General features: G+C 72.8%; 98 protein-coding genes and 2 pseudogenes (1 of these 100 cut by a window edge). 38 read left to right on the top strand and 62 right to left on the bottom strand.

Going from position 1 to position 112508, the window contains the following annotated elements; all coding sequences use genetic code 11:
- The 4 genes from ACIPW5_RS23565 to ACIPW5_RS23550 form a co-directional block, all read right to left on the bottom strand.
- Positions 1-1207 carry the 5' portion of an MAB_1171c family putative transporter gene (locus tag ACIPW5_RS23565; protein ID WP_401248153.1) on the bottom strand. It extends 11 nt beyond the left edge of the window, so 1207 of the gene's 1218 nt are visible here — the first part of the coding sequence; the start codon lies at positions 1205-1207; its stop codon lies off the left edge, out of view.
- Positions 1204-1836, bottom strand: coding sequence for a hypothetical protein (locus tag ACIPW5_RS23560; protein WP_401248150.1), 633 nt, complete (start codon positions 1834-1836; stop codon positions 1204-1206). Before ACIPW5_RS23560 ends, ACIPW5_RS23565 begins: the two co-directional genes overlap by 4 nt.
- A gap of 425 nt (positions 1837-2261) precedes the next feature.
- Positions 2262-3449 carry an aromatic amino acid transaminase gene (locus ACIPW5_RS23555; RefSeq protein ID WP_401248148.1) on the bottom strand — a complete coding sequence of 396 codons (1188 nt, stop codon included), beginning with the start codon at positions 3447-3449 and terminating at the stop codon, positions 2262-2264.
- A complete protein-coding gene (locus ACIPW5_RS23550; protein ID WP_401248145.1) occupies positions 3442-4353 on the bottom strand; it encodes a DMT family transporter in 912 nt (303 codons plus the stop codon). Before ACIPW5_RS23550 ends, ACIPW5_RS23555 begins: the two co-directional genes overlap by 8 nt.
- Before the next feature lie 280 nt (positions 4354-4633).
- Here ACIPW5_RS23550 and ACIPW5_RS23545 point away from each other — a divergent pair, with 280 nt between their 5' ends.
- Positions 4634-5119, top strand: a complete 486-nt coding sequence (locus ACIPW5_RS23545) for an Lrp/AsnC family transcriptional regulator (RefSeq protein ID WP_401248142.1) — start codon at positions 4634-4636, stop codon at positions 5117-5119.
- Between the two features lie 15 nt (positions 5120-5134).
- Here the strand turns inward: ACIPW5_RS23545 and ACIPW5_RS23540 are convergent, their stop codons facing one another.
- Positions 5135-5884: an anti-sigma factor domain-containing protein gene (locus tag ACIPW5_RS23540; protein WP_401248139.1), complete on the bottom strand. Its 750-nt coding sequence runs from the start codon at positions 5882-5884 to the stop codon at positions 5135-5137.
- Positions 5881-6468: an ECF RNA polymerase sigma factor SigK gene (sigK, locus tag ACIPW5_RS23535; protein WP_401248218.1), complete on the bottom strand. Its 588-nt coding sequence runs from the start codon at positions 6466-6468 to the stop codon at positions 5881-5883. Before sigK ends, ACIPW5_RS23540 begins: the two co-directional genes overlap by 4 nt.
- Before the next feature lie 297 nt (positions 6469-6765).
- Here sigK and ACIPW5_RS23530 point away from each other — a divergent pair, with 297 nt between their 5' ends.
- Entirely contained in the window at positions 6766-8382 is a 1617-nt protein-coding gene (locus ACIPW5_RS23530; protein WP_401248136.1) for a molybdopterin-dependent oxidoreductase, read from the top strand.
- A 74-nt stretch (positions 8383-8456) separates the two neighbouring features.
- Positions 8457-9110 (top strand): fasciclin domain-containing protein, encoded by a 654-nt coding sequence (locus ACIPW5_RS23525; RefSeq protein ID WP_401248133.1) that lies wholly within the window; start codon positions 8457-8459, stop codon positions 9108-9110.
- Positions 9111-9186: 76 nt separating this feature from the next.
- On the opposite strand, the pseudogene ACIPW5_RS23520 reads toward ACIPW5_RS23525, so the two are convergent.
- Positions 9187-9452: pseudogene (locus ACIPW5_RS23520) on the bottom strand (macro domain-containing protein); the annotation flags it as partial.
- A 56-nt stretch (positions 9453-9508) separates the two neighbouring features.
- Here ACIPW5_RS23520 and ACIPW5_RS23515 point away from each other — a divergent pair.
- The 3 genes and pseudogenes from ACIPW5_RS23515 to ACIPW5_RS23505 all read left to right on the top strand — a co-directional run.
- Positions 9509-9622 (top strand): annotated as a pseudogene (locus tag ACIPW5_RS23515) (TIGR03842 family LLM class F420-dependent oxidoreductase); the annotation flags it as partial.
- On the top strand, positions 9620-9814 hold the full coding sequence (locus tag ACIPW5_RS23510) for a helix-turn-helix domain-containing protein (protein ID WP_401248215.1): 195 nt from the start codon (positions 9620-9622) through the stop codon (positions 9812-9814). The pseudogene ACIPW5_RS23515 and the gene ACIPW5_RS23510, both read left to right, overlap by 3 nt.
- Positions 9814-11112: a tyrosine-type recombinase/integrase gene (locus ACIPW5_RS23505; protein ID WP_401248131.1), complete on the top strand. Its 1299-nt coding sequence runs from the start codon at positions 9814-9816 to the stop codon at positions 11110-11112. The genes ACIPW5_RS23510 and ACIPW5_RS23505 overlap by 1 nt, the downstream gene beginning before the upstream one ends.
- A gap of 92 nt (positions 11113-11204) precedes the next feature.
- On the opposite strand, the gene ACIPW5_RS23500 is transcribed toward ACIPW5_RS23505, so the two are convergent.
- Together ACIPW5_RS23500 and ACIPW5_RS23495 are read right to left on the bottom strand one after the other, a co-directional pair.
- The gene (locus ACIPW5_RS23500) at positions 11205-11786 is read right to left on the bottom strand and encodes a hypothetical protein (protein ID WP_401248128.1); all 582 of its coding nucleotides are present in this window, start codon (positions 11784-11786) and stop codon (positions 11205-11207) included.
- Entirely contained in the window at positions 11783-19828 is an 8046-nt protein-coding gene (locus tag ACIPW5_RS23495) for a ricin-type beta-trefoil lectin domain protein (protein ID WP_401248125.1), read from the bottom strand. The genes ACIPW5_RS23500 and ACIPW5_RS23495 overlap by 4 nt, the downstream gene beginning before the upstream one ends.
- Positions 19829-20431: 603 nt before the next feature.
- On the opposite strand from ACIPW5_RS23495, the gene ACIPW5_RS23490 reads away from it, so the two are divergent.
- Positions 20432-23422, top strand: coding sequence for an FG-GAP repeat domain-containing protein (locus tag ACIPW5_RS23490; RefSeq protein ID WP_401248123.1), 2991 nt, complete (start codon positions 20432-20434; stop codon positions 23420-23422).
- Between the two features lie 64 nt (positions 23423-23486).
- Complete coding sequence (locus ACIPW5_RS23485) at positions 23487-24410, top strand: D-alanyl-D-alanine carboxypeptidase family protein (RefSeq protein ID WP_401248212.1); 924 nt, start codon at positions 23487-23489, stop codon at positions 24408-24410.
- A 111-nt stretch (positions 24411-24521) separates the two neighbouring features.
- Here ACIPW5_RS23485 and ACIPW5_RS23480 read toward each other — a convergent pair whose 3' ends face one another.
- From ACIPW5_RS23480 to ACIPW5_RS23455, 6 genes are all read right to left on the bottom strand, one after another.
- Positions 24522-25034 (bottom strand): O-acetyl-ADP-ribose deacetylase, encoded by a 513-nt coding sequence (locus tag ACIPW5_RS23480; RefSeq protein WP_401248120.1) that lies wholly within the window; start codon positions 25032-25034, stop codon positions 24522-24524.
- 4 nt (positions 25035-25038) lie between these two features.
- The gene (locus ACIPW5_RS23475) at positions 25039-26457 is read right to left on the bottom strand and encodes a phytoene desaturase family protein (protein WP_401248117.1); all 1419 of its coding nucleotides are present in this window, start codon (positions 26455-26457) and stop codon (positions 25039-25041) included.
- A gap of 102 nt (positions 26458-26559) precedes the next feature.
- Entirely contained in the window at positions 26560-27384 is an 825-nt protein-coding gene (locus tag ACIPW5_RS23470; protein WP_401248114.1) for an inositol monophosphatase family protein, read from the bottom strand.
- Positions 27385-27482: 98 nt separating this feature from the next.
- A complete protein-coding gene (locus tag ACIPW5_RS23465; RefSeq protein WP_401248111.1) occupies positions 27483-28064 on the bottom strand; it encodes a TetR/AcrR family transcriptional regulator in 582 nt (193 codons plus the stop codon).
- The gene (locus ACIPW5_RS23460; RefSeq protein ID WP_401248109.1) at positions 28061-29188 is read right to left on the bottom strand and encodes a saccharopine dehydrogenase; all 1128 of its coding nucleotides are present in this window, start codon (positions 29186-29188) and stop codon (positions 28061-28063) included. The genes ACIPW5_RS23465 and ACIPW5_RS23460 overlap by 4 nt, the downstream gene beginning before the upstream one ends.
- Positions 29189-29212: 24 nt before the next feature.
- Complete coding sequence (locus ACIPW5_RS23455) at positions 29213-30676, bottom strand: glycosyltransferase (RefSeq protein WP_401248106.1); 1464 nt, start codon at positions 30674-30676, stop codon at positions 29213-29215.
- A gap of 258 nt (positions 30677-30934) precedes the next feature.
- On the opposite strand from ACIPW5_RS23455, the gene ACIPW5_RS23450 reads away from it, so the two are divergent.
- Positions 30935-31318 carry an SAV_915 family protein gene (locus ACIPW5_RS23450; protein ID WP_401248104.1) on the top strand — a complete coding sequence of 128 codons (384 nt, stop codon included), beginning with the start codon at positions 30935-30937 and terminating at the stop codon, positions 31316-31318.
- A gap of 16 nt (positions 31319-31334) precedes the next feature.
- The gene (gene lysA, locus ACIPW5_RS23445; protein ID WP_401248101.1) at positions 31335-32672 is read left to right on the top strand and encodes a diaminopimelate decarboxylase; all 1338 of its coding nucleotides are present in this window, start codon (positions 31335-31337) and stop codon (positions 32670-32672) included.
- A 125-nt stretch (positions 32673-32797) separates the two neighbouring features.
- Here the strand turns inward: lysA and ACIPW5_RS23440 are convergent, their stop codons facing one another.
- From ACIPW5_RS23440 to pabB, 7 genes are all read right to left on the bottom strand, one after another.
- Positions 32798-34732, bottom strand: a complete 1935-nt coding sequence (locus tag ACIPW5_RS23440; RefSeq protein ID WP_401248098.1) for an amino acid transporter — start codon at positions 34730-34732, stop codon at positions 32798-32800.
- A gap of 143 nt (positions 34733-34875) precedes the next feature.
- Complete coding sequence (locus ACIPW5_RS23435) at positions 34876-35880, bottom strand: alpha/beta hydrolase (protein ID WP_401248095.1); 1005 nt, start codon at positions 35878-35880, stop codon at positions 34876-34878.
- Positions 35881-36038: 158 nt separating this feature from the next.
- Positions 36039-38999, bottom strand: coding sequence for an AAA family ATPase (locus tag ACIPW5_RS23430; RefSeq protein ID WP_401248092.1), 2961 nt, complete (start codon positions 38997-38999; stop codon positions 36039-36041).
- An 86-nt stretch (positions 39000-39085) separates the two neighbouring features.
- The gene (locus ACIPW5_RS23425; protein ID WP_401248089.1) at positions 39086-39535 is read right to left on the bottom strand and encodes a MaoC/PaaZ C-terminal domain-containing protein; all 450 of its coding nucleotides are present in this window, start codon (positions 39533-39535) and stop codon (positions 39086-39088) included.
- Positions 39532-39987, bottom strand: a complete 456-nt coding sequence (locus ACIPW5_RS23420; RefSeq protein ID WP_401248087.1) for a MaoC family dehydratase N-terminal domain-containing protein — start codon at positions 39985-39987, stop codon at positions 39532-39534. Before ACIPW5_RS23420 ends, ACIPW5_RS23425 begins: the two co-directional genes overlap by 4 nt.
- On the bottom strand, positions 39987-40820 hold the full coding sequence (locus ACIPW5_RS23415) for an aminotransferase class IV (protein ID WP_401248084.1): 834 nt from the start codon (positions 40818-40820) through the stop codon (positions 39987-39989). Before ACIPW5_RS23415 ends, ACIPW5_RS23420 begins: the two co-directional genes overlap by 1 nt.
- Positions 40817-42922 carry an aminodeoxychorismate synthase component I gene (gene pabB, locus ACIPW5_RS23410; RefSeq protein ID WP_401248081.1) on the bottom strand — a complete coding sequence of 702 codons (2106 nt, stop codon included), beginning with the start codon at positions 42920-42922 and terminating at the stop codon, positions 40817-40819. Before pabB ends, ACIPW5_RS23415 begins: the two co-directional genes overlap by 4 nt.
- 325 nt (positions 42923-43247) lie before the next feature.
- On the opposite strand from pabB, the gene ACIPW5_RS23405 reads away from it, so the two are divergent.
- Complete coding sequence (locus tag ACIPW5_RS23405) at positions 43248-44651, top strand: class I adenylate-forming enzyme family protein (protein WP_401248079.1); 1404 nt, start codon at positions 43248-43250, stop codon at positions 44649-44651.
- On the opposite strand, the gene ACIPW5_RS23400 is transcribed toward ACIPW5_RS23405, so the two are convergent.
- On the bottom strand, positions 44536-45240 hold the full coding sequence (locus ACIPW5_RS23400; RefSeq protein WP_401248076.1) for a 4'-phosphopantetheinyl transferase family protein: 705 nt from the start codon (positions 45238-45240) through the stop codon (positions 44536-44538). The two genes, ACIPW5_RS23405 and ACIPW5_RS23400, sit on opposite strands and share 116 nt — an antisense overlap.
- 88 nt (positions 45241-45328) lie before the next feature.
- Here ACIPW5_RS23400 and ACIPW5_RS23395 point away from each other — a divergent pair, with 88 nt between their 5' ends.
- The 10 genes from ACIPW5_RS23395 to ACIPW5_RS23350 all read left to right on the top strand — a co-directional run bounded on the left by ACIPW5_RS23395 (position 45329) and on the right by ACIPW5_RS23350 (position 53279).
- A complete protein-coding gene (locus ACIPW5_RS23395; RefSeq protein WP_401248073.1) occupies positions 45329-45601 on the top strand; it encodes an acyl carrier protein in 273 nt (90 codons plus the stop codon).
- Positions 45598-45876 carry an acyl carrier protein gene (locus ACIPW5_RS23390; protein WP_401248070.1) on the top strand — a complete coding sequence of 93 codons (279 nt, stop codon included), beginning with the start codon at positions 45598-45600 and terminating at the stop codon, positions 45874-45876. The genes ACIPW5_RS23395 and ACIPW5_RS23390 overlap by 4 nt, the downstream gene beginning before the upstream one ends.
- Positions 45851-47002 (top strand): beta-ketoacyl synthase N-terminal-like domain-containing protein, encoded by a 1152-nt coding sequence (locus ACIPW5_RS23385; RefSeq protein WP_401248067.1) that lies wholly within the window; start codon positions 45851-45853, stop codon positions 47000-47002. Before ACIPW5_RS23390 ends, ACIPW5_RS23385 begins: the two co-directional genes overlap by 26 nt.
- On the top strand, positions 46999-47598 hold the full coding sequence (locus ACIPW5_RS23380) for a beta-ketoacyl synthase chain length factor (protein WP_401248064.1): 600 nt from the start codon (positions 46999-47001) through the stop codon (positions 47596-47598). Before ACIPW5_RS23385 ends, ACIPW5_RS23380 begins: the two co-directional genes overlap by 4 nt.
- Positions 47595-48134 (top strand): hypothetical protein, encoded by a 540-nt coding sequence (locus ACIPW5_RS23375; protein ID WP_401248061.1) that lies wholly within the window; start codon positions 47595-47597, stop codon positions 48132-48134. Before ACIPW5_RS23380 ends, ACIPW5_RS23375 begins: the two co-directional genes overlap by 4 nt.
- A gap of 15 nt (positions 48135-48149) precedes the next feature.
- Positions 48150-49619: a DHA2 family efflux MFS transporter permease subunit gene (locus ACIPW5_RS23370; protein ID WP_401248209.1), complete on the top strand. Its 1470-nt coding sequence runs from the start codon at positions 48150-48152 to the stop codon at positions 49617-49619.
- Positions 49616-50650, top strand: coding sequence for a diiron oxygenase (locus ACIPW5_RS23365; RefSeq protein ID WP_401248059.1), 1035 nt, complete (start codon positions 49616-49618; stop codon positions 50648-50650). The genes ACIPW5_RS23370 and ACIPW5_RS23365 overlap by 4 nt, the downstream gene beginning before the upstream one ends.
- Positions 50651-50671: 21 nt before the next feature.
- Complete coding sequence (locus tag ACIPW5_RS23360; protein ID WP_401248056.1) at positions 50672-51403, top strand: SDR family oxidoreductase; 732 nt, start codon at positions 50672-50674, stop codon at positions 51401-51403.
- Between the two features lie 65 nt (positions 51404-51468).
- Entirely contained in the window at positions 51469-52404 is a 936-nt protein-coding gene (locus tag ACIPW5_RS23355; RefSeq protein WP_401248053.1) for an alpha/beta hydrolase, read from the top strand.
- A 170-nt stretch (positions 52405-52574) separates the two neighbouring features.
- Positions 52575-53279, top strand: a complete 705-nt coding sequence (locus ACIPW5_RS23350; RefSeq protein ID WP_401248050.1) for a LuxR C-terminal-related transcriptional regulator — start codon at positions 52575-52577, stop codon at positions 53277-53279.
- A 54-nt stretch (positions 53280-53333) separates the two neighbouring features.
- Here the strand turns inward: ACIPW5_RS23350 and ACIPW5_RS23345 are convergent, their stop codons facing one another.
- The 7 genes from ACIPW5_RS23345 to ACIPW5_RS23315 all read right to left on the bottom strand — a co-directional run bounded on the left by ACIPW5_RS23345 (position 53334) and on the right by ACIPW5_RS23315 (position 60295).
- A complete protein-coding gene (locus tag ACIPW5_RS23345) occupies positions 53334-54350 on the bottom strand; it encodes a TIGR03842 family LLM class F420-dependent oxidoreductase (protein WP_401248047.1) in 1017 nt (338 codons plus the stop codon).
- Positions 54351-54363: 13 nt separating this feature from the next.
- Entirely contained in the window at positions 54364-55755 is a 1392-nt protein-coding gene (gene hydA / locus ACIPW5_RS23340; protein ID WP_401248044.1) for a dihydropyrimidinase, read from the bottom strand.
- A gap of 10 nt (positions 55756-55765) precedes the next feature.
- Positions 55766-57061, bottom strand: coding sequence for an aspartate aminotransferase family protein (locus ACIPW5_RS23335; RefSeq protein ID WP_401248041.1), 1296 nt, complete (start codon positions 57059-57061; stop codon positions 55766-55768).
- Positions 57058-57900 carry a nitrilase-related carbon-nitrogen hydrolase gene (locus ACIPW5_RS23330; RefSeq protein WP_401248039.1) on the bottom strand — a complete coding sequence of 281 codons (843 nt, stop codon included), beginning with the start codon at positions 57898-57900 and terminating at the stop codon, positions 57058-57060. The genes ACIPW5_RS23335 and ACIPW5_RS23330 overlap by 4 nt, the downstream gene beginning before the upstream one ends.
- Positions 57901-58067: 167 nt before the next feature.
- Positions 58068-59750 carry a hypothetical protein gene (locus tag ACIPW5_RS23325; protein WP_401248036.1) on the bottom strand — a complete coding sequence of 561 codons (1683 nt, stop codon included), beginning with the start codon at positions 59748-59750 and terminating at the stop codon, positions 58068-58070.
- A gap of 23 nt (positions 59751-59773) precedes the next feature.
- Complete coding sequence (locus ACIPW5_RS23320) at positions 59774-59956, bottom strand: hypothetical protein (RefSeq protein ID WP_401248033.1); 183 nt, start codon at positions 59954-59956, stop codon at positions 59774-59776.
- Positions 59957-60043: 87 nt separating this feature from the next.
- Positions 60044-60295 carry a helix-turn-helix domain-containing protein gene (locus tag ACIPW5_RS23315; RefSeq protein WP_401248030.1) on the bottom strand — a complete coding sequence of 84 codons (252 nt, stop codon included), beginning with the start codon at positions 60293-60295 and terminating at the stop codon, positions 60044-60046.
- Positions 60296-60359: 64 nt separating this feature from the next.
- Between ACIPW5_RS23315 and map the strand changes: the two genes are divergently transcribed.
- Positions 60360-61127 carry a type I methionyl aminopeptidase gene (gene map, locus ACIPW5_RS23310; RefSeq protein WP_401248027.1) on the top strand — a complete coding sequence of 256 codons (768 nt, stop codon included), beginning with the start codon at positions 60360-60362 and terminating at the stop codon, positions 61125-61127.
- A 7-nt stretch (positions 61128-61134) separates the two neighbouring features.
- Here map and ACIPW5_RS23305 read toward each other — a convergent pair whose 3' ends face one another.
- The 5 genes from ACIPW5_RS23305 to ACIPW5_RS23285 form a co-directional block, all read right to left on the bottom strand.
- Positions 61135-61653 (bottom strand): hypothetical protein, encoded by a 519-nt coding sequence (locus tag ACIPW5_RS23305; protein ID WP_401248025.1) that lies wholly within the window; start codon positions 61651-61653, stop codon positions 61135-61137.
- The gene (locus ACIPW5_RS23300; RefSeq protein WP_401248022.1) at positions 61650-62960 is read right to left on the bottom strand and encodes a hypothetical protein; all 1311 of its coding nucleotides are present in this window, start codon (positions 62958-62960) and stop codon (positions 61650-61652) included. Before ACIPW5_RS23300 ends, ACIPW5_RS23305 begins: the two co-directional genes overlap by 4 nt.
- Before the next feature lie 132 nt (positions 62961-63092).
- Positions 63093-63245, bottom strand: a complete 153-nt coding sequence (locus ACIPW5_RS23295; RefSeq protein ID WP_401248019.1) for a hypothetical protein — start codon at positions 63243-63245, stop codon at positions 63093-63095.
- 229 nt (positions 63246-63474) lie between these two features.
- A complete protein-coding gene (locus ACIPW5_RS23290; protein WP_401248016.1) occupies positions 63475-64932 on the bottom strand; it encodes a SulP family inorganic anion transporter in 1458 nt (485 codons plus the stop codon).
- A 73-nt stretch (positions 64933-65005) separates the two neighbouring features.
- Entirely contained in the window at positions 65006-65599 is a 594-nt protein-coding gene (locus ACIPW5_RS23285) for a carbonic anhydrase (protein WP_401248014.1), read from the bottom strand.
- A 570-nt stretch (positions 65600-66169) separates the two neighbouring features.
- On the opposite strand from ACIPW5_RS23285, the gene ACIPW5_RS23280 reads away from it, so the two are divergent.
- On the top strand, positions 66170-67792 hold the full coding sequence (locus ACIPW5_RS23280; RefSeq protein WP_401248011.1) for a flavin-containing monooxygenase: 1623 nt from the start codon (positions 66170-66172) through the stop codon (positions 67790-67792).
- A 76-nt stretch (positions 67793-67868) separates the two neighbouring features.
- Here the strand turns inward: ACIPW5_RS23280 and ggt are convergent, their stop codons facing one another.
- Complete coding sequence (ggt, locus tag ACIPW5_RS23275; RefSeq protein ID WP_401248008.1) at positions 67869-69668, bottom strand: gamma-glutamyltransferase; 1800 nt, start codon at positions 69666-69668, stop codon at positions 67869-67871.
- Between the two features lie 101 nt (positions 69669-69769).
- On the opposite strand from ggt, the gene ACIPW5_RS23270 reads away from it, so the two are divergent.
- Positions 69770-70492 carry a hypothetical protein gene (locus tag ACIPW5_RS23270; RefSeq protein ID WP_401248005.1) on the top strand — a complete coding sequence of 241 codons (723 nt, stop codon included), beginning with the start codon at positions 69770-69772 and terminating at the stop codon, positions 70490-70492.
- Here the strand turns inward: ACIPW5_RS23270 and ACIPW5_RS23265 are convergent.
- Genes ACIPW5_RS23265 through murJ form a run of 5 tightly spaced genes read right to left on the bottom strand, consistent with a single transcriptional unit; the run spans position 70452 to position 76144 of the window.
- Positions 70452-71720: a cytochrome P450 gene (locus ACIPW5_RS23265; RefSeq protein WP_401248003.1), complete on the bottom strand. Its 1269-nt coding sequence runs from the start codon at positions 71718-71720 to the stop codon at positions 70452-70454. The genes ACIPW5_RS23270 and ACIPW5_RS23265 overlap by 41 nt on opposite strands.
- A gap of 50 nt (positions 71721-71770) precedes the next feature.
- Positions 71771-72295 carry a hypothetical protein gene (locus ACIPW5_RS23260; protein ID WP_401248000.1) on the bottom strand — a complete coding sequence of 175 codons (525 nt, stop codon included), beginning with the start codon at positions 72293-72295 and terminating at the stop codon, positions 71771-71773.
- The gene (locus ACIPW5_RS23255) at positions 72292-73737 is read right to left on the bottom strand and encodes an ATP-binding protein (protein WP_401247997.1); all 1446 of its coding nucleotides are present in this window, start codon (positions 73735-73737) and stop codon (positions 72292-72294) included. The genes ACIPW5_RS23260 and ACIPW5_RS23255 overlap by 4 nt, the downstream gene beginning before the upstream one ends.
- Before the next feature lie 3 nt (positions 73738-73740).
- On the bottom strand, positions 73741-74421 hold the full coding sequence (locus ACIPW5_RS23250; RefSeq protein WP_401247994.1) for a response regulator: 681 nt from the start codon (positions 74419-74421) through the stop codon (positions 73741-73743).
- Between the two features lie 40 nt (positions 74422-74461).
- The gene (gene murJ / locus ACIPW5_RS23245) at positions 74462-76144 is read right to left on the bottom strand and encodes a murein biosynthesis integral membrane protein MurJ (RefSeq protein ID WP_401247992.1); all 1683 of its coding nucleotides are present in this window, start codon (positions 76142-76144) and stop codon (positions 74462-74464) included.
- A gap of 363 nt (positions 76145-76507) precedes the next feature.
- Between murJ and ACIPW5_RS23240 the strand changes: the two genes are divergently transcribed.
- Positions 76508-77689, top strand: a complete 1182-nt coding sequence (locus ACIPW5_RS23240; protein ID WP_401248206.1) for an Ig-like domain-containing protein — start codon at positions 76508-76510, stop codon at positions 77687-77689.
- A gap of 129 nt (positions 77690-77818) precedes the next feature.
- Positions 77819-79408: a CocE/NonD family hydrolase gene (locus ACIPW5_RS23235; protein WP_401247990.1), complete on the top strand. Its 1590-nt coding sequence runs from the start codon at positions 77819-77821 to the stop codon at positions 79406-79408.
- Between the two features lie 25 nt (positions 79409-79433).
- On the opposite strand, the gene ACIPW5_RS23230 is transcribed toward ACIPW5_RS23235, so the two are convergent.
- From ACIPW5_RS23230 to ACIPW5_RS23175, 12 genes are all read right to left on the bottom strand, one after another.
- Complete coding sequence (locus ACIPW5_RS23230; protein ID WP_401247987.1) at positions 79434-80312, bottom strand: amino acid ABC transporter permease; 879 nt, start codon at positions 80310-80312, stop codon at positions 79434-79436.
- Positions 80309-80953: an amino acid ABC transporter permease gene (locus tag ACIPW5_RS23225; RefSeq protein ID WP_401247985.1), complete on the bottom strand. Its 645-nt coding sequence runs from the start codon at positions 80951-80953 to the stop codon at positions 80309-80311. Before ACIPW5_RS23225 ends, ACIPW5_RS23230 begins: the two co-directional genes overlap by 4 nt.
- 17 nt (positions 80954-80970) lie before the next feature.
- Positions 80971-81876: a glutamate ABC transporter substrate-binding protein gene (locus ACIPW5_RS23220; RefSeq protein ID WP_401247982.1), complete on the bottom strand. Its 906-nt coding sequence runs from the start codon at positions 81874-81876 to the stop codon at positions 80971-80973.
- Positions 81877-81887: 11 nt separating this feature from the next.
- Positions 81888-82631: an amino acid ABC transporter ATP-binding protein gene (locus tag ACIPW5_RS23215; RefSeq protein ID WP_401247980.1), complete on the bottom strand. Its 744-nt coding sequence runs from the start codon at positions 82629-82631 to the stop codon at positions 81888-81890.
- A 122-nt stretch (positions 82632-82753) separates the two neighbouring features.
- Positions 82754-83194, bottom strand: a complete 441-nt coding sequence (locus ACIPW5_RS23210; protein ID WP_401247977.1) for a DUF6278 family protein — start codon at positions 83192-83194, stop codon at positions 82754-82756.
- Positions 83195-83269: 75 nt separating this feature from the next.
- On the bottom strand, positions 83270-84049 hold the full coding sequence (locus ACIPW5_RS23205; RefSeq protein ID WP_401247974.1) for an exodeoxyribonuclease III: 780 nt from the start codon (positions 84047-84049) through the stop codon (positions 83270-83272).
- Between the two features lie 30 nt (positions 84050-84079).
- Positions 84080-84712, bottom strand: a complete 633-nt coding sequence (locus ACIPW5_RS23200) for an MBL fold metallo-hydrolase (protein ID WP_401247971.1) — start codon at positions 84710-84712, stop codon at positions 84080-84082.
- Positions 84713-84749: 37 nt separating this feature from the next.
- The gene (locus ACIPW5_RS23195) at positions 84750-85349 is read right to left on the bottom strand and encodes a hypothetical protein (protein WP_401247969.1); all 600 of its coding nucleotides are present in this window, start codon (positions 85347-85349) and stop codon (positions 84750-84752) included.
- Positions 85346-86515, bottom strand: coding sequence for an ROK family glucokinase (locus tag ACIPW5_RS23190; RefSeq protein ID WP_401247966.1), 1170 nt, complete (start codon positions 86513-86515; stop codon positions 85346-85348). Before ACIPW5_RS23190 ends, ACIPW5_RS23195 begins: the two co-directional genes overlap by 4 nt.
- Complete coding sequence (locus ACIPW5_RS23185) at positions 86512-87348, bottom strand: ATP-binding cassette domain-containing protein (RefSeq protein ID WP_401247963.1); 837 nt, start codon at positions 87346-87348, stop codon at positions 86512-86514. The genes ACIPW5_RS23190 and ACIPW5_RS23185 overlap by 4 nt, the downstream gene beginning before the upstream one ends.
- Positions 87345-88385 carry an ABC transporter permease gene (locus tag ACIPW5_RS23180; protein WP_401247961.1) on the bottom strand — a complete coding sequence of 347 codons (1041 nt, stop codon included), beginning with the start codon at positions 88383-88385 and terminating at the stop codon, positions 87345-87347. Before ACIPW5_RS23180 ends, ACIPW5_RS23185 begins: the two co-directional genes overlap by 4 nt.
- A complete protein-coding gene (locus ACIPW5_RS23175; RefSeq protein WP_401247959.1) occupies positions 88382-89392 on the bottom strand; it encodes a sugar ABC transporter substrate-binding protein in 1011 nt (336 codons plus the stop codon). The genes ACIPW5_RS23180 and ACIPW5_RS23175 overlap by 4 nt, the downstream gene beginning before the upstream one ends.
- 142 nt (positions 89393-89534) lie before the next feature.
- Here ACIPW5_RS23175 and ACIPW5_RS23170 point away from each other — a divergent pair, with 142 nt between their 5' ends.
- Complete coding sequence (locus tag ACIPW5_RS23170) at positions 89535-90539, top strand: Gfo/Idh/MocA family oxidoreductase (protein ID WP_401247956.1); 1005 nt, start codon at positions 89535-89537, stop codon at positions 90537-90539.
- Between the two features lie 99 nt (positions 90540-90638).
- Here the strand turns inward: ACIPW5_RS23170 and ACIPW5_RS23165 are convergent, their stop codons facing one another.
- Together ACIPW5_RS23165 and ACIPW5_RS23160 are read right to left on the bottom strand one after the other, a co-directional pair.
- The gene (locus ACIPW5_RS23165) at positions 90639-91553 is read right to left on the bottom strand and encodes a DMT family transporter (RefSeq protein ID WP_401247949.1); all 915 of its coding nucleotides are present in this window, start codon (positions 91551-91553) and stop codon (positions 90639-90641) included.
- A gap of 125 nt (positions 91554-91678) precedes the next feature.
- Complete coding sequence (locus ACIPW5_RS23160; RefSeq protein ID WP_401247946.1) at positions 91679-92296, bottom strand: dihydrofolate reductase family protein; 618 nt, start codon at positions 92294-92296, stop codon at positions 91679-91681.
- Between the two features lie 173 nt (positions 92297-92469).
- Between ACIPW5_RS23160 and ACIPW5_RS23155 the strand changes: the two genes are divergently transcribed.
- Positions 92470-93204, top strand: coding sequence for an SDR family oxidoreductase (locus ACIPW5_RS23155; RefSeq protein WP_401247944.1), 735 nt, complete (start codon positions 92470-92472; stop codon positions 93202-93204).
- Positions 93205-93306: 102 nt separating this feature from the next.
- Here the strand turns inward: ACIPW5_RS23155 and alc are convergent, their stop codons facing one another.
- Together alc and allB are read right to left on the bottom strand one after the other, a co-directional pair.
- Complete coding sequence (gene alc, locus ACIPW5_RS23150) at positions 93307-94419, bottom strand: allantoicase (RefSeq protein ID WP_401247942.1); 1113 nt, start codon at positions 94417-94419, stop codon at positions 93307-93309.
- Positions 94420-94421: 2 nt separating this feature from the next.
- Positions 94422-95756, bottom strand: a complete 1335-nt coding sequence (gene allB, locus ACIPW5_RS23145; protein ID WP_401248203.1) for an allantoinase AllB — start codon at positions 95754-95756, stop codon at positions 94422-94424.
- Positions 95757-96092: 336 nt separating this feature from the next.
- Between allB and ACIPW5_RS23140 the strand changes: the two genes are divergently transcribed.
- Complete coding sequence (locus ACIPW5_RS23140; protein ID WP_007267406.1) at positions 96093-96896, top strand: IclR family transcriptional regulator; 804 nt, start codon at positions 96093-96095, stop codon at positions 96894-96896.
- 90 nt (positions 96897-96986) lie between these two features.
- Here ACIPW5_RS23140 and ACIPW5_RS23135 read toward each other — a convergent pair whose 3' ends face one another.
- Together ACIPW5_RS23135 and ACIPW5_RS23130 are read right to left on the bottom strand one after the other, a co-directional pair.
- Positions 96987-97697: an ABC transporter ATP-binding protein gene (locus ACIPW5_RS23135; protein WP_401247939.1), complete on the bottom strand. Its 711-nt coding sequence runs from the start codon at positions 97695-97697 to the stop codon at positions 96987-96989.
- Positions 97694-98782 (bottom strand): ABC transporter permease, encoded by a 1089-nt coding sequence (locus ACIPW5_RS23130; RefSeq protein WP_401247936.1) that lies wholly within the window; start codon positions 98780-98782, stop codon positions 97694-97696. Before ACIPW5_RS23130 ends, ACIPW5_RS23135 begins: the two co-directional genes overlap by 4 nt.
- A 146-nt stretch (positions 98783-98928) precedes the next feature.
- On the opposite strand from ACIPW5_RS23130, the gene ACIPW5_RS23125 reads away from it, so the two are divergent.
- The 3 genes from ACIPW5_RS23125 (at position 98929) to ACIPW5_RS23115 (ending at position 101446) form a co-directional block, all read left to right on the top strand.
- Positions 98929-100206: a sensor histidine kinase gene (locus ACIPW5_RS23125; RefSeq protein ID WP_401248200.1), complete on the top strand. Its 1278-nt coding sequence runs from the start codon at positions 98929-98931 to the stop codon at positions 100204-100206.
- Between the two features lies 1 nt (position 100207).
- The gene (locus ACIPW5_RS23120) at positions 100208-100837 is read left to right on the top strand and encodes a response regulator (protein ID WP_401247933.1); all 630 of its coding nucleotides are present in this window, start codon (positions 100208-100210) and stop codon (positions 100835-100837) included.
- A 120-nt stretch (positions 100838-100957) separates the two neighbouring features.
- Positions 100958-101446, top strand: a complete 489-nt coding sequence (locus ACIPW5_RS23115; protein ID WP_401247930.1) for a hypothetical protein — start codon at positions 100958-100960, stop codon at positions 101444-101446.
- A gap of 15 nt (positions 101447-101461) precedes the next feature.
- Here ACIPW5_RS23115 and ACIPW5_RS23110 read toward each other — a convergent pair whose 3' ends face one another.
- Positions 101462-102949, bottom strand: coding sequence for a PLP-dependent aminotransferase family protein (locus tag ACIPW5_RS23110; RefSeq protein ID WP_401247927.1), 1488 nt, complete (start codon positions 102947-102949; stop codon positions 101462-101464).
- An 89-nt stretch (positions 102950-103038) separates the two neighbouring features.
- Between ACIPW5_RS23110 and ACIPW5_RS23105 the strand changes: the two genes are divergently transcribed.
- From ACIPW5_RS23105 to ACIPW5_RS23085, 5 genes are all read left to right on the top strand, one after another.
- On the top strand, positions 103039-103269 hold the full coding sequence (locus ACIPW5_RS23105) for a hypothetical protein (protein ID WP_401247924.1): 231 nt from the start codon (positions 103039-103041) through the stop codon (positions 103267-103269).
- Entirely contained in the window at positions 103266-103895 is a 630-nt protein-coding gene (locus tag ACIPW5_RS23100) for an NTP transferase domain-containing protein (RefSeq protein WP_401247921.1), read from the top strand. The genes ACIPW5_RS23105 and ACIPW5_RS23100 overlap by 4 nt, the downstream gene beginning before the upstream one ends.
- Positions 103896-104146: 251 nt before the next feature.
- On the top strand, positions 104147-105766 hold the full coding sequence (gene aceB, locus ACIPW5_RS23095) for a malate synthase A (protein ID WP_401247919.1): 1620 nt from the start codon (positions 104147-104149) through the stop codon (positions 105764-105766).
- Positions 105767-106116: 350 nt separating this feature from the next.
- Positions 106117-107307 (top strand): GDSL-type esterase/lipase family protein, encoded by a 1191-nt coding sequence (locus tag ACIPW5_RS23090; RefSeq protein ID WP_401247916.1) that lies wholly within the window; start codon positions 106117-106119, stop codon positions 107305-107307.
- 40 nt (positions 107308-107347) lie between these two features.
- A complete protein-coding gene (locus tag ACIPW5_RS23085; RefSeq protein ID WP_401247913.1) occupies positions 107348-107950 on the top strand; it encodes a 3'-5' exoribonuclease domain-containing protein in 603 nt (200 codons plus the stop codon).
- Here the strand turns inward: ACIPW5_RS23085 and ACIPW5_RS23080 are convergent.
- Positions 107947-109014: a saccharopine dehydrogenase gene (locus ACIPW5_RS23080; RefSeq protein ID WP_401247911.1), complete on the bottom strand. Its 1068-nt coding sequence runs from the start codon at positions 109012-109014 to the stop codon at positions 107947-107949. The two genes, ACIPW5_RS23085 and ACIPW5_RS23080, sit on opposite strands and share 4 nt — an antisense overlap.
- Before the next feature lie 132 nt (positions 109015-109146).
- Positions 109147-111240: an ATP-binding protein gene (locus ACIPW5_RS23075; protein WP_401247908.1), complete on the bottom strand. Its 2094-nt coding sequence runs from the start codon at positions 111238-111240 to the stop codon at positions 109147-109149.
- Between the two features lie 128 nt (positions 111241-111368).
- On the opposite strand from ACIPW5_RS23075, the gene ACIPW5_RS23070 reads away from it, so the two are divergent.
- The gene (locus ACIPW5_RS23070) at positions 111369-112463 is read left to right on the top strand and encodes an Lrp/AsnC family transcriptional regulator (RefSeq protein ID WP_401247906.1); all 1095 of its coding nucleotides are present in this window, start codon (positions 111369-111371) and stop codon (positions 112461-112463) included.
- Positions 112464-112508: the final 45 nt, after the last annotated feature.

The following is a 112508-nucleotide window of genomic DNA, read 5'->3' as shown; positions in this document are numbered from 1 at the left end:
GGCCGGCGCCGGCCGCGCCGGCGCGGCGGTGGCCGAGGTCGTCGAAGGAGGAGGCCACCTTGCTGAGCCAGTCGACCTCGTCCCGGAAGTCCTGATAGGGGGGTCGCGCGGGGATGTCGGAGGCCTCGGCCCACTCGGCGCGCTCCGCCCGCTCCTCGGCCGGGCGGCTGAGCACGGCGCGCACCTGGAGGGCCTCGCCCAGGGGCGAGGTGGGGTCTTCGGGAAGGTCCAGGGAGCGGGCCACCCGGACGAAGTCCTCCAGGGAGAGGGAGGTGCGCAGGATCAGCTGGCCGTCACGTATCTCGATGACGCGCCGGTAGAGCCGGTAGTGCGGGTCCCGGGGCGGCACCCGGTCGCGCAGCCAGGAGCGCGGCGGGTCCAGTGCGATGTCCGGGGAGGCCTCGTACAGGGCCCACCACAGGGGCCGCAGCCGGAGGTAGGAGCGGTAGGAGCGGGTCCAGCCGCGGGCGCGGGTGATGCGGATGCCCCAGGAGGGAATGGTCCAGCCGGCGATCTGGAGGAGGGCGCCGACGCTGCCGCAGGTCCACTGGATGGGGTCGAGGGCGGCCGCGTCGTAGTCCAGGCGGGTGCCGGCGATCTGGATGCTCCGGGTGACGCAGTAGACGAGGATCATGCTGGCGCCGACGGTGACGGTGCGCATGCCGACCTTGAGCCACTGCCGGTTGGCCATCGTCGTGAAGCGCAGCGACAGCCGGACCGTCTCGAACTGGCCCACGGCGCAGATCAGCAGGTAGAAGGACATGTAGAGGGCGTAGCTGCCGTGCTGGATGCTGAGCAGGATGGTGGAGGTGGCCGTCTCCGAGTGCGCCACGGGGCCGACGGCGAACGAGGCGACGACCAGGACGGCGAGGGCCGCGCCGAAGAACACGACCCGGTGGCGGGCCATGCGCCGGGCCTCGGCGGGCGGCGAGGACCAGTACACGAGGACCACCTGCTGGGCTGCGGTCAGCACGACCACGGCGACCTGGGTGATCAGCGAGGTGATGTTCGGCAGCCCGAAGAAGGCGGAGATGTGCAGCCGGAGCTGGTCCAGGTCGACCAGGAAGCTGATCCCGGAGCACAGGAAGTAGGTGCACAGCGCCCACAGGGCGATGTCGTTCCTGCGGCGCAGCAGGTCCGGAAGGCGGTAGGCGAAGGCCGCGAGGCCCACGAAGGCGCAGACCCACGCGAGGACGGTGTAGATCACGCGGGCCCCTGGTCGGGCCGGCCGAGCCCGCTCTCGATGCGGGCCACGATCTCGGCGGCCTCGTCCGGTACGCCCCAGGCCCGCTCGGTCCAGCGCTTGGTGGCGCGGGCCAGGATCAGCGAGGCCATCGTCTCGGCCTCCTGCTCCTCGTCGTCGCTGTAGCGGGAGCGCATGAGGACGCCGCGGACCGCCTCGGGGTCGACGTCCGAGAACAGCCCGCCGGCTCCGCCGGGAGCGGTCGCCGCCTTCCCGGGCCGGTCCCCGCCCGGCGTGCCGCCGAGCTGGTCCAGCTGCACGGATCCGTTGTGGTCGAAGGCGATGTGGGCGAGCTCGTGGGCGATGATGTGTTCCTTGTGCGACGCCGAGGCGGCCTTCTCGAAGGCGATGATGTCGAAGTCATCGGTTTTCAGCCATATGCCGAAGAGGTGCCGTTCGGGGAAGGCCGTCGGAATCAAATGGATCGGCCGCCCGCGCTGCTCGCTGAGATATGCGTGGAGTTCGTCGATGCCGCAGCCGTGCTCCATGCCCCACTCCGCGAGCAGACCTTCGCAGGTGTGGCGGACCTTCTTGAGGCGGCGCCTGAGCCGCCTGTCCTCCGACGCCGGTAACGCGGAGCCCGGTAACTTCATCCCTCAGTCCTCCGGCGAACCCAGCGGTCGGACAATGCGGCCATGATGCCACACCCCAACTCGACGCTGCTCAAGGCCAGTTCTATTCGGCCATTCGCGCCGGGATATCCGCTGCCGCTTTCCCTTGACTATGGGATGAGGCGGAGGAAAATCGGTGATACACCGGAATACCGGAAAGAGCCGCACCCGCCTCGGGAGACGTCCCCCGGCCCGCGTGACCCTTGTTCCAGGCTCTGGCCAGGCCCCCGGCCGTTCTCGCGGACCACGGGAGCCATCGGCGACGGCGGATGGCTCATGGCACCGGCGGGACCGCCGGGGACTGTCACGTCCGGGGAGCCCGCGGAGCGGAGGGACGCGTTCCCTCACTTCCGCGCTCCCGCGCTCCGCGCGCCCCCGGCGCCACGACGACGCGGCCGGCCTGGGAATCAGCGCCCCGCGAGTACGCCCGCGATGCCCCGCGCGAGGCAGGGGATCCGTTCGGCGGAGATGCCCGCGATGTTGATCCGGCCGGCGGTGGTCCCGTAGATCGCGTACTCCCGGCGCAGCCGCAGCATCTCCTGCGCCGTCAGCGGGAGCATCGAGAACATCCCGCGCTGCCGGGCGAGCGAGCGGGCCTGCGCCTCCCACCCCATGGCGGTCAGGCGTGCGGCCAGGTCCGTCCGGTTGGCCTCGATCCGTCCCCGCATCGCATCCAGTTCCGTACGCCAGAGCTCCCGCAGCCCCGCGTCCTCCAGGACCGTGGTGACCACGGCCGCGCCGTGCTCGGGCGGCATCGAGTACAGGGTGCGGGCGGCGTTCTGCAGGGCCGTCTCGGCGTGCCGCACCGCCCGGTCCGATGCACCGAGCACGATGGCGCACCCGGTGCGGTCGCTGTAGAGGCCGAAGTTCTTGGAGCAGCTCACGGCGACGAACATCTCCGGGACCCGCTCGGCCAGCAGGCGGGTGGGGGCCAGGTCGGCCTCCAGCCCGTCGCCGAGCCCGTGGTAGGCGAGGTCGACGAAGGGGACCCAGCCGTTCCGGGCGGCCAGCTCCGCCAGCGCCGCCCAGTCCTGCGGGGCCGGGTCGGCCCCGGTCGGGTTGTGGCAGCACCCCTGGAGCAGGACCACGTCGTCGCGCCGGGCCCCGGCGAGGTCGCGCAGGACCCCGGCGGCGTCGAACCCGCCCTCGGCGTCGCACCAGCCGAAGGTGCGGACCGCCAGGCCCGCGGCCTCCAGGATGGGGCGGTGGTTGACGTAGGCCGGGTCGCTGATCCACACCGTGGTGCCCGGGCGGGTCCGGCAGATCAGGTCGGCGAGCAGCCGCAGCGCCCCGGAGCCGGCGACGGTCTGCACGGCCGCCGCGCGGTCGGACGGCCCCTGCGGGCCGAGGACCAGGTCCAGCAGGGCCCGGTTGAAGGCGGCGTTGCCGGACAGCCCGCGGTACTCCTTGGACTCGGAGCGCTCGGCGAGGCGCATCTCGGCCTCGCGGACGGCGGCCATCACCGGGGTGCGGCCGGTGTGGTCGCGGTAGACGCCGAGGACCAGGTTGAGCCGCTCGGCCCGCTCGTCGGAGCCGAACTCGTACGTCAGGTCCCACAGCGGGTCGGTGGGCGGCGGGGGGAGGAGCTCAAGCATCTGCGGGGACCTCGGGGCGGGGAGCGGTACGGACGGCGGCGGGACGGGCGGGGGTGCGGCGGCGGTTGGCGAGCACGACGCCGGCGGTGATCAGCGGTACGCCGACCAGCACGGCCGGGGTCGGGGACTCGCCGAGGACGGGGATGGCGAGGAGGACGACGGCGACGGGGCTGAGGCTGCCGACGACGGAGCTGCGCTCGGCGCCGAGGCTGCGGATGGCGTAGGCGTAGAGCAGGCCGGCGCACAGCCCGACCCCGAGCCCCTGCACCACGAGGAACGTGGCGATGTCGGCGCCCGTCGCGTGGGCGAGGCCGGTCGGGAGCGCACCGGTCAGCACCAGCAGTCCGATCACCGCGAAGGAGGGCAGGCACAGCAGCCCGATCGACCCGACGGGGTCGAGGTCCACGTCCCGCAGCCCGACCGTGTACAGGGCCCACAGGCCGCTGGCCACCAGCAGGGTGCCGGCGCCCTCCAGGACGTCGGTGTCGACGGGGACGACGTACCGCCAGACGAGGGCGGCCACCCCGGCCGCGATCAGGGCGAGCCCGGCCACCTGCGTGCCCCGGGGCAGTCCGTGGCCGCGGGCGGTCATCAGGGCGGCGACGAAGAGCGGGACCATGCCGGGGACGATCGAGCCGACGAAGGCCGCCGAGGTCAGGGATCCGCCGTGCATGGCGGCGAGGAAGAACGGCACCCCCGCCCCGCAGACGATCTTGATCGCGGCGCCCGGCTTCACGGCGGCGATGCGGCGCCGGCGCCGCCACAGGGCCGGCAGCAGGACGAGGAGCGGGACGCCGAAGCGCAGCAGGGCCGCGTCGGCGGGCATCAGGGTGGAGGCGCTGAGGCCGCGGGCACTGAGCGCGAAGGCCGCCCAGATCGCCACGGTGACCACCAGTGCGGCCATGCCGCGGGCCTGCGGTGACGGTCCGCGCCGGACGGGGTTTCCGGCCGGCGGGACCGCCGTTCCGTGAGGCGCGGCCGCGCCGGTGGTGTTGGTCGCGACCAAGGGATCTGCTCCAGCCTGTGAGAGCGGGCCGGTCCGGCCCGTTCGCGGGCAACGTTAGGGCTTTTGCCGGGGCAGCCGATTGCCAGTTCTGTCGCTCGGACATACGTTTGGGGCAGGATCTGCCAAGAAGCGGCGGAGAAGCCCCCCGGAACCCCCGGGAAAGCCCTCGGGAGCAGTCGTGGACGCGGTCGACCTCCAGATCATCCGGGAGCTGCAGGCCGACGGCCGGCTCTCCAACCAGGACCTGGCGGACCGCGTCCGCCTCTCCCCCTCCCCCTGCCTGCGCCGGGTCCGCCGACTGGAGGAGGCGGGGCTGATCCGCGGCTACACGGCGGTGGTGGACCAGGTGTCCTTCGGGCTCCCGATCACCGTCTTCGTCCGCATCCGCCTGGAGCGGCACACGGCGGAGGCGGTCGCCCTCTTCGAGGAGCACGTCGCGGTCATCGAGCACATCCAGGACTGCTACCTGATGGCGGGCAGCAGCGACTACCTGCTGCGGGTGGTCATCGAGGACCTGGAGGCGTACGAGTCCCTCGTGCGCCACCGCATCCACGCCATCCCCGGCATCGCGTCGATCGAGTCCAGCTTCGCGTACGGCAGCGTGAAACAGTCCCGCACCTACCCGCGCCCCACCCCGGGCGGCGGGGCGCGGAGTACCTCTTAGGCCCGGTCCCCCCGGTCAGGCCGGAAGGGCCATCAGGAGCAGGGGGGCGGTGGTGGGCCGGGGTGAGCCTCCCGCGGGTTCGAGGGTGAGGCCGACCGCGCCCGCGTCGGCCGGGCTGCCGCTGAGGACGACCGTGCCGTCCCGGTCGATGAACCCGGCCGGGCGCATGGTGCTCCCGTGGCCGAGCCAGAGCTGATAGGTCCTGCCCGCGCCGGGGGCCGGCAGCCCGGCGGCGGTGAAGACGGCCCGGTTCTGCCGCTCGGAGGCGACGACGGTGGCCAGGGCCCCGTTCGCGGCCCGGCCGTGGACGGTGCGGGCGTCGGGCGCGGCCAGGACGCCGCTGACCTCGTCCAGCTGCTGCTGTGCCTGGCGGGCCTGCTGCCTGAGCTCCGCTCCGTTCTGTGCCTGCCACAGCGCGACGCCCCCGAGGACGGCGGCGGCCACACTGGCCGCCAGTGCCAGCGGCAGGGCCCTGCGGCGCAGCACGGCGGTGACGGCGGGGGCGGAGGCTGCGGAGGGGACGTGCGGGGGCAGTTGGCGTACGCCGTCGACGGCGGCCATCACCTGCGGCTTGAGTGCCGCGGGCGGCGGCAGGGCGGCCGCCGCCGCCAGGCGTGCCGCGGTGGCCCCGAACTCCGCGGCTTCCTGCCGGCACGCCTCGCACGCCTCCATGTGGGCCTCGAAGTCCGCGCGTTCGCCGGGGTTGAGCGCGCCGAGGGCGTAGGGGGCCGCGAGGGTGTGGGCGTCGGACGTGTGGTGGTTCATGTGGTCACCCCCATGCAGTCGCGGAGCCGGATCAGCCCGTCGCGCATGCGTGTCTTGATGGTGGGAAGCGGTGTGCGCAGGGCTTCGGCGACTTCACGGTAGGTGAGCCCCCCGTAGTAGGCCAGGGTCACGGCCTGGCGCTGGAGTTCGGTCAGACCGCGCAGGCAGCGCCGGACCTGTTCGCCCTCCAGGCGGGTCTCGACCTGCTCGGCGACCTCGTCGAACGCGGTGGCGTGCTCCCGGGCGGCCTGGGCGTGTTCGCGGTCGGTGGCGGCCTGGGCGGACCGGACCCGGTCCACCGCCCGCCGGTGGGCGATGGTCGCGGCCCAGGTGGTGACGCTGCCCGCGTCGGGCCGGTAGCGCGCGGCCTGCCGCCACAGGTCGATCATGACCTCCTGGGCGACCTCCTCGGACTGGGCCCGGTCGCGCACGACCTTGACCACGATCCCGAACACGAGGGGTGCGAGGGCGTCGTAGAGGACGGAGAAGGCCTGCTTGTCGCCGTGGGCGACGTCCCGCATGACCTCGGCCAGATCACCGCGCCCCTCGGCGGGGCCCGCGCCGAAGGGGATCGGTTGGTTCACCGGCGCCGCTCCGGCCGCGCCGAGCAGGCGCAGGGGTGGGCGGGTACGGCCGTCGGGGGGCGGGGTGTCCATCGCATGCCGGTCCTTGACTCCTTGTGCCCGGACAGGGCCGGGCCGCCCCGAGGGCGTCCCGGCCACCGGAGCGGGTGGGCGTGTCAGCAGTACTTCGTAGCGGACGGGCGTGCAGATGGGAGGGAGTTTCGTCATGCGTGTCCCGGGCCGCCATCTCCCGGGCGCGCGGGGCGGCCGCCTCACCCGTTCGGGTGAGGAACCAATCCGTCCGGCGGGTGCCGCCGAATGCCGGGTGTGAGTCCCTTCCGCACCACCTTCTCCCGCGCCGCGGCCGGCGCACCGGTCGGCCTCCTCGCCGCGTTCACGGCGCTCGCGGTCTCCGAGCTGGCCGCCGGGCTGCTGCGGCCGGCCGCCGGTCCGGTGACCGTGGTGGGCGGGGCGGTGATCGACCGGACGCCGGCCGCGGTCAAGGACTTCGCGATCCGCACGTTCGGGGAGGACGACAAGACCGTCCTGCGGCTCGGGATCCTGGCCGTCCTCGCCGTCATCGCCGCCGCTCTGGGCGTGCTCGGCCTGCGCCGCCCCCGCGCTGCCGCCGCCGGTGTGCTGTCCTTCGGGATCCTCGGCGCCGCCGCGGCCCTGACCCGGCCCGACTCCGCCGGCATCGGTGACGCACTGCCCTCGCTCGCCGGAGGGGTCGCGGGCGCGCTCGTCCTCGACTTCCTGGCGTCCGCAGCCGCCCCCCTGGCGGGCGGCGGAGAGGGCGGCGGGGAGGGCGGCGGGGAGGGCGGCGGGGAGGGCGGCCGGGCGGGCTGGAGCAGGCGGGGCTTCCTGACCGCGGCGGCCGTCACCACCACCGCGGCCGCGTCCGCGGGTGCGGTCGGCCGGTTCCTGGCCGGCCGGCAGGGCCGGGGCGCGGTCGCCTCCCGCGCCTCCCTCGTCCTGCCGGCGCCCGCCTCCCCGGCCGCCGCGGTCCCTGCGGGGGCCCGGCTGCGGGTGCCCGGCATCAGCGCCTTCACCACACCGAACCGGGACTTCTACCGCGTCGACACCGCGCTCGACGTCCCGATGGTCGACGCGGCCGGCTGGCGGCTGAGGATCCACGGCACCGGCGTCACCCGGCCCCGTGCGTACACCCTGGACCAGCTCCTCGCCCGCCCGCTGATCGAACGCGACATCACCCTCACCTGCGTGTCCAACGAAGTGGGCGGCCCCTACGCCGGAAACGCCCGCTGGCTCGGCGTCCCGCTCGCCGGACTCCTGCGCGAGGCGGGCGTCCTGCCCCCGTCCCGGGGCGGCGGGGCGGACCAGCTGGTGGCCCGCTCCGTGGACGGCATGACCCTCGGCTCGCCCGTCGAGGAGGTCATGGACGGCCGCGACGCGATGCTCGCCGTCGGCATGAACGGCGAGCCGCTGCCCTTCCAGCACGGCTTCCCCGTCCGGATGCTCGTACCCGGCCTCTACGGATACGTGTCCGCCTGCAAGTGGATCACCGACATCGAGCTCACCACCTTCGACGCCTACGACCCGTACTGGGTCGAACGGAAGTGGGCCCGCCGGGCGCCGGTCAAGACCCAGGCCCGCATCGACACCCCCAAGCCCTTCGGCCGCCCCGCCGCCGGCACCGTCGTCGTCGCCGGTGTGGCCTGGGCCCAGCACCGCGGCGTCACCCGCGTCGAGATCCGCATCGACGACGGCCCCTGGCAGGACGCCGACCTCGCCGCTCAGGACACCGTCGACACCTGGCGGCAGTGGTCCTGGCCCTGGCGGGCCGCCCCCGGCGGACACACCATCACCGTCCGCGCCACCGACGGCACCGGAGCGGTGCAGACGGAAGAGCGCGCCCGCACCGTCCCCGACGGGGCGACCGGATGGCACAGCGTCTTCGTCACCGTCCCCTGACCACCGGACCCGCCCCCGGGCCGGTCCTTCCACCGCACCACCGCACCTGAAGAACCCCTCAAGGAGAAACCACGATGAACAGCATGAAGATCCGCCGTACCGCGATCGCCGTCGCGGCAGCCGCCCTGCTGCCCTTCTCGCTGGCGGCCTGCTCCGACTCCGGCAGCGACACCCAGGCCGCCGGCCCCAGCGCGGCCGCCGGGGACCAGGCCAGGTCCGGCGAGAGCGCCCCCGCCGACACCGCGATGACGATGGACCAGCCCTTCGGCCCGGCCTGTGCCGGCGTCCCCAAGGAGGGCGCGGGCTCCTTCGACGGCATGGCCAAGGACCCCGTCGCGACCGCCGCCTCCAACAACCCGGCCCTGTCCACCCTGGTCGCCGCGGTCAAGAAGGCCGGCCTCGTCGACACCCTCAACAACGCGAAGGACATCACCGTCTTCGCCCCGACCAACGACGCCTTCGCCAAGATCCCGAAGGCCGACCTCGACAAGGTCCTCGCCGACAAGGCCACCCTGACGAAGATCCTCACCTACCACGTCGTCGGCCAGCGGCTCACCCCCGAGCAGCTGGAGAACGGCTCCTTCGAAACCCTCCAGAAGGGCATGGTCACCACGAAGGGATCCGGCGAGTCCTACAAGGTCAACGCCACCTCGAACGTGGTCTGCGGCAACGTGAAGACCGCCAACGCCAACGTCTACATCGTCGACACCGTCCTCATGCCGAAGTAGCGGACGGCGGCTTCCGCCCGGACGACGACGGCCCGGCACCCGTGCGCAGCACGAGGTGCCGGGCCGCGCCCGCGGATCACCCCAGGGCGGCCTCGAAGACCGCGTAGGCGGCGGCGTCGAAGAGGACGAAGCGGACCTCCTCCACCGCGGTGCGGGCGGTCCGGACGGTGTCGACCGCGATGCGGGCGCCGTCGTCCATCGGCCAGCCGTAGATGCCGGTGGAGATGGCCGGGAACACGACCGTGCGGGCGCCCAGTTCGTCGGCCACCCGCAGGGATTCGCGGTAGCTGGACGCGAGCGGTCCTCCTCGCGCGACCAGACCGGGCCGACGGTGCGAAGGACTCCCCACCCCCATGCCGCTGGCGCTACGGCCTGAATCCTCCGGGTGGAGGGAATGACGTGTCCCGTCATCCCTCACCATTTGCGTGGCAGCCCCCGCTTACGTCACGGCGGGCGACTCACCGGCCGCCCTGGCCCACGCCCGCGACCAGTACCGCCGGTTCGGCGGCATGGCGCCTATCGACGACTTGGCAGGGCCGGGCGGGACGCAGGAACTGCTGACGGTTCCCCAGGTCATGGCTCGCCTCCAGCTCGGCCGCTCCGCGGCCTATGACCTGCTCCGCACCCGCCAGCTCGCCTCAATCACTCTCGGCCGCGCCCGCCGCATCCCCTCCCACGCCCTCATCGACTTCAAAGTCGCCTGATGACCGCGCCCCGCGAAGCCGTCCCCTCCCGCCGCGTCCGCGCCAACGCCGACGGGACCGTCTACCAGCGCAAGGACGACCGCTGGGAAGCTGCTGGCTACGTCCTTGCCCCAGGCAATGCCCGTAAGCGCGTCCGCGTCTACGGCACCACCCGCAAGGAGGCTCTGGACAAGCTCACCGAGAAGACTCCCTCCAGCAACCGCGGCGTTCCCATTCCGTCCGCGCAAGGCAGCGTCAGCGCGTACCTGACCTACTGGCTGGAGGCCGTCGCCATCCACCAGCTCCGTGAGAACACCCACGCCCGTTACACCACCTGCGTCCACCAGCACCTCATCCCTGGCCTGGGCAAGAAGAAGCTCGCCAAGCTCACCGCCAAAGACGTCCGCACCTGGCTCAACCAACTCCGCACCACCTGCCAGTGCTGCGCCCGCAGCATCGGCGCCGGCCGTGATCAGCCCCGTTGCTGCGCCGCCGGAATGTGCTGCTCTAAGCGGCTCTCCCCGCTGGCGCTGGCGTACATCCACTGTGTCCTCAAGTCCGCTCTGGAGCACGCCGTCCGCACGGACGAGATCACACGCAACGTGGCCCGCAACGTCCGCACCGGTACACCGCGTCCTCGCCGGTTCGAACTGCTCACGGCAGATGGAGCCCGCCAGTTCCTCGCTGCTGTCCGTAATGATCGCTTCTTCGCGCTGTACGAACTCGCCCTCCGCACCGGCCTCCGAAAGGGCGAACTCCTCGGCCTTCGGTGGGAAGACCTTGACCTCCAGACAGGCACGGCCAGCATTCGCCGTACCCTCCAGCGCACCCAGACTGACAGGCTCACCGCCCTGCCGACTAAGACCCGCGCATCCGAGCGACGCATCGCCCTACCCAGCGAGTGCATCCACTCATTCAAGGAACACCGCGGGGTACAGGAAGGAGAACGAGAGGCGGCTGCGGACGACTGGAGGGACAACGGCCTCGTCTTCAGCACGCCAGCGGGAGGGCCGATCGATCCGGCGAACCTCAATCACTGCTTCCGCGCCCTCCTCGATCGGGCAGGGCTCCGCCGGATTCGCTTCCACGACCTACGACACTCCACCGCAACCCTCCTCCTGGAGCAGGGCGTCGAACTCGTCGTGATCAAGGAACTCCTTGGGCACGCCCACATAGGGGTCACGGCCACCGTCTACGCCCACGTACGCATCCGCCTCCAGCGAGACGCCATCGACCCCCTCGGCCACGCTCTTGGCAAGCCATCCGGAGCCACCACCGACCCCGACGACACGCCGCTTCGCGCAGCACCCGTCCACTGACGTTGCCGTCAACTACTGCCGTCAAACCGCCAGAAGCCCCGCCAGAATCATAATCTGGCGGGGCTTCTGGCGTTAGATCGAGTCTAACCCGTTCAATCACTCAACGAATCAAGATGGCGTATGATTTCGATCCATTCCTTGACCGTGTCTGCTAGTTGTGGATTTTTGATCCGTGGTGCGGACCATTCCAGTTCCAGTTTGACCGACCTTATCGCCAACCAAGTGTCCCAATCTAGCCCGAGACCGATCTCTAGTCGCCGCCCTTCGATGCTTAGCTTCTCGGCAAGCTTGAACGCCTCAGATCGCTCTAGAGGAAGGCACATCAGGACACGTCGCCCAAAGCCGTCCGGACTGAGCGCCGGATGCTCAATGGACCAGCCATATCGATCAGCTGTCGTGACGTAGATGCCCAGCCAGCCAATCCCCACGAGCGCCGGAATTCGCTTGGAATCAATCGCAGCAACCAGAAAGTCGACGGCCCGGTTGAAATCCGCCTGCGGGTGGCTGTCGGGATCGGCCAGCGCGTACATTGCGTCCGTCTTCAGCAAATCGTGGACTGCGCCCCAGGTCTGAAGGTGTGTACCTTCAGGCATATGCACGGCCAACCATTCGCGATAGTCCGCCGGATCGTCGACACGAAGCCGCTTATACAGGTCTAGCTCCCCAGTCGTCACAACCTCGGCCTTCCTCCGAGATTCACCATTACACTTTCCGGAATATGCACGCCCGCAGCCCTGAACGCGTCCACACCATTCTGCAATGTCTTAGCTGCCTGATCTTCATACGGAAGATAGTGGCCAGTCCTATTATCGATGCGCGTGACCCGCCCCTCCGAGACATGGATGCTTCCCGCGCCAATAACATCTCCCCCTCCCGTGAGAACGGGATGGTTGAAGCCACCCTCAATAATTCTGAGTTGGCCGCCCGTGTCGACCGACCAGATGTGATGTCCACTCCCAGCCATGGCTGCACCAAACTCAGAAGTACCAGCTTCCAACGGGGAAGCGCCAACTAGGTTCATCAAACCCATCTCCCCCTCAAGCCGCTCCGGATAGCGGTTGGTCTGTACTGAACCACAATTGTGAACCAGGACCGGCACCGCACCCGCGAGCACATAGTACGTGTGCTTGTCGGAGATGGTGAGGTTGTGAACCGTCTCCGATGTGGAGGTCCAGTGGCGGACTGCGGTGATCTGGACGTGGGTGCCAGCGCTGGTGCGCAGCCACTGACCTGACTTCAGGTCCTTGGCATCGACCCATGCGTTGAGCTGTGGGATCCAGAACGGGTGGCCGTCCGTGGCAACGACTTCCGCCGTCTCGGAGCCAGATTCGCCGTCGACGTTCACGATGACTGTAACCAGGTTCTTGAGCCCCTGGCCCTTGATCTCGGCCGTGACCGTTTCGGCGCGGGTCTCGCCCGTCTCCTCGTCCGTTGCCAGGACCTGGTCTCCGACCTTGACGTCTTCGATCGCTTTGGTGGAGCCGTCCGCCATCAGCACCTTCGTACCCAGAACGAAACTGTTGTCCGTGCAGGATTCGGGTACCTTGCCCGAGCCGCCTGAGCCGCTGCTGCCGCCGTTGCTGCGGGAGGAGCCGCCGGACGAGCCTCCGTTCTTGTTCATGTTGACGGACTTGCCGCCGCTGCCACTGCCGCCCTTGCCGGCGCTTGCTGCAGAGGAGGCCTTGGGGTTGGACTTGGCCTGGGCCTGCTTGTGGTTTGAGTTGCCTGTCTTCTTTGAGGTGTTGACCGCCTTGTTGCTTGTTGTGTTGATCTTGTCGGCGGCCTTCTTCTTTGCCGCCTGTGCTGCCTTCTTTGCTGCCTCGATGGCCTTCTGCTTGGCCTCCAGGGCGGCCTTCTCGGCGGCGCGGGCGGCTGCAAGGACCAGTTCGGCGGCCTTCTTCGCCGTCTTCCAGGCCTGGATCGCGGAGATCGTGCGCTCGACGGCCTTCAGGACCGAGGGGATCTTGCCGAGCTTGGTCCACGGGATGGCGCCGATGATCATGCTTCCGCAGGACCACATGTCGCCGCCGAAGCAGGCCATGGCGTCGTTGATGCCGATGAAGTCCTTCAGCCCCGACCAGGCGGCTTCGAGGATCACCGACGTCAGGGACTTGCCCTGGGCCGCCTCCGCCTGGGCGATCTGGGCGAGGGAGAGGCCCGCGCCGGCCAAGGCGGCCGCTCGCTCCGAGGCCGTCAGGGATACCGACAGGCCTGAGGGGTCGGACAGGGTGACCGGGTTGTTGTGCGCGTAGCCGTAGCCGTTGAGGGCCAGCGGGTCCGTGATGTCCAGGACCGGGTCGGCGGAGAGGAAGCGGCCGACGACCTGGTCGTACATGCGGGCGCCCAGGATCTGGTACCCGGACGCGCTGTCCTTCGCCGAGCCCAGGAAGCCCTTGTCCGACTGGATGTTGGGGCCGCCCGTGGTCACGCCGCCGCGCTCGTTGCCGAACGGGTCCTGCTTTCGGACCTGGACCTGCATACCGCCGTTGAGGGTGACCTCCGCGTACGGGCTGCCCTGGTGGTCGCCCGCGAGGGCGGCCAGGGTTTCCGGGCCGTTGCCGTGGCTGTAGCGCGTGATCACGCCGCCCGGAACCGCGTACGTGCGCTGGGTGTTGACCAGGGCGCCGCCCTTCTGGACGGTCACCTGGGTTTCGCCGACGTAGAGCGTCGCCTGCTTGCCCTGGATGGTGAGCAGGCGGCCGTTCGGGCCGTAGATGTGACGGGTGTCGTTCTGCGGCTCCCACAGCTGCGCCGCGGAGGTGCCGGAGCAGGTGGCGAGGGCCAGGGGGGTGGAGTCGTCCGTGGCACCGCCCTTCGCCGAGATGCAGAGGCCCGAGGCGACGTGGGTGAACTGGCCCGCTGCGTTGCGCTTGAGCTGCTGGGCCGTGGAGCCGTCGCACTGGCGGATCTGGAACTCGGAGCCCGCCGTGTTGCCGGTGGGCTGGAGGCACCAGGTGTCGTAGATGGACAGGGTGCCGAGGTTGGCGTCCGGCTGGTTGGGCGTCTGGGTGAAGGCCCAGCGCTGGGCGCCCGTTCCGTTGCAGGTGTAGAGCTGGACGGGCTGGTTGGGCGCGGCGTTGCTGTGCCTCAGGTCGACGCACTTCTGTGCCGGTCCGACGTACGAGGTCTTGCCCGCGCCACCCGAGCCGGTGACGCGCTCGATCTGGCCGTCGTAGGTCCAGGTCAGCTGCTGCTTGTCACCGTTCTGGGTGGAGGTGACGGACTTGGTCTCGCCCGTCAGCTCGTACAGGCGCTCCGCCTCGGCCGTGACCTGCGCCCCGGCGGGGGTCGTGTACGACTTGGTGACCTTGGACAGGGTGTGCGGCTGGCTCTTGTCCGTGCCCTTGCCGTACGTGTACGTGGTGGTGGTGTCCTTGGCGGTGTCCCCCGCCAGGTTCCGCTCCACCAGCTTCTTGCGGTTGCCGAGCAGGTCGTACTCGTACTCCTGCCAGTATCCGGACTTGTCCTTGCCCGCGACCGCGTTGACCTTGCCGTCGGCGCCCTTGGGGCCGGCGGTGCAGGACTCCTGGTCACCCGAGGTCCAGGCGGTCCTCAGCTGTCCCAGCGGGTCGTAGTTGAAGCACTGGCGCTCCTCGATCCCGGTGGAGCGTTCGCGGATCGAGGAGACGTTGCCCGCGTCGTCGTAGGAGTAGGAACGGTGCGAGACCAGGTTGCCCTGGACGACCGCGCCGTCGCCGGTCTGCTCGCGGTAGACCTGCTGGTCGGTGAGGGCGCCGCTCGCCTCGTCGTACGAGGTCTGCGACCACACCCGGTAGGGCTGGGCGCCCAGCGTGGAACGGAGCACCTGGCCGTGCGGGGAGTAGACCGTCTCCGCGCCGTACCAGTCCTTGCCGGAGATGGAGAGGGGCAGGCCCTCGTCGTTGTAGCGGACGACCATCCGCTCGGAGGCCATCTTGCCGACGGCAGGGATGGTCGCCTCGTCAAGCAGGCCTGTGTCCGTGTACGTGTAGGAGTGCGTGTACGTGGACTGCAGGCCCCAGGTGTCGGCGAGGGACTGCGGCAGGGTGAGGGTGGTGGAGGTGGGCTTGTAGTCGTCCGTGTAGCCGTTGACCTTCTGGGTGTACGGAAGGCCGTCGGTGTAGCGGGTGGCCGTGGCCGGGAGGCCCTTGGCGCCCGCGACGCTGTCGTAGGTGTAGTCCGCCAGGACGGTGCCGGCGGCGCCGTCGAGGCGGAGCTGCTTGGGGCGGGACAGGTCGTCGTAGTCGGTCCACGTGGTGACGCCGCGCGCGTTGGTGACGGTCACCGGGCGGTCGTAGCGGTCGTACGTGGTCCGGGTGGTGCCGGTGTCCGGGTCGGCCGCCGTCTCCATCCGGCCGCGCTGGTCGAAGGTCCACGTCCAGGGGTGGGTCTGGTCCTCCGAGTGGCTGGCCTTCACCATGTGGCCGCGCTGGTCGTACTCGTACCGCATGGACGTGTACGAGGTCCGGCCGGCATCCGTGAAGGTGTCGACCCGGGTCGAGCGGCCCAGCGCGTCGGTGAAGACGCGGTACGAGGACGAGCCCGGCGGGTTGATGACGGTGGAGTGGTCGGCCCCGTACTCGTAGCGGGTGGCGCGGCCGGGCGTCTCGACGCCCTTCAGGACCGGCATCTCCTGCACCACGCGGCCGAGGCCGTCGTAGGTGTAGCGGGTGACGTTCGGGAGGGTGGTGTCGGCGAGCGGGGTGAAGAGCTCCCCGCTCGGCTTGCCGGCCGTGTAGTAGGCGTTGTTGGTCTGCCAGACCTCACCCGAGCTGTTGTACAGCGTGTCGGTGATCAGCCGGCCGCCGTTGGTGGCCGGCTCCTGGCTCTGGCGCTCCCGGCCGAGGCCGTCGTAGAGCGTGACGGAGGTCTCGATCCGGTTCTCGTGGCCCCGCGCGAAGGTGACCACGTACGGGGGCTTGCCCGCCGGGGTGACGTACTCGGCGCGGAAGTCCGGCACAGCCTTGGGTGCGGGGGCGCGGCCCGGCTTCCATGCCTCGACGAGGCGGCCCATGGGGTCGAAGGTGGACAGGCTCACCCGGCCGTTGGCGTCGGTGGTCCGGACGTTCTGGCCTCGGCCCGGTTCGACCTCCTCGACCTGGGTGTGGCCGAGGGTGTTGGTCTCGGTGACCTTGAAGGCCTGGCCGGTGGCGGGCTCGTAGGCAATCGTGCCGGACCGCTTGTCGGGGTCGGTCTTGCGCACGACGCGGCCCACGGTGTCGAACTCGGTGGTGCCGGCGGTGTCGAAGCCGGAGCCGTCGGCCTTCAGCGACCAGGTCTCGGTCGCCAGGCCGCGCCCGCCTGCCGCCGTTGCCCCGTAGGCCTGGCTGTCGTAGGCCGTCCTCGTGCCCGCGCTGAGCGTCTTCAGGTTGTTGAAGTCCGCTGCCGCGCAGGTCGTCGGGCTGGCGAGCGACTGCTTGGACAGGCCGATGATGTTCTTCTCGGGCAGGTGGAGGTACTCGAACCGGGTGCAGCTCTCGTCGCCCGTCTTGCCCGTGTCGCCGAGCAGTTCCACCTGTACCGGCAGGCCGTAGGTCGGCTCGTGGCTGGTGAGGGTCTCGACCGAGCGCTCGGTGCGCTTGTCGTCGCCGCTGCCGGAGGACTTGGTGTACGAGATCTGCCGCGGTTCCACGACCCGCCAGGCCCGCAGGTCGCTGAGGCCGTCGCCGCGCACGCGCTTGGCGAGCTCCGTGGCCTCCAGGACGTTGACCGTCCGGGTCAGCCACTGGCCGTCGGCGTTGTCGGGGCTCGTGTAGGTGAGCTCCTCCGCGACGCGTCCCGCGAACGGCTCGCGGTCCTTGCCGATCTCGGCGCCGGTGACGTCCTTGACGGGGACGGTGTCACCCAGGCCGCGGTAGTAGCGGGTGACGGCCTTGGTGCGCTTGCTGCCGATGCCGGGGTTCTCGACGCCGGTCAGGACCGTGGTCTGCTCGAAGCCCGCGAACTGCGAGTAGGTGCGGGTGGCCTGCTTGGAGAACTCCTGCTCGGCCAGCTTCCAGGCCGGGTTCTTGTACTCGTACGCGGTCTCGTTGGCGTAGGCCCCGTCGACGTTGGGGAGTTCCTCGATCTTGGCGACCACGTACTTGTGGAACCAGTCGATGTCCTCCTTCTCCGGGTCCGGATGCCAGTAGGACGGGTAGCACAGGCGGGCGTTGGTCTTGAGCGCGTCCTTGTCGTCCTTGCCCGGCAGGCCGGTGCCGGTGGCACACTCGCCTTCCGGCTTGCGGTAGGTGACGACGGTCTCGCCGCCGTACTCGCTGATGACGCGGCCGATGCGCAGGCGCGCGAAGCCGGGGCGCGGGTCGTTCGCGCCGCGCTGCACCCGGTTGGGCATCTCGTCGGCGTTGTGCTCGAACCGGACCGGGTTGAGGGTGACCTTGGCGTCGCTCGCGCCGTTGCGGCCGAAGCCGGTGCGGGTGATGGACTCCAGCCACAGGGCCGTGTTCGGGCCGGTCTTCAGGACCGGGAAGGCCTGCTGGAGCTTGTACTCGTCGACGGCCTGGCGGGCGGTGTTGCCGGGAAGGCGCTGCGTCGAGGTCGTGACCTTGTCGAGGCGCTTGCGGCTGAAGAAGGCGGGACCGGAGTTCCAGCACTTCTTGGCCGCTTCGCAGCGCAGGTCGGCCGGGGTGTCGTACCAGATGCGGTACTTGCCGGGGTCCTTGTCCGCGAAGTTGGCGTCGGAGCAGGTGAGGGTGCCCTCGTTGAAGCAGCGCTCGGCGACGGTGAAGTCGACGCGGGACGGCGCGGGGGCGCTGAAGATGCTGTCCTTGCGCTGGCCGTAGTCGATCCGGGTGAGGTAGCCGCCGCGGTGGTAGGCGACGGGCGCCTTGAAGTCGAAGTTCTTGGCGTAGTAGTTGGTCTCGCGGTCCCACCACAGGGACATGGCGTTGCCGTTCAGGTCCTCGACGTAGTCGAGGCCCCAGCGCCAGGCCTGGGTGCAGCCGGAGTTCTTCCAGTCGCCGGCCTTGTAGCAGGGCTCGCCGGGGTGGTTTCCGTAGACCGGGACCGTGAGCACCGAGTTGGTGGTGGGGTCGTCGTCCTTCGGGTCGGCGGTGCCCTTGTCGGACCAGCCGGGGAGCCGGTTGAGGCCGAAGTGGTAGCGGACGCCGTCCTTGGTGGTGACGACCCAGTACTCGCCGTCCTGGTCGCCGTTGTTGAGGTTGGTGTTCTTCAGGACCTCGACCTTGGAGCCGTCGCCGTTGGCGGTGGTCCAGGTCTGCTTGTCCTTGTCCCACACCAGCTCGGTGGTGGAGCCGCCCAGCGAGAGGGTGGCGTTGTCCGAGCCGTAGCACATGTCGCCGGTGCGGTGGGTGGCGTTGTTGGAGCCGGGCTTCTTGGAGTCCTCGCGGCAGCTGGCGTAGGTGCGCGTGATGGCGCCGGCGTTGTACTCCCAGCCGTCGCCGATCCAGGAGGCCTGGTTGTTGGTGGCGGAGGTGCGGCCGTCGGCGTTCTGCGAGGAGTAGCCGAAGGCGATCTTCGGAGTCAGCCCACCGGGGGCCTCGGGCACTTGGACCTTGTAGGAGTAGGTGAAGGCGCCGTTGGACGAGCCGCCCGCCCAGGAACCGGAGGAGAGCAGCGGAGTGGCGTTGAAGTCGCCCGTGGCGGAGGAGCCGGTGTCCAGCGCGCCGACTACGCGGCCGCCGGAGGGTTCGGCGGCCGCGGTGAAGGCGGCCGGTCGCCCGTCGCCCACCGGACCGGTGGTATTCCGGGGCTCATCACCCTCGGCGCCCTGCGCGGCCTCCTCGGCCTTCTTCCGGTCGGCGTCCGAACCGGGGGCCTGGGGGGCCTGCTGCCGGGGAGTGTCGCCCTGCTTCGGCGCCTCCTGGGCCGGGGGCGTCTGCTGGGTGGTGCCGGGCTTGGTGTCCTTCTTCTCCGGGGCCGGAGCGATCCGCTTTCCGGGGTGGTTGTTTCCGAAGAGGGAGGACACGGAGACGGACCCGGTCAGCACGCGCCGGGTCGGGGCGTTCTTCGCGGCCTGGGTGCGGGTCGGGGCGTCCTTGGCCTCGACCTTCTTGACCTCACCGGCGAGCCGCTCGAACTTCGGGGCCTTCTCGCCGGACATGGTCTGCGCGCCGCCGTCGGCAGGGGCGCAGTCACCGCTGTCGGGGGCGGTGAGCACGCACTCCGGGAGCAGGGCGAGGCCGAAGCGGTCGGCCGCCTGGGGACCGTAGAGGTCGGAGAAGGCCGTGGTGTCGACCGTCATGGCGACGTCCGCGGCCGGGTCTGCGGTCGCGGGCGGGGTGACCCGCATGATCAGGCCGGAGACACCGGCCGTCTGCGACTTCTCGGGGGCCGCGAGGTCGACGCGCCACTGACCGGCCAGAGCCGCCGGGTCGGCGCCCGCCGGGATGCCGAGGGCTACGGGGAGGTCGCCGACGGGGGCGGTCGCGCCGGGCTGGACGGTGGAGAGGTCCACGGTGCCGGTGCTCTGCTGCCAGGGCGTCACGGCCGTTGGCACGTAAGGGGTGACGGGGACCTTGTCGGCGGTGGTGAGGTTCTTCTCGGCGTTCTTGTTCGCCTTGACCGGGTCCTGCTCGGGCAGGTCCGGGAGTTTCAGTTCACGGTTGAGGCTGTCGCCGGGCACCGCGTAGGCCTGGGCGGTGAGCGTGGTCACCGTCAGCGCCGTGGATAACAGCAGGACGACGCCGGTTCGGCGCAGGCGCCGGCGTCGTCGTATCGGTTCTGTCCCGGCCAGGCGTCCACGGCCCAGCCATGACAGGGGACTTGAGGCACGCATGCGCGGCGGCTCCCACCAAGGCTTCGAAGTTGCAGGTTCGGAAAGCAGGCCTGCGGCACGGCCGCAGGGCGCGGGGCTCTTTGCACCCGCGCCTGCGAACTGTCGAATGCGTTCCTACTGCGAAGCAAGGATGCGGAGCGTGACGATCGCGAGCAGTGTGTTGCATGCGTCACGGTGAGTATGCGGACGTATCCGTGAAAACTTGGCCTTCGCAGGCAATTGCCACCCAACCTGGGGTTTACACGTGCCAACCATGCAGGGTTGCGTCTGAATCAGAACATTCATTGATTGGTTCAGGCCAAGTCCTCGAAATCCCCAAGAATTCCCTCCGTGTTCGTAACGACACGATAAAAATCAAACTCTTGGACGAGGCGTCACTCTCGTGTGATCGTGTGCCCTTCTGCCCCGCGGCCAGCCGTTTGGGGCTTTGCGCTGTCCCCATCCGATTGGTCCCCACGGGAGTAGACCGCAGTGACCATGCCCCGCCTTCTCAGCCCCTTGGTGCGTACGCGCGCGCGGCTGACGTGCACCATCGGCCTCGTGGTGGCCGCCTTAACGGCAGCACTGCTGTCCTGGTGGCAACCCGATGGCCCGCCGCCAACCGTGACCGCGACACCCGGTGACGCCAAGCCCGCTTCCACCGGCCCCCGCGACGCGCAGAGCGCCGCAGCCGAGTCCCGTCGAACCGGCAAGGACGTTGCCGTCGACACGGAGACCGACGCCACGTCCGTGACCTGGTCCCAGCCGGACGGCAAGTTACGCACCCAGATCTCCGCCCTCCCGCAACGGGCCAAGAACGCCGAGGGCCGCTGGGCCCCCATCGACACCAAGCTCGGCAACGACACGCGGACCAAGGACGGCAAGGGACTCACCGTCCGACCGGCCAACGCCCCGCTGCCGGTCCGCTTCTCCGGCGGTAGCCAGCCCGCCGGCCAGGGCTCGCCGGCCTCCGTCCTCGCCGAGGTCGACCTCGCCGGCCACACCGTCGCCTACACCTGGCCCGGCCCGCTGCCGAAGCCGGTCCTCGACGGCCCGCGCGCCCTCTATCCGGAGGTCCTGCCCGGCGTCGACCTGATGCTCGTCGCCCGCCAGGACGGCGGCTTCGCCCAGGTCCTGATCGTCAAGACGAAGGAAGCCGCCGGCCGCCCCGAACTCGCCACCGCCGAGTACGGACTGCGCTCCGCCACCGCCGTCTTCCGCCACGATGCCGAGGCCCAGCGGGTCGCGGTCGTGGACCCGAAGTCCGGCAAGGAAGTCGGATCCATGCCGACCCCCTTCGCCTGGGACTCCTCCGGCCGTGATCCGGAAGACCCCCAGGCCGTGACCCGCACCGCCGTCGGCTCCACGGCCGAGGTGCTGCGTCTGTCCGGCCTGGCCGGCATGGAGCCGGGCTCCAAGCAGGCCCCGCTGCCGATCGCGCTCGACGGCAACGGCACCTCCGAGGCGCGACTCCGTCTGAACGCCGAGGCCACCGGGCTCCTCAAGGACCCGGCGACCCGCTTCCCGGTCTTCATCGACCCGACCATGAACAGCGGTGAGCAAGCCTGGACCACGGCCTACAAGCCGCACCCCAACAGTTCGTTCTTCAACGGCACCAACTTCAACAACGGCACCCCCGAAGCGCGCGTGGGCTACGAGAAGGAGACCGGGGGCACGGCCCGTCCGTTCTGGCGCATGGGCTTCGACGAGCGCCTCAAGGGCGCCGCGCTCACCAGCGCGACCTTCCGCGTGCTCAACAACCACAGCTGGTCCTGTGACAAGCGCGCCTACCGCCTGTACTGGACCGGCGCGATCTCTTCCGGCACCACCTGGAACAAGCAGCCCGACTGGCTGAACCTCCAGGACGAGCAGAGCTTCGCGAAGGGACGCTCCGGCTGCCCCGACGACTACGTGGGCTTCAACGTGAAGGACGCGGCCCAGAACGCCGCCAACGCCGGCGCCCCCGACATCACCCTCGGCATGCGCGCGGTCTCCGAGAACGACACGTTCAGCTGGCGGACGTTCAGGGCCGACGCCGCCGAGCTCACCGTCACGTACAACCGCGCCCCGAGCGAGCCGGTGGACGGCACGACCAACCCCGGTGGCGTCTGCGTCCCGGGACCGGGCGCCGGCCAGCCCGTCGCCAAGGCGAACCTCGTCCTGTCTGCCAAGGCCACCGACGACGACGGCAACCTCAAGGGCGTCCGCTTCCGGTTCTGGAAGGACGGCGACCCGATCCCGGCCGGCACCGTGGTCACCCCGCAGGCCGACGGCCGGGCCTCGACCACCATCCCCTCCGCGACCCTGGCGGACAAGGTGACGTACTCCTGGGACGTGGTGGCGGAGGACTCTGAGGGTGCGAGCTCTTCCTCCTTCCCGGCCGGGGACCAGCCGTGCCGCGTCACGGTGGACGCGAGCGGGCCGCCCGCGCCCGAGGTGACCAGTGCGGTGTTCAAGCCGGCCACCCCGGACGGCGCGACCTGGGCGACGGTGCGCTTCGGGCAGACCGGAGCGGTGACCTTCAAGGCGGCCGACGCCGTCAAGTTCAGCTACTCCTTCGCGGGCCTGAACATCAAGGAGGTGCCCGCTGTCAACGGCGTGGCCACCATCCCCGACCTCAAGCCCACCAACTCGGGCCCGGTCGCCCTCCTGGTCCACGCCTACGACGCGGCGGGCAACAAGAGCCAGCGCACCGACTACGTCTTCTACCTGCCGCCGCGCCAGGAAGCGGACGGCCCCGGCGACGTGGGCGGCGACGGCCGTCCGGACCTGCTGGCCATCGACGCGCAGGGGAACCTGCGTACGTTCTCCGGTGACGAGGGCGGGGAAATGTACGGGTCGCTGGCGGCCTCGTACACCACCGACGGGCAGCTGAACCCGCCGGGCCACTGGTTCGACCCGGCCACCGGGAAGACCGCCCTCATCACGCACCGGACGGACGTCTACCCCGGCGACGGGAGCACGGACCTGTTCGCCCGCATCCCGGACGGCAGCTTCTGGATCTACCCCGGCGACGGCTACGGCAGCTTCAACGTCGACAAGCGCGTCCGGGTCAAGCTCCCGGCCGGCGTACCGGACCCCGTGGAGTGGACGCAGATCATGGCGGTCGGCGACCTCACCGGCGACAGGCTGCCGGACCTGTTCCTGCGCAGCGGCAAGGCGTTCTGGGCCCTGGAAGGGTACACGGGAGGCGCCTTCCAGAAGGCGACGCTCATGAACGACGGCTACTGGGGCGCGGACCGCGAGCTGCTCACCGTCGGCGACATCGACCTCGACGGCAAGGCCGACCTCGTGTGGCGCAGCCCGGAGAGCGGCAACCTGTGGCTGCGGTACGGCAAGCCGGGTGCGGCCGCGGGCAGCACCGACCTGCTGTCGCTCGCGACCGCCGGCGCCTCCCGCGACAAGACGGACGTGATCTACGGGGCGGGCTGGACCCCGGCCAACATCCCGCTCGCCATCAGCACCCCGGACGTCAACGGGGACCGGATACCGGACCTGTGGGCCAAGGGCTCCAACGGATTCATCTGGGTCTACCACCCGAAGGCCAAGGACTCGGGCGGCGCCGTGCAGGCCGTCCTGGGTACGGAGTGGTCGGGAATCAAGGCCTTCGGCTGATCGTCGCACCACCTGTCCCCTACAGACTCTCCACCACCCAAGGACCCAAGTGATTTCCCATCTGATGCGGCGCGCCAAGGGCGCACTCGCCGTGACCATCGCCACCGGTGCCCTGCTCACGGCCACGACTCCCGCCCAGGCGGCGCCGGCGCCGGCCATCACCGCGGCCGGCGCGATCGTGATCGACGGCACCAACGGGGCCACGCTCATGGCCAAGGACGCCGACACCAAGCGTCCGATGGCGAGCACCACGAAGATCATGACCGCCACGGTGGTCGCCACCCTGCCGAACCTCAACCTCGACCAGAAGGTCACGGTCAAGCAGGAGTACCTGGACTACGTCTACCTCAAGGGGGCGAGCTCGGCCCAGCTCAAGGCGGGCGCCACCCCGACGGTCCGCCAGCTGCTGTACGGGCTGATGCTGCCGTCGGGCTCCGACGCCGCGTACGCCCTCGCCGACACCTTCGGCACCGGCACCACCACGACGGCCCGCACCACGGACTTCATCGCCAAGATGAACGCCAAGGCCAACGAGCTGGGCCTGACCAACACCGTCTACGACTCCTTCGACGGCATCTCGCCGACCGGCCAGAACCTCACCAGCCCGCGCGACCTGGCGAACCTCACTCGTCACGCGATGGCCAACACCCTGTTCCAGACCCTGGTGAAGACCATCACCTACAGCACCGGCGGCACCGCCACCGTCGGCGCCTGGAGCAACACCAACCTGCTGATCCAGCCCCGCCCCACCGGTTACGCCTACCCGGGCGCGATGGGCATCAAGACCGGCTGGACCACCCCCGCCGGCAAGTGCCTCGTCTTCTCGGTCGTCCGCAACGGCAAGACCATCATCGGGGTCCTGCTGAACGACGAGGAGCGGTACATGGACTCCATGGCCCTCTCCGACTGGGCCCTCGGCCCGGCAGCCGGCTCCAAGACCGCCCTCCAGCGCAGCAACACCGACCCGATCCCCGACGTCCTCGACTGACGTCCCTCCCGATGCCGCTGGAAAAGGCCGCGCACCGCGACAACTTCGCACTGTCACGGTGCGCGGCCTCGCGTCCGGGGGACTCGGGCAAGGTGGGTCTCCACCACAGGGCTACGCGGAAAGCTGCTCGGCGAACGCCCGGTACGCCTTCTCGTCGAAGAGGACGAAGCGGACCTCCTCCACCGCGGTGCGGGCGGCCCGGACGGTGTCGACCGCGATGCGGGCGCCGTCGTCCATCGGCCAGCCGTAGATGCCGGTGGAGATGGCCGGGAACGCGACCGTGCGGGCGCCCAGTTCGTCGGCCACCCGCAGGGATTCGCGGTAGCAGGACGCGAGCAGGTGCGAGCGGTCCTCCTCGCGCGACCAGACCGGGCCGACGGTGTGGATGACGTGCTCCGCGGCCAGCCTGCCGGCCGTGGTGGCGACGGCGCGGCCGGTCGGGAGGCCCTTGCCGTAGTGGGAGCGGCGCAGGTCCTCGCAGGCGGCGAGGATTTCGGGGCCGCCGCGGCGGTGGATGGCGCCGTCGACTCCCCCGCCGCCGAGCAGGGAGGAGTTGGCGGCGTTGACGATCGCGTCGGCCTTCTCGGCCGTGATGTCGCCCTGGACGAGGGTGATGCGCACCATCGGTTCACTTCGCCTTTCGCAGGTGCCGCCAGACCGCCTTGGCGGCGTTGTGGCCCGACATGCCGTGGACGCCCGGACCCGGCGGGGTCGCCGAGGAGCAGAGGAAGACCGCCGGGTGGGCGGTGGTGTACGGGGACAGGGTGAGCTTGGGCCGGAGCAGGAGCTGGAGGCCGGAGGCGGCGCCGCAGGCGATGTCCCCGCCGACGTAGTTGGGGTTGCGGGCGGCGAGCTGCGGCGGGCCGGCGGTGGCGCGGGCCAGGACCAGGTCGCGGAAGCCGGGGGCGAAGCGCTCCAGCTGTCGTTCGACGGCTTCGGTGAGGTCGCCGTCCCAGCCCGCGGGGACGTGGCCGTACGCCCAGAAGACGTGCTTGCCCTCGGGGGCCCGGCCGGGGTCGGCCAGGGTGGGCTGGGCGGTGATGAGGAAGGGGTTGCGGGGGGCGCGGCCGCCGGACGCCAGCTGGAGGGCGGCGTCGATGTCGCGGCTGCCCGGGCCGATCTGGACCGTGCCGGCCCGGCGGGGGGCCTCGGCGGTCCAGGGCACCGGTCCGTCCAGGGCGTAGTCCAGCTTGAACACGGAGGCGCCGTACCGGTAGCCGTCGTACGCGCGGCCGAGGCGGGCGATGCGGGCCAGTGCGGTCGGCGAGGTGTCGAACACGTAGGCGCGGGCCGGGGGCAGGTCGTCGAGCCGCTTGACCTCGAAGCCGGTGTGGACGGTGCCGCCGAGGTCGGCCAGGTAGCCGGCGAGGGCGTCGGAGACGGACTGGGAGCCGCCGCGCGGCATCGGCCAGCCGCCGGCGTGCGCGGCGAGGGCGAAGACCAGGCCGACGGCGCCGGTGGCGATGCCGTTCAGCGGGGCGATGACGTGCGCGACGAGTCCGGCGAACAGCGCGCGGGCCCGGTCGTCGCGGAAGCGGCGCAACAGCCAGGTGGAGGGCGGCAGTCCGGCGAGGCCGAACCGGGCCAGGGTGACGGGGTCCCGGGGCAGGGCGGTGGCGGGCAGGGACATGAAGTCCCGGGCCAGGGTGTCCCACTTGCCGAGGAACGGGTCCACCAGGCGCCGGTACGCGCCCGCGTCCCGGGGCCCGAAGGAGGCCGCCGTCTCCGCAACGGAGCGGGAGAGGACGGCGGCCGTGCCGTCGTCGAAGGGGTGCGCCATGGGCAGCGGGGCGTGCAGCCACTCCAGCCCGTACCGCTTCAGCGGCATCGTGTTGAACACCGGTGAGCCGGCGCCGAGCGGGTGCACGGCGGAGCAGGGGTCGTGGCGGAAGCCGGGGAGGGTCAGCTCCTCGGTGCGGGCTCCGCCGCCGATCGTGTCGGCTGCCTCGAAGACGGCCACCGAGTGCCCCCGGCGGGCGAGTTCGACCGCGGCCGTCAGGCCGTTGGGCCCCGCCCCCACCACGACTGCGTCGAGAATCGACGGCACTGACAACAGCTCCTTCGTCCGGCGGCGGCCACTGCCTCCAGCCTAGGCCCTGCGGTCGCGGTCCTGCCCGGTGCGGGCGTCCGCGCCCGCCGGGCGCGGTGGTCAGGCGCCCCGGAGCAGGTCCCGGATGCGGATCGCGGTGGCCTCGTCGCGGCCGACGGCGAAGGGGAGGGCGTTGTCCCGGTCCACCCGGAAGGGGACGCCCTCGACGGTGCTGTGCGCGCCGCCCGCTTCGGTGACCAGCAGCAGTCCGGCGGCGTGGTCCCAGGCGGAGGGCCAGGTGAAGGCCAGGGCGTCCATCTCCCCGCGCGCCACCTTCAGGTACTCCAGGCCGGCCGAACCGCACGGCCGGGCGGCGACGCCGGGTACGTCGAGCCGGGCGAGGCCGCGGCGGTCCTCCTCGGAGGTGTACAGCGGGTGGGCCGTCGCCACGCGCAGTGCGGCGCCGGGCACGGGCGAACCGCTGTGGATCCGGCGGCCGTTGACGTACGCGCCCTGCCCCCGGACGGCGGTGGACATCTCCTCCAGGGCCGGGGCGAAGGTCCAGGAGGCGAGGATCTCGCCGCGCAGGGCGAGCGCGACCAGGGTGCAGAACTCGGGCTCGCCGCCCACGAACTGGCGGGTGCCGTCGACCGGGTCGACGATCCACACGGGCGCGTCGGCGCGCAGCGCCCCGTAGACGTCCGGGTCGGCGTGCACGGCCTCCTCCCCGACCACGACGGAGCCGGGCAGCAGCCGGGTCAGGGAGGCGGTGAGGTGCTCCTCGGCGAGGCGGTCGGCGACGGTCACGAGGTCGTGCGGACCGCTCTTCTGGTCCACCTCGTGCTCGGCGAGCTGCCGGAACCGGGGCATGATCTCGACGGCCGCGGCCTTGCGGACGGCTTCGTCGACAGCGGACGGGTCAAGGGCCGGAAATTCATCGATCATGCCCCCATCACATCACGCCCGGGGGCGGGCCCCGTCGCCGTTGCCGGTCCCCGGCCCGCACGGCGGGGGAACTTCCGGTGAACGGCGACGGGGGGCGCTCAGGTGAGGAGGTCCCGCAGGACGGTGCGCAGGCGGGCCTCGGCCGCCGGTCCGGGGGTGCCGGCGATGCCGGAGCGGAACAGGGAGGAGCCCTCCATGACCATCACGAAGACCTCGGCCCGGGAGCGCGCCCCGGGGGCGGTCAGGCCGGGGCGGAACCGGAGGATGAACTCGGCGACGTGGTCGGTGTAGCGGTCGTAGAAGGCGCGGACGGCCCGTGCGGCCGCCTCGTCGTGCGCGGCCATGGCCCAGACCTCGGTGAACAGCCGGACCAGGGAGAGGTCTTCGTGTTCGCCGAGGACGCTGTCCAGGGCCGCGTCCGGGCCGGCCGCGGTGACGTCGCCGCCGGCCAGGGCGGCGACGCGTTCCAGGGAGGCGGTGAGGATCCGGTCCAGCAGGGCCGCCACGAGGTCGGAGCGGGCCGGGAAGTAGTACTGGAGGTGGCCGAGGCGGACTCCGGCGGCGTCGGCGACCGCGCGCATCGTGAGTTCGGCGCCGCCGGCCGAGCCGAGGATCCGTTCGGCGGCGTCGAGCAGTGCGGTGCGGCGCAGTTCCCCCTTGGGGGTGGGTCCGGCGCTCACGCGGCGTCCGCCGCGGCTCCGGCTCCGGCTCCGGCTCCGGCTCCGGCTCCGGCTCCGGCTCCGGCTCCGAGGTCGACGCGTACGCCGTGGGCGGCGAGGAGCTCGGCGGCCGCGCCGGGGTCGGGGTGCTGTTCGGGGAAGACCACGCCCTCGGGGGCGGGGGCGCCGTCGGCGCCGAGCACCCGCTGGAGGCCGAGGACCGCGCCCACCGCCGTCAGGTGGCTCTGGCCGCGGGGGTCGGTGACGGTCGCGGACCGGCTCCGGCCGCCGTGCTCCACGTCGATGCGCAGGACGGCGGTGCCTCCCTCGCCCGGGGAGTGCAGCAGGGCCCGCCGGGCGGGGGCCCAGCGTTCCCCGCCGGCCCAGCGGAAGAAGCCCGTTCCGCGCAGGGCGAGGAGGGCGCGGGTGGCGGCCGCGGAGCTGAAGCCGATCCGGGTGGCGGCGGTGGCGGTGCCGAGGGTGAGGGGCAGCGTGTACTGCTCGGGGGTGTCGATGCGGGCGACCCTGAGGGGCGCCCCGGCGACGCTGACCGTGCGGGTGTCCGTGAGCGGGGTGGCGAGCCGGCGCCGGCCCGCGTCGACCACCTCGAAGCCGATGCCGAGCCGGTCCATGAACTCCACGGAGTCGGAGCCGGCCCGGTCGGCCATGTCCCAGCGCACGGCGATGTCGACGCGTCCGGCGCCGCCCAGGGCGTCGGCGAGCTGTGCGGCGACGAGGCTGCTCACCCCGCCCATCCAGGCGGAGGACAGCAGGACGGGGGCGGTGGGGCGCAGCAGTGCGGCCACGGTGACGGCCCGCTGGAGCCGGGCCGTCCAGCGGGTGATGTCCACGTAGGGGACGCCGCCCGCGACGGCGGCGCGCAGCACCCGGTCGTCGGGGTCGTTGACGGCGCCGATCACGGCCCGGACGGCGGCCCGGAAGGGTGCGGGGTCGCCGAGGTCCCAGGCGCGTGCCTCGCCGCCCAGTTCGGCGGCGAGTTCGCGGCCCCGCCCGGGGGTGCGGCCGGTCAGCAGGACCGGGTGTCCGGCGGCGGCCGCCATGCGGGCGGTCTCGGCGCCGACGGTGCCGTATCCGCCGGTGATCAGGACGGGTCCGGCCGGATCGTGCAGCAGTTCATCGCTCATGGAACAGATTATAGGTCGAACGACCTAAAACGTGGAACCGGTTCCGTGCGGTGTCTTCTCCCAGGTGAACCGGGAGAAGACCAGCTGGTGCACCGCCCGCCAGGCCGCCCACCACCAGAGCACCGAGGAGAGCGGTGCGAGCAGTGCGTGCCACGGGGCACCCAGGCCCGCGCGCCGCGCCGCGGTGAAGGTGATCGCGGTCCAGGCGAGGGCCGAGAGGGCCTGTGCGGCCACGCAGGGCAGCAGCAGGCCGGCTCCGGCGGGCGACCAGGAGAGGCCGCAGAGGCCGATCAGGGTCAGGACGGCCAGCAGCGGCTGGACGAAGGAGGTCACCGCGGCGCCCGCGACGATGCCGAGCAGCGTGAGCAGGCCCCGGACGCCGAACCGGCGCACGGTCCGGCGGGGGTGGCGGGTGTGAACGACCGTCGTCAGGAGGAACCCCTTGAACCACCGGGTGCGCTGGCGGACGTAGGGGCGGACGGCGCCGAGCGCCTCCTCCCAGGTGACGGATCCGATCGTCTCGGTGCGGTGGCCCAGGGCGGCGCAGCGCATGCCGAGGTCGGCGTCCTCGGTGACGTTCCAGGCGTCCCAGCCGCCGAGGGCGCGCAGGGTGGCGGTGCGGAAGTGGTTGCTGGTCCCGCCGAGCGGGACCGGCATCCCCAGCCGCACCATTCCGGGCAGCTCCAGGGTGAAGCGCAGGGCGTACTCCATGGCGAACTGCCGGGTCAGCCAGTTCCCGTCGGCGTTGTGGAAGAGCAGCTGGGCCTGTACGCAGGCCAGGCGTTCGCCACGGGCCGCGAACCGGGCCGCCACGCGGCGCAGTTGGCCGGGGTCGGGCCGGTCCTCGGCGTCGAAGACCACCAGCAGTTCGCCGCGGGCCAGCAGCAGGCCCAGGTTCACCGAGCGGGGCTTGGTCTGCGGCGCGCCGGGCGGGAGGCAGACCAGCCGGACGAACGGGGGCGGGTCCGCGGCCAGCACGGCCCGGGCGGTGCCGGGGTCGTGCCGCTCCACCAGGACCAGTACCTCCAGCCGGTCCGGCGGGTAGTCCAGGGCGGCCAGGTGCCGGACCAGGCCGCCGATCACCCCGGCCTCCTCGTACGCGGGCACCAGCACGGTGTAGAACGGGAGCTCCGCGTCCGGCACCGGTACGTCCTCCGCCCGCGCGGGGCGGCCGCCGCGCGGCAGGCCGGCCACTGTCACGACCACGTGCAGCAGGCTGTACGCCGTCACGATCGCGGTGAGCAGGGCGAGCACGGCCATGGGGGCGGCCGCCAGCCCCGCGAGGGCGGCGGCGCCGGCGGCGGCCAGGGCGGCGAGCTGCCAGCGGGCGAAACCGGACTTCGCCGCCAGCTCCGGGTACCGGCGGCCGAAGCCGTCGGCCATCAGGCCGGCCACAGCCGCCGCCCGTTCCCGCAGGATCCGGTCCTGCTCCCCCGCTCCGGCCCGTGCCAGCTCCCCGGCCACGTCCGTGCCGACGGTCTCCGCCATGCCGTCCCTCCCCTCGTCCGCCCTCGACTTCCGGTCCGATGATCGTCCGTGGCGGCCGGGGCGCGGCACCGAGGGTCCCCGGGAGCCCGGGGCCGGTCGTCAGCGACGCGTATGGACTGCGGCGGTCGCCGTCAAGGTCCCGTCAGGGGGGCCGCTTCCGGGCTCCGGTGCGGGGATGGTTCTGGAGTGCCGTCCCGGACCGCCTCCCCGCGCCCGGGACGCCGCCTTCCGTCCACGGCACCCTCCGAGGAGAGCCCCATGTGCCTGTTCCAGTACGACGACGACCCCGAGCCCGAGGAACCCGTCCCGGCCGGACTCCTCCACGTCCCCGTCCGGCCGGGAACAGCGGAGGTGGTGGTGCGCATGTTCCGGACCCCGCTGGGCGCCCGTACCGCGGTCGGGTTCACCGGCCCGGACCTGCTGGCCGCCACGCTCGGCGCCGAGCAGCCGTGGATCCGGCTCTCCGCCTCCGCGCTCCGGGCGCTGGCCGAGCCCCTCGGGGTGGGCCTGCTCACCGTCGACCCGGTGCTGACCGCTCCCGCCGTCACCGGCTCCGGCCCGGCCGGCGCCCCGGGCTCCCCCCGCCCCGGTACCCGTCCCGCCCCGGCCGCGCGGCGGACCTCCCCGGCCTCGGCCGCCTGAGCGGGGGGACGACACGATGACCACGTCGGTCGTGCCCGAGCCGGAGTCCGGAACGACGGACGACCTCCGCGTCTGGCCCGCGTCCACCGGCCGGCTCGCGCACGGCGGCCTGACGGTCGCCGGGGTGGAGCTCGCCGAGGTCGCGGAGCGGTTCGGGACCCCGGTGTACGTGCTGGACGAGGGGGAGGTGCGCGGGCGCTGCCGGACGTACCGGGACGCGTTCCCCGACGCCGACGTCCTCTACGCGGCCAAGGCCTTCCTGTCCCGCGCGATGGTGCGCTGGGTGCAGGAGGAGGGGCTGGGCCTGGACGTCTGCTCGGCGGGAGAGCTGGAGCTGGCCGTGACGGCCGGGTTCCCGCCCGAGCGGATCGTGCTCCACGGCAACGCCAAATCGCCCCGGGACCTCGGCTCGGCGCTGCGCCTGGGCGTCGGACGGATCGTGATCGACGGTCCGTCGGAGATCGCCCGCATCGCCGCCGCCGTCGGCCCGGACGACCGCCAGAAGGTGATGGTGCGGGTGGTCCCGGGCGTCTCCGCGGGGGGCCACGACAAGATCCGCACGGGCACGGACGGGCAGAAGTTCGGGCTGTCCCTGACGGACGGTTCCGCGCTGCGCGCCGTGGCCCGCGTACTGGCCCAGCCGCAGCTGGAACTCACCGGGCTGCACTGCCACATCGGCTCCCAGATCACCGAGGCGGAGCCCTACCTCACGGCGCTGCGCCGGATGGTCGCCCTGCTGGCCCGGATCCGCGACGAGCACGGCCGCGTGCTGCCCGAGCTCGACATGGGGGGCGGTCACGGCATCGCCTACCGTCCGGGCGAACCCGCCCTCGACGTGCCGGCGCTCGCCCGGCGGCTGCGGAGCGGGCTGGCCGAGGCCTGCGCCGCCGCCGGGCTGCCCGTCCCGCGCCTGGCCGTCGAACCGGGCCGGGCCGTCGTCGGCCCGGCCGCGGTGGCCGTGTACCGGGTCCTGGCCGTCAAGCACACCGGGGACACGCTGTTCGTCGCCGTCGACGGCGGGATGAGCGACAACCCCCGGCCCGCCCTGTACGGGGTCCGGTACGCGCCCCGGCTGATCGGCCGGGCCGGGGCGGCCGCTCCGCGTCCGGCGACGGTCGTCGGCCGGCACTGCGAGGCCGGGGACGTGCTCGCGGCCGGGGTGGAACTGCCCGGGGACGTCCGGCCCGGGGACCTGGTCGCCGTGCCGGTGGCGGGGGCGTACCAGCTGTCCATGGCGTCCGGCTACAACATGGTCGGCAGGCCCCCGGTGGTCGCCGTGCACGAGGGCACCACCAGGCTCCTCGTGCGCCGCGAAACCCTCGCGGACCTGCGCCGCCGGGACGTCGGCGCGTAGGGAGGGCCGGCCGGCGCCCCGCGGGGGGCGGGGTGCCGGCCTGGTCCCCGACGGACCGTCCGCTCCAGTGGCGTCCGCCGGGGGTGTCAGCCGGCGGTGTCAGCCGGCGGTGTCAGCCGGCGGTGTCAGCCGGCGTGCACGTGCGGGCGGCGGGCCCGGTCCGGTTCGGCCTCGCGGATCACCTCGCGCGTGACGGGGGCGATCTCGCCGACGCCGAAGAGGAAGAACCGCAGGAAGTTGGTCAGCGGGTTGCCCTCGGTCCACTCGAAGTAGATGTGGGGGCGCTGGCCGGTCTCGTCCCGTACGTGCAGCAGCAGGGCCGCCAGGGCGTTCGGAACGGACGAGGACTCCAGGGTCAGGACGCGGTACCGGTCGTGCATCACCTCGCCCCTGACCGTCACACCGGCCTCGAACTCCGACGGGTCGAGGACGGTGACCTCGACGAAGAGGAAGTCGTCGCCGGCCGGGACGTCGTTGTCGGCGCGTATCTGGTCGATCTTCTCCCGGTACTCGGCCTTGTCCCGCTGGTCCGGTTCGTTGGCGATGAAGCGGATGGTGCGGGTGGCGGTGTCCCTGATGAATCGTTCCGCCATGTCGTCGAACCCGACGTCGGTGACGCGCAGCTCGAAGACGCGGGCGAGCCGCGACAGCAGGGAGAGGGCCATGATCCCGGCGATGAAGCAGGCGCCGATCTTCACGCCGTCGGGACGCTCGACCACGTTGACGGCCGTGGTGTAGACGAACACGGCGGAAATGAGTCCGAAGCCGATGGTCCAGCCGCGTTCCCGGGCCCGGCGCGCGGCGATGGTGACGGCGATGGCCGCCGAGGTGATCAGGACGAGCACACCGGTGGCGTACGCGCCGCCCTGCGCGTCCACGTCGGCGTCGAAGATCCACGTGACCAGGAAGGCGATGAGGGTGAAGACGATCACCATGGGGCGCAGGGCGCGGGCCCAGTGCGGGGCCATGCCGTAGCGGGGCAGGTAGCGGGGCATCAGGTTGAGCAGGCCGGCCATGGCCGAGGAGCCCGCGAACCACAGGATGAGGATGGTCGACACGTCGTAGACCGTGCCGAAGACGGAGCCGAGGTGCTCGTGGGCGAGGTAGGCCAGGGCCCGGCCGTTGGCCTCGCCGCCCGGCTTGAACTCGTCCGCCGGGATGAGCAGGGTGGTGATGAAGCTGGAGCAGATCAGGAAGACGCTCATGATCACCGCGGCGGTGGTGAGCAGCTTCTTCGTGCCCTTGATCCGGCCGGCGGGCCGGTGCGGGTCGTCGCCCGGCTCGCCCTGTACGTGGGGCATGACCGCGACACCGGTCTCGAAGCCGGACAGGCCGAGGGCCAGCTTCGGGAAGACGACCAGGGCGATGGCGACCATCATGAAGGGGTTGCCGTGCTCGGTGGTGAGCGCGCTGCTCCAGTCCGTGACCACGTGCGGTTCGGTGGCCACCTGCCACAGGCCGACCGCCACCACGACCGCGTTGAGCAGCAGGTAGGAGACGACGAGGGCGACGGCCAGCCCGATGGCCTCGCTGAAGCCCTTGAGGAAGACCGCGCCGAGCAGGGCGATCAGGATCAGGGTGATCAGCACCTCGTGCCCGTGCAGGGTGCTGGTCAGGTGCGGGTTCTCCACCATGTGGGCCGTGGCGTCGGCGGCCGACAGCGTGATGGTGATCAGGAAGTCCGTGGCCGCGAACCCGAGGAGGGTCAGGACGAACAGCTTCCCCTTCCAGAACGACAGCAGCCGCTCCAGCATGGCGATGGAGCCCTCGCCGTGCGGGCTCTCCTGCGCCACGCGCCGGTAGACCGGCAGCGCCCCGAACAGCGTCAGCAGCACCAGCACGATCGTCGCGACCGGTGACAGCAGCCCGGCCGCGAGCGCCGCGATGCCGGGCTGGTACCCGAGGGTGGAGAAGTAGTCCAGACCGGTCAGGCACATCACCCGGTACCAGGGCTTGCCCTCGTGTGCGGTGTCGGGGTGCTGCTGCTGTTTGTGGCGACGGTCGGTCAAGCCTTCCAGCAGCCACGCGCGCAGGCGCGGCATGCGGGCAGGGGTGGCCATGGCGGGCGCTCCTGTCGTACGGCACGGATCGAGCCGTCGGCGTCGACGGCTGAGTCAGCGTACGCAGCGCGAACCCGGTCAATCGGCTTATATGCCTCCCTGCCGAAATCCTGACGCGGCCTTAACGCGGCAGCGCTCCCGGGTCAGTCGTGGGCCGGGCCCTCCAGGTTCTTCGTGAACCACTGGAGGGCGTCCGGGACCATCTTCCTGAAGTCCGAGGTGAGGTGCTTGCCGCCGGGCTGCTCGTAGTACTCGATGGCGACCGGCGGGACCGCCTTGGCCATCCAGCTCTTGACCACGCGCTGCTCGTACGGGTCCGCGCCGCCGGCCGTGACCAGCATCTTCACGTCGGCCTTGCCCTGGGTGACCAGCTGGTCGGGGTTGTTGGCCGCCTTCTCCGTGTCGTGCCCCTGCCACAGGCGCGAGTCCGGGATGAAGTAGCCGTCGATCGGCACCGCGGCCTTGTAGACGTCCGGGTACTGGAGGGCGAGCTTGGCGCTGCAGAACCCGCCCGTGGAGGCGCCCATGACGCCCCAGCTGTCGCGGCCCTTCAGGGTGCGGAAGTTGGCCCGGACCCAGGCAGGGACGTCCTGGGCCATCCACGTCGCCATCTTGGGCTGGCCGGGGATGTCCGAACAGTCCAGGGCCTTCTTCTCGTCGGCGCTGAAGTTCTGCACCGGCATGACCATGATGAACGGATGCGACTTGCCCTCCTTGGCCAGCCGCTCCGCCACTTCCGGGATCGGCAGCTCGCTGCCGGCCCAGGTGTTGTAGCCGTTGCTCTGGCCGCCCGCGAAGAGGGTCAGCACGGGGAAGCCGGTCTTGGCGTACTTGGGGTCGTGGTACTCGGGAGGAAGCCAGACCCACACCTGACCCGTCACACCGGACTTCGGGCCGGCCACCTTGGTCGTCGTGACCGGGCCGACGGCGGTCTCCCGGGCCTTGGTCATGGCGGCGGCCGGACCCGTCGGCATCAGCACCTTCCCGGCAGGAGGGGCGGAAGGGGACGCGGCGGCCGGTGCGTCCGTCGCCACCGGGGCCTTCGCCTTCCCGCTCTTGGTGTTCCCGCAGCCCGTGAGCCCCACGGCCAGGGCCAGGACGGCGGCTCCGGTGACGACGGCACGGGAACGGGAGGGCTGACTGAGCACGGCGGGGACTCTCCAAGCAATGACGCGCCCGGTCCGGCGGAACCGCGCCTCCGGCGGCCCTGTGACCTGGGCCGCGATGGGCAGGTTGCGTCTGCCGTGGCATCTTAGCCTGATCCGATCAAGTGATCGGACGGCGGCGCGGGCCCCCTGCCGGACCGCTACCGGGCGGTGTCCTCCGGGAGGAGGACGCGGAGATCGTCCAGCGTCGCCTCGCGGCCGCCCCGTTCGAGGGCGGCGATACGGCGGGCGTGGGCGCTCTTCACCTCGTCGAAGAGCTTCCTGATCTCGCGGGCGTTGCCCTGGGCGAACCGCTCGGGCTCGGCGGCGATCCGGGCGCGGACCGCCGCGAGGGTGGCGTCCGGGATCTCGAAGCCGGAGCGCCCCGCGTGGTGGGCCAGGATCGTGAGCAGCTCGTCGGGGCTGTAGGCGGGGAAGCCGATGGTGGCCGAGAACCGTGAGGCCAGGCCGGGGTTGACGTCGAGGAAGGCCGTCATCTCGTCGGTGTAGCCGGCGGCGATCACGACGACCTCGTCCCGGTGGTCCTCCATCAGCTTGACCAGGGTGTCGACCGCCTCCTGGCCGAAGTCGGCCCCCGATCCGCCCGGGCGGGACAGGGTGTACGCCTCGTCGATGAACAGGACGCCGCCGCGGGCGCGTTCGAACTGCTCGGCGGTCTGGAGGGCGGTGCTCCCGACGAACCGGCCGACCAGGGCGCTGCGGGACACCTCGACCACCTGGCCGCGGGCCAGGACGCCGAGGGCGGCGAGCAGGGAGCCGTACAGACGGGCGACGGTGGTCTTGCCGGTGCCGGGCGGGCCGGAGAAGATCAGGTGGCTCGGCATCGGGTCGGCGGGCAGGCCGGCCTCCCGGCGCCGCCGCGTGGTGACGATGAGGTCGGTCAGGCCGCGGATCTCCTTCTTGATGTCCTCCAGCCCGACCATGCCCGAGAGCTCGCCGAGGATCGTCTCCAACTGCCCGGTGTCCCTGGCCTCGTCGAACCGTGCGCCCAGGCCGCGGTCGACGACCCCGTCCAGGTCGTCGGGCAGGAGCAGGACGAGTTCGTCGGCCGTCGGGGTGTCCACGCGGTCGGCCAGTCTGAGCGCCTGCTGTTCCAGTGCGGCCTCGAAGATCCTCCGGGCCTCCCGCCCGTTGCCGAAGCTCTCGGTCCGCCGGGCCCGGCGGAAGTGGGCGGCCAGCGCGGCCCGGGCCGGTTCGGCGAGGACGAAGCCGTACTGGCCGGCCAGCCGTTCGAAGATGCCGACCAGCTCGTCCGGGCTGTAGTCCTCGAACTCGATGGTCCGGGAGATCCGCGACTGCAGCCCGGGGTTGGCGGACAGGAACTCGCGCATCTCGGCGGAGTAGCCCGCGAAGACGACGACGACCTCGTCCCGGTGGTCCTCCATCAGCTTGACCAGGGTGTCGATCGCCTCCTGGCCGAAGTCGGCCCCGGTGCCGAACCGGCGGGAGAGCGTGTACGCCTCGTCGACGAACAGCACGCCGCCGCGGGCCCGCTCGAAGACCGCGGTGGTCATCGCGGTCGTCTCGCCGAGGTGCGAGCCGACCAGGTCCGCGCGGGAGACCTCGGTGAAGCGGCCGCCGGCGGCCACGCCCAGCGCGGTCAGCAGTCGTCCGTAGACGCGCGCGACGGTGGTCTTGCCGGTGCCGGGGGACCCCGAGAAGACCATGTGCCGGCCGATCACCGGGCCTTCGGGCAGCCCCGCCGCCCGGCGCTGCTCGGCGATCCGCAGGAAGGTGACCAGTTTGCGGATCTCGTCCTTGACCTCCCGCAGCCCCACCATGGCGTCCAGTTCGGCGAGGAGGCCGTCCACCTCCCCGGCCGTCACGGGCGCCTCCGCCCGGGCGGGCTCGGCCCGTGCGGGCGCCGCGGCCGACGGCTCCGGGGAGGAGGCGGCCGGGGCCTGCGCCGGCCCGGCCTCCGCCTCGGGCACGACGCCGAGACGGTCCTCCGCCCCGTTGCCGTGCGCGATCAGCTGGCGGATCTCGACGTGGGAGCCGTGCGTGGTGAAGATCCCCGGGCCGGCGGTGTCGCTGACCTCGCAGCCCTGGAGCACCACCCGGGCTCCGGCGTCGACGGCGACGCCGGCCCGGCCGCTGCCCGCCACCACGGTCCCGTCCATGGTCAGGGATCCGTCGGCGGTGACGCCCACGCCGACGTCGGACTCCGAGATCCTCCCCCTGACCAGGGCCGTCCTGCCGCCGTCACCGGCCAGGACCCCGTGCGCCCCGGCCCGTACGACCTCGCAGTCGGTGAGGGTGGCGGTCGCCCGCTCGTCGGCCGAGGACCCGTGCCGCTCGGCGTCCCTGACGGTCATCCGGGCGGCGGTCAGCACGCCGCCGGTCGTGCACCAGACGCCGTCGACCCCCGCGTCCGCGACGAGCAGGCCGTGGACGTCGGCCCGCCCGCTGTCGCGGACCACCAGGCCGCACTGGGTGGAACGGTGGATCTCGCCGTCGCGGACGGCGGTCTGCGCGTGGTCCCGGACCAGGATCCCCGCATGCCCGGTCTCCTCGACCCGGCACTGCTCGATCAGCGCGTTCACGCCCGAGGCCACGAGGATGCCGTGCTCCGCGGCGCCCCGCACCAGGGTGCCGCGGACGCTGACCCGGCTGCCGTCCCGCAGTGCGATCCCGCAGAGCGGGGAACCGAGCACCTCGCTCCCGTCGACCAGGCCGGCGGCGTCGGAGTAGACGACGGCCCCCTCCCGCACGGTGCTGCCCTGGAGGAAGAGCTCGGACCCGCCCCAGGCACTGACGGCGTTGCCGGACTTGGCGAGGAACTCGCAGTCCTCCACCACCGCGGTGCCGCCCACCACGTTCAGCGCCCGCCCGGTCTCGTGCCAGTTCCGCAGGACCAGGCCGCGCAGCGTCATGTGGCCTTCCACCTGGAAGTTGTACGCGGCAGCGCCGTCGATGACGACCGATCCGCGGCCGCCGAGCGCGTTGACGGCGACCGTGCCCCAGCAGCGGAGCCCATCGGTCCGGTAGTGGCCCGGCGCGACGTCGATCAGGACCGGTCCCGGCGGCCTGGGGAACTCGAGCGCGTCGAGGATCGTGGGCAGGCCCCTCGGGTCCGTCTGCGACACCAGCAACCTGAACATCTGCCCCCCATCCACCGCGCCGGCGCGCGGCCCTGATCGTATGTCAGGAGCCGGGGCGGCCGCGCCGAGCGTCCCGTACGGGGCGATCAGAGGCGTACGACGACCCAGGCCGAGGTCAGCACCTTCTCGCCCCCGCACAGGACCTCCAGCGCCACCTTCACCCGGCGGTCCGGGAGTTTCGCCGCCACGGTGGCGCGCACGTCGAGCACCGCGCCCACGCCGTCGTCGGGGACCGGCACCGGCTTCGTGAAACGGGCGAAGGACTCGAGCGGGGCGCCCGGGTCCCCGGCCCAGTCGGCCGCCAGGGCGACCGCCTTCGCCAGGCTCAGCATCCCGTGGGCGACGGCCATGGGGAAGCCGGCCGCCCGGGCCGCACCGTCGTCGAGGTGGATCGGGTTGAGGTCCCCCGAGGCGGCCGCGTACCGGCGGAGGTCGTCCCGGGTGATCGTGCAGGTGCGCGGTGGCAGGGCGGTGCCCTCCGCGACCGCGGTGTGGTCCGGCCTCCCCGGGGGACGTGGTGCGGTGCTGCCGGTCACTCCGGCTCCTCCGGATCCTTGGCGACGACGGTCATGCGGGTCTCCGCGATCTGCTCGCCGGCCTCGTCGCGCACCTCCGCGCGCATCCGCAGGACGTCGCTGTCGCGCAGCCGGCCGACCGCGTCGAGATGGGCGGTGACGGCCAGCCGGTCGCCGGCCCGCACCGGGCGGAGCTGGACGATCCGCTGGTCGGCGTGGACCAGGTGGGCCGATGCCAGGCCGAGTTCGGGGCTCCGCAGCAGCCGGGTGCAGCTGTCGTGCGCGACCCGGAACACGAAGGTCGGCGGGGCGATGACGTCCGGGTACCCCAGCGCCCGTGCCGCCCCGGGGTCTCGGTGCACGGGGCTGTGCGCGCCGACCGCCTCGGCGAACGCCCGGATCGCGGCGCGGTCGACCTCGTGGAGGGCGTCCGGCCGGTACGAGGTGCCGGCGAGGGAGGCGTCGACCGGCATCAGCGGCTCCCGGGGGCGTCGGCGTACGAGGGCACGGGGATCGGGGTCGCGGCCCGCTCCCAGGCGTCGCGCCAGGCACCGGCGCGCTCGGACGGACCGCCGGACGCGGCCGCGTCCGCGGGGGTGACCGGGGCGTGCTCCCCGGCCCATCCGGTGACCGGCCGGATGCCGTGCAGGGCGTTGACGCACCACACCTCCAGGCCGGCCAGTTCCGCGGGGCGGACGCGGCGCCGGCGCACGGGTACGCCCAGCTCCGCCGCCCGGGCCAGCGCCCAGTCGCGGGTGACGCCCGGGAGGACGGGCAGGTCGGGGTCCACGATGCAGAGCGTGTCGTCCTCCCACCACAGCAGGCTGGAGGCGGCCCCTTCGAGCACCAGCCCGTCCGCCCCCGTGAGCAGCGCCTCGTCGGCGCCGGCGGCGGCCGCCTCGGTCCGCAGCCGGGCGAGTTCGCCCAGGTCGGGGCCCTTCCGGCGGGGCGTGCGCCGGGGGTCGGGCCGGCCCGGCACCCAGACGCGCACCTCCGTGGTCCGGGCGGGCGCGGGCCGGACCCGGATGCGCAGCCGCAGGTCCCCGGCCGAGTCGGCCAGTTCCACGCGGGGGAACCACTCCCCCGTGGCGGGGATCCGGGCCATCGCCTCCTCCCAGAAGACGCCCACGTCGGGGCCGCCCGCCTCGGCGACGGCCGCCGTGAACCGCTCCCGGTGCCGGTGCAGTGCGCGCGCCCTTCCGTCGCGCACCAGCCAGGAGTCGGCGGCGACCGGGACCGCCCCCCGGGCGGGCGGCAGCTCCAGCAGCGCGCCGCTGATTCCCATGCCGTAGAGCCGCTCGGTCATCGGGCCGACCCCGCCTGCGAGACGCGGTCGGGGAACGACGCCCCCAGCAGGCGCAGCAGCGGAGTAGCCTTCACGGCCGTCTCCTCGTACTCCTCGGCGGGGTCCGACAGGGCGGTGATGGCCCCGCCCACGCCGTACCGGACGCGGTCGGCGGTGACGACGGCGGTGCGGATGGCGATGCTGAGGTCGGTGGCGCCGGAGAGGGAGAAGTAGCCGATGGCTCCGGAGTAGACGCCGCGCGGCCCCTCCTCCAGCCGGTCCATGATCTGCATCGTGCGGACCTTGGGCGCGCCGGTCATCGAGCCGCCGGGGAAGGCGGCGCGCACGCAGTCGACGGCGCTCTTCTCCGGGCGGAGCCGGGCCCGTACGGTGCTCACCAGCTGGTGGACCGTGGCGTACGTCTCGACGTCGAAGATCTTGTGGACCTGGACGGAGCCCGCCTCCGCGCACCGCGCGAGGTCGTTGCGCACCAGGTCGACGATCATGAGGTTCTCGGCGCGGTCCTTCTCGCTGTTCAGCAGGTCTTCCACGAGCAGCCGGTCCTCGGCCGGTGTGGCGCCGCGCGGCCGGGTGCCCTTGATCGGCTTGGATTCGGCGAGGCCGGTCCGGTCGACGCGCAGGAAGCGCTCGGGCGAGGTGCTCAGGACGGAGAGCCCGTCGAAGCGGAGCAGCGCGCCGAAGGGGGCGGGGCTGATCCGGCGCAGGAACCGGTAGCTCGCCCAGGGGTCCACCGCGCCCCGGGCTTCCATCATGTTGGTGAGGCAGACCTCGTAGGTCTCGCCGACGTGGATGGCCTCGTGGCACTCCGCGATGAGCTCCAGGTAGCGGTCGTGGCCGTGGCGCAGCTCGACGGGCAGCTCGGTCCCGGGCGCGAGGGGGTCCCCGTCGGCGGCGGCCGGTTCCTCGTGGGCCAGTTCCGCGAGGCGGGCGGCCGTCGCGTCGAGCCAGGCGCGGGCGGCGCCGGGGTCGTCGGCGGGTGCCAGCGCCAGGAGGTGGGTGGTGTCGGTGGCGTGGTCGAAGACCACGGCGCGGTCGGCGAAGACCATCGCCGCGTCGGGGTCGGGGGAGGTGTGGGCCGCTTCCCCGCCGCATTCGGCCTTGAGCTCGTAGCCCAGGTAGCCGACCCATCCCAGGGCGAAGTCGAAGGGCAGGCCGGGGACGTCCGTCTCGGTGGCGCGCAGGTCCTGGTCGAGCCAGTCGAGGAACGGCGAGTTGTGCACCTCGGTCTCGCCGTGCGCGTGCTCCACGGTGACGGTGCACTGCTGGACGTCGGCGAGCGCGACGCGGGAGAGGGGACCTGAGGCGTCGCCGAGCACCGAGAACCGGCCGGCGTCGCCGTCGGCCCGGCTGCTGTCGAGCCAGAAGGCGTACGGGGTGCCGCGGAAGAGGGTGTCGAAGGTGTTCTCCGGGTCCCAGCGGGTGGGCAGCCGCTCGTGGTGGACGCGCAGCGACCGGACGGGGCCGGCTGCGGGCCGGGCGGCGGGGGCCGGGGCGGGGCGGCTGGCCGGGCGGCCGGGGGTGCCGTTGTGCGCCTCGGCGAGCCGGAAGAAGTTGGCCAGGAGTTCGTGCCCGTGCTCCGTGCAGATGGACTCGGGATGGAACTGCACGCCCCAGTAAGGGCGGTGACGGTGCTTCAGGCCCATCAGGACGCCGTCGGACGTCCACGCCGTCGCCTCGAAGTCCTCGGTGAGCGCCGAGACGGCCAGGGAGTGGTAGCGGACCACCTCGAACGGTGAGGGCAGCCCGGTGAACAGGCCCGTGTTCATGTGGTGGACGGGCGAGGGCCGGCCGTGGCGCTCCTCGGGGGCGAGTCCCACCCGGCCGCCGTGCAGATGGGCGAGGGCCTCGTGGCCGAGGCACACTCCGAGCAGCGGGACGGTGCCGTGGCGCATGATCTCGGCGCCGATTCCGAGGTCGGACTTCCGCTCCGGAGTGCCGGGTCCGGGCGAGACGATGACATTGTCGAAGTCACCGAGATGTTTCAGCCGCCACGCGGGGTCGTCATTGTAGATGACGGTCGGTTGGTCCCCCGTGACCTCCGTGACGTAATGCGCCAGGTTATAGGTGAAGGAGTCATAGTTGTCCACGATCAACGTGCGCATGGATGAGCCCGCTCTCCAATGAATGGGGGGTCGGCGCAGCACCTCGTTCCTGCACGTAGGGCGCTACGAAAGGCCGTTCAGGCATGGGTTCCGTCGATGTCCGGGGGCGTCCGGGCCGCGGCAGCGCCGGCCACGATGTCACGTTGGCCGGAAAAGGCTCATGACGGGATTTCAGACATCGCCGATCTCGGACAGCCCGACGCTAAGAGCCGGAAGAGAGCAATGGCCATGCCACCTTGGTGACATCCGAATCTGTTTTGCGCGCTCCTGGCCAGTGCGTAACGTTGATCTACGTCGAATGACTCGAACCATTCTTGGAGTGGTGATGTTCACGGGGAATGTACGGGCCGACCGCGGCCACTGGGTCGACGGGACACTGCTGGGCGGGGATCCGTCCGGTATCTGTCTCGTTCTCGACCGGGAGATCGACCGGGAGTCGCTGCGGAGGTCCGTGCTCGAACGGCAGGAGCGGCTCGCCAGTGCCGGACTGCGCCCCGGCGGCACCGCGGCCGTGCAGTTACCGCCCTCCTTCGAGTACGTGGCGCAGGCACTGGCCGTATGGCGGCTCGGCGCCCAGCTGATCGTCCTGGACCACCGGCTGACGGAGCCCGAGACGGCCCGCGCCGTCGGCCTCACCCACCCCCAGCTCCTCGTGTCCACCCGGACGCCGGCGTCCCCGATGCGCGGCTTCCACACCGTCGAACCCGAGCTCACGGTCCTCCCGGACGGCAGGCCGGCCCCGGGCGAACACGTCCTGGTCCAGCTGAGCTCCGGCTCCACCGGCCCCTCGAAGCTCATCGGCCGCACGGCCGCCGGCCTGGTGGCCGAACTGCGCAGCTACGCGCGGATCGAGGGCATGCCCCGGGCCGCCGAACAGGTGGTGGTCCTGGGCTCCCTCTCCCACACCTGGGGCCTGGTCGGCGGCCTGCTGCACGCCCTGCACGTCGGCGCCCGCGCGGTCCTGCCCGCGAAGACCTCGGTACGGGGGATCCTCGACACCGTCCGGTCGGCGCCCGTGCCCACCGCGCTGCTGGGAGTACCCGCACAGGTGGCGCTGCTGGCCGCGCTCCCCGAGCCGCCGCCGCTGCCCCGGCTGGTCCGCATGATGACCGCGGGCGGACGCACCCCGGAGGCGGTGGCGCGGTCCTTCACCGAGCGGTACGCGGTGCCGCTCAGCCAGATCTACGGGATGACCGAGACCGGCATCATCACGGCGGACATGACCGGCGAGCACCACCCCTCGGTGGGCACGCCCGCCCCGGGCGTGCGGGTCCGGGTGGCGGACGGCGAGCTCCAGGTCGCCCTGGAGCACTCCCCCTACCTCGCCGGGGACGTGCCGGACCGCTTCGCCGACGGCTGGCTGCGCACGCACGACGCCGGCGAGATCGACCCGGACAGCGGCCGGGTGACCGTACGGGGCCGGCTCGACTCCCAGATCTCCGTGCGCGGCCTGAAGGTGGACCTCACCGAGGTGGAGGAGTTCCTGGCCGGCCTGCCCTCCGTGGCCGAGGCCGTCGTGCTGTACGGCGACGGCATCGACGCCTACGTGACACCCGCGCCCGGCGCCGGGCTGGACGAGATCCGGGACCGGCTGACCGGTGAACTGGCGGCGTTCAAGCACCCGCGCCGCTGGTACCTGCTGCCCGAGTTCCCCCGGACCGCGACGGGCAAGCCCCGCCGTGACCCGGAGGTGCTGCGGGCCGCGGCACCGGCCCCTGCACCGGCGTGAGCACCTCGACCCGTACCCCGGCGGCGTCCGGGCCGGCCGCGACGGCCAGCACGAACCCCTCGGGCGGATCCGGCAGCGCGGTACGCATCCCCCGCCCGGCGGGGACCGGCAGCAGCTCGGTTCCCGGCACGGCGCCGAGCCGGACCGGACGGCGCGTACCTCCCCGGGACAACCCCGTTCCCAGCGCCTTGCCGACGGCCTCCTTCTGGGTCCACAGCCCGAGGAAGGCGGCCGGCTGCTCCTCCTGCGGGCGGGCCGCGACCCAGCGGCTCTCCGCCGTGGTGAACCAGCGCCGTGCCAGGGCCGCCGCGGGCAGCGGCCGCAGCCGCTCCACGTCCACGCCGACCGCGCCCACCCGGCTGACCGCGACGGCGGACAGACCCGGCACGTGACTCACGCTGGCGTGCAGTCCGGCGGCGGCGCCGCCGAGCCGGGGCCGCCCGGACGGTTCGCGCTCCACCAGGACCTCGTCCGGGGCGACCGCGAGCAGTTCGGCCGCCGCCGCCCGCAGCAGCGAGGCGCCGTCCGGATGCCGTTCGGCGGTCCGCACCAGCCGGACCACCAGGCCGCCCCCGTCCGCCGTCCCCACCCCACCGACCTCCCCGATTCCCCGGCCGCCCCGCGACGGCCGGTCCGACCGATGTCCCCGATGTCCCCGACGTATCCGGAGTGACCACATGAGCAGCACCACCACAGGAGAGTTCCTCCTGGCCACCCTGCGCGACCTGAACTACGAGGTCGACGGCGTCACCGACGCCACTCCGCTCGGCGACGGCGGTCTGGAGCTGGAGTCTCTCACGCTCGCCGAACTCGCCATGCAGGTCGAGCAGGAGTACGGCGTGGAGATCGGCGACGAGGAGCTGGAGGGGCTGCGCGGGCTGGACTTCGGCCGGTTCGCCGCCCTGGTCTCCGAGCGCGCCGACCGGGCCGTCGGCGGGCGGGCCCGGTGACCACGCATCCGCAGCCCGCGCTGACCCGGGCCGACCTGGTCGCGATCCTGGCCGCGTACGGGGAACGGCAGCCCGGCGACGTCGCCGACCGGGTCGACTCCCTGGAGCTGGCCTGGGTCATCCACTCCGTCGAGGAGCGCTTCGGGACGGAACTCGACCTGGACGAGGACGCCCTCGCCCGGATGGTGACGCTGGACGACGTCCTCGACGTGCTGGGCGGCGCCCTGGCCGCCGGGGGAGGTGAGCCCGGTGCCGGTACCCACGACGGCGGCTGACCGCGAGGAGGTCGTCGTCACCGGCATGTCCGTGACGACCGCCTTCGGGCGGGGCGCCGAGGTCCTGCGCGACGCCCTGGCGGCCGGGCGCCCGGCCTTCGCGGAGATCACCCGGTTCGACGCCGGCCGACGGCGCTCCCGGCACGCCGCGCACCTGCCCGGCTCCCCCGTCCTGGGCGACGAACTGGCCTCCGTGGTCGACGGCGCCGTCGCGCAGGCGGGGATGGCGGCGGACCTCGCCGCGGGCACGCCGCTGCTCTTCGCCCGCCACGCGGACGCGGAGTGGGCCCGCAGGCCCCTGTCCGAGCAGGGCGGGCACCACCACGCGGCGAGCGGCAGCGCCCTGGCCGCCGCGACCGGACTGCGGGGCTGCCCCCGTACGTACACCAACGCCTGCGTGGCGGCGAGCACGGCGATCGCCGACGCGGCCGCACTGATCGCGGCGGGCCGCGAGGAGCGCGTCGTGGTGGCGGGCGGCTACCTCGTCGACCCCGACGTCCACGCCCTGTTCGACGCGGGCCGCGCCCTGGCCACCGACGGCGCGCTGCGTTCCTTCAGCGCCGGCCGGAAGGGCCTGCTGATCGGCGACGGCGTCGCCGCCGTGGTCCTGGAGTCGGCCTCGGCGGCCGGCCGGCGCGGGGCGCGCCCGCTGACCCGGCTGCTCGGCTGGGGCCGCGCGGGCGACGCGTACCACGTGTGCCAGCCCCATCCGGAAGGGCTCGGCATGGCCCGCGCGATCACCGCCGCGCTGGGGCGCGCCGGGCGCGCGCCCGAGCAGGTCGACTACGTCAACGCCCACGGCACGGGCACCCCGTACAACGACTCGGCGGAGACCGCCGCCGTCCACCTGGCCTTCGGCGAGCACGCGCCGAAGGTGCCGGTCAGCTCCACCAAATCGCTGACCGGCCACACCCTGGAGGCCTCCGGGATCGTCGAGCTCGCCGTCTCGATGCTCGTCCTGCAGGACGGCCGGCTCCCGGTGAACGCGGGCTACCTCGGCGAGGACCCGGCGTGCCGTCTCGACCTCGTCCTCGGCGAGGCCCGGCCGCTGCGCCCGCGCACCGTGCTCTCGCTCAACGCCGCGTTCGGCGGCGCCAACACGGCCCTGGTCCTGGAGGCGATATGAGCGCGCGCACGAGGAGTACGACGGGCGCGGGGCGTACGACGACCGCGGAGCCCGGGATCGAGGTCCTGGCCCGGGGCACCTGGCCGGAGGCCGGGGACGAGGTCCCGGCCGGGCCGCCCAGGCTGGCCGGCTTCGTGGTGTCCTCCTTCAGCCCGCTGGCGGCCGAGGCGGCGAACCGCTGCCTGCGCGCCCACCACGGCGAGGCCCCGGTCCCGCCGGAACGCGGGGACCGCACGGCGGTCGTCGTGGTGAGCCGGCTCGGCGACTTCACCACCGACCGCGCGGTGGGCGCCGCCGTCGTGGCGGGCCGTCCGGTGCAGCCGCTCCTCTTCTTCCAGTCGGTGCCCAACGCCGTCGTCGGCCACGTCGCCACCGCCTGGGGGCTGCGCGGGCCGGTGGTCTGCTTCAGCCCCGAGGGCGACCAGGAGGAGGCCGCGCTGGACTACGCCCGGCTGCTCTTCGAGGACGGCGAGGCCGACGAGGCCCTGCTGGTCCTGGTGGAGTCGGCCGTGGAGGAGGGCGTCCACGGCTCGGCGACCGCGCTGCTGGCCGCGCCCCGTGACGGGGGCGTCGTCGTACGGGAGGGACGGCCGTGAACCCACGGAGCCCCGAGCCCGCGGAGCGGCCGCCGCTGAGCGAGCTGGAGAACGCGCTCACCGACGCGTTGCGCGAGTTCTGGTGGCTGCACGACGCCCGCTGGTACCAGGGCGTCAAGAAGCGCTTCGGCCAGGACGTCGCCAACGAGATCAACGCCGAAGCGATCTCCTTCGTCAGCCGCCGCGTCGGCTCCTGGTACCAGCAGCGTGAGGGCACGCCCGACGCGGCCTCGCCCCAGGAGCTGGCCGCCGCCGTCGACGGCCTGACCAAGGTGATGACCAACGACCGGATGATGCGCTCGCACACGGAGGTCGACCCCGGGGGCGAGCCCGCGCTGGACACCGTCATCACCCGGCACTTCGCGCTCAGGATGCTGAGGGCCGCCCGTTCCCTGGAGGGCTACGACTGCCCGTGCCTGCAGATGCGGGACGGCTGGTTCCAGGGCCTGGGCGTCGAGGTCACCGACGCCACCACCGAGTGCATGCGGACCGGAGGATCCGTGTGCCGCTTCCACACCGAAACCGCAAGGAGCTAGCAGCAGGTGACAGAGATGCCCGAACCGGGCCGGCCCCAGGGCCTGGCCACCGCGCCCGACGGCCCGTTACCGGGGACCGCCGGGCCCGGCTCCCCCTACACCCGCCCCGGGCTGACCCTGCTGGCCTCGTGCGGCGCCACGTTCATCGCGTTCCTCGGCGTCTCTGTCGTCTACATCGCGTTCCCCGAGCTCCCCGAAAGCTTCCCCGACACCTCGCTGTCGCTGCTGTCCTGGGTGGTCAGCGGCTACACCGTCGTCTTCGCCGCCACCCTCGCGGCGGCCGGCCGGCTGGCCGACGTCATCGGTCTGCGCAGGCTGTTCACCCTGTCCGTGGCCGGGTTCACGACGGCCTCGCTGCTGTGCGCCCTCGCGCCGACGGTGCCGCTGCTCGTCGCGGCCAGCGCCCTGCAGGGCCTGTTCGCGGCCGGCATGGTGCCGTCCTCGCTCGCACTGCTGCTCGCCTCCCGCCCGCCGCACGAGCGGGCCAAGGCGATCGGCCTGTGGGGGGCCTCGTCCTCGGCGGCCGCCGCGGCCGGCACTCCGCTCGGCGGGTTCCTGGTGCACAGCTTCGGCTGGCCGTCGGTGTTCCTGGTGAACGTGCCGCTCGGCGCCGCGCTGCTCGCCCTGTCCCTGTGGGTGCTGCCCCGGATCCGGGTGGGGGCCTCGGAGGTTCCCGACGTGCTCGGGACCGTGGCCCTGCTGCTGGGGGTCGGCGGACTGGTCGCCGCGCTCACCCAGGGCAGTGCGTGGGGCTGGGGCAGTGCTCCGTTCCTCGGGGTACTGGCGGGCGGCGCGGTGCTGCTGGCGGTGGCGCTGGTGCGCTCGGCCCGCCACCGGACCCCGGTACTGGAGCTGACGCTGCTGCGCACCCGCAAGTTCGCCGTCGCCAACGGCTCCTTCATGCTGTTCGGCGCGGCCATGTACTGCTGGCTGCTGGCCTCCCCGCTGTTCGCCGCCCAGATCTGGCACTACACCCCGCTCCAGGCCGGGCTCGCCCTGTCGCCCGGGGCGCTGGTCTCGGTGGTCGCCTCGGTGCTGGCGGGGCGGATGCCGCGCCGGCACCAGCGGACGGTGGTGGTCGTCGGGACCCTGCTGTTCGCCGTGCAGTGCGGCATCTGGGCGGTCGGCCTGCGCGCCGAGCCCGACTTCGCCCTGGTGTGGCTTCCCGCCAACGTGATCGGCGGCATCGGGGTCGGTGCCGTGATGACCACCCTGTCCGCCACGGCCGCCGGAGCGCTGCCGCCGCAGCGGTTCGCGGCCGGTGCCGGAATGGTCGTCACCTCCCGCCAGGTCGGCGCCGCACTGGGCACGGGAGCGTTCGCGGCGATGATCGCGGCCCTGGGCGGCCCCGGAGTGGGCGCCTTCCGCACGGTGTTCGCGGTGTGCACCGTGCTGGCGGTGCTCGCCGGGCTGACCGCCGTGTGGCTCACGGACCCCGCGCCGGCGACGGGGTCACTGGACGACCGACGAGGAGAACGAGGATGAGTACGGACCGGCAGAACGTCCCCGCCGCGGCGGCCCACCCCGGGGTGGTACCGCCCGGGCTGCCCGCGCACGACCCCGCCGACGCCACCGAGAACGCGGTCATCGCCCGGCTCGCCGGCAACTGGCACCGCAGGGCCGCCGTGAAGCGGGAGGAGCCCGACCTCGACACCCTGTACGACCTCGCCCGCGACGACTACCCGGAGCAGATCCTGCCGTTCCGGGACCACCCCACGTTCCTGGCGCTCTCGCCCGAGGACCGCACCCGGCTGCTGAGCTGGGCCTGGGTCTCGTACAACCGCACCACGGTGCTGCTGGAGGGACAGATCGTCAATCCGGCCTTCCAGCTGGGGCTGGACGGGTTCTTCCCGCAGCTGGGCGGCGAGCTGATGCAGCGCAGCCTGGCCCAGGCGATGGTCGACGAGCAGTACCACACCCTGATGCACCTCAACGCGAGCGCCGTCACCCGGCGCAGGCGCGGTGAGGCCCTGCCGGACGCGGCGCTGCCCAAGCCGCTGATCGTGCGCCGGCACGACGAGTTGCGGGCGGCCGGCTCCGAGGAGTGGGAGCGGTCGCTGACCACCCTCGCCTTCGCGACCGTCGCGGAGATCTCCATCAACGCCTATCTGAACCTGATAGCCGAGGACAAGGAGATCCAGCCGGTCAACAGCGCCGCGGTGCGCATCCACAACCGGGACGAGTACTGCCACGCCTCGATCGCGGCCGTGCTCGCCGAGCGGGTCCACGCCGATCTGGACGAGGACAAGCGGGCGTTCTTCCTCGGATCGCTCGTCTCCGGTCTGGAGGCCTTCGTCGGCAACGACTTCACCACCTGGCACCGGATCATGGACGAAACGGGGATTCCGGGCGGCCACGCCATGCTCGACGACGTCCGGTCCGCGGGCCGCAAGCGCCTGGTCCAGGACTTCACCGGGCTGCACGGCCTCGTGGAACGGCTGGGTGCCCTCGACCGGTTCGACTTCGACTGGTCCCGCAGCATCACCGACTCCGACGCCGCGTCCCCCGCGGCCTGACCGAACGGAACCCCGCAGACCATGGCCCAGGCAGCAGGACAGGCCCGCTCGCCCCGTACGGTGCTCGTCACCGGGGGCAATCGCGGCATCGGCGCGGCCGTCGCCGAGGCCTTCGTGGCGCTCGGCGACCGCGTGGCCGTCACCCACCGCGGCACGGAGGTGCCCGCGGGCACCCTCGGAGTGGAGTGCGACGTCACCGACGGCGCTTCCGTGGACGCCGCCTTCAAGACGGTGGAACAGGAGCTGGGTCCCGTCCGGATCCTGGTCTCCAACGCCGGCACGACCGCGGACGGCCTCCTCATGCGCATGCGCGAGGAGCAGTTCCTGCGCGTCCTGGACACCAACCTGGCCGGTGCCTGGCGCTGCGCGCGCCGCGCCGTCGCCCCCATGCTCCGGGCCCGGGGCGGCCGGATGGTCTTCGTCTCCTCCGTGGCGGGCCTCTACGGCAGTGCGGGCCAGACCAACTACGCGGCGAGCAAGTCCGGTCTGGTGGGTCTCGCCCGCTCGATCACCCGCGAGTACGGTGCGCGCGACGTGGTCGCCAACGTCGTCGCCCCCGGCCTGATTGACACGGACATGACCGCCGCCCTGACGGAGGAGGTCCGCGAGGAGAAGCTGCGCGGCATCCCGATGGCCCGCAGCGCCTCGGCGAAGGAGGTGGCGGACGTGGTGGCCTGGCTCGCCGGCGAGCAGGCCGCGTACGTGGCGGGCGCGGTCATACCCGTCGACGGAGGCCTGGGCATGGGCCACTGACCTCCCGGCGAACCGGGCCCGGGCCCGGTCCGCGCAGTCCGAACGACCCGAAGGGAACCCCCCACGTGTACGTCCATCCCCAGCTCCGGCCGGTCCTCGACGCCCTGCCCGCCCGTGACGTGTTCGCCGACATCCCCGCCTCCCGCGTCGGCATGAACCGGGCGATGTCGACCCGCGAGCCGTACTACGACCCCCGCCTGTCCATCGAGGACGCCACCGCCACCGACTCCGACGGGCGGACGGTCCCGGTGCGGCTGTACCGCCCGGCGGGGTCCCGCGCGCCGCTGCCGGCCGTCCTCTTCTTCCACGGCGGCGGCTTCCTCCTCGGCGACCTCGACTCCGGGGACCGCACCTGCGCCCGCATCTGCACGGACACCGGCGCCCTGGTGATCGCGGTCGGCTACCGGCTCGCCCCCGAGCACCCCTTCCCCGCCGCGGCCGACGACGCCTGGACGGCACTGCGCTGGGCGGCCGCCGAGCGCACCGGGCTCGGCATCGACCCGGCGCAAGTGGCGGTCAGCGGCCACTCCGCCGGCGCCTGCCTCGCCGCCGGGCTGGCCCTGCGGTCCGTCGCCGAGAACGGCCCGGCCATCCGCTTCCAGCACCTGCTGCTGCCCGTTCTGGACGACCGGGAGACGGGGACCTCGCGCAAGGAGATCGACGACCCCCGGGTGTTCAACGGGGCCGCGGTGGAGACGGTCTGGCGGCGCTACCTGGCCGGGTCGGACGCGGCACGGTTGCCCTCGTACGCGGTCCCGGGCCGTGCCGAGGACCTGTCGGGCCTGCCTCCCGCCTACGTCCAGGTGGCGGGGTCCGACCCGCTGCGCGACGAGGGCCTGGCGTACGCCCTGCGCCTGGCCGGGCACGGTGTGGGCCTCGAACTCCACTTCGTACCGGGGGCCTTCCACCTCTTCGAGGACTTCGGCGCGGCCACGCCCCTGGCCCGGGACTCGGTGGCGCACTGGATCCGCGCGCTGCGGGACGCCCTCCGGACGGTGTGACCCTACGACTGCACGAACAAGGCGCGTCGCGATAGTGGGGTGCATGACAAATGATCGTCGCATCATGACAAATGACCGTGAAACCGCTGAAGCGACGCTGGAGGAGTGATCTTGTGTTGCCCAGGAACAGCCGCGCGGTACGGCGGCCGCCCTGGACGAAGGGGGAAAACATGATCAGCCACCGCGAGCGCACGATCGGTATCGTCATCGCGGACGACCACGCCCTGGTACGGGAAGCGGTCTCCGTCCTGCTCTCCTGCGAACCGGACCTGGAGGTCGTCGCCCAGGCCTCCGACGGGCCCACGGCGGTCAGGGCCGCGGCGGCGCGGAGAGCCGACGTCGTCCTCCTCGCCGCGTCCCTGACCGGACCGGGCACCGGGCGCCTCCTCGGGGAACTGCGGATCCGGGCCCCGCAAGCGAAGGTCGTCCTCCTCTTAGAGCACGAGGAGGACGATCCCGCGCGCACACCGCCGGTCGAGGGAGCCTTCGCCCACGTCCGCAAGAGCGCCCCGAGCCAGGCCCTGCTGGACGCGATACGCGCGGCCGTACTGGAGCCCCCCGCCGACGCGTCGGCCGCCCTGCCCGACGAGCAGCCCGGCCAGGCCGTGCTGACCGACCGGGAGCGCGAGGTGCTCTGCTACGTCAGCCAGGCCCTGAGCAACCGCCAGATCGGCACGAAGCTCACCATCACCGAGGGCACGGTCAAACGGCACCTGCAGAACATCTTCGCCAAACTCAACGCCAGGTCCCGCATCGACGCGGTCAACAAGTCCCGGGGCGTCCTGGGCCCGCCCCAGCCGCGCGTACCCGCCCCACGGGAGGAGCCCCGCACCCAGGCCGGGGAGCGCACGCCACAGAACACGTGCGTGCGCTAGCCGGACGTCCGGCACGCCACCCGGGCCCCCTCGGCGTCGGCACGGCGCCGCGCGTCAGTCGCGCAGTGCCGGGATGACGTGCTGCCCGTAGGAGTCGATGGTCGCCTCCCGGGCGTCGTGCATGTCGTACACCGCGAACTGGTCGACGCCGAGGTCGCGCAGGGCGCGGAGCTTCTCGATGTGGGCCTCGGGCGGCCCCAGGAGGCAGAAGCGGTCGACGATCTCGTCCGGGACGAAGTCGGTGGACGGGTTCCCGGCACGGCCGTGGTGGCTGTAGTCGTAGCCCTGGCGGGCCTTGATGTAGTCGGTGAGGGCGTCGGGGACCATGCCCGAGTGTTCGCCGTAGCGGGAGACGAGGTCGGCGACGTGGTTGCCGACCATCCCGCCGAACCAGCGGCACTGGTCGCGGGCGTGCGCCAGGGCCCGGGGCGAGTCGTCGGCGGTGACGTAGGCGGGGGCGGCCACGCAGATGGTGATCGACGCCGGGTCGCGGCCGGCCTCGGCCGCGGCCTGCCGCACGGCCTTGACCATCCACTCCGTGAGGAACAGGTCGGCGAGCTGGAGGATGAACCCGTCCGCCTTCTGCCCGGTGAGGGCGAGGGCCTTCGGCCCGTACGCCGCCATCCACACCGGAAGCTTCCCGTCCTTGATCCAGGGGATCCGGAGGGCCTTGCCGTCGACCTCGGCCTCACGGCCCTCGGCCAGGTCGCGGATCACCTCGATGGCCTCGCCGAGCCGGGCCAGGGTGTTGGGGGCCCGGCCGGCGACCCGCATGGCCGAGTCGCCCCGGCCGATGCCGCACACCGTGCGGTTGCCGTACATGTCGTTGAGGGTGGCGAAGGTGGAGGCGGTCACCTCCCAGGTGCGGGTGCCCGGGTTGGTGACCATGGGACCGACGTGGAGCTTCTGGGTGTGGGCGAGGATCTGGCTGTAGATGACGAACGGTTCCTGCCAGAGCACGGCCGAGTCGAAGGTCCAGCCGTAGCGGAAGCCGTTGCGCTCCGCGCGTTTCATGAGGCTGACGACCTGGGAGGCGGGCGGGTCGGTTTGCAGGACGAGGCCGAAGTCCATGCGGGGACTCTCCTTACAGGTACTGGCAGGTGGAGCGGGGGACGAAGGCGCCGTGGCCGGCCCGTCCCACGTACTCGCGCCGGTCGATGACGAGTTCGCCGCGTGAGAGGACCGTGTCGACGCGTCCGGTGATCCGCCTGCCCTCGTACGCCGAGTAGTCCACGTTCATGTGGTGGGTCTCGGCGGAGATGACCTGCTCGGCGTGCGGATCGTAGAGGACGATGTCGGCGTCGGAGCCCGGCGCGATGGTGCCCTTCTGCGGGTAGATGCCGAACATCCGGGCCGGGGTCGCGCAGGCGATCTCGATCCAGCGGCGGCGGCCGATGTGCCCGTCCAGGACGGCCTGGTGGAGGAGGTCCATGCGGTTCTCCACGCCCGGGAGCCCGTTGGGGATCTTCGAGAAGTCCCCCCGGCCCAGCTCCTTCTGGCCGCGGAAGCAGAACGGGCAGTGGTCGGTCGAGACCACCTGGAGGTCGTTCGTCCGCAGGCCCCGCCACAGTGCCGCCTGGTGCTCGCGCGGGCGCAGCGGGGTGGAGCAGACGTACTTGGCGCCCTGGAAGTCGGGTTCGGCGAGGTTGTCGGTGGAGAGGAAGAGGTACTGCGGGCAGGTCTCCCCGAAGACCGGGAGGCCCTTGTCCCGGGCGGCGGCGAGTTCGGCGACCGCCTCCTCCGCCGACACGTGGACCACGTACAGCGGGGCGCCGGCGACCCTCGCGAGCTGGATCGCCCGGTGCGTCGCCTCCGCTTCGAGGAGCACCTTGCGGACCTCGCCGTGGTGGCGGGGGTCGGTCTCCCCGCGCGCCAGGGCCTGTTCGACCAGGACGTCGATGGCGATGCCGTTCTCGGCGTGCATCATGATCAGCCCGCCGTTGCCGGAGGCCCGCTGCATCGCGCGCAGGATCCGGCCGTCGTCGCTGTAGAAGACGCCGGGGTAGGCCATGAAGAGCTTGAAGGAGGTGACGCCCTCGCCGACGAGGTGGTCCATCTCCTTCAGGGTCCCCTCGTTGACGTCCGAGAGGATCATGTGGAAGGCGTAGTCGACGGCGCACTGGCCGTCGGCCTTGTCGTACCAGGTGTCGAGCCCCTCGCGCAGGGAGCGGCCCACGCTCTGCACCGCGAAGTCGACAATGGTGGTGGTGCCGCCCCAGGCCGCCGCCCTGGTCCCCGTCTCGAAGGTGTCCGAGGCCGCGGTGCCGCCGAAGGGCAGCTCCATGTGGGTGTGCGCGTCCACCCCGCCCGGGATCACGTACTTGCCGGTGGCGTCGATGACCCGGTCGGCGGTCCACTGCTGGGTCCCGTGCATGGCGAGGGCGGCCACCCGGCCGTCCTCGACCAGGACGTCCGCGTGGAGCTCGTCGGCGGCGGTGACGACCAGGCCGCCGCTGATCAGCGTACGGATGCTCATGTGCGTCCCCCTACTGGATGCCGCTCAGCGCCTGTTCGAGGATCTCGGCGCCCTCTTCCGCCTCGGCGACGGTGAGGGAGAGCGGCGGCGCGATGCGCAGCACGCTCGTGTCGTGCCCGCCGCCCTTGCCGAGGAGCAGCCCGCGTTCCCGGGCGGCCTCCAGGACGGCGGCGGCGGCCTGCGGGTCGGCCTGGTCGGTGCCCGGCTTCGTCAGTTCGATGCCGGCCATCAGGCCGCGGCCGCGGACCTCCCGGACGGCGGGCACGGCGGCGGTGACGGCGCGCAGCCGCTCCAGGAGCAGGCCGCCGACGCGGCGGGCGTTGCCCTGGAGGTCGTGCTCCTGCAGGTAGGCGAGGTTGGCGAGGCCGGCCGCCATGGTGACCGGGGAGCCGCCGAAGGTGGAGATGGAGTTGGCGTCGAGGCAGTTCATCACCTCGGCGCGGGCCACGACCCCGCCGATGGACATGCCGTTGCCGATGCCCTTGGCGAAGGTGAGGATGTCCGGCGGGCCGTTCTGCGCGTGGGCCTGCCAGCCCCAGAAGTTGTCGCCGGTGCGGCCCCAGCCGGTCTGCACCTCGTCGCTGATCCACAGGATGCCGTGCCGGTCGAGGACCTGGCGGAAGGCCCCGTACAGGCCGTCGGGCGGTGAGGTGAACCCGCCGACGCCCTGGACCGGTTCGGCGATGAGCGCGGCCACTCCCCCGCGCGCCTGGCCCAGTACGTCTTCCAGGTCGGCGACGGCCGCGGCGGTGAAGGCGGTGTCGTCGAGGGCGGCGAAGGGGCCCCGGGTGCGGACCGCGCCGTGGACGTAGTAGGTCTGGAGCGGGGACAGGCTGGTCGGGGACCAGCCCCGGTTGCCGGTGATCGAGACGGTGGAGAAGGACCTGCCGTGGTAGCTGTTGCGCATCGCCAGGATCTGGTTGGAGCGCCGGTACGTGGTGGCGAGCAGCAGGGCCGTGTCGTTGGCCTCGGTGCCGGAGGTGGTGAAGAAGACCCGGGCGTCGGGGATGCCGGAGAGGGCGGCGACCCGCTCGGCCAGCTCGATCATGGGCCGGTTGAGGTACAGGGTGGAGGAGTGGATGATCCGCCCGGCCTGTTCGGCGACGGCCTTGGTGACCTCGGGCAGGGCGTGGGCGGTCATCGTGGTGAGGATGCCACCGAAGAAGTCGAGGTAGCGGTTGCCCTCGGCGTCCCAGACGTGGCGGCCCTCGCCGTGGGTGAGCTCGATGGGGCGGTCGTAGTAGAGCGCGAGCCAGTCGGGCAGGACGGTGCGGTGGCGGCTGTGCAGCGGGATGGGGTTGGTCACGGCTGTACGAGTCCTCCGTAGGCGTCGGGGCGGCGGTCGCGGTAGAAGGCCCACTGGTCGCGGACCTCCTTGATCAGGCCGAAGTCGAGGTCGCGGACGAGGAGTTCCTCCTCCTTGTCGCTGGCGACCTCGCCGACGAACTGGCCCCGCGGGTCGACGAAGTAGCTGGTTCCGTAGAAGTCGTTGTCCCCGTACTCCTCCTGGCCGACGCGGTTGATGGCGGCGACGAAGTACTCGTTGGCGACGGCCGAGGCGGGCTGTTCCAGCTGCCACAGGTACGCCGACAGGCCCCGGGAGGTGGCGGAGGGGTTGTAGACGAGCTGGGCTCCGCCGAGGCCGAGCTGGCGCCAGCCCTCGGGGAAGTGGCGGTCGTAGCAGATGTAGACGCCGACCTTGCCGACGGCGGTGTCGAAGACGGGCCAGCCGAGGTTGCCGGGGCGGAAGTAGTACTTCTCCCAGAAGCCCTTGACCTGCGGGATGTGGTGCTTGCGGTACTTGCCGAGGTAGCTGCCGTCGGCGTCGATGACGGCGGCGGTGTTGTAGTAGAAGCCCTCGCTCTCCAGCTCGAAGACCGGGACGACGATCACCATGCCGGTCTCGCGGGCCAGCTCCTGCATCCGGCGCACGGTGGGGCCGTCGGGGACGGGCTCGGCCCAGCGGTAGTGCTCGGGCTCCTGGACCTGGCAGAAGTAGGGGGCGTTGAACACCTCCTGGAAGCCGATGATCTGCGCGCCCTGGGCGGCCGCCCGGCGGGCGTGCGCCTCGTGCTTGGCGATCATCGAATCGGTGTCTCCAGTCCAGGTGGCCTGGACGAGTGCGGCGCGGACGACTTGGGCCATGAGCTGCTCCTCGCGACGGGAACGCCGGCTTCTACGCACGTAGACGGTGTGCGTAGGGAGTTGAAGGTAGGCCTCGTCACAGCGTGGGGCAAGACCGCCTTGCGCGATTGGAGTAGTCGATCACGTTACGTCGCCACGTGGGCGTTTGCGGTCAGCAGACGGGCGGTTCAGGCCACCGGGATTCCCGCGACCCGCAGGGCGTGCGCCAGGTCGCGGTGCCGGGTGGCGGACAGGGCCCCGGCGGCGCGCAGCAGCCGGGGGGCGAACCAGTGCGGGTCCCGGCGGGCCAGGCCGGCCGCCTCCTCGGCGGTGCGCAGCCGGACGAAGGCGCCGAGCAGGGCCTGGGCCTCGCGGTCCCGGCCGGCCTCGCGGAGGGCGAGGGCGGCTTCGGCGACCTCGGCGGCGGGGCGGGCCACGCCCTGGCGCAGCAGCCCGTCGCAGTCGGCCTCCCGGCCCGCCGCGCCGAGGGCGGCGGCGGCCGCGGCGAGCCGGTCGGGCGGGAGCGAGGCCGCCTCCCAGAGCAGGGTGGCCCAGTCGGCGGCGAGGCCCGCGCGGCCGAGCTCGGCGGCGAGGGCGGGGAGCTCGGCGGCGGGCCAGGCGGCGGCCTCGCAGAGCAGGGCGTGGGCCTCACCGCTGCGGCCCTGGGCACGCAGCGCGAGCAGCTCGGCGGTGATCCCCCCGCGCGGGCCGCGCGCCGGGGCGTCCCAGACGGAGGGCTCGTCGGGGGCGGGATGCGGGACCGGATGCGGGGCGGGACGCCAGTCGGGGCTCGGGGCGGGGTGCTCGGCCGGAGCCGGGGCCGGGGCCGAGGCCGGGGCCGAGGCCGGGCCCGAGGCCGAGGCCAGGTCCGCGGCCGGGGCCGTCGGCTCCGCTCCGGGCTGCGGGGCGGCGGCCGAGCGGAGGTAGCGGGCGCCGCGCGGCGCCGGGACGGGGAGCTCCGGGACGGTCCCGACGGGTGGGGCGGGCTCCTCGCCGGGCGCGGCGGCGGCCGCCGGCGCGCCCGCGTACCGGGCACCCCCGGCCCGCCGGGCCCCGCGCAGCCACCGTCCCCCCTCCCGCTGCGCCGGCACCCCGCCCAACGGCTCCGGCTCCGGCTCCGGCTCCGGCTCCGACACTGGGCGTGTCTGTCGCTGCGGCTGCAGGACACCCCGCTGCCCTTGCCCCGGCTCCGGCCGGAGGCCGTTCCGCCACCCCGGCCCGGGCCCGGTCTCCCGGCGCGGCTGCGGACCCGGGCCCCGTTCCGGCTCCGGCCCGTGCTCCGGGCGCAGCTCCGGATGCCACCCCCACTGCGGACCTGGATCCGGCTCCGGCTCCAGGGGCCATGGGCCCGGCCCCGCCCCCGGATCAAGGGCGGCCTGCCCAAGGGCGGTCAGGCGGGATTCCAGGTCCGCGTACCGGGCGGCGGCGCGGGAGGCGTCGTCGCGGGTCCAGGCCAGCTCCCGGTTCAGTGCGGCCGCCTCCCCCGGGTCCCTGGTGCCGGCGAGCCTGGCGGTCAGGGTCCGCAGGGCCCGGTCCAGGGCGGCCCGCTGTCCGGCGGCGGTGTCGAGCAGGGTCCGCAGCTCCCCCGCGCCGCCGGGCGCGGCGTCCCACGCGGCGACCGCGGCCGCCCGCAGCGCCGCCGCGTACGCCGCCTCGCCGGCGGTGCCGCCCGGATCGCCCGGCAGGTCGCCGAGCAGCGATTCCAGTACGTCCCACGGCGGCACCGCGACCCCGTCGAGGCAGGCGCGCATCCCCTCCGGGTCCCGCCGCAGGAACTCCCCGTACCAGCCGGCGCCGGGATCCAGTCTCTGCGTCAACCCCCGCAGGTAGTCCGTGAGTTGCCCGATCACCAGCGCAGTCGGCGTCTCCATGCACGCATTGCATCCCACCCGTGTTACGGGCGGGCTACGGACATCTCAAACCTTGACGGCGAACCCGCGTCCACCCCGCTCGCCCCGCCCGGCGCCGGGGCCAGGGCGCCGGCCCGCCCCGCGGGGGTGGAGCAGGCCGCGGCCAGCAGGCCTGCCGCGAGGAGGGCGCCGAGGAGCGCGAGGCCGAGGCGTTTGGCTGCGTTCATCACTGACACGCCTCCACCCCTGCCCCCGCCCCCGGATCCCGCAACCCCCATTGGTCCGTCCGGCCGCCGGACACACCCCCGCAGGCGTCAGGCGGGTACGAGCGCGCAGCGGCGTACGACCTCGTCCAGGGAGAGCCCGAGCACCCCGGCCAGGGCGGCGACGGTGAAGAAGGCGGGAGTGGGCGCCCGGCCGGTCTCGATCTTGCGGAGGGTCTCGGCGGAGAGGCCGGCTCCGGCCGCCACCTCGACCATGCTGCGGCCGGCGCGCGCCTCGCGCAGCAGGGTGCCCAGGCGCTCGCCGCGCTCGCGCTCTTCGGGTGTCAGGGGGGTGCGGACCATGGCCCCATCCTACCCCGCACGCCAATAACAATCCCGGTAAACAAATACCGGTATAGTTATTGGCATGGTGCAACTGAAGACCGACAGGTCGATCGACGAGATGCGTGCCGCCGGCCGCGTGGTGGCGCACGCCCTGGCAGCGGTGCGCGAAGCCGCCCGGGTCGGGGTGTCCCTGCTGGAGCTGGACGCGGTGGCCCGTACGGTCCTGCGCGAGGCCGGCGCGACCTCCCCCTTCCTCGGCTACCGGCCGCACTTCGCGCCGGTGCCCTTTCCCGGCGTGGTCTGCGCCTCGGTCAACGACGCGATCGTCCACGGGATCCCGGACGGCCACCGGCTGCGCGACGGGGACCTCGTGAGCATCGACTGCGGGGCCAGGCTGCGCGGCTGGGTCGGGGACGCGGCCGTCAGCTTCACGGTCGGCCGCCCCCGCCCCGAGGACCTCCGGCTCGTCGAGACCGCCGAGCGGGCCCTCGCCGCCGGCATCGCCGCCGCCGTGCCCGGCAACCGGATCGGCGACATCGCCCACGCCATCGGCACCGTCTGCCGCTCCGCCGGATACGGCATCCCCGAGGGCTTCGGCGGCCACGGCGTGGGCCGCAGCATGCACGAGGACCCGGGCGTGCCCAACGAGGGGCCGCCGGGGCGCGGCATGAAGCTGCGCCCCGGCATGGTCATCGCGATCGAGCCGATGCTGATCGCGGGCGGCGGGGACGACTACACCTGCGACCCCGACGGCTGGACCCTGCGCACCACCGACGGCTCCCGCGCCGCGCACGCCGAGCACACGGTCGCGATCACCTCCGCCGGCCCGAGGATCCTCACCGCCCTCTAGGCCGTGGTCACCGCCCGGCCGGTTCCGGGGCGGCTTCGAGTTCCGAGATCTCGGCGAGGGACAGGCCCAGCCCCTCGTGCAGGAAGCGCACGATCGTCCAGTGCGGCAGGATCCCCTCGTCCACGGGGCCGAACTCCGCGCAGTAGAGCGGGATCCAGCGCAGCGCCTCCTCGGCGGCCTGCTCGCGGCCGGGCTCCGCCTGGTACTCCTCGTAGCCGATGCTGCGGTGGTGGACGAAGAAGCCTCCCGGGAGCCGCTCCTCGCACAGCGTCCGGTACTCGCGGGTCTGGAGTATGAGGTAGTGCCAGATCTCGTCGATGTCCTGCTCGACGGGGAGGAACAGCCCGCCGAGGCGGTCGGGGTGGGCCGACACGAGGTAGAGGTGGCGCAGGCATTCCAGCACCTGGCGTTCGGCGTACGGCCGTTCGACGCCGGTGCGGCGCTCGGCGTACCGCACCGCCTCCTCGTGCAGCGGCTCGCCGAGCAGGGCGCGCAGTGCCTCGGGCGTCACACGGGGGCTCGTCATGCGGTGTCTCCCGGGAGGTCGGTGGCGGTCGCCAGCCAGGCGTACTTGCCCGACGCGCCGATCGGCAGGTGGGTGGCGTGCCCGGTGCCGCACGGGCGTCCGGTGAGGGCGGTGAGCCGGGCGGCGAGCGCGGTGGCCCGTTCGGCGGGCAGCGGCCGTCCGTCGAAGGTGGTGTAGCGCAGGAGCGCCGGGGATCCGGGGCCGGCGGCGTCCGCTTCGAGGCGGTAGAGGAAGACCTCCGGGGCGGTCCCGGCCACGCGCTCGTCGAGGTCGGCCTGGGCGACGGGGCCGTGCGGGGTCTCCAGCAGTTCCTTCTCCCGCCCGCAGAAGGCGACCACCTTCGCCGGGTCGGCGCTGCCGTCGGAGGTGCGGACGCAGTCGCCGGAGCGGTAGCGCACCAGGGGCATGTACGGGTTGCGGATGCTGGTGACGATCAGGCTGTGGATGCCGCTGCCGGGGGCCACCGGGACGAGCTCGATGCCCATGCGGTCCAGGTAGGGGTGGTAGCGGCCGTGCCGGTCGCTGTAGTAGAGGTAGCCCAGTTCGGTGCTGCCGAAGAGGTCGATCACCGGTGTGCCGAACCGCCGTGCGAGGTACCGCCGCACGTTGTCCGGGGTGTACTCGTACGCGGTGACGATACTGGCCGGCCGGGGGAACGCCTCCGGGGTCCACAGGCCGAACGCCGAGGCCCGGTGCACCAGGTGGGCGAGGTGGTACCCGGAGCAGTCCAGGTGGTAGGCCCCGTCGGGGTGCGCGGCGCAGACCTCGCGGATCTCGGCCAGCATCCGTTCCACGTCGGCCCGGTCCCACTGCGCGGGGTCGAGGCGCGTGTTGAGGTACAGGGTGCGCTCGTCGAGCCTGCGGTCCTCCTGCGTCGGCGTGGCCGACGGTTCGGTGCCTTTGCGGCGGGCGTTGACGCGGGCCACGTGCTCGGTGGCGAGGACCGTGGTCAGCGAGATCCGCCGGCAGCCGCCCTCCCAGGTCTTCGCCAGGTCGGGATGCTCGCTCCACAGCCGGTAGTAGGAGCGCAGCAGGAAGTACGGCGGCCGGATGAGCTGCATCCGGGCGTGGTTCGTGCCGGTCGACCAGACGTACTCGGCTTCGCCGGCCTCCAGGGCGGCTGCCAGGCGCGGGGTCATCCAGTTGTCCGGGAAGCCCCGGGCGATCTCGGGCTTCTCCAGGACCGGGAAGGCGCCCCGGTCCAGGGCGGACCGGTAGACCGGGATGTCCCGGACGCAGTCGATGACGTCGGAGACCGGGAGGCCCTCCGAGTGCGGGATGCCGGTCGGGGTGGGTGTGCCGTCCATGGCCACTTTCGGTCGGGGGCGTGAGGGGGGTCCTCCGGGTGCGGGCCACCGGGCCGGGGGGGGCGGGGCGTTCCCCCGCCGCGCTCCGGCCCGGCGGCCCGTCACCTCGGGCGGACGGGCTCGATCAGGTGCTCAGGAGATGCAGCCGGTCTTGCCGGCCACGCTGATGCAGCCCTCCTTCTGCGAGGCGCTGATACACCCGTCCTTCGCGCCCTGGACGGAGTTGGCCTCGACCCAGCGGCGCCAGACGCCGTCCTGGGTCATCGTGCGGATGAGCTGCTCCATGGCAATACCTCCGGTCATGGGGAAAGGGCGCGGCGGATATCGCCATCCACCGCCCTTCGACGTTAAAGACCAGGGCAAGCGATGGTCAACAGCAGACAAAGGGTTGGCGCGTAAGCGGCAGTGAGGGGCCGAAAAGCGTGCGGCCTCCGCGATTCTGTTCGGGCCTTTTGCGCGGCCGCATGCCGAAGGCCGGCCCGTTGATCGGCGCCGGCCTCGGAATTCCGGTCGGTCAGGTTCTCGCGAGTGCCCCGATGGTGGCCCCGCGCTGTTGCGCCCAGTTCTCCAGGGTGATGCGGCAGGCGTGGTCGAGGTGCCGCAGCTCCGCGAGGTCGAGTTCCACGGGGTGGCCCGCGGGGAGCGCTTCGAGGGTTTCCAGCATGTGCGGCAGGCGCAGGAAGGTGGCCGACCCCGTGAGGGTGACGAGGAGCCGTCCGTCGGTCGTCTCGTGGACGTTGAGCTGCACGTGGGAGGTCTCCCAGGCGCTCTTGACCACGGCGAGGGCGATACCGAGGAGTACGCCTTCGAACATGCTCGTGGTGATGATGGCGATCGCGGTGGCGGCCAGGACGACGACCTCGCCCCGGTGCGAACGCCACAGCGGCGGCAGGTCCTTGACGGGGATGAGCTTGCAGCCCGCGTGGACGAGGACACCGGCGAGCGCGGCCAGCGGGATGACCCCGATCGCGGCGGGCAGGAGGGCGGCGAACAGCACGAGCCACAGGCCGTGCAGGATGCGGGAGAGTTTCGTGCGGGCCCCGGCCTGGACGTTGGCGGCGCTGCGCACGATGACGGCGGTCAGGGGGAGGGCGCCGAACACCCCGCAGACGGCGTTGCCCGCGCCCTGCGCGATCAGCTCCTTGTCGAAGTCGGTGCGCGGTCCGTCGTGCATCCGGTCGACGGCGGCGGCGCTGAAGAGGCTCTCGGCCGACGCGATCAGGGCGAAGGCGATGACCGTGCCGATGGCGGCGAGGCTGCCCAGTGCGGCGAAGTCCGACATCCCGGGGGGCTGGACCGCGGAGAGCAGTCCCTGTACGTCGACGCGCGGGATCGACCAGCCGGCCGCCGCGGTGACGCCCGTGGCCAGGGCGACGGCGGCCAGCGGGGCGGGGACCGCCTGGACCGCGGCCGGGAGCTTCTTCCACAGGACGAGGACGGCGATGGTGCCCGCCCCGACGCCGAACGCGGTCAGGGCCCGACCGGAGCCGGCGATCTCGACGGCCAGGCCCGGAAGCCCGGTGATCTTCTCGAACCCGGAGCGGGGCTGCTTGACGTCGGCCATGGTGTAGAGCTGCCCGAAGATCAGCACCAGCCCGATGCCCGCGAGCATGCCCTGCACGACCGCGACGGTGATGGCACGGAAGAAGCGGCCGAACCTGGCTGCTCCCAGCAGGAGTTGGATCACGCCGGCGGCCAGGACGATGGGCCCCAGGGTGCCGAGGCCGAACTCCTGGACGGCCTCGAAGACCAGGACGGTCAGGCCGGCGGCCGGACCGCTGACCTGCAGGGAGCTGCCGGGCAGGAAGCCCACGACCAGCCCACCGACGATTCCGGTGATCAGGCCGAGTTCGGCGGGCACTCCCGAGGCGACCGCGACCCCCACGCACAGGGGCAGGGCGACCAGGAAGACGACGAGCGATGCCAGGGCGTCACGCCGCAGATGGGGGGGCTTTGTGAGGGTGAAGGACATCAGCGGACTTCCTCGCTGGGCCGGAGCGGAAGGGGTGGCGGACCGGGCGGCCCGTGGGGCGGGCGGATGCGGATCACAGCGGCCGGAAGGAGTTGTCGTGCGGCCCGTACACCTGCACGGCTCCGGTGTGGACCTCGTAGTACCAGGCATGGACGCCCAGGGTGCCGTCCGCGACCCGCTCCGCGACGCACGGGTGGGTGTGCAGCCGCTCCAGCTGGGCCACCGCGTGACGCTGGACGGCCTCGGCGAGGTCCGGGGACAGGGGCGCGGTCGTCTCGGGCTGGACCGCGGCGTGCTCCAGCCAGCCCCGTACGGCGGGCAGGTCCGCCAGGTCGCCCCCGCTCATCAGGGCGTTGACCGCACCGCAGTGGGAGTGCCCGCAGACGATGACGTCGCGGACCCCGAGCACTCTCACCGCGTACTCGATGGTGGCGGTCTCGGCGGCCGGGTGGTGGCTGCGGTAGTCGGGCACGATGTTGCCGGCCGTGCGGAGCTCGAACAGTTCACCGGGGCGGGCTCCGGTGAACAGGGACGGCACCACACGGGAGTCGGAGCACGTGATGAACAGCGCTTCGGGACTCTGCCCGGCTCCGAGAACGGTGAACTCCTCGGCACGTTCCGCCACCTGGGCGGCGAACGATCGAGCGTGGTCAACCAGGGACTTCATGGTGGCCTTTCTCCTGCACCCGGGCCATGGGGGTGGCGGGCGCGGTGTGTTCAGGTCATCAGTCGATGGGTGTGCCGGCGCACGCCGAACGGGCACGCCGGTGTTCGCGCGTCAACGTCGACGCGGTGAGGTAATTCGAAACGGGTCGCCGCTCGCGCCCATAGCGCAGCAGCAGGAATCCGACAGGTGCGCTTGACGACCACGCGAACACCTCTTTGCCTGGAGATTACCTCAGGGCCGGGGTTCAAGTCACCGTCGCATAATGGCCAAGTATCGCCCACTCAGAGGAAAGTGGCGCATTCTTCACGGTGCCACGAGGAGTGGACGCGCGCGCGGCACGCGCAGAAATGCGCCCCCGAGCGCCCCGTAGAGCGGGAACCGTGCCCCCGATGAACTCGACCGCTTTCGGCCGCTCTCGGCTCGGCGATATCAGGCCAAGGAAATGAGAAATAGCCGTACGAGTGAAAAGCGCCCCTTCCCGTGACGCCCGCAGTGCACCAGGATGACGCTCCCGTGCCACACGCCCCGGCCGCCCCACACCACCGCGACCGCCCTCGGGGAGGGAATCCCATGGACGACGCCTCCGCCCGCCCGATCGACGCCGTCGTGGTCGGCGCCGGGCTCTCCGGCCTCTACCAGCTGCACCGGCTCCGCGGACTCGGCCTGGAGGCCGTGGCCTTCGAGGCGGGCGAGGACATCGGCGGGACCTGGTACTGGAACCGGTACCCCGGTGCCCGCTGCGACGTCGAGAGCATGTCGTACTCGTACTCCTTCTCCCCGGAGCTGGACCAGGAGTGGGAGTGGAGCGAGCGCTACGCCTCCCAGCCGGAGATCCTGCGCTACGTCCACCACGTCGCCGACCGCTTCGGCCTGCGCGGGCACGTCCGCCTGCGCACCCGCGTCACCCGCGCCGCGTACGACGAGGACCGGCACACCTGGCGGATCGCCACGGACACCGGCCGGACCGTCACGGCCCGGTTCCTCGTCCTGGCCTCGGGCTGCATGTCCCGCCCCAAGGACCCCGGGATCCCCGGGGCGGACCTCTTCCGGGGGGACCTCCACCACACCGCCCGCTGGCCCCGCGAGGAGGTCTCCTTCGCCGGCCGCCGGGTCGCCGTCATCGGAACCGGCTGCTCCGGCGTCCAGGCCATCCCCGTCATCGCCGAGGAGGCGGCCGCGCTCACCGTCTTCCAGCGCACCCCCGCCTACGCGCTCCCGGCCCACAACCGTCCGCTGCGGAGCGCGGAGACCGCTGAACTCAAGGCCCGTTACCCCGAGTTCCGCACGGCGCAGCGGCTCTCCCGGGGCGGGACCGTCTTCGACCCGCCGACCCGGTCGGCCCTGGAGGCCGACGCGGCGGAGCGCACGGCCGCCTACGAAGCCGGCTGGGATTCGGGGCTGCTCAGCGGGCTCCTGCGCACGTACACCGACATCCTGACCGACGCGGAGGCCAACGAGACCGTGGCCGAGTTCGTCCGGTCCAAGATCCGGTCGATCGTCACCGACCCGGCGACGGCCGAGCTGCTCTCCCCGCGGACGTTCCCGTTCGCGACCAAGCGGCCCTGCCTGGACACCGGCTACTACGCGACCTACAACCGGCCGCACGTGCGGCTGGTGGACCTGCGCACGACGCCGATCGAACGGCTCACGCCCCGGGGCGTCCTGACCTCGGACGGGGAGCACGCCTTCGACACGATCGTCTTCGCCACCGGCTTCGACGCCCTGACCGGCTCCCAGCTGGCCATCGACATCGTCGGCCGGGCCGGCGTGACGCTCCGGGAGAAGTGGGCGGACGGCCCGCGGCACCACCTGGGGCTCATGTCGGCGGGGTTCCCCAACCTGTTCACCGTCCTCGGCCCGCTGAGCCCGTCCGTCCTCACCAACATCGCCGTGTCCCTGGAACAGCAGGTGGACTGGATCACGGACTGCATCGCCCACCTGAGGAGCAACGGCCTCACGGAGATCGACGCGGCGCCCGGGGCGGAGGCGGCCTGGGGCGCGCACGCGGCGGAGGTCGCCGCCCGGACGCTCTATCCGTCCGCGGAGTCCTGGTACACGGGGGCGAACGTGCCCGGCAAGCCCCGGGTGTTCCTGGCCTACGCGGGCGGGCTGGACCGGTACCGGGCGGAGTGCGACGCCGCGGCCCGGAACGGGTACGAGGGCTTCGTGCTCTCCGCCGGCGCGTCCTCGTAGCCGGCTGCGGGCCCGGACGCACGGACCACGCCGCGGGGCGGCGCGGTCCGGACGGTGCGCACGGGCACGGAGGCCGCTACGGCGCGCCGTGCGGCCGTACGACCATCGCCGAGCCGCCGCCCCGCCGGGTGGTCTCGGCCGCCGCCAGCCAGCGGCCGTCCGGCAGCCGCTGGACACCGGTCGCGGCGCCGATCTCCGGGTTCTGCCGGAAGGCCTGCCCCAGGGCCTCCAGTTCGGTGCGCAGCGGGCTGTTCCACAGGCCCGGCTCCAGCTCGGTGGTGGTCTGGTTGCGCTGGCTGGCGCGCGGCGCCGCGATGGCGTCCACCAGGGGCAGGCCCCGGTCCAGGTGGCCGGTCAGGGTCTGCAGGACGGTGGTGATGATGGTGGCGCCGCCCGGGGAGCCGACCGCGAGGACCGGACGGCCGTGGTCCAGGACGATCGTCGGGGACATGGACGAGCGCGGGCGCTTGCCCGGCCCGGGCAGGTTCGGGTCCGGCACCCCGGGGGCCGCCGGGGCGAAGGAGAAGTCGGTCAGCTCGTTGTTGAGCAGGAAGCCCCGGCCGGGGACGGTGATGGCGCTGCCGCCGGTGGACTCGATGGTCAGGGTGTAGGAGACCACGTTGCCCCAGCGGTCGGCGACCGTCAGGTGGGTGGTGTTCTCCCCCTCGTACGTGGTGGGCGCGGCCTCGCCCGTGGTGGCGCAGGGGACCGGGTTGCGGGGGTCGCCGGGGGCCAGCGGGCTGGTCAGCGTCCGGTCGGGCTTGATGAGGCAGGCGCGCGAGTCCGCGAACCGCTGGGAGAGCAGCTCGCGGGTGGGCACGGATTCGGCGGCGGGGTCGCCGACCCAGCGCCCCCGGTCGGCGAAGGCGATCCGGGAGGCCTCGATGTAGCGGTGCAGGTACTGCGCCGGGGACAGCTTCGCGAGGTCGGTGCGCTCCAGGATGTTGAGCGCCTCGCCGACGGTGGTGCCGCCGGAGGAGGACGGCGCCATGCTGTAGACGTCCAGTCCCCGGTACGCGATCTGCGTCGGGGCCTGGCGCTTGGTCGCGTACGCGCGCAGGTCGGCGGTGGTCAGGTCGCCGGGGCGGACGTTGCGGGTGGCGGCCGGGTCGACGGGGGGCTTGCGGACGGTGTTGACGATGTCCTCGGCGATCGGGCCCCGGTAGAGCGCGCCGGTGCCCTTGCGGGCGAGTTCGGCGTAGGTGGCGGCGAGGTCCGGGTTCTTGAAGGTGGAGCCGACGACCGGCAGCCCGCCGCCGGGCAGGAACAGCTCGCGGGTGGCCGGGAAGTCCTTGAAGCGGTCCTGGTTGGCCTCGGTCTGGGCGCGGAAGGTGGCGTCCACCGTGAAGCCGTCGCGAGCCAGCTTCTCGGCGGGGCGCAGGAGCTGGGCGAGCGGGCGGCTGCCCCAGGCGTCGAGAGCGCTCTTCCAGGTGGCGGGGGTGCCGGGGACGCCGACCGAGCGTCCGCTGGTCTGGCCCTCGGCGAAGGGGATGGGGACGCCGTTCTCCTGGAAGAGGGTGGCGGTGGCCGTGGCGGGGGCGGTCTCGCGGCCGTCGATGGTGTGCACCCGGCGGGAGGAGGCGTCGTAGTAGACGAAGTAGCCGCCCCCGCCGATGCCGGCGGAGTACGGCTCGGTCACCCCGAGCGCGGCGGCGACGGCCACGGCCGCGTCGACGGCGTTGCCGCCGGACCGCAGTACGGCGATGCCGGCGGCGGAGGCGTCGGCGTCGACGCTGGCTACGGCCCCGCCGTAGCCTGCGGCGACGGGCACCTTGGGCGGGGTGGGGGTCTGCTGGGGCGGGGCGGCGGCCCCGGTGGAGACGAGCGCCCCGGCGAGGGCTGCGAACGCTAACTGACGTGCGGCGGAAGCGCGCATCCGGTTCCTCCAGTCGACGGCCTGTCAGGCCTGGGAGCGGCAGCCTAGCTTCGCCCCGCCCCCCGCGTCATGACGGCGGTGTGACGGCTACCATCCGCGGCATGAACGACGACGTCCGCAACATCGTGCTCGGGGTGGTGGCCACCGCCGTCAGCGGCGGCTTCGGCTGGTTCACGCGAACGTACCTGTGGCGCCGGGCGCTGCGCCGCAAGCAGGCCTTCTTCGGGCTGCCGGCCGGGGCGGACTGCCTGTTCGTGGTCAACCGCCAGATGGGCGGCACGGAGAACTCGCTGCACCGCAACGACGCCTTCGCGCTGCTGGAGATATCGTCCCTGATCAAGGACTGCGGGGCGACGGTGCAGATCGTCACCCACGAGGCGCGGCAGGGGTTCGGCGAGCGCGCCGAGTTCTGCGTCGGCGGCCCCGCGTCCAACTCCCGCACGGTGGCCCACCTGCACTCGCTGCTCCCGGGGGTACGGGTCGACCTGTCCACCGAATCCGGTCCGGACCGGGGCTCGATAGGGGTCGGCGGGAACACGTACCGCTGGGAGCCGGGCCTGACCGAGTTCGTGCTGCTGGCCCGGCTGGTCAACGGGCAGGGTACGCGGCCGGTCTTCCTGCTGTCGGGGCAGACGGCCAACAGCAACCAGGCGGCGGCCCGCTATCTGGCCCGGAACCACGAGAAGCTGGCGCGCGAGCACGGCGGGAAGTCGTTCTGCCTGGTGCTGAAGGTGGTCAACTCCGACGCCTACGGCCCGGACGTGACGGAGCTGGTCGCGGACGTCACCGCCGCGGCCCGGACACCCGCAGCGGCAGCCGCGTGATGCCGTTGATGAAGTTGGACACCAGCCGGCGGGGCTCCCCCGCGAGTTCGGGCGCGGGCATCGCCGCGCGCCACTCCTCGTGGAGGACGCGCAGCTGGAGCCGGGCGAAGTGGGCGCCGAGGCAGACGTGCGGGCCGTCGCCGAAGGAGACGTGCGGGTTCGGCGTGCGGTCGAGGTCGAGCCGGTCCGGGTCGGTGAAGACGCGTTCGTCGTGGTTGGCGGAGGCGTGGAAGACCACCACCTTGTCGCCGGCGCGGATCGGGGTCCCGGCGAGTTCGGTGTCGCGGGCGGCGGTGCGGCGGAAGCTGAGCACGGGCGGGTGGACGCGCAGGAGTTCGTCCACGGCCCGGTCGACGGCGGTGCGGCCGTCGGCCAGCCGGCGGTGGGCGTCCGGGTTCCGGGCGAGGGCGAGCAGGCCGCCGGGGGCGGCGCTGCGCACGGTGTCGTTGCCGGCGACGGTGAGCAGGAAGAAGAACATCTCCAGTTCGGCGGGGTCCAGTCCGGCCTGGGCGAGCGCGGTCATCACGTCGTCCCCGGGGTGGGCGCGCTTGTGGGCGGCCAGTTCCCGGGCGTAGCCGAACATCTCGCCGAGCAGGGCCGGGGAGCGCGGGTTCAGCGGCTTGCCGTCGGGGCCGAGGAGGGGCTCGGGGGCGTCCTCGGGGTCCTGGTAGCCGATGACGCGTACGGTCCACTCCAGCAGCAGGCCCCGGTCGGCGGGCGGGACGCCCAGCAGGTCGGTCAGGTTGAGCAGGGCGTACTCGTCGGTGACGGTGCGCACCACGTCGGCGGCACCGTCCTCGGCGCCGTCCCGGGCAGCGGCGAGGAGGGTGCGGGCGCGTTCGCGGGCCCGGTCCGCGAAGGCGTCGACCCGGGCGGGGGTGAAGGCACGGGCGACCAGGCGGCGGAGCCGGCCGTGCCCGGGAGGGTCCTGGTTGAGCATGGTGCTGCGCAGGAAGGGCAGGTCGGCGGGGTCGGGGTCGCGGATCTGGGTGGCGCCCAGCCAGGAGGAGTACGTGGTGTGGTCGCGCAGGACGCGGACGACGTCGGCGTGCCGGGTGACCGCCCAGAAGCCGGGCCCGGCGGGCCAGCCCTGGACTTCGGGCTCCTCCTGCCAGGCCACCGGGTGCCGGTCGCGCAGCAGCCGGTAGCGCTCGTGCGGGACGCCCCCGGCGTAGACGCGGGGGTCGAAGACGTCGGGGATGCCGGCGGGCCGGTCGGCGCGTTCCATGGTCCACACGGTGGCGGGACGGGGGTGGCGCCGCAAGGGGCCGGGGACCGTCAGCCCGCGTCGTCCGCCCGGCCCGCCGGGTCGCAGCGGGCGGCCTCCAGCTCGGTGTCGGTGCCGCGCAGCACCACGTCGAAGACCGGGGCGAGGGTGGACAGGGCGCTGCACACGAGCTGCCGGCGGGCGATCGGGTCCAGGTCGGCGACGGGGAAGGGGAGCCGCGCCTCGATCCGGTCGCGTGCCGGGAAGCCGACGCCGAGCTCCTCCAGCCGCCCGGGCTCGACCGGGGGCAGCCGGGTGCCGAGGCCGGCCTCCAGTTCCGGGGCGCCGGGTCCGCCGAGGAGTCCCGTCAGGCTGCCCCGGGGGCCGTTGCCGGTGTGCTCGGGCTGCGGCGAGGGGACCAGCCGCCCCTCGGGGGTGACGAAGTAGGCCATCGAGGTCCGGGCGGGTGCGGCGACGGCCACCTTGGCGGCCGCGCCGCTCTCCACGACCCCGGTGGGCTTGATCCCGCAGCCGGCGAGCAGCAGGGCCGGGCCGAGCAGGGCGGCGGCGGCCGCGAGGGTCCGCGTCCGGCTCATGCGGTGGCCTCCAGGGGCATGTCGAGGGTGAACACGGCTCCTGCGCCGGGGGCGTTGGCGGCGGTCAGGGTGCCGCCGTGCAGCCGGACGTTCTCCAGGGTGATGGCGAGCCCGAGGCCGCTGCCGGCGGAGCGGGCGCGTGCGGCGTCGGCCTTGAAGAACCGGTCGAAGATGTGCGGGAGCACCTCCTCGGCGATGCCGGGTCCGCTGTCGGCGACCTCCAGCAGCAGGCGCGGTCCGCCGGGGTGCTCCTGGGTGCGTACGGCGACCCGTACGGGGGCCTGGCCGTGGCGCAGGGCGTTGCCGACGAGGTTGGCGAGGACGACGTCGAAGCGGCGCGGGTCCAGGCGGGCCCGGATCCCCTCGGGGAGGTCGGTGGTGACCCGGTCGTCGTCCCAGCGGCGGCGTTCCAGGGTCTTGCCGACGGCTTCGGCCACGTCGACGTCGTCGAGGTTGAGTTCGGCGGCGCGGGCGTCGAAGCGGGAGATCTCCATGAGGTCCTCGACGAGGACGGCGAGCTTGCCGGTCTCGGTGCTGATCAGCCGCAGGGCCTTGGCGGTGTCGGGGTCGAGCCCGGCGGCGTCCTCGTCGAGCACCTCGGTGACGGCGAGCATCCCGGCGAGGGGGGTGCGCAGTTCGTGGGAGACGTCGGCGGCGAAGCGGCGGGCCCGGGCCTCCGCCTCCCGCAGTTCGGTGACGGACTCCTCCAGGGCGCCCGCGGTCTCGTTGAAGGTGCGGGCGAGGCCGGCGAGTTCGTCGGCGCCCCGGACGGTGATGCGGGTGTCGAGGCGGCCCCGGCCCAGGTTCTGTGCGGCGCGGCGCATGTCGCGGACGGGCCGCAGGACGCTGCGCGCGGCGAGCAGGGCGGGTACGAGGGCGATGGCCAGGCCCGGTACGGCGCCCTGTTTGGCGGCTTCGACCATGGCCTCGACGGTCTGCTGTTCGCTGGTGAGCGGCATGACGGCGTAGACGGTGACCCCGGTCGGCTCGCGGTTGCCGTTGCGGGTGAACACGGCGGGCATGCCGATGGTGAGGTAGGGCTCGCCGCGGCCGTCCTCCACCCGCTGGAAGGCGCCGTGCGGGTTCGCCGCGACCTGCTCGCGCAGCTTCTCGGTGAGGACGGGGGAGGTGGTGGGGATGCCGTTGGAGGAGGCGCGCAGGGTGCCGTACTCCCCGTAGACCACCCAGGAGTGCGGCTTTCCGCGTTTGCCCAGGTCGTTGACGAGGCGCTGGAGCTGCTGGCGGTCCATGGGCAGGCTCATGCCCTGGCCCTCCAGCTGGTCGCGCAGGGTGCTGACCGCCGTGTCCTGGCTCTGGGTCAGCACGGCCCTGCGGGCCTGCCGGTAGGTGAGGGCGGCCGTGCTGACGGCGCAGATCGTGGCGACCAGCAGGAACGCGGCGATCAGCCGGGTGCGCAGGCCGAACGGCGGGAGGCGGCGCACGGCCTAGAGCGGGCCGAAGCGGTAGCCGAAGCCCCGCACGGTCTGTATGTAGCGGGGGTGGCGGTCGGGGTCCTCGACCTTGTTGCGCAGTCTGCGCACGCAGGCGTCCACGAGGCGGGCGTCGGCGTGGTAGCTGTGCTCCCACACGTACTCCAGCAGCTGCTGCCGGGAGAAGACCTGCTCGGGTGAGGCCGACAGGTGGAGCAGGAGCTTGATCTCGCTGGGGGCGAGGGCGATGCGTTCGCCGTTCTTGGCGACGGTCAGCCCGGCGCGGTCGATGGCGAGCTCGCCGTGGTGTTCGACGCCGGGCCGGCCGGCCGGGGCCTTCAGGCGGCGCAGCACGGCCTTGATGCGGGCCTCGATGATCTGCGTGGGGACGGGTTTGACGATGTAGTCGTCGGCTCCGGCCTCCAGGCCGACGACGATGTCGAAGTCGTCGCCGCGCGCGGTGAGCATGATGATCGGGACCTGGCTGGTCTCCCGGATCCGGCGGCAGACCTGCACGCCGTTGATGCCGGGCAGCATCAGGTCCAGCAGCACCAGCTCGGGGCGGAAGCCGTCGATGAGGGCCAGTCCCTCTTCGCCGGTCGCGGCGGCGCTCACCTCGTGGCCCCGGCGGCGCAGGCCGAGGCCGACCCCTTCCCGGATGGAAGGGTCGTCCTCGATCAGCAGTACGCGTGGCATCCGGTCAGTATTCCAGGGTGGTTCATGTGGTTTCCTCCCGCTATCGGCCGACCTTTCGGCGCAGGGAGTCCAGCAGGTCGGTGATCTCGGCCAGCCGCAGCGGCCGGGCGAGGAGTACGACGACCAGGGCGAGCGCGACGGTTCCCGCTCCGGCGGCGGCGAAGGATCCGAGGCCGTCGGCGGCGCGGGCGGCCGCGTACCCGGCGGCGGCCGCGGGCAGGCAGGCGGCGAGCAGCCGCAGGTGGGTGGTGAGGGCGGTGGTGCGGGGCCCGCCGCGCGGGCCGAGCCGCCGGGAGAGGGCGTACGCGGTGACGGCGGCGCCCCCGATGAAGGCGAGGGAGGTGGCGGCGGCCATGCCGGTGACGGCCCAGCGCACCGGCAGCAGCAGGTAGGCGGCGTACGAGAGTCCGGCGTTGAGGGCGACGATGACCAGGTTGAGGAAGAAGGGGGTGCGGGTGTCGGAGAGGGCGTAGAAGCCGCGGGCGAGCACGTACTGGGCGGAGTAGGCGACCAGGCCGGGGGCGAAGGCGGTGAGCATGCCGGCCATGGCGGCGACCTCGTCGGGGGTGACGTTGCCGTAGCCGGAGACGCAGTCCATCACCCAGGGGGCGAGTGCGGCGAAGAGCGTGGCGGCGGGCAGGACGAGGGCGGCGCTGGAGCGCAGTGCGTACGAGACGTCCTCGCGGACGGCGCCGAGGTCGCCTTCGGCGGCGGCCGAGCTCATCCGGGGCATGAGGGCGGTGACCAGGGAGACGGTGATGATGCCCTGGGGGACGATCCACAGCTGGTAGGCGCTGGTGTAGGCGGCGTAGCCGAAGCCGGGTGCCCGGTCGCCGACGGTGGTGGAGAGCTTGGTGACCACCCAGTAGGCGATCTGGTTGCTGAGGACGAGCACGACCAGCCAGCCCGCGTTGCGCAGGGGGCGGGTGAGGCCGCTGCCGCGCCAGTCGAAGCGGGGGCGCCAGCGGAAGCGGGCGGCGCGCAGCGAGGGGACGAGGGCGAGGGCCTGGACGACGATGCCGGCGGTGGTGCCGATGCCGAGCAGCCGGGTGTCGGCGGCGTCGAGGGCGTCGCGGCCGCCGCCGGAGGTGAGGAGGAAGAGGCCGAAGACGCCGATGATGACGAGGTTGTTGAGGACCGGGGTCCACATCATCGCCCCGAACCTGCCGCGCGCGTTCAGCACTTGCCCGAGCAGGGTGAACAGTCCGTAGAAGAGGATCTGCGGGAGGCAGAAGCGGGCCAGGGCGACGACGGTGCTGCGCTGGGCGTCCGTGTAGGAGGCGGGGGTGTACGCGTCGACGATCAGGGGCGTGGCGAGGACGGCGGCGGCGGTGAGCGCGAGCAGGGCCACGGTGCAGGCGGTCAGCAGCCGGTCGGTGTAGGCGGCCCCGCCGTCGCGGTGCTCCTTGGCTGCGCGGACCAGTTCGGGGACGAAGACGGCGTTCAGCGCACCGCCGACGAGCAGCATGTAGATGATGTTGGGGACGGTGTTGGCGACGGTGTAGCCGTCGCCGAGGAAGCCGGCTCCCAGCGCGGCGAGGACCACGGCGGAGCGGACGAAGCCGGTGGCCCGGGAGACGACGGAGCCGGCGGCCATCAGGGCGCCGCTGCGCAGCACGGAGCCCTTCGCCGGGGCCCCGGCCGCCGTCGTCGCGGGGGCCGGTTCCGGCGGCGGGCCCGCGGGGGCCGCTCCTGGTGCCGCGCTGCTGGTGGATCCGTACATCGGGGTCTTTCCCTTCGCCGAGCCGAAGGTGGAGGGTAACCCGGCCGCCGCGGCCGGGTTAATTCGAGTCCCGGTAGGGTCTTTTGGCCCCCGCGCCGGTGCGGAAGGTCCTTTTCCCGCGACGCGGCCGCCCGTTGGACAATTCCGGACGGCCGGATTCCGCAACGTGCCCCCGAATGTGACCGGATGGCAACAGTTCCGCTGCGGCCCATGTCACAAGGACTTCTGCGAGATTTTTCTTCGAATGTGCAACCTAATCTGAACGCGTTCGCTCCTTACCTGAGGACGACCGTTATTCCGGAGGGGTTTTCGTTGAGCCGTACACGCCGCACCGCACTTCCGCGCCGCCGCACCCGTCACGCCATGCTGGCGGGCACCGCGCTGCTCACCCTCGCGCTGAGCGCCTGCGGGGGTGGCGACTCAGACGGGAAGGCCGGCGGCGACGGCAAGGCGGCGGACCCGAAGAAGGGGCCGGACATGGCCATCTCGGTGAACCTCACGGGCGACCAGGTCAAGGCCGGCGAGCCGGTGAAGGTGGCCCTCGCCGACGGCAAGTTCTCCCTGGTCAAGGTCACCGACGGCAAGGGCGGGGAGCTGCCGGGGCAGATATCCGCGGACGGCCGCACCTGGACCTCGGAGCGCAACGCCTCCCCCAGCACCGACTACAAGGTCGACGCCCAGAACACCGCCAGCCAGAGCGCGAGCACCCAGTTCAAGACCTCGCCGGCGGACAAGGTGAACAAGGTCTCCATCAACATCCCGAAGGGCACCACGGTGGGCGTCGCGATGCCCGTCTCGCTGGTCTTCGACAATCCGGTGAAGAACAAGGCCGAGGTCGAGAAGCAGCTGAAGGTCACCACCTCGAACAACACCGAGGGCTCCTGGGGCTGGTTCAAGGACTATTCCGGCAAGGACCGGGTGGACTGGCGGCCGAAGGACTACTGGAAGTCCGGCACCGACGTGAAGGTCGACATGAAGCTGAACGGTGTGGACTCCGGATCCGGCGGCGGCCTGTTCGCCCGCGATTACAACACCGAGTTCAAGATAGGCAAGGACCGCCGGATGGAGGTCAGCCTCGACACCAAGAAGATGACGGTGACCGAGGACGGCCAGGCCGTGAAGACGATCCCGGTCTCGGCGGGGACGCCCGGCGGCCAGAAGGCCTCCTGGTCCGGGAAGATGGTGCTGATGTCGAAGGAGGGCACCATCCGGATGGACTCCCAGACGGTGGGCCTGGGCGACTCCTACGACAAGATGGTCGACTACTCGATGCGGCTGACCTGGTCGGGCATGTACGCGCACGCCGCGCCGTGGAACTCCGCCAACTTCGGCCGCGTCAACTCCAGCTCGGGCTGCGTGGGCATGAGCGACGCCGATGCGAAGTCCTTCTACGAGCGGGTGCAGGTGGGCGACCCCTTCGAGGTGGTCGGCAGCGGCTCCAAGGGCAACGCCGACCTCGGCAACGGGTACGGCGAGTGGAACCTGTCGTGGGACCAGTGGAAGGCGAAGAGCGCCCTGACCGGCGGCGGCACCCAGCAGGGCTGACCGTCCGGGCGGCCGCTGACCCCTCCTCAATTGTTACCGCTACGTAACTTACTCACGGGTTACCTTGGGTAAGCCCCTCCCGTTACCGTCGGGTCACTTTCGGACACCGGCGCACGCGAGGAGCGATCGATGAGGACCCGCCCCACCACCGCAGCGGCCGTGGCCGCACTGCTCGCGGCGACCGCCCTGGGCCTGGCCCCCCACCAGGCCCTGGCGGCCCCCGCCGCCCCCGCGGCCGCGCAGACCGGGGCGTCCGCGCAGCTGCGCTTCCACGACATCCCCGGCTCCGGGGGCATCACCCTCAAGGGCAACGTCTTCACCCCGGCCGGCGCCGAACCCGGCCGGAAATACCCCCTGATCGTGCTCCCCACCAGCTGGGGCATGCCGCAGATCGAATACATCGCCCAGGCGAAACAGCTCGCCGACGCCGGTTACGTGGTGGTGAGCTACACCTCGCGCGGCTTCTGGCTCTCCGGCGGGCAGATCGAGACCGCGGGCCCCGCGGACATCGCCGACGTCTCCGCCGTCATCGACTGGGCCCTCGCCAACGCCCCCGCCGACCCCGGCCGGATCGGCCTCGGCGGGGTCTCGTACGGGGCGGGCATCAGCCTGCTGGCCTCCGCGCACGACCCGCGGATCAAGGCCGTGGTGGCCCTCAGCGGCTGGGCGGACCTCATCGAGTCCATCTACTCCGGCCGCACCCAGCACCTCCAGGCCGCCGGGATGCTCGGCGCCGCCGGCTACCTCACCGGCCGCCCCGGACCCGAACTCCAGCAGATCCTCGGCGACTTCCTCGGCTCGAAGCTGGAGAACGAGCAGGCGATGATCGAGTGGGGGAAGAAGCGCTCCGCCGCCGAGCAGGTGGACCGGATCAACGCCAACGGCGCCGCGATCATGCTGGGCAACGCCTGGGGCGACACCATCTTCCCGCCCAACCAGTACGCCGCGTTCTTCGAGAAGCTCACCGGACCCAAGCGCCTGGAGTTCCGCCCCGGCGACCATGCCACCGCCGAGGCCACCGGCCTGCTCGGCCTGCCCAACGACACCTGGACCAACGCCCACCGCTGGTTCGACCGCTACCTCAAGGGCGAGCGCAACGGGGTCGACGCCGAGTCCCCGGTGCAGATCAAGTCCCGCAGCACCGGCGGGTACGAGGGCTACGCCGACTGGAAGTCGGTCGGCTCCGGCGGCACCGAGAAGCTCCCGCTCGCCGACAGCGAGCACGTCTGGGCCAACGTCGACTCCGGCGCCAACGGCGGGATCCTCTTCCTCTCCAGCGTCCTCGACCAGTTCGCCCAGGCCCCGCCGACCGCCTCCGTCCCGCTGCTCCCCCGCGCCTTCGCCGCCGTCTGGCAGTCGCCGCGCTACGAGCGGGAGCGCCGGATCCGGGGAACCGTGCGCCTGCACACCACCGTCACCCCCACCAAGGCCGACGGCACCTTCGTCGCCTACCTCTACGACGTCGGCCCGCTCGGCATCGGCAAGCTCGTCAGCAACGCCCCGTACACCTTCCACGGGAAGACCCCCGGCCAGTCCTTCGGGGTCGACCTGGACCTCTTCTCCACCGCCTACGACGTGCCCGAGGGCCACCGCCTGGCCCTCGTCGTGGACACGGTCGACCCGCTCTACATCGAGCACAACCCCGCCGGCGCGCAGCTGACCTTCTCCTCGCCGCGCACCGATCCCTCGTACGTCTCGGTGCCGCTGCGCGAGCAGTGATCCGCGGCCGCTGCCGGGGGGCCGTCTATCTCCCCGGCAGCAGCGTGCCCGGCTCGGCGGGCGCGACCTCGACGGCCCTGGTCTTCAGGCTGCGCCGCTCGCGCCGCGCGACCCAGGTGGCGAACCAGGACAGCAGCATGCACATGCCGATGTAGACCGGCGCGATGATCATCACGACGGGGATGAACGGCAGGTCGTAGTCCAGGTTCGAGGCGATCAGCTTGCCCGCGTGCAGGAACTCCTCGTAGGTGATCAGGAAGCCCAGCGAGGTGTCCTTCAGGGCCACCACGAGCTGGCTGATGATCGTGGGCAGCATGGCCCGCACCGCCTGCGGTGCGAGCACGAAGGTCATCACCTGCGTCTTGCGCATGCCGAGCGCGTACGCGGCCTCGCGCTGGCCCTTCTCCACCGAGTTGACGCCCGTGCGGAAGACCTCGGCGAGCACCGACCCGTTGTACAGGGTCAGCCCCGCCACCAGGGCGGGCAGCGGCTGGACCTTCAGCGCCACGAAGATGAAGAAGATCATCACCAGCACCGGCATGGCCCGGAAGAACTCCACGCACGCCGTCGCGGCCCAGCGCACCGGACGGTGCACCGAGAGCCGTCCGGTCCCCAGCACCGCCCCCAGCACCAGCGAGAGCACCGAGGCGTACGCGAAGGCCTTGAGGGTGTTGCCGAGCCCCCTGAGCAGCAGCTCCTGGATGCCCTCGTACGCGAAGGGGCTCCACTTGGCGGCGGTGAACTGCTCGGTGTCGAAGAGCAGGTAGAGGATCCACGCCAGCAGGCCGAGGAACACCACCGTCGAGGCGATCCCGTAGTAGAGGTGGCGGCGCTGGGCCTTGGGCCCGGGCAGGTCGTAGAGGGCGGTGGACTCCAGGTCCCCGTGCAGCGCGTGCGCGGTCATCGGGCGACTCCGTAGCGCTTCTCCAGCAGGTGGAAGAGCGCGCTGATGGACAGGGTGATGATCAGGTAGCCGACGGCGATCCAGACGAAGGTCCACACGATCCCGTAGCCCAGCTCGTTGAGGGTCTTGTACGTGCCCAGCAGCTCGTTGACGCTGAAGGCGCCGGCGATCGCGGAGTTCTTCGCGAGCGCGATCAGGGTCGAGCCGATGGGCGGGATGACGGAGCGGAAGGCCTGCGGCAGCACCACCGTCCCCAGGGTCTGCCCGAAGGACATCCCCAGGCTCCGCGCGGCCTCGCCCTGCCCCTTGGGCACGGTGTTGATGCCGGAGCGCAGCACCTCGCAGATGAAGGCCGAGGTGTAGCAGCCGAGCGCGAGGACGGCGAAGACCTGGAAGGGCAGGACCAGCCCGAAGCGCGGCAGGCCCAGGAGCACGGCGAAGAAGAGCAGGGTGAGCGGGGTGTTGCGCAGCACGGTCACCCAGACCGTGCCGAAGACCCGGAAGGAGCCGACGGGCGCCACGCGGAAGGAGGCCATCAGGAAGCCGAGGACCAGGGCGAGCAGCGAGGCGTAGACGGTCAGTTCGAGGGTGCCGAGGAAGCCCTTGCCGTAGATCGCGAAGTTCTCGGTGAGTACGTCCATGGGGGTGCGCTCTCCCTTCAGCCGGCCGGGTAGCGGTCGATGGCGGGCGGCGTGGGGGCGGGCTGGCCGGAGAGGCCGAGCGTGGCCTCGTAGGCCTTCTTCCAGTCGCCGTTCTTCTCGTCCGCCTCCAGCGCGTCGTCGAGGGCGAAGCGCAGGGCGTTGTCACTGCGGGGGACGCCGATGCCGTAGGGCTCCTGGGAGAAGGGCTTGCCCACGACCTTGAGCTCCTCGGGGACCTTGGCGGCGTAGCCGAGGAGGATGGAGTCGTCGGTGGAGACGGCGTCGACCTGGTAGGTCAGCAGGTTGTCCACGCAGACCGAGTAGGTGTCGTACGCGACGAGCACGGCCTCGGGGTGCTCGCGCTGGAGCCGCTGGTAGGGGGTGGAGCCGGCGGCGGAGCAGACCTTCTTGCCGGCGAGGTCCTCGGGTCCCTTGATGTCCTTCTCGTTCCTGCGGACGAGCAGGGACTGGCCGGCCATGAAGTAGGGGCCCGCGAAGCCGACCTGCTTCTTGCGGTTGTCGTTGATCGTGTAGGTGCCCACGTAGTAGTCGATCTGGCCGTTCTGCAGGGCGGTCTCTCGGTTGGCGGAGGCGATGGTCTTGAACTCGATGCCCTTCGGGTCGAAGCCGAGGGAGGCCGCCATCATCCTGGCGATCTCGATGTCGAAGCCGGAGTAGCGGCCGGTCGCGGGGTCCTTCTCCCCCATGTACGGCTGGTCCTCCTTGACGCCGACCACGAGGTGGCCGCGCTTCTTCGCCTTCTCCCAGGTGCGCGACTGGGGCAGCGAGAAGCCGGTGTCGACCTGGTAGACGGGCAGGTCCTCGGGCTGGGGTCCCTTGACCGGAGGGCTGCCCGGCTTGCCGCAGGCGGCGGCCGCGAGCAGCAGGGCGGTCAGGGCGAGTACGCGCAGGGTGTGCTTCACCGGGCCGCCCCTCAGTGCTTGAGGATCTTGGAGAGGAAGTCCCGGGCGCGGTCGCTCTCGGGGGCGGTGAAGAAGGCCTCCGGTGTGCGGTCCTCGATGATCCGGCCGTCGGCCATGAAGACGACGCGGTTCGCGGCGGAGCGGGCGAAGCCCATCTCGTGGGTGACCACGACCATGGTCATCCCGTCGCGGGCGAGCTGCTGCATGACCTCCAGCACCTCGTTGATCATCTCCGGGTCGAGGGCGGAGGTGGGCTCGTCGAAGAGCAGCGCCTTGGGGTTCATGGCGAGGGCGCGGGCGATGGCCACCCGCTGCTGCTGGCCGCCGGAGAGCTGGGCGGGGAATTTGTCGGCCTGGCTCGCGAGGCCGACCCGCTCCAGGAGTTCCCGGGAGCGCTTGTCGGCCTCCTCCTTCTTGCGCTTGCGCACCTTGACCTGGGCGAGCGAGACGTTGGCCAGGACGGTCTTGTGCGCGAAGAGGTTGAAGGACTGGAAGACCATGCCGACCTCGGCGCGCAGGCCCGCCAGCTCCTTGCCCTCGGCGGACAGCGGCCGGCCGTCGAGGGTGATGGTGCCGGACTCGATGGTCTCCAGCCGGTTGATCGTCCGGCAGAGGGTGGACTTGCCGGACCCGGAGGGCCCGATGATCACCACCACCTCCCCGCGGCCGACGGTGAGGTTGATGTCCTGGAGGACGTGCAGGGTCCCGTAGTGCTTGTTGACGTCCCGCAGCTCGATCAACGGATCGACGGCCATACGCTGCCCTGCCCACTTGTCGGTGTGTCGAGGTCAGCGCAAACTATCCAGCCGTCGGGGGGACTTCACCTCGACACGCCAAAAAGGTACATAAAGAACATTGGCCTACATTGGCCCTTCGGTCAGCCCTCGGAGGCCTCGGCGTAGGCCTGGCTGAGCTCCGGGGAGCCGGTCATCGCCCAGGACAGCCCCGACTCGATCACGTTGAGCTCGCGCCCGGACGCGAGCCGGATCACCGGCTGGCCGTTGGGCCAGACCTGCCAGCCGGCGCCCGGGAGGCTGCGCACGATCACGGTCCCGAGGTAGAACCCGGCGTCGTTGCCCAGCCAGGGCGCCACCTCCGGGTCCCGGCGCCAGCGGGGCATCAGCTGGTCCAGTGCCTCCAACGAGGCCGGGGTCTGGTCGAGTTCCAGTCCGGCCGCCCACGCCTGGGACCGCAGCATCTCGCACTCCGAGAACAGTTCGGCGACGCCCTCGGGATCATCCGCGAGGGCGGCGGCGAGCTCCGCACCCTGTTCCGTTTCGTGCCGGTTCCGCCAGTTGGCCAGGAAAGGGATGTTCATACCGACCAGCCTGACACCCGGATCCCCGGCTGGCCACAGGGCGCGCCTTGATCCCTCCGTCTTCCCGGCGTCCTGCTAAACGTCGAGGTCGACGACGACCGGGGCGTGGTCGGAGGCGCCCTTGCCCTTGCGCTCGTCGCGGTCGACGTACGCGTCCTTGACCGCCTTCGCGAAGGGCTCGTTCCCGTACACCAGGTCGATGCGCATGCCCCGGTTCTTGGGGAAGGCGAGCTGGCGGTAGTCCCAGAAGGTGTACGGGCGGTCGTACTTGAGCGCGCGCGGCATGACGTCGGACAGCCCGGCGGCCCGCAGGGCCTCCAGGGCGGCCCGCTCGGCGGGGGTGACGTGCGTGAGGCCCGCGAAGACGGCCGGGTCGTACACGTCCTCGTCGGTCGGCGCCACGTTGAAGTCGCCGAGGACCGCGAAGGGGCGGGTGCCGGCGGCGTCCTCGGCGATGGCGGTGGTCAGCGCGCCGAACCAGTTCAGCTTGTAGCCGTAGTGGTCGTGCTCGACCTCGCGGCCGTTGGGCACGTACACCGACCAGACGCGCACCCCGCCGCAGGTGGCCGAGATGGCGCGGGGCTCCTGGACGCCCTCGTAGTCGGGGCCGCCCGGCAGCCCCATCACGACGTCCTCCAGCCCGACCCGGGACAGCAGGGCCACGCCGTTCCACCGGCCGGTGGCGTTGACGGCCGACTCGTAGCCCAGCTCGCGCAGCTCGGCGGCGGGGAACTGCTCCGCGGAGCACTTGGTCTCCTGGATGCAGAGCACATCCGTGCCGGAGCTCTCCAGCCAGGCCAGCAGGCGCGGCAGCCGGGCGGTGATCGAGTTGACGTTGAACGTGGCGATACGCATGCTCACCAACCTACCGCCCGGCACCGACAGTCAGAGCGCGGCGCTCTCGCCCGCGCCGAGGCGGCTGTGCGGGGCGCCGCCGAGGTTGGCCAGGGCCGTGTCGTAGATGGGCCGGGCGATGTCCGCGAGGTAGGCGTCGTGGATGTCGATGGCCCGGGCCGGCTTGACCTCGCGGACGTAGTCGATCACCTCGGCGACCTTGTTCCACGGCGCGTGCACGGGCAGCATCAGCGTCTCCACCGCGACGCCGGGCACGGTCAGCGCGTCCCCGGGATGGAAGAGGGAGCCCTCCACGAGGTACCCGACGTTCGTGACCCGCGGGATGTCGGGGTGGATCACGGCGTGCAGTTCGCCGTGGACCTGGACCTCGAAGCCGGCCACGGTGAAGGCGTCCCCGTGGCCCACCGTGTGCACCCGGCCCGGGTAGGCGGCGGCCATCTTGTCCGCGACGCTGCGCAGGGTCCACAGGGCGGCGGCCGGGTTCGCGTCGAGCGCCGCGCGCAGCCGGCCCTCGTCGAAGTGGTCGGGGTGCTCGTGGGTGACCAGCAGGACGTCCGCGCCGAGCCCCGCGTCCGGTTCGCTGAAGGCGCCCGGGTCGATGACGAGCACGCGCCCGTCCTTCTCCAACTGGACGCAGGAGTGCAGCCGTTTGGTGAGCTTCATGATCCCACCATAGGCGGCCGGGCCCGGAGCGGGGCCGCTACGGGACGGTGGTGGACACCACGTACACGCGGGGGGCGGCCGGGTTGGTGAAGTCGACCGTGACGTCCCGGGTGGGACGCGGGTCCTCCGCCTCCAGGGTGACCCCGGACCAGGTGTGCTGCGGGCTCCAGCTCCAGCCGGCGACCCCGGCGTCGCGGTCGGAGACCGAGACCCCCGGCGTGAGCGCCCCGCGGCTGGTGCCCACGGCGGCCAGGAAGGGGTCCAGCTCCTCGGCCTTGAGCTGGAACTGCACGTAGAGCCTGCTGGTGTGCCAGTTGTTGGTCTCCAGGTAGCCGACGTGGGAGGCCGTCAGCGGGATCGGCACCTCGTAGATGCTGCGCTGCACCCGGGACGGCCAGTCGGTGCGCACCTTGACCGCGGTCACCCGGGCCGCCTTGTCCCTGCCGCTCTGCCGGCTCTGCTGGGCCGAGACGAACAGGTAGCCCGCGGGCACCCCGATGAGCAGCACGATGATGATCGCGGTGACCCAGCGGCGCCGTACGGTGTGCCGGCGGTCCTCGCGCTCCTCGGCGGTGGGCGGCTGCGAACCGCCCGCTTCGGGGGAGGAGGCCTGGCGGGGCAGGGAGGGCGGTGTCACTGCTGTTCCTGATCCTTGGGGTCCGTGGGGCCCGCGGCGCCGCGCCGGCCCAGCTGCGCGTAGCGCTCGTACCGCTCGACGCGCCGGCGGGTGGCGCGGCGGAAACGGCGGGCGACGAGCCGGGCGAGGTCGGCGGCGCCGACCATGCCGGCCTCGGGGCCGAGCTGGGCCTTGGCGATGCGGGCCTCGGGGCGGTAGCCGCGGCCGGTGAGGTGGCGGCGGAAGGCGTCCCGGGCGGGGCCGATCAGCAGGTCGTCGGCGGCGCTGACGCCGCCGCCGATGACGAAGCAGGCGGGGTCGAGGGCGGCGGCGAGGTTGGCGATGCCGACGCCGAGCCACTGGCCGATGTCCTGGAGGAGCTCGACGCACATGGCGTCGCCCTCGCGGGCCAGCTCGGTGATGAGGGGGCCGGTGATCTCCTGGACGTTGCCGCCGACCCTGGCGATGATGTTGTACGCGACCGGGGAGTCGGCGGCGGCCAGCTCGCGGGCCTCGCGGACCAGGGCGTTGCCGGAGCTGTACTGCTCCCAGCAGCCGCGGTTGCCGCACGGGCAGCGGTGCCCGCCGGGAACGACCTGCATGTGGCCGAACTCGCCGGCCACCCCGAAGCGGCCGCGCTTGACCTGGCCGCCCTCCAGGATGGCCCCGCCGATGCCGGTGCCCAGGGTGATCATGACGAGGTGGTCCTCGCCCCGGCCGGCGCCGAAGCGCCATTCGGCCCAGGCCGCGGTGTTCGCGTCGTTGTCCACCATGACCGGGACCGCGAGCCGGGACTGGAGGGCGTCGCGCAGCGGCTCGTCGCGCCAGGCCAGGTGCGGGGCGAACAGGACGCGGGAGCGGTCGGCGTCGACCCAGCCGGCGGCGCCGATGCCGACCGCGTGCACGTCGTGCCGGTCGGAGAGGTCGAGGACCAGCTCGACGATGGTGTCCTCGACGACCTTGGGGCTCTTGGACTTGTCCGGGGTCTCGGTGCGGATCTTCTCCAGGATGACCCCGTCGGCGTCGACCACGCCGGCCATCACCTTGGTGCCGCCGATGTCGATGCCGACGGTCGGGACGCGTGGGGCGGTGCGCAGCGAGCGGCGCTCACGGGTCCCGACGGTCCGCAGGACGGTGCCCCGGGCCGCCCCCCGGTGGGCGAGCGTGAAGTCCCGGTACGTGCTCATCGAGTGGTTTCGTCCCTGTCGGTGGCCGGATCGGATGGGGTGGTCGCCCCTGATTCTGCCACCCGCTCCAGCTCGTGGCTCAGCTCCTCCAGCTCCGAGCCGCCCGCCATCTGCCGGGTGAGTTCGTCCAGGGTGATCGAGTCGCGGGTGTGGCTGCCCGCCATGGCGCCCCGCTTGAGGAGCACGAAGCGGTCCCCGACCAGGTACGCGTGGTGCGGGTTGTGGGTGATGAGGACCACGCCGAGGCCCGCGTCGCGGGCGGCGGCGACGTACTTGAGGACCACGCCGGACTGCTTGACGCCGAGGGCCGCGGTGGGTTCGTCCAGGACGAGGACCTTCGCTCCGAAGTACACGGCGCGGGCGATGGCCACGCACTGCCGCTCGCCGCCGGAGAGGGTGCCGATCGGCTGGTCGACGTCGCGCAGGTCGATGCCCATGCGCAGCAGCTCGGTGCGGGTGGTCTCGCGCATGAGGTCGACGTCGAGGCGGCGGAAGGGGCCGCGGCCCTTCGTCGGCTCCGAGCCGAGGAAGAAGTTCCGCCAGACCGGCATGAGGGGGACGACGGCCAGGTCCTGGTAGACGGTGGCGATGCCGTGGTCGAGTGCGGCGCGCGGGTTGGCGAGCTCCGTTTCCACGCCCTCGATCTCGAAGCTGCCGGCGTCGTGGCGGTGCAGCCCCGCGATGATCTTGATGAGGGTGGACTTGCCGGCACCGTTGTCGCCGAGCACGCAGGTGATCTCGCCCGCCGACACCTCCAGGGTGACCCCCTGGAGGGCGCGGATGTTGCCGTAGTACTTGCTGACGTCCGTCAGCTTCACCAGGGGTGTGCTCATGACCGCGCCTCCGCCCGCTTGCGGACCCATGCGTTCAGCAGCGTGGCGAGCAGCAGCATGGCGCCCAGGAAGAACTTGAACCAGTCCGGGTTCCACTGCGCGTAGACGATGCCGTTGCTGGTCATGCCGAAGATGAAGGCGCCGACGGCCGAGCCGATCGCGGAACCGTAGCCGCCGGTCATCAGACAGCCGCCGATGACGGCGGCGATGATGTAGAGGAACTCGTTGCCGACGCCCTCGCCCGACTGGACGACGTCGAAGGAGAAGAGGATGTGCTGCCCGGAGATCCAGGCGCACAGCGCGACCCCCATGTAGAGGCCGATCCGGGTCTTGACCACCGGGACGCCGGTGGCGCGGGCCGCGTCGGCTCCGCCGCCGACGGCGAAGATCCAGTTCCCCGCGCGGGTGCGCAGCAGGATCCAGGTGGCGACGGCGACCAGCGCCAGCCACCACAGGATGGTGACCTTGAGGGTGACCGAGCCGATGTTCCACTGCGAGGCGAACAGGGCCCGCGCCGAGGAGAAGCCCTCCATGTCGGCGATGGACTTGGTGGAGACCGAGCCGCTGATCAGCTTGGTGAAGCCGAGGTTCAGGCCGGTCAGCATCAGGAAGGTGCCGAGCGTGATGATGAAGCTCGGCAGCCGGGTGCGGGTCAGCATGAACCCGTTGAAGAAGCCGATGGCCAGGGTGACCAGCAGGGACACGAGGACGCCGACCCAGACGTTGGCGGTCATCTGGTAGCTGAACATCGAGCTGAACAGCGCCGACGTGGTGACCATGACACCGGCGGACAGGTCGAACTCGCCGCCGATCATCAGCAGGGCGACCGGGACCGCCATGATCCCGATGGTGGAGGCCGAGTACAGGACCGTGCTCAGGCTGGAGGGCTTCAGGAAGCTGTCGGCGGCGAAGCAGAAGAAGACGAAGACCGCGGCGGCACCGACGACCGCCCCCAGCTCGGGGCGGCCCAGCAGCCGGCGGACGTACGAGGTGGGAGCGAGCCGTTCGTCGACGGCGGGGGCGGCGGGGGTGCTCATCGGCTGCCCCGCTTGATGTACTCCTCCAGCTTGGCCGCCTCGGCCGCGGTGACGATCTGCGGGCCGGTCAGCACCGGGCGGCCGCCGCCGAGGACGTCCGCGTTGTAGCGGTAGAGCCACAGCAGGTCCACGGCCTCGTAGCCCTGGAGGTACGGCTGCTGGTCCACGGCGAAGCCCAGCGCCCCGGACTTCAGGTCGCGGGCCACGGACTCGTTGAGGTCGAAGGTGTCCACCTCGGCCTTGCTGCCCGCCGCGTCCTTCGCCTTGACGGCGGTGGGTGCGAAGGGCGCGCCGAGGGTCACGATCGAGTCGACGGAGGGGTCGGCCTGGAGCTTGGCCTGGATGGCGGCCTGCACGGAGGGCATGTTGGTGCCCTCGACGTACAGGTTCTCCATCGAGCCGCCGAAGGTCTTCTTCGCCCCGGCGCAGCGCTGCTCGTGGCCCACGTTGCCCTGCTCGTGCAGGACGCAGACGGCCTTCTTCTTCCCGCGCCTGGTCAGCTCCGTGCCGACGGCCTCGCCGGCGATCTCCTCGTCCTGCCCGATGTGGGTGAGCGCCCCGTACTCGGCGGACTGGGCGGAGCCGGAGTTGACCGTGACCACCGGGATGCCCGCCTTGACGGCCTTGCCGAGGACGTCCTTGAGGGCCTCGGGCTTGGCGAGGCTGACGATGATCCCGTCGACCTTCTGGTCGATGGCGTTCTGCACGAACTGGGCCTGCTGCTGCGCCTGGTCGTCGTGGGAGTAGACGAAGTTGATGTTGTCCTTCGCCGCGGCCTCCTTGGCGCCCTTCTGCACGATGTCCCAGAAGGTGTCGCCGTCGCCCGCGTGGGTGACCATCGCGAAGGTCCAGCGCGGCGTGGACACGGCGGGCCGGCCCGCCTGCGCGGCCTTCGCCCGCTCCTCGGCGCGCTTGCCGCCCGTGCTGCTGCAGCCCGCGAGGGAGGCCCCCAGTACCGCCGCGAGCACGGCGCCGACGACGCGTACCCCTGTCCGAACCCTAGCCACGTCCCCGTGCCCTTCCCTCGTCCGTCATCAATCGGTCATTCCGGTTTCAGCCGCCCAGTATCCGCCACAGTGGACCATGAAGGGTCATCGGGGCACGGCCGGGCAGATTGACAGGTCCCCCGTACGGGGTCACGTTGAGTGCATGCGCATCGGGCTGATCGGAACGGGCCGGATCGGCTCCTTCCACGCGGCCGCACTGGCCCGCCACCCGGACGCCGGCTCGCTGCTGCTGGCCGACGCCGACCCCGGGCGGGCCGCGCGGCTCGCGGACCGGCTGGGGGCCACCGCGGCTCCGTCGGTCGACCAGGTGTTCACCTGGGGCGTGGACGCCGTGGTGGTGGCCTGCGCCACGGAGGGCCACGCCGACCTGGTGGTCCGGGCGGTGCGCGGCGGGCTGCCGGTGTTCTGCGAGAAGCCGCTGGCCCCGGACCTGGACCGCACCCTGGCCGTGCTGCGCGAGGTGGGCGCGGCCCGGGGGCTGCTCCAGGTCGGCTTCATGCGGCGGTTCGACGCGGGCTGCCGCACCGCGCGGGAGCTGGTCCGCTCGGGGGCCCTGGGGCGGCTGCACACGGTGCGCACGATGACAGCCGACCCGGCCCCGCCGCCGGCGGAGTACCTCGCGTCCTCCGGGGGCCTGTACCGGGACTGCCTGGTGCACGACTTCGACATGGTCCGCTGGGTGACCGGGCGCGAGGTGGCCGAGGTGTACGCGACCGGCGCCGACGCGGGCCCGGCGCGGTTCCGCGAGACGGGGGACGTGGACACGGCCGCCGCCGTCCTGACCCTGGACGACGGGACACTGGTCACCAGCACCGGGACCCGCTGCAACGGCGCCGGGTACGACGTGCGGATGGAGCTGGCCGGGGAGCTGGACCAGGTGTCCTCCGGGCTGGACGACCGTACGCCGATCGCCTCGACGGAGCCGCACGGCCCGCCCCCGGCGAGCAAGCCCTGGAGCGGGTTCCTGGAGCGGTTCGCCCCCGCCTACGAGGCCGAGCTGGCGGCGTTCGTACGGCTGGTGCGCGGCGAGGGGGACAACCCCTGCGACGGGCTCCAGGCGCTCGCCGCGTTCCGGGTGGCCGAGGCCTGCGAGCGCTCCCGGCGGGAGCGGCGGCCCGTACGGCTGGCGGAGCTCCCGGACCTGTAGGGCGCGGGTGCGGGCTCCGGCGGGCATGCGGGCCACAGTAGGCCCGGTGATCAAGCCCGCAGGAGCCGTATACCGGCCAATCGGCGCGGGCCCGGGCCCTCAGCCCGCCGCGCGGCGTCCCCAGGCGGTGCCTGCCAGGACGAGGGCCGCTCCGGCGAGGCCGGCGGCGCCGAGGTGCTCGCCGCCGATGGCGATGCCCGCGGCGGCCGCCCACAGCGGTTCGGTGCCGAGCAGCAGGCTGACGCGGGAGGGCGAGGTGCGGCGTACGGCCCACATCTGCACGAAGAAGGCGAAGAGGGTGCAGAAGACGGAGAGGAAGGCGAGCCCGGCCCATTCGGCGGGTCCGAAGCCGGCGGCCGCCGCCCAGGGGCTGTCGCCGGTGCCGGGCAGTGCCGCCAGCAGGGCGAAGACCAGCACGGCGGTGCCGAGCTGGACGCTGGTCAGCGAGAGCGAGTCGGCGTCCTGGACAGCCTTGATCCGTGCCATCAGCAGCACGTGCAGGGTGCGGGCCAGGGCCGCGCCGAGGATCAGCAGGTCGCCGGTGCCGGGCACGGTGAACCCGGCGCCCTGGGTCAGCAGCACCACCCCCGCGACCGAGACGGCGGCCGCCCCGAGGAAGGCGGCCGGGGGCTTCCTGCGGCGCACGGCGGACTCGGCGAGCGGGGTGAAGATCATGGTCAGGCTGATGATCAGCCCGGCGTTGGTGGCGGAGGTGTGCACCACCCCGTAGGTCTCCAGCAGGAAGATCCCGCCGAGTACGAGGCCCAGCGCGGCGGCGCCGCGCAGCTGGGCGGGGCGCAGCGCGCGCAGCCGCCGCCACCCGGCGAGGACGAGCACGGGGAGCACGAGCGCGAACCGCAGCACGAGGACGGCGATCACGGTGTGCGTGGCGGTGATGCCCTTGGCGGCGAGGTAGCTGCCGCCCCAGACGACGGCGACGAGCAGCACGGGCAGGTCCGCGAGCCAGGCGCGGCGGGGGGCGAGGGCGGGCGCGGGGGCGGCGAGGGTGGACACCGGGGCGGCTCCGACGGCGGGAAGGGAGTGGAGACGGCGGCGGCTCGCACGGGTGCGGGCCCACCGTAGCCGAGTGGATCTTCCCGGTCGACCCGTTATCCCGTGCCCCTGTGCGGGCGTCCCGGTCAGTCCGCGAAGGTGCCGAAGGAGGCGCGGCCCGTGGTGCGGTAGGTGTGGATGGCGGTGCCGCTGCCGGTGGTGCGGGAGGCGGTCAGCTCGAAGGCCGTGGGCAGGCCGCCCGTGGGGAACAGCCGGCGGCCCGCCCCGAGGAAGACGGGGAAGACCAGCAGGTTGAGCTCGTCGACGAGGTCGCGCGCGAGCAGCCACTGGGCCAGCTGCCCGCTGCCGTGCACCTGGAGCTCGCCCTCCAGCGCGTCCTTGATCCGGACGATCTCCGCCTGGAGGTGCTCCCCGTCCACGACGGTGGCCGGACCCCAGTCGGGGTCCTTCAGGGTGGTGGAGGCGACGTACTTCGGCAGCCGGTTGAGCTTGTTCGGGACCGGGTCGGCCGGGTCGTCGTGCAGCGGCCAGTAGGAGGCGAAGATCTCGTAGGTCCGGCGGCCGAGGAGGAAGGCCCCGGCCCGGCCGAAGAGCTCGGTCACGAACTCCCCCATGCCCTCGTCGGCGAAGGGCACCAGCCAGCCGCCGTACGCGAAGCCGCCGCTGCGGTCCTCGTCGGGGCCGCCGGGGGCCTGCATCACTCCGTCGAGGGTCAGGAAGGTGGTGAGGGTCAGCTTGCCCATGGCGCGGCGCTCCTTGTGTCGGGTGCTTCTCCTCCTCAGACTCCCGCCGGTGCCCGGACTCATCGGTGCGGCGCGCGTGAACGCGAGGTCGGATTCCCGCCAGCACCGTCCGCCCCCCACGGATTTCATTGAACCCGCAACCAAATGCGGGAACGGATCCGGGAGGAACGACAATGAACGGCAACACGGTGGCCCTGGTGACGGGCGGCAGCCGGGGTATCGGAGCGGCCACCGCGCTGCGGCTGGCCGAGGACGGCTTCGACGTGGCGGTCAGCTACGTCCACGGCGCCGAGGGCGCGGCGGAGGTCGTCGGGAAGATCGAGGCGCTCGGCCGCCGGGGGCTGGCCGTACGGGCCGACGCGGGCGCCGCCGACGGCCCCCGGACGGCGGTCGAGGAGACCGTACGGGCGCTGGGACGGCTCGACGTGCTGGTCAACAACGCCGGGGTGGGGGTCATCGGGCCGGTCGGCTCCCTCGGCGCCGCCGACGTGGACCGGGTCATCGGCGTCAACGTCCGGGGCGCCTTCCTGGCCGCGCAGGCCGCGGCGGGGCACATGGGCCCCGGCGGCCGCATCGTGACCATCGGCAGCTGCATGGTGGGCCGGGTGCCCGGCCCGGGCGGCACCCTGTACGCGATGAGCAAGGCGGCCATGACGGGCCTGACGAAGGCCCTGGCGCGGGAGCTCGGCGGGCGCGGCATCACGGCGAACCTGGTCCACCCGGGCCCCACGGACACCGACATGAACCCGGCCGACGGCCCCTCCGCGGACCAGCAGCGCACGCTGACGGCCCTCGGACGCTACGGCACCCCCGGGGAGGTGGCCGCCATGGTGTCCTTCCTCGCCGGGCCGGACGCCGCGTACGTCACCGGGGCGGAGTTCTCGGTCGACGGCGGCCACGCCGCCTGACGGGACGCCTGTGGGGGCGCACCGCGTGCGGTGCGCCCCCACAGGGCCGTGCCCGGGCCCCGGGGGTGTCGGCCCCCGGAGCGGGTCACGCGGCGGGGCGGATCAGCCGCCCAGCTCCTGGTGACGGGCGGCGTGCGCGGCCGCGCCGCCCTCCGTCAGCGAACCGAACAGGCGCAGGCGGGAGAAGCCTCCGTCCGGGAAGATGTCGATCCGCACGTGGGTGCCGACCGCCGGGGCGTCCAGCACGAAGCGGTGGTTGGTGTCGGGCTGCAGGCGGGTGCGCGGCAGGAACTCCGTCCACTCGCCCTCCTCGCCCGTCTTGACCGACAGCGAGGCCCAGCCGGCCGAGTTGCCCTTGAGGTAGGCGGTGTCGATCTCCACGGCGCGGATCTCGGACTCGGCGACGAGCTGGTAGCGGATCCAGTCGTTGCCGTTGTCACGGCGGCGGGCGGTCTCCCAGCCGTCGTCCATCTTGCGGGAGCGGCCCGGGTTGATGGTGTTGGTCGGCGGGGAGTAGAAGCGGTTGGACGCGTCCTCGACCGAGCCGCCGTTCTCCAGGGCGACGACGTCGAAGGTGCCCAGCACGGCGAGCCACTTCGGGTCGGGGCGCACCTCGCCGTAGACGCGCAGGCGGGCGATGCCGCCGTCCGGGTGCTGGTTCAGCCGCAGGTGGGTGAAGCGCTGCTCGACGTTGACCTCGAAGCCGTTGGCCGCGTGGCCGCCGACCGGGGTGCGCTCGACGAGGGTCGTCCACTTGACGTCGTCGGAGAGCAGCTCCGCCTCGGTCGGGGAGCCCTCGACGGACGCGCCCTGGACGGACACGGCCTGCGGCATGTTGCCGCGGAAGTGGGCGGTGTCGACGACGATGCCGCGGATGACGCCGGGGGCGCCGAGACGGATCAGGGCGTAGTCGTGGTCCTCGGCGGTCGGCCAGGGCTGCTCGGCGGAGATGCCGCGGCGGCGGCGGGTCTCCCAGCCGTCCATGACCTTGCCCTTGTGGCCGAAGTGCTCGGGGTCGAAGTGGCCGGCCTCGGCGATCAGCAGGTTCTCGCGCTCGGCGAAGAACTCGTCGTTGGCGGCGATGACACCGGCGCCCAGCTCTCGGGCGGCGAGGTTCGCGTACTGGGTGAAGGGGAACTCCGCGGTGCGGTAGTCCGCGTACGGGTCGCCGCCCCCGTACGGGTTCGCGTTACCGGTGAAGGAAGGGATCGCCACTGTCAGTTCTGCCTTTCGAGGAGGAGGCCCGTGGGCTCGGTCGGGGTGCCGTGGTCGGCGATCTGCGTGCCGCGCAGCCAGGTGGACTTCACGACGCCGTGCAGGGTCTTGCCCGCGTACGCCGTGACCTGGTTGCGGTGGTGCAGCTCGGCCGGGTCCACGGTGAAGGTCTCTTCGGGGGCCAGGACGGCGAAGTCGGCGTCACGGCCGGCCTCGATGGCCCCCTTCTGCGCCAGGCCGGCCAGCGCGGCCGGGGCGGTGGACATCCAGCGCGCGACCTCTTCGAGGGTGCGGCCGCGCTTGCGCGCCTCGGTCCAGATGGCGGGCAGGCCCAGCTGGAGGGAGGAGATGCCGCCCCACGCGGTGGCGAAGTCGCCGGTCTTCAGGTCCGCGGTGGAGGGCGAGTGGTCGGAGACGATGCAGTCGATGGTGCCGTCGGCGAGCGCGTCCCACAGGACGTCCTGGTTCGCGGCCTCGCGGATGGGCGGGCAGCACTTGAACTCGGTCGCGCCGTCCGGGACTTCCTCGGCGGTGAGGGTGAGGAAGTGCGGGCAGGACTCGACCGTGACCTGGACGCCCTCGGCCTTGGCCGCGGCGATCAGGGGCAGCGCGGAGGCGGAGGACAGGTGCAGGACGTGCACGCGGGCGTTGAGCCGCTTCGCCTGGTCGATCAGGTTCTGGATCGCGGTGTTCTCGGCGTCCTGGGGGCGGGAGGCCAGGAAGTCGGCGTACTTGGGGCCCGGGTTCTGCGGGGCGGACTCCAGGTGGTGCGGGTCCTCGGCGTGCACGATCAGCAGGCCGCCGAAGCCGGTGATCTCGGCGAGCGAGGTGGCCAGCTGCTCCTGGTCGAGCAGCGGGAACTCGTCCACGCCCGAGGGCGACAGGAAGCACTTGAAGCCGTAGACGCCGGCGTCGTGCAGCGGGCGCAGGTCCTTGACGTTGTCCGGCAGGGCGCCGCCCCAGAAGCCGACGTCCACGTGCGCCTTGGCCCGGGCGACCTCCTGCTTGACGCGCAGGTTGTCGACCGTGGTGGTCGGCGGCAGGGAGTTGAGCGGCATATCCAGGATGGTGGTGATGCCGCCGGCCGCCGCGGCGCGGGTGGCCGTCCAGAAGCCCTCCCACTCGGTGCGGCCCGGGTCGTTCACGTGGACATGGGTGTCCACCAGGCCGGGGAGCAGGACGTCGTCGCCGAGGTCCTCCAGCCGGGCTCCGGCCGGTACCTCGGCGTCGTGCGCCAGCACGGCCGTGATCTTCCCGCCGGCGACGGCCACCGAGGCGGCGCGCGTCCCCTCGGGGGTGATGACGCGCGTCGAGCGCAGTACCAGTTCCACTGCCACGTCGGCCACCGGAACCTCCCCATCTACTTCCACAGAGCGAAATTCAACGTTCTGTTGACGGAGTCTTCACCCCGATCCGGGGCCAGTCAAGAGCACCCGGAGGGACCGCTGACACACTCTCACCGCAATTGGATGTTTCCACAGGATGGAATTAAGATTTCGCTATCCAGAATGTAGCTACCACCACCGCAGATCGGGCGGGTAACTTCCCGAGGGCGTGCACCACCAGGACAAACCACCTCTGACCGGCGAGGACGGCGAGGTACCGGCTCTAGGGCCGACGCCGACCGACCGGTAGGCTGCTTCCTTGCCTGCCAGCACCGAAAGGACCGCGCCGTGCCGACGTCCAGCGCCAGCACCACCGACGCTTCCGCCAAGCCCACCGCCGGCGGCGGTGGCGTCCAGTCCCTCGAGCGCGCCTTCGATCTGCTCGAACGCATGGCCGATGCCGGCGGCGAGGTCGGCCTCAGCGAGCTGTCGGCCGCCAGCGGGCTGCCGCTGCCGACCATCCACCGCCTGATGCGCACCCTCGTCGCGTGCGGGTACGTCCGGCAGCAGCCCAACCGACGTTACTCCCTCGGCCCCCGGCTCATCCGCCTCGGCGAGTCCGCGTCGCGGCTGCTGGGCACCTGGGCCCGCCCCTACCTCGCCCGCCTGGTCGAGGAGACCGGGGAGACCGCGAACATGGCCCTGCTCGACGGCGACGAGATCGTCTACGTCGCCCAGGTGCCGTCCAAGCACTCCATGCGCATGTTCACCGAGGTCGGCCGGCGCGTCCTGCCGCACTCCACCGGCGTGGGCAAGGCGCTGCTCGCGCACACCCCGGCCGACGAGGTCCGGGCCCTGCTGGCCCGCACCGGGATGCCGGCCGCGACCGAGAAGACCATCACCACCCCCGAGGGCTTCCTGGAGGCCCTGGAGCAGGTCCGCAGGGTGGGCTACGCGGTCGACGACAACGAGCAGGAAATAGGAGTCCGCTGCCTGGCCGTGTCCGTGCCCGACTCGCCGACCGCCGCCGCGATCTCCATCTCCGGTCCGGCGGGCCGGGTGACCCAGGCGGTGGCCGAGTCCTTCGTGCCGATCCTCCAGGGCGTGGCCGCCGAGCTGTCGGTGGCCCTGCAGAGCCAGACCCCGGCGTAGGGCCGGGGCGTACGGCCCAGGCGTACGGCGAGTGCCCCGGCACCCTCCCCCTGCGGGAGGGTGCCGGGGCACTCGCACGTACGGGCGCGCTCAGACCGCCGGGACGGACGCGGTGGAGGGCGCGGCGGGCGCGGCCAGGGTGAGGCGGCCGTCGGCCATGGTCGCCGTACGGTCCATCCGGTCCAGGTGGGTGCGGTCGTGCGTGACCAGCACCGTGGCGGTGGAACGCTCCCGGGTGAGGGCGACCAGCAGGTCGAGGACGGCCGCGCCGCGCTCGTGGTCGAGGGCACTGGTCGGCTCGTCCACCAGCAGCACGGCCGGCTCGTTCATCAGGGCCCGGGCGATGTTCACGCGCTGGCGCTGCCCGCCCGACAGCTCGTGCGGGCGCTTGCCGGCCTTGTCGGCGAGGCCCACCGCGTCCAGCAGCTCCAGGGCCCGGCGGCGCAGCTCCCGGGAGGGGCGGCCCGAGACGTGGGCCATCACCTGGAGCTGTTCGGCGGCCGTCAGCGAGGCCAGCAGGTTCGGCTGCTGGAAGACGATGCCGATCCGCTCCCGGCGCAGCGCCGACTTCTCCGCGGGCCCGAGCCGGCTGGTGTCCCGGCCCGCGACCACGACCCGGCCGGAGTCCGGGGTGACCAGGGTGGCCGCCACGGCCAGCAGGCTGGACTTCCCCGAGCCGGAGGGCCCCACGATCGCGGTCAGGGTGCCCGCGGGCACCTCCAGGGACACCGCGTCGAGCGCGGTGAGGCGTCCGTCCCCGTCGGGGTAGGTGAGCGTGACGTCGTCAACGAGCAGGGTCATCGGGCGCTCCCCAGGGCGGTCAGCGGGTCGACGGCGGTGATCCGCCGGATGGACAGGGCCGCGCCCAGCGCACCGAGCACGATCATGATCGCGGCGGGGGCCAGCACGGTGGCGGCGTCCAGGACGAAGGGCACGTCGCCGCCGCTGATCAGGACGCCGATGCCGGCCGCGAGCGCGGTACCGGCCCCGGTGCCGATCCCCAGCATCACCACCGCCTGGCCGAGGGCGTCCTTCAGCAGGTACGGGGTGGAGGCGCCCAGCGCCTTCAGCACCGCGATGTCGCCGCTGCGCTGGATCGTCCAGACGGTGAAGAAGGCCCCTATGACCAGGGCGGAGATGGCGAAGAGGAAGCCGCGCATCAGCTGGAGCGAGCCGTTCTCGGCCTGGTAGGACCCTATGGCGCCCAGGGCCTCCTCGACCGTCTGCGTCTTCGTGCCCGCGGCCTCGTCGCCGGCCGCCCAGTCCGTGTCCCCCGCGCCTTCGAGGGCGATGACGGTGGCGACGGCCTCCGGGGAGGTCCCGGGGTTGCCGACGCGCTGCCAGTCGTCCAGGTCCGCCCACACCACCGGGGTGTGGCTGTAGGCGGCCGTGCCCGAGACGGCGGCGACGGTCAGCTCCAGCGTCCCGATCCGGACCCGGCTCCCGGCGGTCAGGCCGCCGAGCTCCTTCGCCGCCTTCTCGGTGAGGACCACCCGGCCCCGGCCGAGCCCCGTTCCGGCGGGTGCGAGCCGGCCGGCCGGCTCCACTCCGAAGACGGAGACGGCGGCGGTGCGCCCGTCCGCCACGGCGTTGGTGGTGCGGATGCCGAGCGGCTGCGCGGCCTCGACCCCGGGCCGTGCCCGCCAGGTCTTCCAGGCGCCGGCGGGCAGCTGGGACTGGGTGAAGGAGACCTTCTGGTCCCCGGCGGGCGCCGCGAAGGCCAGGTGCGAGGCGGGCAGCCCGGTGACGGCCGAGATGTTCTCCCGGGCCAGTCCGGAGGTGAGCCCCGACAGCAGGCCGACCAGCAGCGTGATCAGCAGTACGACCGAGCCCATGAGGGCGAAACGGCCCTTGGCGAACCGTAGATCTCTCCATGCGACGAACATGTCCCCCACCTTGGTGTCGCACGCGGGCCCGGGGCATCGCGCCACGGTAGGCATCCTGGTATCGAAGGTGGCATCCGGACATCAAACTTTCGGTTGACCGGTGCCCCGGACGGCCCGCTTACGCTGGTCGGACGATGTCTGCCGCACTGCCCTCCCGCCCCCTCACCCCCGTCACCCGCGTCCTGCGGCTGTGCCTGCACGCGCTGCTCCTCGGGCTGCTCGCGCTGGCCTGCGCGCGGGCCGTCGCCGACTCCGCGCCGCACGCCGGTTGGGTGATCGGCCTCAGCTCCCTGCTGGCCGCCGTCTACGCGGCGGGCGTGCGCGCCCCCGCCGTCCACCGCTCGGCGCGGGCCGCCGGACTGTGGCTGGCCGGGGTGGGCGCGGTGTGGGCCGCGCTGCTGGCCGTCTCCCCCGACGGGGTGTGGATCGCCTTCCCGCTGTACTTCCTGGAGCTGCACCTGCTGCGGCTGCGCTGGGGCCTGACGGCCGTCGCGGCCACCGCCTGCGCGGCCATCGGCGGCTTCCTCGCGCACAGCGGCACCGTCACCCCGGGGGCCTTCCTCGGGCCGCTGCTGGGCGGGGCCGTGGCCGTGGCCACGGTGCTGGGCTACCAGGCGCTGTACCGGGAGAGCGAACGCCGCCGCGAGCTGATCGAGGAGCTCATCGCCACCCGGGCCGAGCTGGCGGCGGCCGAGCGGGGCGCGGGGATCCTCGCGGAGCGGGAGCGGCTCGCGCGGGAGATCCACGACACCCTGGCCCAGGGCCTGTCCTCCATCCAGCTGCTGCTGCGGGCGGCCGAGCGGGCGCTCTCCGAGGGTCCGGCGGACCGGACCCCGCCGCAGCCCACGGCCGGCGGGAACCCCGTGGCCGGTGCCTCCGGCGCGGCCCTGCGGGCTCCGGCGGCGGCCGTGCCCCCGTCCCCGACGGCGGCGGCGCTCGGGCACATCGCCCGGGCCCGCGAGGCCGCGCAGGACAACCTGGCCGAGGCACGACGTTTCGTACGGGCCCTGACTCCCCCGGACCTGGAACACGGCTCGCTGGCCGCGGCGCTGGAGCGGCTGTGCTCGGGGGCGCCGGGGCCGCGCGTGCGCTTCTCCGTCAGCGGCTCCCCCCGGGCCCTGCCCACCCCGTACGAGGTGGCCCTGCTGCGGATCGCCCAGTCGGCGCTGGCCAACGTGGTGCGGCACGCGGCTGCCGGGCGGGCCGAGATCACCCTGACCTTCATGGACACCTCGGTCACCCTGGACGTGGTCGACGACGGCCGGGGCTTCGACCCCGCCGGCGCCGCCTCCGGCGGGGGCGGCTTCGGCCTGCCGGCGATGCGGGCGCGGGCCGAGTCGCTGGGCGGGCTGTTCACCGTGGAGTCCGACCCGGGCCAGGGCACCGCCGTGGCCGTCACCCTGCCGCTGCCCGTGGAGGCCTGACATGACCATCCGGCTCCTGCTCGCCGACGACCACCCCGTGGTCCGCGCCGGGCTGCGCGCGGTGCTGGACACCGAGCCGGACTTCGCGGTGGTCGCGGAGGCGGCGACGGCGGAGCGGGCGGTGGAACTGGCCGCCTCCGAGCCGGTGGACGTCGTCCTGATGGACCTCCAGTTCGGGGCCGGCCTGCACGGCTCGGCGGCCACGGCGGCGATCACCGCGCGGCCGGGCGCGCCCCGGGTGCTGGTGCTGACCACCTACGACACGGACGCCGACATCCTGGCGGCGGTGGAGGCGGGCGCCTCCGGCTACCTGCTGAAGGACGCACCGCCGGAGGAGCTGGCGGCGGCGGTCCGCACGGCGGCGGCCGGCCAGTCGGCGCTGGCCCCGGCGGTGGCGCTGCGGCTGATGGACCGGATGCGCACCCCGGCGGAGGCGCTGACGAAGCGGGAGCTGGAGGTGCTCCAGCTGGTCGCCGACGGCCTGTCGAACCAGCAGATCTCGAAGCGGCTCTTCCTCAGCCAGGCCACGGTCAAGTCCCACCTGGTGCACGTCTACGCCAAGCTCGGCGTCGACTCGCGCACCGCCGCCGTCGCCGCGGCCGCCACCCGCCGGCTGATCCGGACCCCGTAGCCGGCCTGTCCGCACGGGGGTTGTCCCCCGGGCGGACAGGCCGGGAGGCAGGCGGGCGGCGGGGGCGCGCGGCCGGAAGCATGCGGGGGGTCGAATCCCCGTCCGCGAGAGCGAGTCCCGATGTCCGCGATACCGAGCACGACCGGGCGGCAGCGCCGTCCGTCCCCCGCCGCTCCCCCGGCACCCGTCCGCACGGCCTACGTGCTGTGGCTGGCGGCGGTGGCCGCCGGGGCCTTCGAGACGGTGCTCGCCGTGGGCCGGATGGCGGCCGACGGCACCGGCTCCGCCGGGGAGATCGGCACCGGCCTCGCCGTCCGGATCACGGTCTTCGGCCTGGCCGTGCTGTTCGCCCGGCGGATGCGGGAGGGCGCCCGCTGGGCCCGGGTCACCCTGGCGCTGGGCCTGGGGGTGCTGGGCACCGCCTCGATGGTCGCGCAGCCGCTCGGGTACCTCGCGGGCGGCGGTTCGGTCGCGGACGCCCTGTCCCGGGCGGGCGCCCTGGACCTGCTGTTCGGGGCGAGCCGGACCGTGCACGTCGCGGCCGTGCTGGGGGCGGTGGCGCTGATGTTCCGGCCGGCGGCGAACACGTGGTTCGGGCGGGCCCGGTAGGCGGCGCCCGCCGGCTCAGGCCACCCAGTGCGGCCGGTCGATCCCCGGAGCGAGCGGGACCCCGTCGTGGAAGGCCTCCGCGAGGCGGCGTACGCCCTCCTCCAGGCGGTCGGCCGGCAGGGTGTACGGGATGCGCAGGCGGTGCTCGAAGGTGCCCGGGTCGACGCCGAAGCGGGCTCCGCGCCCGATGTGCACCCCGGCGGCAGCGGCGCGTTCCGCGAGGGCGGAGCTGACCGGCTCGCCGAGGTCCACCCAGAGGGAGAGGCCGCCCGGCGGCAGCCGCCAGGACCACTCGGGGGTGTGCCGCTGGAGCGCGGAGACCAGGGCCTCCCGCCGGCCGCGCAGCTGCGCGAGCCGGCCGGGCAGGGTCCGGTCCAGGTTCTCCAGCAGCGGGAGCGCCACCACCTGGTCGAGCACGGAGCCGGTCATGTCGGCGCAGACCCGTACGGCGGTCAGCTCGGCGATCAGCTTCGCGGTGGCCCTGACCCAGCCCACCCGCAGGCCGCCCCAGTGGGTCTTGCTCAGGGAGCCGATGGTGATCACGTGGTCGGCGCCCGACCGGGGGGCGAGCGAGGCGAGCGGCGCGGGGGCGGGCACGTCGAGGGCGATGTCGGCGATGGTCTCGTCGACCACCAGCCAGGTGCCGGTGGCCCGGGTCGCCTCGATCAGCCGGACCCGCTGCTCGTCCGGCATCAGGGCGCCCGTCGGGTTGTGGAAGTCCGGGACCGCGTACGCCAGGCGGGGCACGGTCTGACGCAGCGTGGACTCGGCGATCTCCATGTCCCAGCCGGCGTCGGAGACGGCGATGGAGCCGGTGCGCAGGCGGGCGTGGCGCAGGGCGTCGAGGGCGTTGGCGTAGGTGGGGTTCTCGGTGACGACCCGGTCCCCGGGCCGGCAGAGCAGGCCGACCACGAGGGCGAAGGCCTGCTGGGCCCCGGCGGTGACGAGGATCTGCTCGGGGCGGGTGGGCAGGCCGCGCCGGGTGAAGCGGTCCGCGACGGCCGCGCGCAGGTCGGGCAGGCCGAAGGGGTGGTAGCCGGGGGTGCGGGTGAGTCCGGGCAGTCGGGGGGCGGCCCAGGCGAGGGCCTCGGCGAGGCTGCCGTCCGGGGCTCCCATGGCGGCGATGGCGAGGTCGATGCCGGGGTCCCCGTCGGCGCTGTAGCCGCCGGCGCCGAGGAGGGCGTGGGCACCGACCGGCCCGTGCCCGTCGGGGAGCTCGGTCCAGGTGCCGGAGCCGCGCCGGCTGCGCACGTAGCCGCTCTCGCGGAGCAGGTCGTAGGCGCCGGTGACGGTGGCGCGGCTGGCGCCGACCGCCTCGGCGAGCTCGCGCTCGGCGGGCAGCCGCACGTGCAGGGCGATCCGGCCGTCGAGGATCAGGGTGCGCACGGCGTCGGCTAGGGCCCGGTAGCCGGGGCGCGCCAGCACCTCGGGCGGGAGCAGCGCCGCGAGCTGACGGCTCCCGATCGTCCTGTCCGCCGTATGGACCACTCGCCCGTTTGCCATGCCAACCTCCCCTGATTGGCTCTGCCAGCCAGGCCAATCCGGGTCCAGACTCGCGGTATTGGCCCCCGATTGGCAAGGAGTGCTCCGCGATGCCGTACCAGTCCCACGCCGTGTTCACCGATCGTGACGAGCGGGCCCTGGCGGCCGCCGCCGAGAACCGCGTCTCCGAGCCGCTGCGGATCGGGGCCGCGCTGGCCTCCGTACGACGGCTGCTGGCGGGGCTCCCACCCGTTCGGGGGAAGGGGCGGCGAGAATCGCTGACATGTCAGCAGTCGAACACTCCCGCGAAACCCGCCCCTGCCGGGCCCCTGCCCCAGTGAGCTCCGCATCCGGGGCCGCGCCCGGGGAAGCGGGCCCCCGGCCCCTGATCGCCGGCCTGCTCCTGGCCGCCGGCGGCGGGCGCCGGCTGGGCGGACGCCCCAAGGCCCTGCTCCCCTACCGGGGGCGCCCGCTCGTCGAGAACGCCGTGCGCGTGCTGCGCGAGGCCGGCTGCGGCCCGGTGCACGTGGTGCTCGGGGCCTCGGCCGCCGAGGTGCGCGAGCGCGCCGACCTGGCGGGCTGCGTGGTCGTGGACAACCCGGACTGGGCCGAGGGGATGGGCTCCTCGCTGCGGGTCGGCCTCGCCTCCCTGGCCGGCACGGGGGCCCGCGCGGCCCTGGTGTCGCTGGTGGACCAGCCGGGCATCGGGCCGGCGGCGGTGGCCCGGGTACGGGAGGCCTACCGCTCCCCGTCGAGCCTGGTGGCGGCGGCGTACGACGGGGAGCGGGGGCATCCCGTGCTGTTCGGGGCGGACCGCTGGGCGGACATCGCGGCGACCGCGACCGGGGACCAGGGTGCGCGCGTCCACCTGAAGAACCACGCCGCCGAGGTCATGCTGGTGGAGTGCGGGGACGTCGCGGCCGCCTTCGACATCGACACCCCGCCCGACCTGGCACGTCTGGACTGAGCGGGGCGTGACCGCGGTGGCACCGAGGGCCACCGCCCGGTGGAATCTGTCGACTCAGAGAATCTCGACATCAACAAACCATTGAACTTCCACCATGAGGAAATTACTATCCACTGGTCAGAAGCGCCCTGAACCCCCAGACGGCGCCCGCGACCGTTATCCGGAACTCTCCACACCCGACGGCACTGCGTGCCGTCTCGCGCGAGCATTCCCCGCGGCCGCCAGGCACCGCCGCTGAAGGAGTGACAGATATGTCCGCACCAGCGCCGTCCCCGCTGGCCATCGTCGACGCCGAGCCCCTGCCCCGGCAGGACGAAGTCCTCACCGAAGCGGCCCTCGCCTTCGTGGCCGAGCTCCACCGGCGGTTCGCCCCCCGCCGCGCCGAGCTCCTCGCCCGTCGCGGCGAGCGGCGCGCCGAGATCGCCCGCACCTCCACGCTCGACTTCCTCCCGGACACCGCACAGGTCCGCGAGGGCGACTGGAAGGTCGCGCCGGCCCCGGCCGCGCTGAACGACCGCCGCGTGGAGATCACCGGTCCGACGGACCGCAAGATGACCATCAACGCCCTGAACTCGGGCGCCAAGGTCTGGCTCGCCGACTTCGAGGACGCCTCGGCTCCCACCTGGGAGAACGTCGTCCTCGGCCAGCTCAACCTCATCGACGCCTACGAGCGCCGCATCGACTTCACCGATCCCCGCACGGGCAAGGCCTACGCCCTCAAGTCCGCCGACCAGCTCGCGACCGTGGTCATGCGTCCGCGCGGCTGGCACCTGGAGGAGCGCCACCTCCGCTTCGAGGACGGCCCGGCCTCCGGCTCCCTCGTGGACTTCGGCCTCTACTTCTTCCACAACGCCCAGCGCCTGATCGACCTCGGCAAGGGCCCCTACTTCTACCTCCCGAAGACGGAGTCGCACCTGGAGGCCCGCCTCTGGAACGACATCTTCGTCTTCGCCCAGGACTACGTCGGCATCCCGCAGGGCACCGTCCGCGCGACCGTCCTCATCGAGACCATCACCGCGGCCTACGAGATGGAAGAGATCCTCTTCGAGCTCAAGGACCACGCGGCGGGCCTGAACGCGGGCCGCTGGGACTACCTGTTCTCCATCGTCAAGAACTTCCGCGACGGCGGCGCCAAGTTCGTCCTGCCGGACCGCAACGCGGTGACGATGACGGCCCCCTTCATGCGCGCCTACACCGAACTGCTCGTCCGCACCTGCCACAAGCGCGGCGCGCACGCCATCGGCGGCATGGCGGCCTTCATCCCGTCCCGCAAGGACGCCGAGGCCAACGCGATCGCCTTCGCGAAGGTCAAGGCCGACAAGGACCGCGAGGCGAACGACGGCTTCGACGGCTCCTGGGTCGCCCACCCCGACCTGGTGCCGATCGCCATGGCCTCCTTCGACGCCGTCCTCGGTGACAAGCCCAACCAGAAGGACCGCCTCCGCGAGGACGTCTCGGTGGCTCCCGGCGACCTGATCGCGATCGACTCGCTGGACGCCAAGCCCACCTACGAGGGCCTGCGCAACGCGGTCCAGGTCGGCACCCGCTACATCGAGGCCTGGCTGCGCGGCCTCGGCGCCGTCGGCATCTTCGGCCTCATGGAGGACGCCGCCACCGCCGAGATCTCGCGCTCCCAGATCTGGCAGTGGATCAACGCCGGAGTCGTGTTCGAGAACGGCGAGCTCGCCACCGCCGAACTGACCCGCAAGATCGCCGCCGAGGAGCTCGACGCGATCCGCGCCGAGGTCGGCGACGAGGCCTTCGCGGCCGGGAAGTGGCAGCAGGCCCACGACCTCCTGCTCCAGGTCTCCCTGGACGCCGACTACGCGGACTTCCTGACCCTCCCCGCGTACGACCAGCTGGTCGGCTGACCTCCGGTCACGGCCCGCACCACCCTCTTCGGCTGAATCGCACAGCAGTCGAGCACAGCTCCGCCCCCGTCGCCCGCGAGGCGCCGGGGGCGGAGCCGTTTGCGTACCCGGCCGTACGCACTCGCCAACCCGGACGGCGTCCCCCAGCCCCTGCCGTTCCGCTCCCGCACGGCCCCCGCGCCCGACCGACCGGTCGGACGTTACTGCATCGTAACGTGACTGTACCTAGCGGTAACAAGCGGGCGCGTGCCACCTTTCCGATGCCACCGGCGCCGGCGGTACCCCCACTTTCCAAGCCACGCACCGAAGTTGTCGGCAACTTCGGCGTGGCCGACCGCAGGAGTTCCGCAGTGATCGGATTCCGAAAGGCCGGCGAGGGCCGGGCCGTCCCGCGTCGCGTGCGACGACTGGCCGGCGCCGGGATGGTACTGCCGCTCGCGGCCGCGCTGCTCGCCGGCGGGGCCGGGACGGCCGTGGCCGGGCCCGGGACGGGACCCACCGCCGTGGTGTCCATGGGCGACAGCTACATCTCCGGCGAGGCCGGACGCTGGAAGGGCAACAGCCTGACCAACAGCGGGAGCAGGAACGGCACCGACCGGGCGTGGGTCAGCGGCAGTTCCTACGATCCCGCCAAGGTCTACGGCACCACCGCGGGCGGCTGTCACCGCTCCGACTCGGCCGAGGTGCTGAGCGCCGGCGCCATCGCCGAGACGGCGGTGAACCTGGCCTGCTCCGGGGCGGTGTCGCAGAACGTCTTCCGCGCCTCCAACGGGGGCGTGGCCTACAAGGGCGAGGCGCCGCAGGCCGACCAGCTCGCGGCGGTGGCCGCGAGCCGCAACGTGAAGGTCATCGCGCTGTCCGTCGGCGGGAACGACCTCGGCTTCGCCGACATCATCAAGGACTGCGCGTACGACTTCGTGCTCTGGGGCTCGTACTGCTACGACGACCAGCAGGCCGGGGTCGACCAGAAGATCGACGGCGTCATGGCGAACGTCGGCAAGTCGGTCGACGAGATCCGGGCCGTGATGCGCCAGGCCGGGTACGCGGACTCCTCGTACCGGATCGTGCTCCAGTCCTACCCGTCCCCGATCCCGCGCGGCGCCGAGAACCGCTACACCCAGAGCGACTGGAGCCGGCTCAACACCGGCGGCTGCCCGTTCTGGAACCGGGACTCCGACTGGGCCCGGGACTCCCTCGTGCCGCAGATCGCGAACCGCCTCAAGGGGGTCGCGGCGGCCAAGGGCGTGCAGTTCCTGGACCTGCGGGACATGCTCCAGGGCCGCGAGGTCTGCGCGAAGGCCAGCAAGCAGGTCAGCTCCGCCGTCCCCGCCTCGGCGAAGACGAGCGAATGGGCGCGCTGGATCGACAACAACGAGTCGCAGGGCCTGATCCAGGAGTCCATGCACCCGAACTACTACGGCCAGCTGGCCGTCGGCCGCTGCCTGGCCCTGGCCGTGGCCCAGCCCGCGAACTCGGCCTCCGGCTGCAAGAACACCGCCGGGGGCGACCACACCGGCATGTTCCTGACGGCCGCTCCGTAATTCGCAGGAGGACCGCGGGGCGGGCTGTCATGATCAGGCCATGACAGCCCGTCCCGCGCGTCCCAGCCTCTACATCTCCGTCGACATCGAGGCCGACGGCCCGATCCCCGGCCCCTATTCGATGATCAGCTTCGGCGCGGCCGTCGCCGGCCGCCAGGACGGGGCCGTCTACACGGCCGCCGACCCGGAGCGCCAGACCTTCTACCGGGAGCTGCGCCCCATCAGCGACCGGTACGTGGAGGCCGCCCTCGCCGTCAGCGGCCTGGACCGCGACCGGCTGCTCCGCGAGGGCGCCGACCCGGCCGCCGCGATGGCGGAGTTCCGGGCGTGGGTGCGGAAGGTCTCCGCCGGGGCGCAGCCGGTGATGTGCGGCTACCCGGCCTCCTTCGACTGGACCTTCCTGTACTGGTACCTGATCGAGTTCGGCGACGACAGCCCCTTCGGCCACTCCGGCTGCCTGGACATGAAGACCCTGTACGCCGCCAAGGCCCGGGTCCCGCTGCGCGCCGCCGTGAAGGGCCGGATGCCGCACGAACTGCGCTCGCAGCGCCGCCACACCCACCACGCGCTGGACGACGCGGTCGAGCAGGCGGAGCTGATGAGCAACCTGATGCTCTGGCAGCCGGAGCCCGAGACCCCTTAAGCCACCCGCTCCGGCCCGTCCAGCGCGGCCAGGGCCGTCGTGAAGGCCGCGCGGCAGCGCAGCCAGTCCGGGTCCGGGGAGGGCCCGTGCAGGGCGAGGAGCTTGGGCAGGAGGTCCGCCGAGAAGGCGCGGGCCGCCTCGGCCGGGAGGAGCGACGGCAGGTTGTCGATGGCGATCACGTCCACCGGCGGGCCCCCGCCCGGCAGCCGCCGCGCCGGGACGGTCCAGTCGGTCAGCCGGTCGTAGACCGGGAGCAGGTGCAGATCGGATCCGGTGTCACAGGTGATGTCGGCGATCACCGAGAGCCGCCGCGGGGTGGCCTCCAGGTCCGCCGGGGTCAGGAAGGGCGGCACCGGCCGGGTGGTGAGCACCGCGTTGACCAGGATGTCGTGGCCGAGCAGCGCGGCCCGGTCCAGGCTGCGGGTCGCGGTGCGGCCCCAGCGGGTGACGGTGATCCCGGCGGTGGTGAGGGCGTCGCAGGCGCCGCGCCCGCTGCGGCCCTCCGCGCCGATGACCAGCGCCCGCAGCCCGTCGGGGGGCGCCGCGCCCAGCCGGGCGTCCAGCTCGGGGCGGGGCAGCGGGACCAACGGGGCCGTGAGGGCGCCGCGGGCATGCAGGGCGGCCAGGGCGGCTCCCGCGTACCCCGCCCAATAGCCGAAGGCGGCCAGCCTGCGGCCCTCCGCGTCGGCGAGGTACTCCAGGTCGAGCAGGGTCCCGCCGCCGGCCGCGAACCGGCGCAGCAGCTCGGGCGCCTGGGCCTGGCCCTTGTAGGCGTGCCCGAAGTAGACGTGCCGGTGGTGCAGGAGCTCGGGCGTCGGCGGGAGCTCCTTCAGTCCGAGGACGTACGCGGACCCGGGCGCGTCCCGCGACCAGGAGCCGGCGGGCGCGGTGCCGCAGCCGGCGGCCTCGTACGCATCGAGCGGGAAGACCCGGTGACCGGACTCCTCCACGGTGATCCGTACGCCCTGCCGGACGAGGCGTAAGGCGTCCTCGGGTGTCAGGGGGGCGCGCCGTTCGGTGGGCCGGGTCTCGCTGCGCATCCAGAGCTGGGAGGTTTCGGACATCGCTGTACCACCTGTCCTGTCGGAGGGGGTGGGCTCATGCGATGTCTTTCCGCGTCCTTGACGCGGTACGCCGGGCCGGAGCCGCAACTCCGGGCCCGCTGGCACCTCCGGCCCCAGCCGGTGCCCTGCGGCTCAGAGTTCCGGCAGCAGGTCCCTCAGCGTGCTCCGGGTCCCCTCCTCGTGCGCCGCCCGGAAGGCCTCCGGGGTCATGCGGGCCCGCAGGATCCGTTCGGCGCGGGGAGCGCAGGCGGCGGCCGGGCGGCTGCCGGAGACCGCCCCGAGCAGTTTCGCGGACTCCTCGTAGTGGCCGAGGCCGGCCTCCAGTTCGGCCAGCAGCTCCGCCGAGAGGGCCTGCCCGAGCCGGTCCCCGAGGGCCAGCTGGATCTCCAGGGCGGCCACCAGGCGGGTCCGGGCCAGCGCGGGGCGGTCGTTGCGCCGCTCCACGAGCGCGTGGGCGTAGTCGGACCACGCCCGGGCCCACAGGTCGGCGGGGGCGTCCGGTCCGCCGTCCCCGAGGGGCACGGACGCCGGGTCGGTGTACGCGAGCGCCATCGCCAGGGAGGCCCGCAGCGCCTCCCGGCCCGGCCCGAACTCCGGCTCCGACGGCAGCTGTTCGAGGGCGTCACGGTACTCGTCGGCCGCCTCCCCGGGCCGGTCCTGCCAGAGCGCGGCGGTGCCCCGGGCGTGCGCCAGGCAGGCCAGTGCGGCGTCCTCCCCCTCCAGTACGGCCGCGCGCCACGCCTCCACCAGCAGCGGATCGGCGGCCCCCGCCCGGCCGAAGGCGGCGGCCAGCCAGGCCGCCAGGCACAGCGCCCGGGCCGGCCGGGGCTCCGGGTGCAGGGCGAGGGCCCGCTCCAGGCGCCGGCGCCCCTCCGCCTCCAGCCCGCACGCGGACCAGAGGAACCAGAGCGACACGGCGACCTCCAGCGCCCCCGCCGGGCCCGCCTCGGACAGCGGGTCCATCGCGCGGCGCAGCTCGGGCAGCTCCCGCAGGGCCAGGGCGCGGGCCTGCGGCTGCGCCCCCGACCGCCACAGCCAGGCGGCCCGTTCGGCGATGACCCGGTACCGCTCGTGGTGGCGCCGCTCGGCCAGCGCCGCTTCGGTGCCGGGGGCGTGGGCGAGCCGCCGGGCCTCGTAGGCCCGTACGGACAGGGGCAGCCGGTAGCGGCCCGGTTCGCCGGGTTCCGCGAGCAGCGCGGGGGCGAGCCGGCGCAGGGTCTCCGCGGCGTCCTCGGGGCCGAGTTCGCCGAAGCCGCAGACCTGCGCGACGGCGGCCTCGTCGAAGGAGCCCGCGAAGACGGACAGCCGGGTCCACAGCAGCCGCTCCCCCGGCGAGGACAGCCGGTGCGCGCGCAGGACGTCGGCCCCACCGGCCCGGCCCGCCCCCTCGGCGAGGAAGCCGAGCGGGTCGGCGGTCAGCCGGCGCAGCGCCTCGGCGGGCCGGTAGCGGCCGGCGCGGCCGGCGGCCAGCTCCAGCGCGCCGGGGATCCCGTCGAGGGCGCGGCACAGGGCGGCGACGGCGGCGGCGTTGCGGTCGGTGAGCGCGAAGGAGGGGTCGGCTCCGCGCGCCCGCTCCGCGTAGAGGCGTACGGAGGCGTAGCCGGCGATCTCGGCGGCACCGACTCCCGCGCCGGCCCCGTCCTCGGCGCCTTCGCCGGCGGGATCGGCGCCGGTGCCGCCGGGAAGGTCCCCGGCGGGAAGGTCACCACCGGGGAGCTCGTCGGAGGGAAGGTCATCGGAGGACCGTCGCCGAATGGCCGGATCCGGCGGTTCCGGGGGCAGCGGAAGCGGGCCCACAGCGACTTCCGCCCCGTTCCGGAACGCGAAAGTCCGCTGCGAGGTGGCCAAAATTCGTACCCTGGGCAAGCGGGTCAGCAGCCGGTCCGCCAGGGCCCCGGCGGACTCGCCGAGGTGCTCGCAGCCGTCGAGCACCAGCAGCGCCGCGCAGCCGCCGAGCCGCCGCTCCAGCTCGTCGGCCAGGTCGTCCCGCACGGGTGCGGGCAGGCTCCCGAGATCGGCCCACACCACGTCGACGCCCCCGCGACCCAGGGCGCGGACGGTCCGCAAGGCCAGCCGCGTCTTGCCTATTCCCGCTGGTCCGACCAGGATGACCAGGCGTTCCGTGCCGAGCAGCGCAGCGGTGCGCGCGAGCTCGCGCTCCCGCCCCACGAAGCTCGACAGTTCGGCCGGCACCCCGTGGCGCAGGTTCGAGCCGGGGTTCCCCACACGTCCTCCTCCTGCTCTCCTCAAGACCCACCCAACCGCCTGGTGGCGCACCCGGGGCCACGAGGAGAGATGATCAGCCGAAAGCATGGTTGGTCGGCCGAAGGCCGGGAGAACCGCCAGGGGAAGGTATGAACTCGGCCATTTCCGCCATCGACGACACCGACCGGGCGCTCGTCCACGCACTCCAGCTCGCCCCGCGTGCCAGCTGGGAGCGCTTGGCGCAGGTCATCGGCGCACGTCCCGAGACCCTCGCACGCCGCTGGGAGCGGCTGTCCGCCGCCGGCGACGCCTGGATCAGCGGCCTCGGGCTGCGTACGGGCACTCAGGCGCCCTGCATGGCGTGGGTCGAGGTGACGTGCGCGGCGGGCGCCGCTCCGGCGGTGGGCGCGGCCCTGACCGGCGACGCCCACACCATGGGCGTGGAGCACACCACCGGCGCCCGCGACCTGATGGCCTTCGTCGCCGTGCCGGACCTCCACATGCTGCACCAGTACCTCTCCTTCCGGGTCCAGCGGATACCCGGGGTGGTCGCCACCCGCTCCTCGGTGGTCACGGCCGTGCACGCCTCCCCCGACCGCTGGCGCCTGGACCAGCTGACGCCCGCGCAGGCCGACCTGCTGACCGGCCGCGGCCGCCGCAGGGCGGCCGCCGCCCCGGCGCCGGTCGCCCCGATGCCGGAGGAGGACCGCCCGCTGGTCCTGGCGCTGGCCTCGGACGCGCGGCGCAGCGTGGCCTCGCTGGCCCGGGAGTCGGGGATGAGCGAGTCGACCGTACGGCGCCGGCTGAGCCGCCTGGAGGCGGGGCACAGCCTGCGCTACAGCTGCGCGATGGCCTCGGGGCTGACCGGCTGGCCGGTCTCGGCGACGGTGTGGGCGGAGGTGCCCGAGCACGAGGTGGCCGACTGCGCGGCGGTGGCCACGGGGCTGCGCGAGACCCGGACCTGCATGTCCGTCAGCGGCCGCCGGAACGTGGTGATCGGTGCCCGGCTGCGCACGGTGGAGGAACTGTCGCGGTACACCGCCGACCTGACGCGGAGGATGCCGGGGCTGCGCGTGGCCGACACGGTGGTGGCCCTGCACGTGCGCAAGTCGGAGGCGCAGGAGCTGGACCGGACGGGCCGTCGGGTACGGACGGTGCGGCCGGACATCTGGACGGACACGGCACCGGAGGCCTGGGACGACGCCCTGCCGTACGGGACGGGCCGCCCGCACGGGCCGGCTTAGGCGCACGGGCCGGCGTAGGCGCACGGACGGGCGCGGGGGCCGGAG

Source organism: Streptomyces sp. NPDC090077, assembly GCF_044747545.1.
GTDB lineage: Bacteria > Actinomycetota > Actinomycetes > Streptomycetales > Streptomycetaceae > Streptomyces.
Note: the sequence above shows the minus strand (reverse complement) of the source record. Positions and strands in the feature narration are given on the sequence as shown.

What these genes read in the sequence shown, in the direction of transcription:
- map (WP_401248027.1), top strand. Translation starts at nt 60,360, where the DNA reads ATGGTGCAACTGAAGACCGACAGGTCGATCGACGAGATGCGTGCCGCC.
- ACIPW5_RS23160 (WP_401247946.1), bottom strand. Translation starts at nt 92,296, where the DNA reads ATGGGCAAGCTGACCCTCACCACCTTCCTGACCCTCGACGGAGTGATG.
- ACIPW5_RS23085 (WP_401247913.1), top strand. Translation starts at nt 107,348, where the DNA reads ATGACAGCCCGTCCCGCGCGTCCCAGCCTCTACATCTCCGTCGACATC.
- ACIPW5_RS23330 (WP_401248039.1), bottom strand. Translation starts at nt 57,900, where the DNA reads ATGGCCCAAGTCGTCCGCGCCGCACTCGTCCAGGCCACCTGGACTGGA.
- ACIPW5_RS23105 (WP_401247924.1), top strand. Translation starts at nt 103,039, where the DNA reads ATGCCGTACCAGTCCCACGCCGTGTTCACCGATCGTGACGAGCGGGCC.
- ACIPW5_RS23380 (WP_401248064.1), top strand. Translation starts at nt 46,999, where the DNA reads ATGAGCGCGCGCACGAGGAGTACGACGGGCGCGGGGCGTACGACGACC.
- ACIPW5_RS23345 (WP_401248047.1), bottom strand. Translation starts at nt 54,350, where the DNA reads ATGGACTTCGGCCTCGTCCTGCAAACCGACCCGCCCGCCTCCCAGGTC.
- ACIPW5_RS23505 (WP_401248131.1), top strand. Translation starts at nt 9,814, where the DNA reads ATGACCGCGCCCCGCGAAGCCGTCCCCTCCCGCCGCGTCCGCGCCAAC.
- ACIPW5_RS23320 (WP_401248033.1), bottom strand. Translation starts at nt 59,956, where the DNA reads ATGAACGCAGCCAAACGCCTCGGCCTCGCGCTCCTCGGCGCCCTCCTC.
- ACIPW5_RS23295 (WP_401248019.1), bottom strand. Translation starts at nt 63,245, where the DNA reads ATGGAGCAGCTCATCCGCACGATGACCCAGGACGGCGTCTGGCGCCGC.
- ACIPW5_RS23135 (WP_401247939.1), bottom strand. Translation starts at nt 97,697, where the DNA reads ATGACCCTGCTCGTTGACGACGTCACGCTCACCTACCCCGACGGGGAC.
- ACIPW5_RS23200 (WP_401247971.1), bottom strand. Translation starts at nt 84,712, where the DNA reads ATGAAGCTCACCAAACGGCTGCACTCCTGCGTCCAGTTGGAGAAGGAC.
- ACIPW5_RS23415 (WP_401248084.1), bottom strand. Translation starts at nt 40,820, where the DNA reads ATGACCGAGCGGCTCTACGGCATGGGAATCAGCGGCGCGCTGCTGGAG.
- ACIPW5_RS23070 (WP_401247906.1), top strand. Translation starts at nt 111,369, where the DNA reads ATGAACTCGGCCATTTCCGCCATCGACGACACCGACCGGGCGCTCGTC.
- ggt (WP_401248008.1), bottom strand. Translation starts at nt 69,668, where the DNA reads ATGCGCGCTTCCGCCGCACGTCAGTTAGCGTTCGCAGCCCTCGCCGGG.
- ACIPW5_RS23550 (WP_401248145.1), bottom strand. Translation starts at nt 4,353, where the DNA reads ATGGCCGCACTGGTGGTCACCGTGGCGATCTGGGCGGCCTTCGCGCTC.
- ACIPW5_RS23215 (WP_401247980.1), bottom strand. Translation starts at nt 82,631, where the DNA reads ATGGCCGTCGATCCGTTGATCGAGCTGCGGGACGTCAACAAGCACTAC.
- ACIPW5_RS23265 (WP_401248003.1), bottom strand. Translation starts at nt 71,720, where the DNA reads ATGGAACGCGCCGACCGGCCCGCCGGCATCCCCGACGTCTTCGACCCC.
- ACIPW5_RS23120 (WP_401247933.1), top strand. Translation starts at nt 100,208, where the DNA reads ATGACCATCCGGCTCCTGCTCGCCGACGACCACCCCGTGGTCCGCGCC.
- ACIPW5_RS23305 (WP_401248025.1), bottom strand. Translation starts at nt 61,653, where the DNA reads ATGACGAGCCCCCGTGTGACGCCCGAGGCACTGCGCGCCCTGCTCGGC.
- ACIPW5_RS23235 (WP_401247990.1), top strand. Translation starts at nt 77,819, where the DNA reads ATGAGGACCCGCCCCACCACCGCAGCGGCCGTGGCCGCACTGCTCGCG.
- ACIPW5_RS23370 (WP_401248209.1), top strand. Translation starts at nt 48,150, where the DNA reads ATGCCCGAACCGGGCCGGCCCCAGGGCCTGGCCACCGCGCCCGACGGC.
- ACIPW5_RS23285 (WP_401248014.1), bottom strand. Translation starts at nt 65,599, where the DNA reads ATGAAGTCCCTGGTTGACCACGCTCGATCGTTCGCCGCCCAGGTGGCG.
- ACIPW5_RS23240 (WP_401248206.1), top strand. Translation starts at nt 76,508, where the DNA reads ATGCTGGCGGGCACCGCGCTGCTCACCCTCGCGCTGAGCGCCTGCGGG.
- ACIPW5_RS23525 (WP_401248133.1), top strand. Translation starts at nt 8,457, where the DNA reads ATGAACAGCATGAAGATCCGCCGTACCGCGATCGCCGTCGCGGCAGCC.
- ACIPW5_RS23155 (WP_401247944.1), top strand. Translation starts at nt 92,470, where the DNA reads ATGAACGGCAACACGGTGGCCCTGGTGACGGGCGGCAGCCGGGGTATC.
- ACIPW5_RS23530 (WP_401248136.1), top strand. Translation starts at nt 6,766, where the DNA reads ATGCCGGGTGTGAGTCCCTTCCGCACCACCTTCTCCCGCGCCGCGGCC.
- ACIPW5_RS23360 (WP_401248056.1), top strand. Translation starts at nt 50,672, where the DNA reads ATGGCCCAGGCAGCAGGACAGGCCCGCTCGCCCCGTACGGTGCTCGTC.
- ACIPW5_RS23440 (WP_401248098.1), bottom strand. Translation starts at nt 34,732, where the DNA reads ATGGCCACCCCTGCCCGCATGCCGCGCCTGCGCGCGTGGCTGCTGGAA.
- ACIPW5_RS23485 (WP_401248212.1), top strand. Translation starts at nt 23,487, where the DNA reads ATGCGGCGCGCCAAGGGCGCACTCGCCGTGACCATCGCCACCGGTGCC.
- ACIPW5_RS23395 (WP_401248073.1), top strand. Translation starts at nt 45,329, where the DNA reads ATGAGCAGCACCACCACAGGAGAGTTCCTCCTGGCCACCCTGCGCGAC.
- ACIPW5_RS23460 (WP_401248109.1), bottom strand. Translation starts at nt 29,188, where the DNA reads ATGAGCGATGAACTGCTGCACGATCCGGCCGGACCCGTCCTGATCACC.
- ACIPW5_RS23450 (WP_401248104.1), top strand. Translation starts at nt 30,935, where the DNA reads ATGTGCCTGTTCCAGTACGACGACGACCCCGAGCCCGAGGAACCCGTC.
- ACIPW5_RS23420 (WP_401248087.1), bottom strand. Translation starts at nt 39,987, where the DNA reads ATGCCGGTCGACGCCTCCCTCGCCGGCACCTCGTACCGGCCGGACGCC.
- ACIPW5_RS23365 (WP_401248059.1), top strand. Translation starts at nt 49,616, where the DNA reads ATGAGTACGGACCGGCAGAACGTCCCCGCCGCGGCGGCCCACCCCGGG.
- ACIPW5_RS23260 (WP_401248000.1), bottom strand. Translation starts at nt 72,295, where the DNA reads ATGAGCCGGACGCGGACCCTCGCGGCCGCCGCCGCCCTGCTCGGCCCG.
- pabB (WP_401248081.1), bottom strand. Translation starts at nt 42,922, where the DNA reads ATGCGCACGTTGATCGTGGACAACTATGACTCCTTCACCTATAACCTG.
- ACIPW5_RS23315 (WP_401248030.1), bottom strand. Translation starts at nt 60,295, where the DNA reads ATGGTCCGCACCCCCCTGACACCCGAAGAGCGCGAGCGCGGCGAGCGC.
- ACIPW5_RS23190 (WP_401247966.1), bottom strand. Translation starts at nt 86,515, where the DNA reads ATGAGCACGTACCGGGACTTCACGCTCGCCCACCGGGGGGCGGCCCGG.
- ACIPW5_RS23185 (WP_401247963.1), bottom strand. Translation starts at nt 87,348, where the DNA reads ATGAGCACACCCCTGGTGAAGCTGACGGACGTCAGCAAGTACTACGGC.
- ACIPW5_RS23115 (WP_401247930.1), top strand. Translation starts at nt 100,958, where the DNA reads ATGTCCGCGATACCGAGCACGACCGGGCGGCAGCGCCGTCCGTCCCCC.
- aceB (WP_401247919.1), top strand. Translation starts at nt 104,147, where the DNA reads ATGTCCGCACCAGCGCCGTCCCCGCTGGCCATCGTCGACGCCGAGCCC.
- ACIPW5_RS23225 (WP_401247985.1), bottom strand. Translation starts at nt 80,953, where the DNA reads ATGGACGTACTCACCGAGAACTTCGCGATCTACGGCAAGGGCTTCCTC.
- ACIPW5_RS23180 (WP_401247961.1), bottom strand. Translation starts at nt 88,385, where the DNA reads ATGAGCACCCCCGCCGCCCCCGCCGTCGACGAACGGCTCGCTCCCACC.
- murJ (WP_401247992.1), bottom strand. Translation starts at nt 76,144, where the DNA reads ATGTACGGATCCACCAGCAGCGCGGCACCAGGAGCGGCCCCCGCGGGC.
- ACIPW5_RS23290 (WP_401248016.1), bottom strand. Translation starts at nt 64,932, where the DNA reads ATGTCCTTCACCCTCACAAAGCCCCCCCATCTGCGGCGTGACGCCCTG.
- ACIPW5_RS23455 (WP_401248106.1), bottom strand. Translation starts at nt 30,676, where the DNA reads ATGGCGGAGACCGTCGGCACGGACGTGGCCGGGGAGCTGGCACGGGCC.
- ACIPW5_RS23405 (WP_401248079.1), top strand. Translation starts at nt 43,248, where the DNA reads ATGTTCACGGGGAATGTACGGGCCGACCGCGGCCACTGGGTCGACGGG.
- ACIPW5_RS23480 (WP_401248120.1), bottom strand. Translation starts at nt 25,034, where the DNA reads ATGGTGCGCATCACCCTCGTCCAGGGCGACATCACGGCCGAGAAGGCC.
- ACIPW5_RS23270 (WP_401248005.1), top strand. Translation starts at nt 69,770, where the DNA reads ATGAACGACGACGTCCGCAACATCGTGCTCGGGGTGGTGGCCACCGCC.
- ACIPW5_RS23350 (WP_401248050.1), top strand. Translation starts at nt 52,575, where the DNA reads ATGATCAGCCACCGCGAGCGCACGATCGGTATCGTCATCGCGGACGAC.
- ACIPW5_RS23280 (WP_401248011.1), top strand. Translation starts at nt 66,170, where the DNA reads ATGGACGACGCCTCCGCCCGCCCGATCGACGCCGTCGTGGTCGGCGCC.
- ACIPW5_RS23205 (WP_401247974.1), bottom strand. Translation starts at nt 84,049, where the DNA reads ATGCGTATCGCCACGTTCAACGTCAACTCGATCACCGCCCGGCTGCCG.
- ACIPW5_RS23325 (WP_401248036.1), bottom strand. Translation starts at nt 59,750, where the DNA reads ATGGAGACGCCGACTGCGCTGGTGATCGGGCAACTCACGGACTACCTG.
- ACIPW5_RS23170 (WP_401247956.1), top strand. Translation starts at nt 89,535, where the DNA reads ATGCGCATCGGGCTGATCGGAACGGGCCGGATCGGCTCCTTCCACGCG.
- lysA (WP_401248101.1), top strand. Translation starts at nt 31,335, where the DNA reads ATGACCACGTCGGTCGTGCCCGAGCCGGAGTCCGGAACGACGGACGAC.
- ACIPW5_RS23110 (WP_401247927.1), bottom strand. Translation starts at nt 102,949, where the DNA reads ATGGCAAACGGGCGAGTGGTCCATACGGCGGACAGGACGATCGGGAGC.
- ACIPW5_RS23495 (WP_401248125.1), bottom strand. Translation starts at nt 19,828, where the DNA reads ATGCGTGCCTCAAGTCCCCTGTCATGGCTGGGCCGTGGACGCCTGGCC.
- ACIPW5_RS23555 (WP_401248148.1), bottom strand. Translation starts at nt 3,449, where the DNA reads ATGCTTGAGCTCCTCCCCCCGCCGCCCACCGACCCGCTGTGGGACCTG.
- ACIPW5_RS23510 (WP_401248215.1), top strand. Translation starts at nt 9,620, where the DNA reads ATGGCGCCTATCGACGACTTGGCAGGGCCGGGCGGGACGCAGGAACTG.
- ACIPW5_RS23470 (WP_401248114.1), bottom strand. Translation starts at nt 27,384, where the DNA reads ATGATCGATGAATTTCCGGCCCTTGACCCGTCCGCTGTCGACGAAGCC.
- ACIPW5_RS23250 (WP_401247994.1), bottom strand. Translation starts at nt 74,421, where the DNA reads ATGCCACGCGTACTGCTGATCGAGGACGACCCTTCCATCCGGGAAGGG.
- ACIPW5_RS23230 (WP_401247987.1), bottom strand. Translation starts at nt 80,312, where the DNA reads ATGACCGCGCACGCGCTGCACGGGGACCTGGAGTCCACCGCCCTCTAC.
- ACIPW5_RS23540 (WP_401248139.1), bottom strand. Translation starts at nt 5,884, where the DNA reads ATGAACCACCACACGTCCGACGCCCACACCCTCGCGGCCCCCTACGCC.
- ACIPW5_RS23560 (WP_401248150.1), bottom strand. Translation starts at nt 1,836, where the DNA reads ATGAAGTTACCGGGCTCCGCGTTACCGGCGTCGGAGGACAGGCGGCTC.
- ACIPW5_RS23300 (WP_401248022.1), bottom strand. Translation starts at nt 62,960, where the DNA reads ATGGACGGCACACCCACCCCGACCGGCATCCCGCACTCGGAGGGCCTC.
- ACIPW5_RS23430 (WP_401248092.1), bottom strand. Translation starts at nt 38,999, where the DNA reads ATGTTCAGGTTGCTGGTGTCGCAGACGGACCCGAGGGGCCTGCCCACG.
- ACIPW5_RS23210 (WP_401247977.1), bottom strand. Translation starts at nt 83,194, where the DNA reads ATGAACATCCCTTTCCTGGCCAACTGGCGGAACCGGCACGAAACGGAA.
- ACIPW5_RS23080 (WP_401247911.1), bottom strand. Translation starts at nt 109,014, where the DNA reads ATGTCCGAAACCTCCCAGCTCTGGATGCGCAGCGAGACCCGGCCCACC.
- hydA (WP_401248044.1), bottom strand. Translation starts at nt 55,755, where the DNA reads ATGAGCATCCGTACGCTGATCAGCGGCGGCCTGGTCGTCACCGCCGCC.
- ACIPW5_RS23130 (WP_401247936.1), bottom strand. Translation starts at nt 98,782, where the DNA reads ATGTTCGTCGCATGGAGAGATCTACGGTTCGCCAAGGGCCGTTTCGCC.